Source organism: Stutzerimonas stutzeri (genome assembly GCF_024448985.1).
Classification (GTDB): Bacteria; Pseudomonadota; Gammaproteobacteria; order Pseudomonadales; family Pseudomonadaceae; genus Stutzerimonas; species Stutzerimonas stutzeri_AP.
The window spans coordinates 172,117-286,568 of the sequence record NZ_JAMOII010000004.1 but is presented as its reverse complement, the minus strand read 5'-3'; the positions used below and the strand labels follow the sequence as shown (position 1 = coordinate 286,568).

Here is a 114,452-nt window from a genome sequence, read left to right as displayed (position 1 = left end):
AAAACTTCTCCGACGGCGTCAGGAACAGGCTTTCCACATCCGGAACGAGCTGACGGTTCATATTGGCCAGCTGGAATTCGTATTCGAAGTCGGAGACCGCTCGCAGGCCGCGCAGCAGCACGTTGGCCTTCTGTTCGGTGACGAAATGCGCCAGCAGCGTGGAGAAGCCCATCACCTTAACGTTCGGCAGATGCGAGGTGACTTCCTGCGCCAGTGCCACGCGCTGCTCCAGCGGGAACAGGGGGTTCTTGTTGGGGCTGGCGGCGACCGCAATGATCACCTCATCGAACAGGCGTGATGCGCGTTCGACCAGGTCGGTGTGGCCCATGGTGATCGGATCGAAGGTTCCCGGATACAGCACTCGATTCATCGCGGCGTCCTGACGCATGCGTGGGGGTTGGATGGTAGCGGCTCGGTAACGGCAGCGTAAAGCATCAATACGGATGGCCTTGGCAGTGCGGCGGTCAGGCTGTTTTCAGGCGATCGGACAGCTGGCTGGAGAGTTTGGCGGTCAGGGCGTAGATCGATAACTGCGGATTGGCGCCGATGCTGGTGGGAAACAGCGAGCCGTCGTGAATCGACAGATTGTCCAGCTGGTGGTGGCGGCCGAGGCTGTCGGTGACTGCCAGATGTGGGTCCTCTCCCATGGCGCAGCCGCCCATGACGTGTGCGCTGCCAAGCCGCGTGCAGTACAGCTCGAGGCTCAGCTCGTCGATGATCTGGCGCGCTTGAGCGAGGCTTTTCGCGTAGACCGCGTCGTTGTGCAGCGGTAGCACGGCTTTGGCGCCGGCGGCGAACTGGACTTCCGCCATGCTGTGATAGGCGCGTCGAATACCGTCCCAGGTATAGGCCGTCATCCGGTAGTCGAGCGTGGGTGAGCCGTCGCTGCGCAGCTGCACCTGGCCTTCGGCGCTGTCCGGATGGAAACCGTCGCGCATCAGCGCAAGCATGGCGTTGGTGTGCGGCAGCTGCTGCATGCGCAAGGCGTTTTCGACACCGAAGCGGCCCAGCAGCGTCGCGGCTAATGCCGGATGGATCGGTGGCACCTCCAACTTATAGGACATGCGCCCGCTGGTACCGTCGTCCCACTGGAACTGGTCGGAATAGACCGATTGCGGCGCGCCATAAAAGGGGTTGATGACCTTATCGAATTGCGCGGCGGAGAAGTTCACCAAATGCAGAAAGGTGCGCTTGCCGAGGCGTTGGTGCGGGTCCGGGGCGTCCGAACGCAACAGGATCGCCGGTGTGTTGATGCCGCCGCCGGCGAGGATGTAGTGGCGCGCGCGAACCTGGATCTTCCGTCCGGTCGGGGCCACGCAGCAGGGGTCCATCGCCAGGCATTCGAGCGAGGTGACCCGCTCCCTTTCGATGACGAGGCGCTCGGCGCGGGCGAGATAGAGAAGCTCGCCACCGGCATTCAGGGTGGCGGGAATGGTCGTTACCAGCATCGATTGCTTGGCGTTGGTGGGGCAACCCATGCCGCAGTAGCCGAGGTTCCAGCAGCCGCGCACGTTGCGCGGAATCACCGCCCAGCTGTAACCCAAGGCTACGCAGCCATCGCGGATCACCTGGTTATTTGCGTTCGGCGGCAGGTGCCAGGGCTCGACGCCCAGGCGTTGCTCCATGCGTTCGAACCAGGGCGTCAGCGTCTCGGGCGAAAGCCCTTTAACGGCGTGTTCGCGAGCCCAGTGGTCAAGCGTCTGCGTTGGGGTACGAAAGCTCGACGTCCAGTTCACGAGGGTCGAGCCGCCGACGGCGCGGCCTTGAAGGATGGTGATGGCGCCATCCTTACTCGTGCGACCGATCGCCTCCTGATAGAGCGAGGCGTACGCCGCCGGCTCCTGCATCTACCGGCAGCTATACGCACCGATGTCTTCGCTAGTCTGAATGCCGTCAGTCGGCTGACTTGATCATGATCACAAAAATTCATTGATAATGGCATGACGCCACCATCAAACTATCATAGTGGCACGTTCTTTTCAGGCTGATAGCAGTGCCGCAGCCGCGCAAGGCGAGATGTCGCCTCGTTCGGCTACGCGTTTGTGTGTTGTCTATGGTTTGGAGAGGAATGTAAATGAGCGGACGTGACACAGATATTCGACGTCTCAACGAGCTTACCGGTGGCAACGTCGAATTCCGCGAGTTTGGCGCCTCGATGGATGCAGGCGCCAGCGATTGGAGTTTGTTGAACGCCGTCTCTCGCAGCGTGGATCCAGCCAAAGCCACTCCCAGCGCGGACGTGCCAGGAGCCCACTCGCCGAATCCTCCCATTGCGCGTGAGACTGATTGGTCCATGTTGACGTCCATCGGCATGCCGCCGCCGCGCATGGCTTCCGAGGCGCCAATCGTCCCGGAGCCAATCGCTGAGAAATCGACCGTTACAGCGCAACGGCTAACGGCCGAAGCGACCAGGGCAAAGCCAAGCTTTGGCCATCTGTTCCGTAAAACGAACATTAATCCACCACAGGAAGCACAGCGTACCGACCTGGTACAGCTATTGAAGGCCATCAGCCGATGCCATTGATCTGCATAACCTCTCCCAAGGGCGGCGTCGGTAAGACGACCCTGGCTGCCAATCTCGCCTTTGCCTTGCAGCGTCTTGGTCATCCGGTAGTCGTCATCGATTTCGACGTGCAGAACGCGCTTCGCCTGCACCTGGGCGTCCCGCTCAGTGACGATCGCGGCTACGTCGCTCACGCGCCTCACCAGCCCAACTGGAGCCGGCTCAGCCTGACCACGCAGAGCGGGATTCGCGTGCTGCCTTATGGCGATTGTTCGGCGGACGCCACGCAGCTGTTCGAACGGCATCTGCGCGAAGACCCCAATGTGCTCGCCGAAGGGCTGCGTGATTTTCTGGCGGTTCCCGGCTTGATGGTGATTGCGGATACGCCTCCGGGGCCGACCGCTGCGCTCGATGCGCTCGATCGCATCGCCGATTACCGAATCGCTGTATTGCTGGCGGATTCGGGATCGATCTCTCAGCTGCCGAAGATTGAGCAGGGCGACTTCTACCATTATTCGCGCAACGACCTGGGCTCGGTTGGTTACGTCATCAATCAGGTGGACCGGCGCCGACGGCTCAATCAGGACATCACCGAGTTTCTTCGCGCGAGGCTCGGCAGCCAGGTGCTGGGCATGGTCCACCGTGACGAGGCGCTCGCCGAAGCCCTCGCGACGCAGCAAACCGTCTTTACCTTCGAGCCGGCAGCGGCGTCAGCGCACGACATCGACCAGATAGCTCGTCGTCTGGCGCAACGACTCGAGCACAGCCAGGCCCACCATCAGGCTCACCGGAACTAACCCATGTCAAACAAAGTTGGCCTGGCCAGGCAAGTCTTGGCCAACCTGGTGCTGTGCTGCTCGCTCGCCGCTCTAGGGCTGGTCGTCGTCGTTCCGATGGCGTTGGAAATGCAGGCCCTGCTGATGGTCACCACCATCGGTGCCGCGCTCGTGCTGAGCAGGATGCGCAGCCGCTTGATGACCTTGGTGATGATCGTCATTTCTGTCACCGTCTCGCTGCGCTACATGTACTGGCGAACGACCGAAACGCTGGTGTTCGGCAACGGGCTCGAAACCTTTCTCGGATTCGGTCTCTACCTGGCCGAGATCTACACCTTGGTCATCCTGATCCTCGGCTACATCCAGACCGCCTGGCCGCTGGAACGCCGCATCGCGCCGTTGCCGGAGGACATTTCGCGCTGGCCGACCGTCGACGTCTATATCCCCACCTACAACGAGAGCCTGAGCGTCGTTCAGGACACCGTGCTCGCGGCGCAAAATCTCGCGTACCCGCGTGACAAGCTGAGCATCTACATTCTCGACGACGGCAAGCGCCCAGAATTCGGCGCTTTCGCCGCGGCGGCCGGTGTCGGTTATATCGCGCGCTCCGACAACAATCATGCGAAGGCGGGCAACCTGAATCACGCCATGGCCAAGACCAGCGGCGAGCTGATCTGCATCTTCGATTGCGATCACGTGGCAACGCAGATTTTCCTGCAGGCCACCGTTGGCGCATTTCTGGACGATCCGAAGCTGGCCTTGATCCAGACGCCGCACCATTTCTATTCCCCGGACCCGTTCGAGCGGAACCTGTCGGTTGGGCGCAAGGTGCCCAACGAGGGCGAGCTCTTTTACGGCCCTGTGCAAAAGGGCAACGACTTCTGGAACGCCACCTTCTTCTGCGGCTCCTGTGCCGTCATCCGCCGCCAAGCGCTGGAAGACACCAAGGGGTTCGCGGTGGAAACCGTCACCGAAGACGCCCATACGGCGCTCAAACTCCAGCGCAAGGGCTGGAATACCGCATTTCTCGGCATACCGCTCGCAGCGGGGTTGGCGACCGAGCGTCTGGTCTTGCACGTAGGACAACGCATTCGCTGGGCGCGCGGCATGACTCAGATCATGCGCCTGGACAACCCGCTGCTGGGGCGCGGCTTGTCGTTGCCGCAGCGGCTGTGCTACCTGAACGCCATGCTGCATTTCCAGTTCGCCCTGCCGCGCATCGTCTTCTTGACGGCGCCGCTCGCGTACCTGTTGCTGGACCAGAACATCATCTTTTCATCGGCCGCCGCCATTTTCGTCTATGCCTTGCCGCATCTGGCTGTCGCGATCATCACCAATACTCGGATCCAGGGTAAGCATCGCTACACCTTCTGGGGCGAGATCTACGAGACGGTGCTCTGCTTCCATATCGCCTTGCCGACCTTCGTCACGCTATTCAGTCCGAAGCGCGGCAAATTCAACGTGACGGATAAAGGCGATCTGCTGGACAAGGATTACTTCGATGCACGCATCGTGCGGCCTCATATCATCGTGGCCGCCGTGTTGCTGCTCGGGATCGTGCTCGGCTGCGTACGCTACTTCTGGCTCGCCACCATTGCGCCGAACCCCTACGTCCTGGCGCTGAACATCGCCTGGGCGCTGTTCAGTCTGGTGTTGTTGTGCGCGGCCATAGCGGTCGCTCACGAAAAGCGGCAGGTCCGGGAAACGATTCGGATCGACATCCGCTTGCCGGTCGTGCTGCATCTGGACAATGGCCGCACGCTGCAGACCACGACCCAAGATATATCAATGGGCGGCATGCGCCTGACATTGCCGACCGACGCGATGCTCACCGAGGTGGTCGAATATGCCGAAATCACCTATGGCGAGCGGTCGCAAATCTTCGAGGTGAAGGTCTCCGGAGCGGAGCCCGGTGTCCTGCGCCTCAACTTCCAGGCGCCTGGAATCGCTCAGCGCCGCGAACTGGTTCGTATCATTATGGGCCGTGCGGACGCATGGCTACCGCTCGCTTCGCCGTCGAGAGATAAACCGCTGCGCTCGCTGGTTCTGGTGGTGCGAACCGCGCTTTCGCCCTTGCTCCGACGCCGCAAGAAATATGCTTCGAGCAAAACCCCCGAGCGGCCCGCAGTGAATATCGCCATGGTGCTGGTCGGCGCGTGCATGGCGGCAGCGGTGGCACTGCCGAACACCACCCGCGCGCAAGTCGCGCCGTTGCCCGATCTTCCCGCGCCGCAGGTCGAAGCTGTCGAAGAGCCTGTGCCATCGCTGTTCAGCGTACCGACGCGGGTAGAAACGCTGACGTTCGGCAAACTGGGCTTTGCCAGCGACCCCTCCATTCGCGGGATGCGCGGTGAGTTGAACGTTCCGTTTTCCGTCAGCCAGCAGGATCTGGTCACCGCCGCGCGCTTGAAGCTCACCATGAGCCACTCGGACCAGCTGCTGCCGGAAACCAGTGATTTGGAAGTCCTGCTCAACGGCGAATTGATCCAGCGCGTTGCGCTCACGCCGGATACCGCGTCCGGTCAGAGCCTCGAAGTGCCGCTCGATCCGATGATGATGCTGCCCTACAACCGTTTGATTTTTCGCCTGCGCGCCCATTATTCGGATCAGTGCGAGAACCCGTTCAACCCGGCGCTTTGGGCGACGCTCAGCCGTAGCTCGGCGATCGAGCTGGCCACGCAACCTCTGCCGATGGTCAACGACCTGGCCACGTTGCCGCAGCCGTTCTTCGACCCTGCTAGCCAGGGCATCGTCACGCTGCCGTTCATTTTCGGCGCCGAGCCGAGTGCCTCCATGGCCGAAAGCGCCGCGGCGGTCGCTTCGTATTTCGGTGCGCAAGCTGGCTACCGCAGCGCGCGTTTTCCCGTCTATTACGGTGAGTTGCCGCCCACCAACGCCATCCTGATCGCAACGGCCGACTCGCTACCCGACGGGCTCGAACTGCCGGTGATCGAAGGCCCGACGCTGGCGGTGATCGACAATCCCAGCCAGCCTCTCTCCAAGCTGCTTTTGGTGTTGGGACGCGACGCCAACGAACTGAAAGCCGCCGTCGACGTGCTGACGTTGCAGAGCCACGGGCTGAAGGGCGATCACGCACGGGTGCAGGCGCGTCCGGTTGCGCCGAGAGTGCCGTTCGATGCGCCCGCTTGGTTGCGCACGGACGAGCCGGTACCGCTGGCGCAACTGACCGAGGAGGGCGCGCTGACCAGCACCAGCCTGATGCCTGGGCAGATGACCATCGACTTCCGCGCGGCGCCCGACACCTTTGTTTGGCGCAACGGCAATATCCCGTTGCGCCTGCATTACCGCTTCCCCGAGGGCGAGTGGTTCGATGCCTCGAAGTCGCGCCTCGACATCGCCCTGAACGACAACTACCTGACCTCGCTGCCGGTGCTCAAACCCGGGCTGTTGGAAAAGGCCAAACAGCGGCTTGGCTATCCCTCGCGACTCGAGGAAATCGTAGTGCCGATTCCCGCCTATCTGATCTATGGGCAGAACCGGCTCGATTTCTATTTCAATCTTGATTACGGCGACACCTCGGAGTGCGGTATCAGCCTGCCGGACGCCGCCTATTCGGCCATCGAGGGCGACTCGATGATCGATCTTTCCAAGACCTACCATTTCGCGCAGCTGCCCAACCTCTCCTTCTTCGTGGGCGCGGGTTTTCCGTTCACGCGCATGGCCGACCTGTCCGAGACCCTGGCGATCTTGCCGAAATCGCCTGCGGCTTCCGAGTTGCAAGCGCTGTTGGAGCTGGCCGGCCGCTTTGGCAATGCCAGCGGCTATCCGGCGCGAGGCATGCGCGTGCAGCTCGGCAGCCAGCTGAGCGACGCGATGGAGGGTAAGGATCTGCTGGTGGTCGGCCAGATCGGCGCGCGGCTCGAAATCGACCCGCTGCTGGCGAAGTCGTCGTTTCGTCGCGAAGACGCGCATTTGCGGGTGCGGGCGCAGGACCCGCTGGAACGCGCGATCACCCTGGCCAAGGGCGATTGGGGCCGGGAAACCGATGCCGCCGATCGGACGCTCTCCGGTTATCAGAGTTTTCAAGGGCTGCTCAGCACCGCATCGCCGGTAGATGACACGCGGATCATGGTCATGCTGCTGGCGAGCCGTCAGGAGTGGCTGCCGGAAGCGGTGCAGCGGCTCGAAAATGCCCAGCTGAACACGGATATCCGGGGCGATCTCGCCGTGTTCGAAAGCAACAATCGGGTGATGAGCTACCGGGTCGGCCAGCAGCTCACCTACGGCACGCTTCCCCTGAACAAATACGCGCGCTGGCTGTTCAGCGAACGTCCGTTTCTGTTGATGTTCATGCTACTGATCGCCGCTGCTGTGGCTGCTGCATGTCTCTATCCTTTGCTGCGCGCCCGTGCGGCCCGCCGGGAGCAATCACGATGAGTCGATTCCGGCCACGTCCGCTGTCCCTTGCCATCTTCTGCAGCTTGCTCCCGGCGCTGGGCTGGACCCAGACCGCGCCGGCGCCGAGCGATGGCTTTTCTGTGCTGATGCAGCAGGCCGATCTCTGGCACGAACGCAATCGACTGGAAATGGCGCGTCAGGTGCTAGATCGCGCGCTGCTGGTGCGCCCGAACGCCGAAGAAGCGCTTTATCGCATGGCGCTCTACGCGCAAGACAAACAGGCGCGGGAACAATGGATCCAGCGACTCCGAGCGGCCAATCCCGATAGCCATTATCTGGCCAGTCTGAAAAGTGCCGACCGCCGCGCACAGATAGACGACCGGGCACTCGCTGCGGTGCGCCAATTGGCAAGCCGTGGCCGTACGCAGGAAGCGATCAAGGGATACCGCGCATTGCTGAACGACAGCATGCCGTCGCCGGATCTTGCTTCGGAGTACTACCAGACCCTCGCCGGCGATGCGGCATCCTGGAAGGAAGGTGTGGAAGGCCTGAAGCGCTTGGCCGAGGATCAGCCCACCGATGCCGGCGTGCAGCTCGCCTACGCTCGGGCGCTGACCTATCGTGAGGAGACTCGCCGTCAAGGCATTGAGCGGCTCGCCGAGCTTGCGCCGTCCTCTGCGGCGGCGAGCGGCGCCTGGCGTCAGGCGCTGCTCTGGCTTTCGCCGACCGAAGCGGACCGCGCACGCTACGATCAGTACATGGCGGCCAACCCACAAGATCAGGAAATTGGCCAGCAGTACGAAGCGGCCATGGCCCAGGTCCAGACGGCCAAGCAGGGTCAGGAGCGGGGCGCGGGCTTCACTGCGTTGCGCAAGGGTGAGACCGGCACCGCGCTGGCGAACTTCAGGGCGGCGATCAGCAAGAACCCCAAGGACGCCGACGCGTGGGGCGGGTTAGGCGTCGTGCAGCTGCGCAATCAGCAGTACGCTCAAGCCGCCGCGAGCTTGAACAAGGCTATCGAGCTGGCGCCCAAGAAAAAGCAACAATGGGGCGCTGCCCTGCGTGATGCGAATTTCTACAGTCGGCTGGCCGATGCACGCAAAGCACGCGATACAGGCGACATCGCGGCAGCCGAAAAACAGGTCAAACAGCTGAACCCAGGCACTGCGGATCAGCGCAGGACGGCGAATCTGCTTTTGGGCGAGTTGCTCTTGCGCGATGAACGGCCGGCCGAGGCCGAGGCGGTCTATCGGCAAATTCTGCAGGCTTCGCCGAACGACTCCGCGAGCCAGCTCGGCTTGTACAACAGCCTGCTAGGCCAGCGGAACATCCAGGGCGCCGCGCAACTGCTGCGCAGCACGCCAGAGCTGGCCAAGCAGAGTCTGGTTTCGGTTGAGCGGCTGGAGGCCCAGGCGCTGCGCGAACGCGGCGAAGCGCTGGCAAAAAACGGCGATATCGACGGCGCGGCTCAACTCTACGCCGAGGCGCTGGCGATGGCGCCCGCCGACCCCTGGGTTCGGCTGGCCTATGCGCGTTTGCTGAACGCGCAGGGCGAAGCCGAACAGGCCGAGCGGATGATGGCGCCACTGGGCCAGCGACCCGACGCCGAATCGCGCCACGCAGCGGCGCTGCTGGCGAGCGAGCAATCGCGTTGGGACGAGGCGTCCGAATTGCTCGCCAAGGTTCCGCCCGCGCAGCAGACCCTGGAACTGCGCGAGCTGCAGCAACGCGTGGCGATCAACGAGCGCATCGCCACCGCACGCCAGCAGGCGAGCACCGGCAACCCGGTCGTCGCTCGCCAGGCGCTGCGTGAGCTTTACGACAATGCGCCAAGTGATCTGGCGGCCCGAGGACGGATTGCCGAGGCACTTGCCGATCTCGGCGAGCCGGGGCTGGCCTTGAGTCTGGTGCGTGACGATCTGTCCGATACCGTTGACGGGCCGGTGCAGGGATACCTGGGCCATCTCGCCGTGCTGGGCAAGACCGGGCAGAGCGCCGAGGCCGATGTGCTGATGAGAAGGCTCGCCCAGCGCGGTGAGCTCAGTGCGCAAGACCAGGTCGGCATCGACCGGCTACGCGACGGGCTGGCCATTACCCAGGCCGATAATCAACGGCTGCAAGGCGACTTCGCCGGCGCCTACGACACCTTGATGGCGCGCATAAATGTCTCGCCGGCTAACGACGAGCTGCTGCTGGCCATGGGGCGGTTGTACAACGACGGCAAGATGTACCCAGCGGCGGCGAGTGTGTACGACCACGTTCTGCAGCGCCAGCCGAACCACGCGGAGGCCATCGAAGGCGGCGTCAACGCGGCGCTTGGCAACAAGCAGCCCGACCGCGCCCATGCGTTGCTGGCGTCCGCCACCGGCATGGACGAACCGCGCCGGCTGTTCCTGCGTGCCCGCGTTGCCCAGGCCAAGGGGCAGCACCAGCAGGCGCGCATCCTGCTGGAAAACGCTCAGCGGCAGCAACAACAGCGGCTGGCGGGGCAGGGCTCGTTGCTACTGGCTCACGGCGCACGGCCATTCGTCCAGATCAACCCCTTCCGCAAGGCCAGCGATTCTTCAGCCTATTCGGTGGCGGCAGCCGACAGCGCACCGCCCGCTTACCTGCAGCGCCAGCCGTTCGCCAGTGCCGCGCAGCCAGCGCCGGTGGGCGACCCGCTGCTACGCGATATCGGCAACGCCCTTGCACAAGTGAGCGAGCAGACCGCGTCGTTCGTGTCCGTCGGTGGCCAGCTGCGCGCCCGCGATGGCGAGGCCGGTCTGAGCAAACTCACCGAATTTTCGGCTCCGATGACGCTGTCCACCGTGCCGCTGGAATCGGGGCGGCTGGAAGTGACGGCGACTCCGGTGAGCCTTAGCGCGGGCACGGCCAGCGATTCGGCGGCGACTCGCTTCGGCAGTCACGCTATACCGGCGGGCGCCGTCAACGTCTTGGCCGATGGGTTTCGCTTAGGCGTGGAAACCCATTACCAAAGCGAGCTACAGAGGATTGCAGTTGAAGAGCAGCGCTCACCTAACGCCTTAGAGCGTGTCAGCCTCCTTCAGAGCAGTCGTAAATTGATCGCGGCGGGTATTGAACAAGGGCTGATCGATGAAGGGTTGTCAGCTGAGGACGCAGCGAAGGTAAGCGACAACCTCATCTCTAATACCCCAGGCAAGCTGCTCGACAGCTACAAGCCCGGCTCGCAGAACGAGGCCGGCGTCGCCCTCAATCTGGCCTACAAGGGCGATCTGATTAGTGCGGACATCGGCACCACGCCGCTGGGCTTCAGCCAGACCAATATCGTCGGCGGGATCAAGGTATCGCCGAAGCTGGGCCAGAATGGCCGGTTGGACATCGACGTACATCGCCGGGCCGTCACCGACAGCCTGCTGTCCTACGCGGGTTCGAAAGACCCGCTGACCGGCAAGGAGTGGGGGGCCGTAACGCGCACCGGCGCCGGCGTGCAGTACAGCTACGATAATGGTAGCTCCGGCTTTTACGTTGGCGGTAAGGCTGATCGTTATGTCGGGAAAAATGTCGAGGGCAACACGGGTCTGGGTTTCAACAGCGGTATCTATGTGAGGCCGATTCAGGAGCAGGACCGCCAGCTGCAGGTGGGGATCGGCCTCGACTGGATGAGCTTCGACAAGAACCTCAGCTACTACACCTCGGGCCATGGGGGCTACTTCAGCCCGGAAAACTACGTGGGCGTTTCGCTGCCGGTGCAGTGGACACAGTCGTTCGGCAAGCGCTGGGATATGCAGGTCGGCGGCGCGCTGGGTTATCAGTCTTATACCCAGGACAGCGCCGATTATTTTCCGAACGACTCAGAAATGCAGGATGCGCTGGAGGGATTGCAGTCGGCTCAGTCAGTACTTAATGAATACGTTACCGATAAGAGTACGTCGATACAGAGCCGCTACAGTGCGCAGAGCGAAAGCGGCATGGCGGTCAACCTGCGCGGCAAGCTCGAATACAAACTCGGCGATCAGACCAAGGTTGGCGGCGCCCTGGGCTATGACAGTTTCGGTGAGTACAAAGAGACCACCGGCTCGATCTACATCAAACACAACCTGGAGAAACTGCCTTGACCTCGGCTAACTCAATCGAAACGCGCAGCCTGGCGTACCTGGCCAAGCAGCGCGGCAGTGCCCAGGGCCTTCCGATGCTGCAGGCACTGGTGGGAGAAATGTTCGATTCGGCGGGCGAGCACGATGGTTGTGCGTTCATGCGCCATGTGGGCCGCCGTATGGCCAACGAACTTGGACCGCCGAGCGCGAGCACGCTCGAAGCGCTCGAAGAGGCCATCAACAACCAGTGGCTCGGCATGGACTGGGGCTGGGTGACCCTGACTACCGATAACCGAAGCCTGACGCTGACCCACGGCGCCTATCCCGGTGCGGGCGACGACTCCGCTCAATGGCAAGCAGCGATGGCGGCGTTGCTGGAAGGCCTGTATGAGGCCTGGCTGGTGGTGCTCGGTGAAGGTGCGCCGTTGAAGGTTAGCTGTACGGAACAGGTCGATATGGCATTGGTGTTCCGCTGCCATGGCGCCTAGCCGCTTGGTTAGAGGGCTGTTGCTCGGCGTCAGTCTGTGTTGCTCCCTGGCTTATGGCGCGCCAGAAAAGCTCTGCCCGGCAGATTGGAACCAGTACCGCCAACGCTTCATGGCTCCCGACGGGCGCATCGAAGATACCGGTAACGGCAATATCAGCCACTCCGAAGGACAAGGCTGGGGCATGCTGTTTGCCGTTGCCGCAGATGACCGGGCAGCCTTCGACAGCCTCTGGCGCTGGACCGATTCGACGCTTCGTCGCCAGGATGTTGCGCTTTTTGCGTGGCGCTACGATCCGAACGGAACGCCGCCCATCGCGGATCTCAACGACGCCAGCGATGGCGATTTGCTGATTGCCTGGGCGTTGCTACGCGCGGGCCAGCGCTGGGGGGATGCCGAGCTACTGCTGAGGTCGGCTGAAATTCGTGAGGCGGTTGCCCAGCGATTGGTCAGGCGTATTCAAGGCTACACCACGCTTCTGGCTGGAATCGAGGGGTTCGACCAACCCGCTGGAACGATCATCAACCTCTCCTATCTGGTCATACCAGCGTTCGTCGAATTCGACCGCATCGACCATCGGGGACCTTGGAAAGACCTGCTCAACGATGCACCGCGGTTGCTCAAGTTGGCTCGGTTCGGGAAATACGACCTGCCGCCGGATTGGATGCTGTTGCCAGATCGGGGCCGGCCTTATCCGGCCAACGGCTGGCCTGCGCGCTTCGGCTTCGATGCGGTGCGAATCCCGCTGTACTACCGCTGGGGCGGCGCGGATGCGAAGGTACCCGACCTGCTCAAGCCGTTCGACCGCTTCTGGCGCAGCGAAGGCAAACAGCGGCCACCGGCATGGATAAACCTCGACGATGGGTCGGTCGCGCCGTATCCGGTATCCACGGGCGTGGCGGCCATTCATGCTTATCTGACAGGCGCGCCCGGACCTGCATCTCCGGTAGGCACGGAAGACTACTATTCGGCGTCCTTGTATCTGCTTGCGCAACTGGCCAGCGGTGGCTGTGCTGGCCCCTAACGGGCGGGGTGCTTAGCTGCCAGGCTGATCATCAGCCGGCCAGCCATCCCGGTATCCGCCGCTCCAGGTAATAGCGCGGCCTGATCGGCGAGCCTTCGACGAAGCCGACATGACCGCCGCTGCGGTGTAGTTCCAATGTCGTGGTTGTCGAGAGCTCGGCCGCGTCGGGCACGCTGTGGCGGAACACGAAGGGGTCGTCCTCGGCCTGAATCAGCAGCGTTGGGATGCGGATATCTGGTAGGAAATAGCGACTGGAAGCGCGCCGGTAGTAGTCGCTGGCATCGCTATAGCCGTGTAACGGCGCGGTGAAGCGGCCGTCGAAATCCCAGAAGGTGCGCATGCCTCGCAACGAACCGAGGCGTTGGAGCGTCGATAGATGTTCGGCGTTGCCTAGGCTGGTAAAGAGGCGCTGTTTATCCTTCACATACGCCACCATCTCACGCATGAAATGCGCCTGGTACACGCGCGAAAAGCCGGTGCCGATGCGGTCGGCGCACTGGTCCAGCCGGAACGGCACAGAAACCGCCACGGCTTTGTGCAGCGGCGTCGTGCTTCCGGTTTCGCCGAGATACTTGAGCAGCACGTTGCCGCCCAATGAATAGCCGACTGCATGGAGCGGCGCCATTGGCCGCGTGGCCTGCAGATGGGCAATGACTTCGGTCAGGTCGTCGCTGGCGCCGGAGTGATAGGCGCGTGGCAGCAGGTTCGGCTCGCCGGAACAGCCGCGCCAGTTGACGGCGACGCTGGCCCAGTTCCGCTCGGCCAGTTGCCGCTGTAGGCCCAGCACATAGTGCGAGTTGGACGAGCCGGTCAGGCCGTGCAGGATCAGCACCAGAGGCGCCGTCGGATCGTGTGGGCCATGCCAGTCGAGGTCGATGAAGTCGCCATCGGCCAGCCACAGGCGCTCGCGCTGGCGAGATAGTTTGGTGGCGCGACGGCAGAAGGGGTTCCATAGCGTCTGCAGATGGCCGCCCGGCAGCCATCGGGCCGGCGTAAAGGTTTCGTCGCTGGCGGTACAGCAGCTGGTGTGCGGGTGCGTGGTGGTCATGCTCGGGTGCGACAGATGGAGATAACGATCAGCCAGTTCAGGCGTTGCGCTCCCATAGCGCGTAATGCACCGTGCCGGCCTTCTTTTCCCGGTGCAGCCGCCAGTTGCCGGGCAGGCCGAGGCTCGATGGCACGGCTTCGCTTTCGGTATAGACCCAGGCGTGGTCGGCTAGCCAACCTTTGTTTTCCAGCAGCTCGCACGCTGGTTGCAGCAGGTTCTTGTTGAACGGCGGGTCGAGGAACACCAGGTCGAAGGGCGTTGGCGACTGGGTTTCCAGATAGCGCAGGGCATCGCTCTGCAGCAGCTGACCCTGCCCGCACTTGAGCGTATCCAGATGCTTGCGCAGGCTGGCGATGGCGTTGGCATTCACGTCCAGCGCCAATGCCATGCTGGCGCCGCGCGACAAGGCTTCGAGATAGAGCGCGCCGCTGCCGGTGAACGGATCGAGCACGCGGGCACCGGACATATAAGGCGCGAGCCAGTTGAACAGCGTTTCGCGTACCCGGTCCGGCGTTGGGCGCAGGCCTTCGGCGTCAGGGAAGGCGAAGCGCCGGCTGCGCCACTCGCCGCCGATGATGCGCAGCTGGCCCTGGCCACCGTGGGCGGAAGGGCGAATGGGTGGGTTGGCCATCAATGCTCCGGAACGCTGCTGGGTTGTTCGAGGGGCTTGTCGCTCGGTGGCGGCAATGGTTTCTGCTCGGCCTCCGGACCCGCCGTGACGATGACGAAGCCGTCTGGGTCGAGATGCTTGTTCATCGCCACCTTGACGTCTTCGACCGACAGCGCCTGGACCTGTTGCATGAAGTCTACGAGATAGGTCAGCGGCAGGTCGTAGAAGCCGATGCTGCCCAGCTGGCCAACGATGTCGGCGTTGCTGGCGGTGGACAACGGGAAGCTGCCGGCGACCTCGCGCTTGCTGCGCTCCAGCTCGGCTTGGGTCGGGCCGTCTTCGAGGAACTGCGCGACCAGTTGCTGCACCAGCTGCAGAGTGCCATCGGCCAGTTCGGCGCGAGTCTGCAGGTTGATCATGAAGGGGCCGTTGGTCTGCATGGGGCTAAAACCGGAATAGACGCCGTAGGTCAGGCCGCGCTTTTCACGCACCTCTTCCATCAGCCGGGTCCCGAAGCCGCCGCCGCCAAGAATCTGGTTGCCCAGGTAAAGCGCGGCGTAGTCTGGATGGCCACGGGGAATACCGAGTTGCGCCAGCAGCAAATGGGTCTGGTTTGACGGAAAGTCGATGTGCTCGTGCGTGGCTGCAGGAGGCTGCGGCGCGGGCGGTGGCGGCAACGCGGCGCCTTGGGGTAGGGCGGCGGACACCTGCGCGGCGATCGCCTCGGCCTCTTCGCGGCTCAGGTCGCCGACCAGCGCGATCACCACATTGCCGGCGGTGTAGGCCTTGGCGTGGAAGTCGCGCAGCTGCGCGGCGTCGATGCCGGGAATGGATTCAGGCGTGCCTTCGCTGGGATGCGCGTAGGGATGGTCCTGGTACAGCTGCTCGAACAGCTCCAGGCTGGCCAGCTTGCCGGGGTTCTGCTTCTGGAACTCGAAGCCGGTCAGGACCTGGTTTTTGATGCGTTGCAGCGCATCCTCGGGGAAGGTCGGCTGGCCGACCACCTGGCTGAACAGTTCCAGCGCTGGCAGGCGTTTGTCTGCGGCGCTCAGGCTGCGCAGGCTGGCGATGGCCATGTCGCGGTAGGAACCGTTGCCGAAGTCGGCACCCAGGTCTTCGAAGCCTTCGGCAATGGCGGTGACATCCTTGCCCTCGATGCCTTCGTTGAGCATGGCGTTGGTCAGCATCGCCAGGCCGGGCGTGGCGCCGTCCTGGCTGCTGCCGGCGGCGAAGGTCAGGCGCAGGTCAAACATCGGCAGCTGACGGGCTTCGACGAACAGCACCTTGGCGCCGCCTTCGGTCTGCCAGCTCTGGATGTCCAGCTCGCGACGCGGTAATGGCTGGTCGCCCAGTTCGGCAAGCGACTCCAGGCGGGTTTCGTCCTGCGCGGCATTGGCGATGGCCTGGCCGGATTCAGCGGGTGTCGCGACGTTCTTCGCCGGAGGGATGACCGCGGCGGTATCGCCGGTTTCGCTGTCGCAGGCGGCCAGGCCCAGGGTGCCGAGCAGGATCAGGCCGAGCAGGCCGCGACGCAATAGGGTGCGATCACTCATCGCGGGTCTCCTTGGGCAGAACATGGGCCACGCTCAGGCGCGAGCGGGTGAAGTAGGTACGGGCGGCCTGCTGGATGTCTTCCGGCGTCACCGCCTCCAGGGCGCTGAGTTCCCCGTCCATCAGGTGCCAGGACAGGCCCACAGTTTCCAGCATGCCAATGGTGGTGGCTTGCTGAGTGATGGAATCGCGTTCGTAGACCAAGCCGGCGATGACCTGGGCGCGGACTCGCTCGAGCTCTTCTGCCGTAGGGGCGGTCTGCTTGAGCTGTTCGAGCTGCTGCCAAAGACCCGCCTCCACTTCTTCCAGCGTGCGGCCCTTCTGCATGTTGGGCGCGGCGCTGAGGACGAACAGGCTGTCGCCGCGGGCATGGGCGTTGTACCAGGCCGAGGCGCTGGTCACCAATTCTTCGCCGCGCTCCAGTTGCCTGGGCAGGCGGGCGCTGTAGCCGCCGTCGAGCAACGCAGTGATCAGGCGCAGCGCATGGATCTGCCGAGGATTGTCTGTTTCAGTGGCCAGGCTGGCCGTGTTGAACGCCATCAGCAGGCTCGGCACCTGGGTGTTGAGGTGCAGGGTCAGGCGGCGCTCACCGGGTTCGTCCAGCTCCAGCGGACGTTTGGCGCTGGGGATCGGGCGCTTTTCGATCGGGCCGAAATAGCGCTCGGCTAGGGTTCTGACTTCATCAAGCGTCACGTCGCCGACCACCACCAGGGTGGCATTGTTAGGCGCGTACCAGGCCTCGTACCAAGCGCGTAGCTCCTCGACAGTCATGCGTTCGAGGTCATCCATCCAGCCGATGGTCGGGGTGTGATAGCCGCTGGCGGGGTAGGCCATGGCTTTGAAACGCTCGTAGGCGAGCGAGCTGGGCTTGTCGTCGGTGCGCAGCCGGCGTTCTTCCTTGATGACCTCGATCTCGCGAGCGAATTCGTCGGCCGGCAGCTTGAGGCTGGCCAGGCGGTCGGCCTCCAGCTCGAAGGCCACCGCCAGGCGATCACGCGCCAGCACTTGGTAATAGGCGGTGTAGTCGTCGCTGGTGAAGGCGTTCTCTTCGGCGCCAAGCTCGCGCAGGATGCGCGAAGCCTCGCCGGCGCCGAGCTTGCGGCTGCCCTTGAACATCATGTGTTCCAGCGCGTGGGAAAGGCCGGTCTGCCCGGGGGATTCATAGCTGGAGCCGACCTTGTACCAGAGCTGGGATACAACCACAGGTGCGCGATGGTCCTCGCGGACGATGACCTTGAGACCGTTGTCCAGAAAGAATTCGTGGGTTGGCTGAGCGTCGGCTGCGGTGACCAGCGGCAAGTAAAGAGCGGCGAGTAGCAGAGCGGCGGCGCGTCGTAGCATCGGAGACATAGGGAAAGACTCGTTCAGGAATGAATCCCGCCGGGTGGCGTTGGCAGGCGGAAACACGCGGGGCATGGTACTGGCGCGCCGTGATCGGGGCAAAGTGTCAGCAGATTCGAACTGCGTCGCGATGTTCCAGGTCCGATGGCCACGCTTAGCGCAGTCGGTTGCGCGGTGCTAGGATAGCCCCCGTCTGGCCGGTGGCGTGGCCGCCGGCGTTTCGCCCTCTTGAGAAAATCTTCTCCATGTTTGGTTCCAACGACGATAAGAAGGCGCCGGCCGAGGCCGGCGAGAAGAAAGGCCTGTTCGGCTGGTTGCGCAAGAAGCCGCAGACCCCCACAGCCGAACCGCCGCCATCCGAGCCGCTGGAAGACAGCCAGCCGTTCGCCGATGAGCCCGATGAGCAGGCCAAAGAGCAGCTGATCGAGATCAAGAGCGAGCAGCCCGAGCCCGTCGCCGAGCCGGAAATCAAATCGGAAATCGTGCCGCAGCCCGAACCCGAGCCGGTAGCGCAACTCGACGAATCCATGGATGTGCCGGAAGCCCCGACTCTCGCTGAAATCGCCGTCGAGCCGGCACCGGTTCCCGTTGCGGAAGAAGTACCGGCCAAGCTGGGCTTCTTCGCTCGCCTCAAGCAGGGCCTGTCCAAGACCAGCGCCAGCATCGGCGAAGGTATGGCCAGCCTGTTCCTCGGCAAGAAGGCCATCGACGACGACCTGCTGGACGAGCTGGAAACCCGCCTGCTGACCGCCGATGTCGGCGTCGAAGCTACCACTGCAATCATGCAGAACCTTTCCCGCCGCGTCTCGCGCAAGGAACTGGCCGACAGCGGCGCGCTATACAAGGCGCTGCAGGAGGAGTTGGCCGACCTGCTCAAACCGGTCGAGCAGCCGCTGCGGATCGAGCCCGGCAAGCAGCCGTTCGTGATCCTGGTGGTCGGCGTCAACGGCGTCGGCAAGACCACCACCATCGGCAAGCTGGCCAAGAAGCTGCAGCTCGAAGGCAAGAAGGTCATGCTCGCCGCCGGCGATACCTTCCGCGCCGCCGCCGTGGAGCAGCTGCAGGTCTGGGGCGAGCGCAACAACATCGCGGTGATCGCCCAGCACACCGGCGCCGACTCCGCCTCGGTGATCTTCGATGCCGTGCAGGCTGCCAAGGCGCGTGGCGTCGACGTGCTGATCGCCGACACCGCCGGCCGCCTGCACACCAAGGACAACCTGATGGAGGAGCTGAAGAAGGTCCGCCGGGTCATGGGCAAGCTCGACGAGACGGCCCCGCACGAAGTGCTGCTGGTGCTCGACGCCGGCACCGGCCAGAACGCCATCAACCAGACCAAGCAGTTCAACCAGGCGGTGGAACTCACCGGCCTGGTGCTGACCAAGCTCGACGGCACCGCAAAGGGCGGGGTGATCTTCGCCCTGGCCAAGCAGTTCGGCACGCCGATCCGCTACATCGGAGTGGGCGAGGGCATCGACGACCTGCGCGCCTTCGAGGCCGACGCCTTCGTCAGCGCGCTGTTCGCCGAGAAAGGAACGAGCGCAGGTAATCCCCCGTCATGATTCGTTTCGATCAGGTCGGCAAGCGCTATCCCAACGGTCATGTCGGGCTGCACGAACTGTCCTTTCAGGTGCAGCGCGGCGAATTTCTGTTCGTCACCGGCCATTCCGGCGCCGGCAAGAGCACCCTGCTGCGGCTGCTGCTGGCCATGGAGCGGCCCACTAGCGGCAAGTTGCTGCTGGCCGGGCAGGATCTGTCGCGTATCAGCAATGCGCAGATTCCCTTTCTGCGTAGGCAGATCGGCGTGGTGTTCCAGAATCACCAGTTGCTGTTCGACCGCACTGTGTTCGAAAACGCCGCGCTGCCGCTGCAGATTCTGGGCTTGAATAAGCGCGAGATCGGCCAGCGGGTGATGACTGCGCTGGATCGCGTCAGCTTGAAGGACAAGGCATTGCAATATCCTTCGGACCTGTCCACCGGGCAGCAGCAGCGCGTCGGCATTGCCCGTGCTGTGGTGCATCGTCCGGCGCTGCTGCTGGCCGACGAACCCACCGGCAACCTGGACCCGCGTCTGGCGGCGGAGATCATGGGCGTCTTCGAGGACATCAACAAACTCGGCACCACCGTGCTGATCGCCAGTCATGACTTGGCGTTGATCGCCCGCATGCGCCACCGCATGCTCACCCTGCAGCGTGGCCGCCTGATCGGCGACGGGGAGGCCCCTCGATGAGCGCACCCGAGAACAATCCGAATCCGGCCGAACGCGCCGGCGGCGTGCGGAACAAGCCCGAGCAGCCGAGAGACGGTGAGCCGGATTTCAAAACGCTGTTCCACGCCTGGCTGGAAAGCCATCGCGCCAGCATGGTCGATAGCGTCGGCAGGCTGGTCAAGCAACCTATTGGAAGTTTTTTTACCTGTCTCGTCATGGCGGTTGCGTTGAGCCTGCCAATGGGGCTGGCGCTATTGTTGGACAATGTCGAGCGGCTCGGCGGGTCCTGGCAGCGTGCGGCGCAGATTTCGCTGTTCATGCAGCTAGACGTGGACGCGCAACAGGGCAGCGCATTGCGAGAGGAGATCCTTTCCATGCCGGACGTGTCGGAAGCCAGCTGGATCAGCCGTGAGCAGGCGTTGGAAGAATTTCAGCAGCTTTCGGGCCTTGGCGAGGCGCTACGTGAACTACCGGAAAACCCGCTGCCTGGCGTGATTCTGGTGACGCCCAGCGAAGTCGACCGTGACAATCTCGAAGCCTTGCGCCAACGCCTGGCGGAGCTGCCCGGGGTGGAGCAGGCGCAGCTGGATTTACTCTGGGTCGAGCGCCTGACGGCCATTCTGAAGCTGGGCGACCGCTTCGTCTTCGGCCTAACGCTGCTGCTCATCGCCACCCTGCTGCTGGTGATAGGCAACACCATCCGCCTGCATATCGAAAACCGCCGCACCGAGATCGAAGTGGTCAAGCTGGTCGGCGGAACCGACGGTTACGTACGACGGCCGTTCCTTTACATGGGCGCGCTGTACGGATTGGGTGCCGGGCTGATCGCTTGGCTGCTGCTGGCTTACGGGCTGGGCTGGCTGAACGAAGCGGTGGTAGGACTGGCCGGCCTGTATGGTAGCGATTTCGGTCTGGCCGGGGTGCCGGTCGAAGATGGTCTGTCGCTGGTGCTCGGCGCCTTGCTGCTGGGTTACATCGGTGCTTGGCTGGCGGTGGCGAGGCATTTGAGCGAACTGGCGCCGCGCTGATAACTTGTTGATCTATAGAGGTTTTATAGGGCTGTAAGGGAACTTTTCCATAGGCTTGCAGTCTGACCCGGCAGTGCTAAACTGCTGCAGCTTCATTATTGGAGGATCTGCATGACTACTAATCTGCAACCTGTTCAAGCCCTGGTCCCGGGAGGCAATCTCGAGGCCTACGTGCAGACGGTCAACAGCATCCCGCTGCTTACGGTCGAGCAGGAACGCGACCTGGCAGAGCGCCTGTTCTACCATCAGGATCTCGAGGCCGCACGTCAGATGGTGCTTGCCCACCTGCGATTCGTCGTCCATATCGCCCGTAGCTATTCCGGCTATGGGCTGGCCCAGTCCGACCTGATCCAGGAAGGCAATGTTGGCCTGATGAAAGCGGTCAAGCGTTTCAACCCGGAAATGGGTGTGCGCCTGGTGTCCTTTGCCGTGCACTGGATCAAGGCCGAGATTCACGAATTCATTTTGCGCAACTGGCGCATCGTCAAAGTCGCTACCACCAAGGCGCAGCGCAAGCTGTTCTTCAATCTGCGTAGTCAGAAGAAGCGCCTGGCATGGCTGAGCAACGAGGAAGTCGAGCGGGTTGCCGATAGCCTCGGTGTCGAAGCGCGCGAAGTACGGGAGATGGAGAGTCGCCTTACGGGTCACGATATGGCATTCGATCCGTCAGCCGATGCTGATGACGACAGCGCCTATCAGTCGCCAGCGCATTATCTTGAGGATCATCGTTACGATCCGGCGCGTCAGCTCGAAGATGCCGATTGGAGCGACAGTTCCAATTCCAGTCTGCACGAGGCGTTAGAAACGCTGGACGAGCGTAGCCGCGATATCCTTCAGCAGCGCTGGCTGAGCGAAGAGAAGGCCACGCTGCATGATCTGGCGGCCAAGTACAGCGTTTCAGCCGAGCGCATTCGCCAGCTGGAAAAGAACGCGATGAACAAGCTCAAGGGTTCCATTCAGGCTTGATCGTTCATGGCTGCCCCGAGGCGCTGCAACTGCAGCGCCTTTTTTATATCTGTCGAACCGGTACTTGCGTGTCCTTGACGCGGCTCATGGGCGATGTTGCGAGCGCTCCAGGCTGTCGGTAACCGCAATCAGCAGCTGTGCCGCGCTGATGGGTTTGTGTAGCCAGGTGATGCCGGTATCTGTATCGCTCTGCTCGAACCGACTGGCCGCCGTTATCACGATGATCGGCAGGGCCTGCGTGTTGGGGTTGGCGCGTACCTCGTCGATCAGCTCGCGTCCGCTTCCGTCGGGCAGGTGCCAGTCGAGTGTCATTGCCTCGTAGCGTACACCGGCGAGTTTGCTTCGTGCTGTGTGCAGACTTTGCACGCGATCAACTGCATAACCGGCATCGCGCAGCATCAGATGCAGCAGTCGACCGGTGTCCGGTTCGTCTTCGATTACCAGCAGCCGTGGTTGGCCCTGATCCACTGTTGAGGTGGCCGATTCGAGTACCGGCAATTCGCACCAGAAGGTTGTACCTTGACCTTGCTCGGTGTCGAAGCCGACCCGGCCGCCCATGCGCTCGATGAATTCCTTGGTAATGGTGAGCCCTAGGCCGGTACCGCCTCTCTGGCGACTGTCGGAAGCGTCTGCCTGGGCGAACTTCTCGAATACACGGTTCTGGAAGCTCGGTGGGATCCCCGGCCCCTGATCCGTGACATTGATGCGAACCTGGCCGGCTTCGGTCAGATTGCAGTGCAGGGTTACTTCGCCTCCTTCCGGGGTGTATTTGATCGCATTCGACAGAAAGTTGGTCAGCACCTGTTGCAGACGCAATCCATCGACCCAGACGTTGACCTTAGGGGCATCGCGTAATACGCAGTTCACGCCGAAATGAGCGGCAAAGGCCTGATTGCTGGCCAGGGCCTCTTCTAGCAGCCGGCACAGCGAGTGCTCGCGCATGTCGAAGGTCATCTTGCCTGCCGTGATCTTTTCCATGTCCAGCAGATCGTTGATCAGATGACCCAGGCGCAGGCTGTTGCGATGAGCGATCTCCAGCATCTGCACCATGCCCGGTGGAACGTCGCCCAGTGCGCCGCCGGTCACCAGGCCTAGGGCGCCGCTGATGGAGGTCAGCGGGGTGCGCAGCTCATGGCTTACGGTCGAGACGAATTCGTCCTTCATCTGCTCGATGCGTTTGTGTTCGGTCAGGTCCATCGTGGTGCCGCTGATGCGCAGCGGTTGACCGTTTCGGTCGCGTTGGATGTAGCCCCGGATCAAGACCGGAACCAGCTTGCCGTTCTTGTGCTGGAAACGCAGTTCGGTGGTGAAGTGATCGACCGCCGAGAGCATGGTCTGCGCCAGCCGTTTTTTTGCCGGAAGCAGGTCGTCAGGTGCCATGGCCCTTTCCCAAAGCTTCAGATCCGAATGCAGTTCGCCGGGACGATAGCCGAGCATGTGCCAGGCGCGTGGCGAGGCATAGAAGGTGCCGGCCTCCAGATTCAGATCCCAGAGCCCGTCGTTGCTGCCTTTGAGGGCAAGGCTCAGGCGCTCTTCGCTGAGCTGAAGGGCGCGTTTGTTCTCGCGGATATGTTCGGTCATCTGCCGGGCTAGCGCTTCGGCACGGCTGCGTCTGAGCGATAGCGAGGAGGTCAGGAAGAACAACAGCACGCTGAAGCCAAGGCCGAGCCCGATCACCAGCGCATCGTTGCCATGAAAGAAGGCATCGAACTCCGGCAGGCTTTGCAGATTCAGGGTCCATGTTTGCCCATACAGGTCCAGCCGCAGGGTCTGGCTGTATCGTGAGGCTTCGGCAGGCGGCAGATTGCGGCTGGCAAAAATGAGCTGCTCGGCCTGTTCTTGCGGGCCAGCATAGATGCGCAGACTGATGTTCGGATCGGCCACGCCGAGAATCCCGCGCATCAGGTCGTCCATCCGATAGGGACTGTAGACAAATCCACGCAGCGCCTGCATCCGCTTTTCCGGCGAATCGATGAGGACACCCTGACGGTACACCGGGACATACATCAGTACCCCGGCCTGCACCTCGCCATGGGTTTCCTGCCGCAGCTTGACCTTTCCGGTTAGCCGCGTCTGTCCCGTTTCGGCGGCTGTCGACATGGCCTGCCAGCGTACCGGTTCGGAGGACATGTCATAGCCGAATGCGGCGAGGTTGCGGTCAGCGAAGGGCTCGAGGTAGACGATGGGCGTATAAAGCGGCCGCTCCCCTGGCGGATGAATTTCATACTCGGCGAAACCTTCCTGACGAACGCCTTGAATATGGGCCGCGCGCTGCTCGGGCAGCACCGCCTTGGCGAAGCCTACGCCCTGGATGCCAGGATAGCGCTCGGCCAGTTGCAGACGTTCGTTGTAGAGGCGCCACTGCTCGCGTGAAATATCGCCGTTGCTGTCGAACAGGGCGGCGGCACCCAGCAGGATCTGCTCATGGTTGCTCAGCCGCTTGCCGATGGCTTCGGCGGTCTTTTCCGCCAGAAACTCGAATTGGGTGATGGCAGCGCGCGTTTCATTGCTGCGCAAGTGTTGCAGGATGACCAGCTGCACGAGCAGCGTGAACACCAGAACAAGCCAGGCAGCGCTGTTTCGCCAATTGAAGAATTGCCGCACCCCGGTGAGGGGCGCGCTGTTTCCGGTTGCGGTTGCGCTCATGCTATCGCTGCCGTGCGTTCAGAGGCGAATCGAGCGAGAGGTTACTGCATGGGCCCGTCTACCTGACAGCCTTCCCCTGCATCTCGCAACATGTCGGCTGCAGCTTACCCGTTGCGATGGCGTCATGCCATAACGCTCCGTCAGCCAGCTTCGGCGGCCCTTTTCCACGACGGCGGATCTCAGCGTGCGCCTGGCTCTTGCAGTCCGTCCAGGTAGTGACCGCCGCCTAACTGGCGAACCTGTTGGCGAATCCAGCCGGCACGCTGCCGGACGTGCGGACCGGGACGCCCGGCGTTCCACTCGCGCGGGTTGGGCAGCACGGCGGCCAGCTGGCTGGCCTGGGCGGCTGAGAGATTTGCAGCGCCAATCCCGAAATGATGCTGCGCAGCCGCTTCGGCGCCGAATATTCCGTCGCCCCATTCAACGCTATTCAGATAGATCTCCAGGATTCGCTCTTTCGACCACAGCAGCTCGATCCATCCGGTGAACCAGACCTCGAAGCCCTTGCGCACCCAGCTTCGCCCGGACCAGAGAAACAGATTCTTGGCCACCTGCTGGCTCAGCGTGCTGGCGCCGCGCAGCGAGCCGCCGCGCTCGTTATGCGCAAGTGCGGAGCGGATCGCTTCGACATCGAACCCCCAATGGTCAGCGAATTTCTGGTCCTCGGCAGCGATGACCGCCATCTTCAGATTGTCCGGCAAAGCAGTCCAGGGCCGCCAGGTGCGCTGCAAGTCGATGCTCTGGCCGCCCTCCCGCCAGGATTCCAGCTTGCGCTCGAACATGAGCGCGGTGAACGGCGGAGGAACCCAGCGCAGCACGAGGACCAGCAGCACGGACAGCGCGGCTAGCCAGAGCAACAGTTTGATGAGTCGGCGCAGCAGGGCTCGGAACATGTGGACATAGTCGCAACCAGAGGGAACGGGCATTATAGCGACCGCCATACACCCTGACCGGAAGCTGCCGAATGATTCGCGCCTATCTCCTGACTGCCGCCTTTTTTGGACTGACCGGTGTGGCGCTGGGCGCCTTCGCCGCGCATGGCTTGAAATCCCGCCTCGGCGCCGACTACCTCGCGGTATTCCAGACTGGCGTGCAGTACCAGCTGATTCACGCCCTGGCGTTGTTCGGGGTTGCGCTGCTCGCCCTGCATGCGCCGAGCCGCCTGCTGACTGCCGCGGGCGGTTTTTTCTCGCTCGGTGTCCTGTTGTTCTCCGGCAGTCTTTACCTGTTGACACTGACTGGCATGAGCAAGCTGGGCATCATCACGCCTATCGGCGGGACGGCATTTCTAGCGGGATGGCTCTGCTTGATGCTTGCAGCCTGGAATCTTCGCGGCTGAAAAACGGCCTTGTGATGGCAGATGAATGGCGGCGCTTGGCGCCTTGGTGCGCCGGGTTGATCGGGCTAGAATGCGGGCCCCTTGGCTATGGTGGCGATCACTATGCACATTCAGTTGAACGGCGAGCGCTACGAGCTCCCTGACGGTCAGTCGGTGGCCGATCTGCTGCAACGCCTGGAACTGACTGGGCGTCGGTTGGCGGTCGAGCTCAATCGCGACATCGTGCCGCGCAGCCAGCATGCCGCGACGGTCTTGGTCGAAGGTGATCAGGTCGAAGTCGTGCATGCCATTGGTGGCGGCTGACGAGCCCGCCTTGATATTCCCGGACGTCGCCCGTGCAGCGGCGTATTTCTCGCTTCATTAAGTCTGAACAGGATGGTCCCATGAGCCCAGTTCCGCACGACAAACCCTTTACGCTCGCAGGCCGCACCTATCAGTCGCGCTTGCTGGTGGGCACCGGCAAATACAAGGATCTCGACGAGACACGCGCCGCCATCGAGGCGTCCGGCGCTGAGATCGTCACCGTCGCGGTGCGCCGCACCAACATCGGCCAGAACCCGGGCGAGCCCAATCTGCTCGACGTCATCTCGCCGGATCGCTACACAATTCTGCCGAACACCGCCGGTTGCTATGACGCCGACGAGGCCGTGCGTACCTGCCGCCTGGCCCGCGAACTGCTGGACGGCCACAAGCTGGTCAAGCTGGAAGTATTGGCCGACCAGAAGACGTTGTTCCCCAACGTCATCGAAACCCTCAAGGCTGCCGAAGTGCTGGTCAAGGACGGCTTCGATGTGATGGTTTACACCAGCGACGATCCGATCATCGCGCGCCAACTGGCTGAGATCGGCTGCATTGCGGTGATGCCGCTGGCCGGGCTGATCGGCACTGGCCTTGGCATCTGCAACCCCTATAACCTGCGCATCATCCTCGAGGAAGCCAAGGTGCCGGTGCTGGTCGATGCCGGCGTCGGTACGGCGTCCGATGCGACCATCGCCATGGAGCTGGGCTGCGAGGCGGTGCTGATGAACAGCGCCATCGCCCATGCGCAGAATCCGGTGCTGATGGCTGAAGCCATGAAGTACGCGATTGACGCCGGGCGGCTGGCCTATCTGGCCGGACGCATGCCGAAGAAGCTGTATGCCAGCGCCTCTTCGCCCCTGGAAGGTCTGATCCGCTAATCCCCCCGTACTCCGCCGCGCACTTGCCTGATCGCGCGGCTTCTCTCCGCAGGTTCGTTCATGAGTGACACTTCTACCCCGGCCGACGGCCAACGGCGCATGCGCACCATCAAAAGCTTCGTGATGCGTGCCGGTCGTATGACCGAGGGCCAGCAGCGCGGTCTGGACCAGGGTTGGCCGCGATTCGGCCTGGAGTTGGCCGATGGTCCGCGCGATTTCGACCAGGTCTTCGGTCGTCAGGCGCCACGCACCTTTGAAATCGGTTTCGGCATGGGCCACTCGACACTGGAAATGGCGGCAGCTGCGCCTGAGCAGGATTTCATTGGGGTCGAGGTGCATTCGCCGGGCGTCGGCGCTCTGCTAAACGGGCTCCTGTCACAAAACCTGAATAACGTGCGGGTCTACAGTTGCGATGCGCTGGAAGTCCTGCGTGAATGCGTGCCCGACGCGACCCTGGACCGGGTACTGCTGTTTTTCCCCGACCCTTGGCATAAAAGCCGCCACCACAAGCGGCGCATCGTCCAGCCGGCATTCGCCGAATTGGTGCGGCAAAAGCTGAAGGTTGGTGGCGTCCTGCATATGGCAACCGATTGGCAAGCCTATGCCGAGCACATGCTCGAAGTCATGAGCGTCGCGCCTGGCTATCGCAACCAGGCGGCAAACGGGCAATACGTCGAGCGCCCACAGGAGCGCCCGACAACCAAGTTCGAGCGACGCGGTGAGCGCCTGGGCCATGGAGTCTGGGATCTCAAGTTCGAACGCATCGGCTGACCGCCAATACTAGAGCCGTATCAAACGGCCCACGGAAGAACTGACAAGAACGCAACGCCAGGAAGGCTCGATCTCCCCCAACACCTCATGAGAGCCCTGCCTGCTGGCAGAGGCCGTTACATGCGGCGCACCCGTTGCGCAGCAAGGAGCAAAGCGATGTACAGAAAATTCGGAATTCTGCTGCTGGCGGCCTGTGCCAGCCAGGCCCAGGCCAAGGTGGACGAGGCCCAGGCCGCCCGACTGGGTCAGGACCTTACCCCGCTGGGTGCTGAACGCGCCGCCAACGCCGCCGGCACGATTCCGGCCTGGACCGGTGGAGTCCAGGCGCCCGACAGCTACTCCGCCGGGATGCACCATCCTGATCCTTTCGCCGCTGATCCGGTGCTTTACCGGGTCGACAGCAGCAATGTCGCCGAATATGCCGCACTGCTGCCGGAAGGCCTCCGTGCGCTGGTCGAGCGGTATCCGGACTTTCATCTACGCGTGTTCCCATCACGCCGCAGCGCCTCGGCGCCACAGCGTATCTATGACGAGACGCGTGCCAATGCCGTCTCTGCCGAGCTGATCGCCAACGGCAACGGAATCAAGGGCGCCGCGTCCGGCATCCCCTTCCCGATACCGCAGGACGGTATGGAAGTGATCTGGAACCACGTCTTGCACTACAAAGGTGAGCAGACCCACATGGTCAATAACCAGGCCGTGGTGATCAACGGCAGGGCCAACCTCATCAAGCGGGACCGGCACATTTACTACGTCTACAACCGCGATGGTATGGATCAGGCGCAGTTGGACAACACGCTGCTCTATTACAAATACCGGGTCACCGCGCCTGCGAAGCTCTCCGGCACCTCGCTGGTCCTGCAGGACCCGTTGGATCAGGTGCTGGCGATCCGCAAGGCCTGGCGTTACAGTCCAAGCGACCGGCGCGTACGGCGCCTGCCTTCGCTGGCCTACGACTCGCTGCAGCCGGACACCAGCGGCTTGGCTACCGCTGACGTGGTCGATTCCTTCAACGGTGCGCCGGATCGCTATGAGTGGAAGCTGGTTGGCAAGCGCGAGATGCTGGTGCCGTACAACAGCTATGCGGTTCACCAACAAGGCATCCCCTACGATTCGATCGTTGGCGCGCGCACCCTGAACCCCGAACTGCTGCGCTACGAACAGCATCGCGTATGGATCGTCGAAGCGACCCTGCGCAAGGGCTTCAGCCATCCGTACGACAAGCGCCGGTTCTACATCGATGAAGATAGCTGGCAGATTCTGGCGGTGGATCTGTTCGACGAGAATGCTGAGTTGATCGGGCTGCAGGAAAGTCATCCGATCAGCTATTACGAAGTACCGATGTTCGCCAGCACGCTGGAGACGCTGTATCACCTCAAGGACGGTAACTACTTCGTAGACGGATTGGACAACAACGAGCCGATGTACGATTTCGACGTCAGGCTCAGCCCTCGGGACTTCTCGCCGGCGGCGTTGAGGCGAGGGGGGAATTAATAAAACGAGGGGTTTTTTAAAGGCGTTGGGTTTTCGTGGGCCACAACGCTTATCCCGGCTGAGCTATGGGTTGCGCCTTGTACGGCGCGTCACTTTTTCTTGTGTGGCCAAGAAAAAGTAACCAAAAAGAAGGCCACCCCTGCATCCGGGTTTTGCTTCGCAAAACTTCCCTCGCTCAGGCGTTGCTCCGGGGGCGTCGCGAAGGGCCATCCATGGCCCATCACTCCTCGCTCGGCCTCCTGGAGGGGAAGGGAGTCCGAGTCGTTTGGAGGTTGGTTTGAGGTCGGCTTGCTTTTAGAAGCACAGACTGTCAGGCAACACGAAACGCCCCTTTTAGAAGGCCGAGTGTTGCTGTGTAGGAGAGCGAGCGGCATGGATGCCGCGAGAGGCGTAAAGGGTCGGGGCCGCCATCGGTATGGATGGCCCCCTTGTACGCCGGCCCCCGGAGCAGCGATGGAGCGAGGAAACCCCGGCGCACCCAGGGCCGGATGAAGGGGCAAGCGGTTTTGGTTACTTTTTCCGCGACTGTAAAAAAAGTGACTCGCCCAGCAGGGCGAAACCCGTGCGTTCAGGCAACTTGATAAGCCTGAGAAAACACGGTGTTTCAGCAAATTCCGGTGGCGGCTAACACCTAATTCCGATCAGCCACCACCCCAATGATGAACAGCACCAGAATCAACACCGGCGCCAGCGTGTAATTGTTGAACTGCGCCAGCCCCTTGGCCAGCCAAGGACTCAGATAGATGATGCCGAGTCCATAAACCACAGCACAGAACACCACGAAAGCCAACGTCCGCAGAACGAAATTCAACCCGCCGATATTCCTCTGCACCCAGGCGTTAAGCGCCGGCCCGAACAGCACGAACAGCGTGGCCATGATCGCCAAGGAAATATCGAACAGATGACCGCGGCTCCAGCGCGAGAGGGTGGCGATTAGGTCGAGTACAAGATCCATCAAGGGTCCTTAGGGCAGAAAGAGTTGCAGCAGGTCGTTGAGAAACAGCTGGCCTTTGGTCGTCGCTACTAGGCGCTGCGAGTCAGCGACCAGCAGGCTGCGGGCTTCGGCTTCGCGGCGGGCTTCGGCGAGCTGCCCCAGCGGTAAACCGGTGCGCTGAGTGAACAACAGGGCGGGCGCGCCGTCAGTGAGGCGCAGCACATTCATCAGGAATTCGAAGGGCAACTCCTCGGCCTTCAGCTGCTTTTCACCAGCACGAAGGCGTTTGGCCGGGTCCAGATAGTCCTTAGGCAGGCGGGTTTTCCAGCTGCGCAGGATGCGCCCGTCGGGCCGGCTGATCTTACCGTGGGCGCCCGCGCCGAGGCCGAGGAAGTCACCGAAGGTCCAGTAGTTGAGGTTGTGCCGCGCCTGGCGTCCGGGTTGGGCGTAGGCTGAGGTTTCGTATTGGGCGTAGCCCTGTTCGGCGAGCAGCGCCTGGCCAGCTTCCTGGATGTCCCAGAGGGTATCGTCCTCGGGCAGTTGCGGCGGTCTGCTCCAGAATTCGGTGTTCGGCTCGACGGTGAGCTGGTACCAGGACAGGTGCGTCGGCTGTTGGGCAATGGCGGTGCGCAGGTCGCTCAGGGCATCTTCCAGACTCTGCTCGGGCAAGCCATGCATCAGGTCCAGGTTGAAGTTGTCGAAACCGGCGGCGCGCGCCATGTCGGCGGCACGGATGGCTTCGTCGCCATCATGGATGCGACCCAGGGCCTTCAACTTGGCGGGCTGGAAGCTCTGTACACCGATGGAAAGGCGATTGATCCCGAGACGGCGGTAATCGCGAAACTTGGCCTGCTCGAAGGTGCCCGGGTTAGCTTCCAGGGTAATTTCGATGTCCTCGGCAAAGCCGACGCGATGCTCCAGCCCTTCGAGAATCCTGCCCAGCGCCTGGGCGGAAAACAGGCTGGGCGTGCCTCCGCCGAAGAAGATCGAGCTGAGTCGCCGGCCTTGGACCTGATCGAAATCCTCCTCGAGATCGGCTAGCAGCGCCGCGACATATTCATCCTCGGGCAACTGCGGCCCGGCAGCGTGGGAGTTGAAGTCGCAGTACGGGCACTTGCGCACGCACCAGGGGATATGGATGTAGGCCGCCAAGGGCGGCAACTCGAAGCTGGAAGCTGAAAGCTGGGAGTTATCCGTGCGTCGGCTTCCAGCTTCCAGCTTTGAACTTCCAGCTCCGCTCATTCAATTCCCAGCCGCGCTTTGAGCGACGCCATGGCCCGTGCGCGGTGGCTGAGCCGGTTCTTGTCGAGGGGCGTCAGTTCAGCGCTGGAGCAGTGGCGTTCGGGCACCCAGAACAGCGGGTCGTAGCCGAAGCCCTGCTCGCCACGCGCTTCATGCAGGATGCGGCCATGCCAGAGGCCTTCGCAGATGATTGGCAGCGGGTCGTCGGCATGCCTGACCAGCGCCAAGGCACAGACGAACTGTGCGCCGCGCTCGGCGTCAGGGACCTCTTTCAGGGCGTCCAGCAATTTGGCATTGTTTGCCGCATCGCCCTGACCGTCGGCATAGCGCGCCGAGTAGATACCCGGTGCGCCGCCGAGATGATCGACTGCAAGGCCCGAGTCGTCGGCCAGCGCCGGCAGGCCGGACACCCGTGCGGCGTTGCGCGCCTTGAGGATGGCGTTCTCGATGAACGACAGGCCGGTTTCTTCCGGTTCCACATCGCTGAATTCGCCCACCGAATGCACGCGCACGGCGTCGCCCAGCATGGCCTGGAGTTCTTTGAGTTTGCCGGCATTGTGGCTGGCCAGCACCAGTTCTTTGAAGGGCATCATTCGTCAGGGAAGAATTCTTGGTTGAAGGTAAAGCTGATCGGGTCGGCCCCCATGGGCTGCACGGTCAGGGCGAAGCGCAGCGTCTCGCGCGAGTCGAATGGGAACTGGGCCAGGTAGTAGATGGCTTCGTCACCTTCTTTGAGTTGCTTGAACGTCAGTGGCCGGTCCTGGCCCAGGAGGTTCTTGACCGTGCCGCTGACCAGCGCCATTGTCGGCTTGCCGGTCTTGAGCACCGAGATATTGACCACACCTTGGGTTTTGCTGCGCACCAGGCCGGCCGCCGCCGCGATGTCCGGCTGCAGGAAGCCGGAATTGAAGGCGATGTGGTGAATGTCGTATTCGCCAAAGCTGTGCTTGCGCTCGGCCCAGGCCGGTAACGTCAGCAGCAGGGCCAGCAGGCCGATGAGGCTGCGTTTCATGGTGTTCCCTCCATCATTGAAGCGGGTCATCTGTTCGGTCCGGTGACACGGTAAATACCGATTTCGCCGATCAGGTTCGGCCACAGGCGGCTGCCCCAGCCATGCTTGTGGTGACGGTCGACCGCGAGTCGTTCGAGGACTCGCGCGCCGCGCTCCTGACACAGTCGCTCGAAATCCTCGAAGGTGCAGAAGTGGATGTTGGGCGTGTTGTACCAGGTGTACGGCAGGAACTCCGAGACCGGCATGCGCCCCTTGCTTGCCAGATACCAGCGGCAACGCCAGTGGCCGAAGTTGGGGAAGGTGATGATGCACTCGCGACCCACGCGCAGCATTTCCTTCATCAGCACGTCGGGATAATGAACGGCTTGCAGGGCCTGGGTCATCACCACCATGTCGAAGCTGTCGCTGGCGAAGTTGCCCAGGCCTTTGTCGAGGTCCTGTTCGATGACGTTTACGCCTTTCTCAACGCAGGCGGCGATGTTGTCCGGGTCGATTTCCAGGCCATAGCCGCTGACCTGCTTGTGGTCGCGCAGCCAGGCCAGCAGGTCGCCGTTGCCGCAGCCGAGGTCAAGCACCCGGCTTCCGGCGGGAATCCAGTCTTGGATGATTTCCAGATCGGCGCGCATGTCGGTTCCTTATACGGCGATGCGGTTCATGTAACCGCGGAAGGCTTGCAGATAACGTGGGATCGGAATCAGAAACGCGTCATGGCCTTGCGGTGCGTCGATTTCCAGATAACAGACGTTCTTGCGTGCCGCCATCAGGGCGTTGACAATTTCCTGCGAGCGTTCCGGCGAGAAGCGCCAGTCGGTGGTGAAGGACATCACGCAGAAATCGGCCTGGGCGCCTGACAACGTCGCAGCCAAATCATCATCATGCGCGGCGGCCGGATCGAAGTAATCCAGCGCCTTGGTCATCAGCAGGTAGGTGTTGGCATCGAATCGGCCCGAGAATTCCTCGCCTTGGTAGCGCAGGTAGCTCTCGACCTGGAATTCCACACTGTTGAAGTCGTAGTTGAGCTTTTCGCTCTTGAGCCCGCGCCCGAACTTGGTGCCCATGGCGTCATCGGATAGGTAAGTGATGTGGCCGACCATGCGCGCCAGCATCAGCCCACGCTTGGGAATCACGTTCTGTTCCTGAAAATGGCCACCGTGAAACTCCGGGTCGGAGAGGATGGCCTGACGCGCCACTTCATTGAACGCGATGTTCTGTGCGGACAGCTTGGGTGCCGAGGCGATCGCCACGCAGTGACGAATCCGCTTGGGGTAGCTGATGCTCCACTGCAGCGCCTGCATGCCGCCGAGGCTGCCGCCGACCACCGCGGCCCATTGCTCGACGCCCAGCACATCGGCCAGGCGCGCCTGACTGTTGACCCAGTCCTCCACGGTCACTACCGGGAAATCGGCGCCGTAGGGCTTGCCGCTCAGCGGATTGGGGCTGCTCGGCCCCGTCGAACCGTTGCAACCGCCGAGGTTGTTCAGGCTGACGACAAAGAAGCGATTGGTGTCGATGGCCTTGCCGGGCCCGATGCATGAATCCCACCAGCCCGGCTTGCGATCGTCCACGCTGTGGTAACCGGCGGCGTGGTGATGGCCGGAGAGGGCATGGCAGATCAGTACGGCATTGCTGCGCGCGGCGTTCAGTTCACCGTAGGTTTCGTAGATCAGTTGGTAATCGGCCAAGGTGCGGCCGCAAGCGAGCACCAGTGGTTCGGCGAAATGCGCGACCTGCGGGCTCACCAGACCAACGGAATCGGCTGGTATGTCAGTGGGCATCGAGCCTGGCTCTTGCGAAAAGAAGGCGGCAAAGTCTAAAGGTAAGCGCGCTTCAATTCATCCTCAATCGCAACGCCACTCAACCCGGAATGGCGCTGGTCAGGCTGACGACCTTGCTCTGGCGTCTGATCGGCGCCGGGCGGCGCAGCAATCGCAACATCTCTGCCGCCTGGGCCAGTTGCTGCTCCAGCTCGAGGATGTACCGTGCGAGCAGTCGACCACGCTGGCTGGCCTGCTGGCCGTCCTGTGCCAGGCTCTTGAGGCGCAGCATGTGGGCTTCGAGCTGTTGCTTATGTTCCAGCGAGTGTTGCATCAGCGGCATCAGGGCTTCGCTAGCCCAGTGTTCGGCCTCTTGGCGCAGGCGTTGGTGCAGCCCGATAACCTCCTGCACCAGCGTGGCAAAGAAGCGTCGCGTCAGGGTGCGCTGTTCGGTGAGCAGCGTCTTGAGTTGCAGGCGGAACTGATCGGCCTTGTTCTGTAAGCCCTTCAGCTCCTGCTGATAAGGGGCCAGGCGGAACAGTGGGGCATCCAGACCATGCAGCGGGTTTGCCTCGTTGTGACGGCGATAGATCGCCGTCACCATTTTGTTCGCCAGCGCAGCTTCCTGCTCAAGGGCGCTCAGGTCCTGCTCCACCGAGCGGAAGAAGTGCAGGATGCTGAGATTGATACCGAGGGTCGTCAGGCTACCGGTCAGGCTGCGGCGCAGGCGTGCCAGGTGTTCTTCCAGGCGCTCCGCGCGCACGGTGCCGCGTAACAAGTCGCCTTGACGTTGCAGCAAGTGCTGGTTGGTCTTCAGCTGGAGCAGGCGTTTGTGGTGCTGGTTATGGTCGTGACGGGTACGGGCGGTGAGTTCCAGGAGGAGCTGACCGTTATCCTGACGATGATTGTCGAGCAGTTCGCTCTGTTCGCGAACTTTGGCCAGGCGCTGGGTCAGTATCTGCTGGCTGTTATGCAGCAGGGCGAGGACCTGACGGACCACTTGCTGCTCCAGCAGGTGCTCCTTTTGCGCGAGGATACGTTCGCAGAGTAAGTGCTCCAGCGTCGCTAGCCGGCTGCGCTCCAGCAATGCCTGGTCGTCGCGGATCTTGGCCAGCAGCGCCTGCTTGGCCGAGAGTGGTAGCACGTCCTCAACAGCGATACCCAGTTGCTGGGCGGTGCTGATCTGTATCTGCCGAATCGCATCCTCGACGAAGGTGTTGCCGGAGACGTCGTCCCAGAGGATGTCAATTTTGTTGAGCACGGCGAACAGGCGATTGCGCTTGCTGTCATCGAGCTGACTGATGTGCTGCTGCCAGATACCCATATCGCTGGCGGTGACGCCTGCGTCGGCCGACAGCAGAAAGATCACGGCCTGCGCATTCGGCAGCATCGACAGGGTGAGTTCTGGCTCGCTGCCCAGGGCATTGAGGCCCGGGGTATCGAGAATGCGCAAACCTTGGCGCAACAGCGGATGGTCGAAGTTGACCATGGCGTGCCGCCAGGCCGGCACCATCACTTCGCCGGCAACCTCCGAGTCCTCCAGTGAGTTAGGATGGAAGCCGAGCTGAATGGCGTGCTCGACGGGCATCGATTTGGTCGAGGCGACCTGGCTGAACGCTTCCACCATGGCGTCCGGGTCGTCCGGATCCAGTGCAATACTTTGCCAGAAGCGCGGCGTACGCTTGAGCTGGGCGATGCTGTTATCGTCCAGGCGCGACTCGATCGGCAGCAGGCGGATATAGGACCGCTCCGCGCGTGGATCGAAGAACAACTCGGTCGGGCACATGGTGGTACGGCCGGCACGCGAAGGCAGGATGCGCTGGCCGTATCCCGAGAAAAACAGACTGTTGATCAGCTCGGTCTTGCCGCGAGAGAACTCGCCGACGAAGGCCAAGGTGATGTGGTCGGTGCGCAGCAGCTTCAGCGCACGCTCCAATCTGGAGTCGACCGCCTCCGAGGTGAGGCGGTTGTGAGCGAGCCAAGTGCGGTAGCGAGTGATCTCGCGGACCAGATCGCGCTTCCAGTTGACGTAAGCATCCACCTGTCGGTCGAGTCGTTCCATGATCGTCGTGCTTCCAGAAAGTCGTGATCTGGCGATTATCCCAGCAGGCCGGTATAGGTCAATCGAGCCGCTGTGAACTGACGCTCAAAGGCCGTATGAGGCGATTGAGCGGTTGCGCCTCAGATCAGCGAGCGGAGAATGTTGGGCATATGCGTCATCATCGCCAGGTTGTTGATTACTAGCATGTCGATCAGCTTAATCGCGAGAAACGCGAAAATTGGCGAAATATCCAAGCCGCCGAGGTTGGGCAGCAGGCGGCGGAAGGGGGCGAGCGCCGGTTCGACGATCTGGCTGACCAGTTGCGCGCCGGGGTTGTGGCTGCCGGGCGCTACCCAGGACAGGATCACGCTGATGATCATGGCGTAGAAGAATATGTTGAGAAACAGTCCGGTGACGCCAATGATCGCCCAAACCAGCAGCTGCAGCGGGTTACCGATAGTGCCGTAGGCCAGCATCAGGACTGCGGCCATCAGCAGAACTTGAACCACGATGGCCAGCACCAGCGAGGATAGGTCGAGCCCGCCGACGCTGGGGATCACCCGGCGTAAAGGCTTCAGCAGCGGGTGCGTAGCGCGCACGATGAACTGGCTCAGTGGATTGTAGAAATCAGCTCGGACCAACTGCAAAATGAAGCGCAACAGAACGATCAGCAGGTAAAGGCTGCCGAGCGTCTGGACGATCAGGATCAGGGCTTGCGAGAGTTGCGACATGAAGGCTCCTTATTTGCCCAGTTGTTCGGCGAGCTCGGCCGAGCGTCGTGCGGCTGCGTTCATCGCCTGTTGTACCAGGGTCTCGAAGCCGCTCGCCTGAAATGCTTGGATCGCCGCTTCGGTGGTTCCGTTCGGTGAAGTGACCCTGCGCCGCAATTCAGCCGCTTCGACGTCGCTTTCGCAGGCCATCCGCGCGGCGCCGAGTGCGGTGTGCATGGTCAGCTGAGCCGCCGTGGCGCGAGGTAGGCCCAGCTCTTCACCAGCGGCGGTCATGGCTTCGATCAGCAAAAAGAAATAGGCCGGGCCGCTGCCGGAAACCGCGGTCACGGCGTCGATCAGTTCTTCCTTATCCAGCCAGAGTGCCAGACCCACCGCCGACAATAACTGCTCGGCCTGTTGCCGTTGTGCATCGTTGACCTGCGCGTTGGCATAAAGGCCGCTAACGCCCTGACGCAGCAGCGACGGCGTATTCGGCATGCAGCGCACGATGGCCCGTGGTGTTTGCTCGCCGAGCCATGTTTGCAGGCTTGCGCAATTGATGCCGGCGGCAATCGACACGATTAGCTGGTTCGAATGCAGGTGCGAGGCCAAGTCGCGACAGACAGCCTGCATCACCTGCGGCTTGACGGCGAGCACGATGACATCGGCTCCAGCCAGCGCCTGACCGTTATCGGCAAAAGTCTCGACGCCGTGGGTCGCGTTCAACTCGTCACGTTTGTCGGCGCCGGGGTCGCTGGCGCAAATGGATGCGGCTGGAATGCCCTGGGCACGCAGTCCGCCGATCAGGCTGGCGGCCATGTTGCCGGCGCCGATGAAGGCGATACGGGGTGTGCTCATGCGTGGGTTCCTTTATTCATGCGGAGGGGCATCCGTAGCTGTCTGCGACGGATAAGCGCGGGCGCCGAACAGGGCGGTGCCGATGCGGACCCAGGTGGCGCCTTCGGCGATGGCAGCCTCCATGTCATGGCTCATGCCCATGGAGAAGGTGTCGAGACCGAGGTCGAGTTCGTTCTGCAACTGACGCAGGCGGGCGAAAGCGGCGCGTTGCTCGGCCGGGTCTTCAGTCGGCTCGGGGATGGCCATCAGTCCGCGCAAACGCAGACGAGGCAGGGCGGCAATGGCGTGGGCCAGCTCCGACACGGCCTGCGGTTCGCAGCCGGACTTGCTGGCTTCGCCGCTGACGTTAACTTGCAGGCAGATGTTCAGGGGCGGCAGCGACTCGGGGCGCTGGTCGGAGAGACGCTGCGCGATTTTCAGCCGATCCACCGAGTGGATCCAGTCGAAGTGTTCGGCGATCTGCTTGGTCTTGTTCGATTGAATCGGACCAATGAAGTGCCAGGTGAGAGGAAGCTCGGCTAGCTCGGCCTGTTTCTGCAAGGCTTCCTGCAGGTAGTTTTCGCCAAAATCGCGCAGCCCGGCGTCGCACGCCTGGCGGATGGCCTCGGCCGATTGCGTCTTGCTCACTGCCAACAGACGCACCTCGTCGGGATCGCGCGCTACAGCTTGCGCCGCCTCACGGATGCGCGTTGCGACCTTTGCAATATTGTTCGCTATCGTGGACATTACCTGCGCCTGCCACCTTAGGGTCTGCGCGGCATTCTACCTGCTTGCTTGTAATTGGGGAGTCCCATGGATATCACAGAGCTGCTGGCCTTCAGTGCCAAGCAGGGTGCGTCGGATTTGCACCTTTCGTCCGGCTTGCCGCCGATGATCCGCGTCGACGGAGACGTGCGCCGCATCAATCTGCCCGCGATGGACCACAAGCAGGTACACGCGCTGATCTACGACATCATGAACGACAAGCAGCGCAAGGATTTCGAGGAATTCCTCGAGACCGACTTCTCGTTCGAAGTGCCAGGCGTGGCACGCTTCCGGGTCAACGCCTTCAACCAGAACCGGGGCGCCGGCGCGGTATTTCGGACCATTCCCTCCAAGGTGTTGACCATGGAGGATCTCGGCATGGGCGAGGTCTTCCGCAAGATTACCGATGTGCCGCGCGGACTGGTGCTGGTCACCGGGCCGACCGGTTCGGGGAAGTCGACCACTCTGGCGGCGATGCTCGATTACCTGAATAACACCAAATATCACCACATTCTCACTATCGAAGACCCGATCGAATTCGTTCACGAATCGAAGAAGTGTCTGGTCAACCAGCGCGAAGTGCATCGCGACACGCTCGGCTTCTCCGAGGCGCTACGCTCGGCGCTGCGGGAAGACCCGGACATCATCCTGGTCGGTGAAATGCGCGACCTGGAAACCATCCGCCTGGCATTGACCGCCGCGGAAACCGGGCATCTGGTGTTCGGTACCCTGCACACCACCTCGGCGGCCAAGACCATCGACCGCGTAGTTGACGTGTTCCCGGCGGAAGAGAAATCGATGGTCCGCTCGATGCTTTCCGAGTCGCTGCAGGCGGTGATTTCCCAGACGCTGCTGAAGAAGGTCGGTGGCGGTCGGGTGGCCGCCCACGAAATCATGATCGGCACGCCGGCGATCCGGAACCTGATTCGTGAGGACAAGGTGGCGCAGATGTATTCCTCGATCCAGACCGGCGGTTCGCTGGGTATGCAGACGCTCGACTCCTGCCTCAAGGGGCTGCTGGCAAAAGGGCTGATCTCGCGTGACAGCGCCAAGGAAAAGGCCAAGCAGCCGGAAAACTTCTAATCTTCATAGGCGGTTCGGCCATAAACGCCGACCGCCGAATTGCTTCAATGCGGTTTCGCCCGACGAATACGAGAACGACAATGGAATTCGAGAAACTGTTGCGCCTGATGGTGGAAAAGGGCGGCTCCGATCTGTTCATTACCGCTGGTGTGCCGCCTTCGATGAAGGTCAACGGCAAGATCATGCCTGTGAACAAGACGCCGATGTCGCCTGAGATGACTCGCGAAACCGTGCATGCGGTCATGAACGAGCAGCAGCGCCGCGAGTTCGCCGAAAATCATGAATGCAATTTCGCCATCAGTGCGCGGGGCATCGGTCGTTTCCGCGTCAGTGCCTTCTATCAGCGCAACCTGGCGGGGATGGTGCTGCGCCGCATCGAGACGAATATCCCGACGCTCGAAGATCTGAAGCTGCCGGAAGTATTGAAGAAGCTGGCCATGACCAAGCGCGGCCTCGTGCTCTTCGTCGGCGCCACCGGCACCGGTAAGTCCACTTCGCTGGCGGCGATGATCGGCTACCGCAACAAGAACTCCAGCGGCCACATCATTTCCATCGAAGACCCGATCGAATTCATCCACCAACATCAGAGCTGCATCGTCACCCAGCGTGAAGTCGGCATCGATACCGATTCTTTCGGTGTAGCATTGAAGAACACCCTGCGACAGGCGCCCGACGTGATCCTCATCGGTGAGGTACGGACCCGCGAGACCATGGATTATGCCGTCGCCTTCGCCGAAACCGGACATCTCTGCCTGGCCACGCTGCACGCTAACAACGCCAACCAGGCGTTGGACCGGATCATCAACTTCTTCCCCGCCGACCGTCAGCAGCAAGTCTGGATGGATCTGTCGCTGAACCTGAAAGCCATCGTCGCTCAGCAATTGATCCCGACGCCCGATGGCAAGGGGCGCCGCGCGGTCATCGAAGTGCTGATCAACACCCCGCTGGCCGCCGATCTGATCCGCAAGGGCGAGGTACACGAGCTCAAGGGCCTGATGAAGCGCTCCACCGATCTGGGCATGCAGACCTTCGATCAGGCGCTTTACAACCTCTATGTGCAAGGCGAGATCACCTATGAAGACGCTTTGCTGCACGCCGACTCGTCCAACGACCTGCGCCTGATGATCAAGCTGGGCTCGGAAACCGATGGTGAACACCTGAGCAGCGTATCCCATGGATTGACGTTGGAGGTCAGCGACGACGATCCGGGGCGCAGCTTTCGCTAGAAATCGCTGCGAAAACGTAAGCGAGGCAGGCAAGACGGGGTAGAAGCAGCCGAAGACGCGGAGTTCAGTTGTTCTAAGCGAGCAGTCTGACTGGGCTCGCAACCGAGGCTTTTCTAACGATGCGTTGGGAACGCAGCTAGTTTCGCGGGCCGATACGCTTGCCCGGCTGGCTGGCAACGCGCTCGGCCTGACCGTCACGCTGCGCACCGGCTCGGGCGCGGCTCATCAATTGCGGAATCAGCGGCCCCTCCGGTAGGTTCTTCCAGAAGCGCACCGGCAAATTGCTCTGCATCACCACCTGATTCAGCCGCGCCGGATTGAAGGTGCTTTCGTAATAGGTCTTCCACAGCTCGGCGCCGGCATCCTGTACATCTTGCGCCAGCTGCCGCCAGTGGGGCGGACAGGGGCTGGCGTAGTGCATGTTCCGGCCATCCCATAACACCGCATCATCCGGCGTCGCGATCAGCCACGAATGCAGGCCCATGCGCTCGGCGAAGTGTGGCGCCGCACTGAGCAGGATGTCGTGTGCCGGCTCGAACCAGGCCACATAGTCCGGGGCGTTTACCCTGCTCAGCGGGCTGAAGCGGAGAAAAGCGTGCATATGATGGGCCTCGCGACGTACCGCCTTGATTCGAGCATGCAGTTCGCTGCCATCTATATCGCCGGCGAGCCTGGCTGTCTGATCGCCCTTGGCGACCCGCCAGAGAATGCGATACAGGAGGCTCCAGCGGTCGTCGCTGCGAAATCGGGCTGCGCTTTCCAGCTCGTCCAACAGCTGCCGCGGAATACGGATGGGCAGTGACGGCTCGGTCGACTCGGGGGAAGCGTCGCAAAATTCGAACAGACTGCCTGGAGCGTCGCCGCTCAGCCATTCGGCGTCATGAGGGGCTACGCCCGCACCAAGCAGGGCGCGGGCAGCGGCGCGCCAACCATCGAAGCTGCCGTCGAAGCGCACCTGGCGCATCACCACAGCGCCATCTGCTGAGGGCCTTCGCTGAGTTGCTGGCGCAGGGCTGCTGACTCGCGGTAGGCCAGCGGCGGGCGGTAGTCATGGGTTATGACGAAGGGTTTGGCCTTTTCCAGCGAGCAGCGCAGCCGCGTCAGGTCTTCGAACCGGATGCGTTTTTGCCGTCGCAGGGCGACCAGGCGTTTGGCGCTGAGTATTCCGATCCCGGGGATACGTGCGATCAACGACGGCTCGGCACGGTTCAGGTCGACCGGAAAGTGCTCGCGGTTGGACAGCGCCCAGGCAAGCTTGGGGTCGATATCCAGCGGGAGATTGCCCGGACCGGCGAGTAGCTCGCCGGCGCGGAAGCCATAACCGCGCATGAGGAAGTCGGCCTGATACAACCGATGCTCACGTAACAGTGGCGGCGCTTCGAACGGCACGGTCTTGGGGCTGTGCGGAATCGGGCTGAACGCCGAGTAATAGACGCGACGCAGGCGAAAGTCGCCATATAGCGACTGTGCGGTATGCAGAATGGTGCTGTCGTCAGTTGCGTCGGCGCCGACGATCATCTGTGTGCTTTGCCCGGCTGGAGCGAAACGCGGCGAACCTTTCTCCGTCTGGGCTTCGGTCTCTCCTTGATGAATCGAATGCATGGCCTGTTTGATCGTCACTACCTGCTTTTCCGGTGCCAGGCGGATCAGGCTGGTCTCGGTGGGCAATTCGATATTGACGCTGAGGCGATCGGCGTAGCGGCCGGCCTCGGCGATGAGCAGCGGGTCGGCGTCCGGGATGGTCTTCAGGTGGATATAGCCGCGGAACTCATGCTCCTCGCGTAGCAGCTTAGCCACTCGATTGAGCTGTTCCATGGTGTAGTCGGCCGAGCGGATGATGCCGGAGCTTAGAAACAGGCCGCTGACGCAGTTGCGCCGGTAGAAATCGAGCGTCAGCGTCACTACCTCTTCTGGCGTGAAACGCGCACGTGGTACGTCACTGGAACGCCGATTTACGCAGTACTGGCAGTCGTATAGACAGAAGTTGGTCAGAAGGATCTTCAATAACGCCACGCAACGGCCGTCGGGTGTGAAGCTGTGGCAGATGCCCATGCCATCAGTGGCGCCAAGCCCGCTGCGGCCTTTCGAGCTGCGCTTTGGCGCGCCGCTGCTGGCGCATGACACGTCGTATTTCGCGGCGTCGGCCAGAACGCTGAGTTTGTCGATCAATTGCATGGTAAGAAGCGTCGAGATACTGTTCGTGTATACAGTATCACGGCCGCTTCATCCGGCAACCTCCGCTCGGCAGAAGGTTCGAATGAAGCGAATCGGATAAGCTCGACATGCAATGCCAACGCAGGTGCTTTCAACGGCCTGCTAAACAGACAGCGAGGCTCAGATGCGGCAGAACACTCATAGCACCCTGATCGGCTATCTCCTGTGGATATTCGGTTTTCTCGGTTCCCACCGCTTCTATTACGGCAAGCCGGTGACCGGCACCATCTGGTTCTTCACGCTCGGCCTGTTCTTCATCGGTTGGATCATCGACCTGTTCCTGATCCCATCGATGGACCGCGAGGCCGACATGCGCTTCCAGCCAGGACCGATCGATTACACCATTGCCTGGATCCTGCTGACCTTCCTCGGCATATTCGGTGTGCACCGGATGTATCAGGGCAAATGGATCACGGGGATCATCTACCTGTGCACGGGCGGATTGTTCTTCCTCGGCGTGCTCTACGATTTCTGGACGCTGAATGATCAGGTCTCGGTGCGTAACGTAGAAAAGAATCGATAAGCGCGCCGGAGGCTCGACAAAAAAATCGAGCCTCCGATTCGGGCTTCAAACCTGAAAGCTGACCCGGCCATCGACGAGGGTGTACCGCACCGCCCCCGGCAGGCAATGGCCGATGAAGGGGCAGTTGCGGCCTTTCGAATACCAGGCCTCGCCCGCGAGGGTCGAGCTGTGCGGATCGAACAGCACTAGGTCCGCTGCCTCGCCGGCAGCCAGGCGTCCAGCGGGTAGCCGCAGAGCGCTAGCCGGCCCGTGGCTCAGGCGGGCAAGCAGAGTCGGCAGGTCCAGCAGGCCGTCTTCCACCAATGTCAGCGCCAGCGGCAGAAGAATGTCCGCACTGCTGATGCCGGGCTCGGTTTCGCCGAACGGCGCCTGCTTGGCATCTATCTCATGGGGTTGGTGATGGCTGGAAATGGCTGAGATCACGCCGGACCTGACCGCTTCGCGCAGGCCGTCACGGTCAGCTCTGCTGCGCAATGGCGGCTGCACGTGGTACAGGCTGGAAAAACCATGCAGCGCTTCGTCGGTCAGGATCAGCTGATACATTGCTACATCGGCCGTGACTGGCAGGCCGCGCGCCTGAGCATCGGCGATCATCTGTACGCCGCGGGCGGTGGTGAGTTGGCTGAAGTGGGCACGTACACCGGACTGCTCCACCAGCAGCAGGTTGCGAGCCAGCGCAATGGTTTCGGCCGTTTCCGGAATGCCAGCGAGACCGAGGAATGCTGCGCTGGGGCCTTCGTGCGCCAATCCGCCTTCGGCCAGGTCGCTGTCCTGGGAGTGAATGATCACGGTGAGGTCGAAGGTCGCCGCATACTCCAGCGCGCGGCTGAGGTTGCGATTGCTGGTGAAGTTGGTCAGTCCGTTGCCGAAGGCTACGCAGCCCGCATCACGCAGTGCGACCAGCTCCGACAGCTGTTCGCCGGCCAGGTTGCGGGTCAGGGCGCCAATCGGAAAGACCTTGGCGTGGCCGGATTCGCGCGCCCGATCGAGGATCAGCTCGGCCACCGCGGCGGTGTCCAGGACCGGTTTGGTCGCGGGGGGGCAGCACAGGCTGGTAATGCCGCCGGCAGTGGCCGCGAGTGTCTCGCTGGCAATGCTGCCTTTGCGGCTGTAGCCCGGCTCGCGCAGGGCGACGGACAGGTCGACGAGCCCGGGAGCGGCTACCAGTCCCTGGGCATCGATCGTGTGCGCGGCTTCGAAACCTGTCGGCGCTTGGCCGATAGCGGCGATCTTGCCGTCTGCGCAGTAAATATCGGTTATTTCATCGCGGCCGCTGGCAGGATCGATCAGCCGGGCACCGAGGATCTGGGTTGGCATCAGTTCTGCTCCTCGGCAGCGTATTCGGTTTCGAGCTGACGTTGCGCGGTCTGGCCGCTCATCGCCATGGACAGCACCGCCATGCGGATAGCGATGCCGTAGGTCACCTGGTTGAGAATCACCGACTGGGCGCCGTCGGCTACCGCCGATTCGATTTCCACGCCGCGATTGATCGGGCCCGGATGCATGACGATGGCGTCCGGTTTGGCCAGCGCCATGCGTTGCGTGGTAAGGCCGTAGAGCCGGTAGAACTCGCCCTCGCTGGGCAGCAGCCCGCCCTGCATGCGCTCGCGCTGTAGGCGCAGCATGATCACTACGTCGACGTCGCGCAGCCCTTCGTTCATGTCGTGGTGAACACTGACCCCATATTGCTCCAGCCCCACCGGCAGCAGGGTTTTCGGGCCGATGACGCGGATGTCCGGGCAGCCCAGGGTCTTCAATGCCAACATGTTCGAGCGGGCCACGCGGGAATGCAGGATGTCCCCGACGATCGCCACGGAGAGTTTTCCGAAATCGCCCTTATGTCGACGGATGGTCAGCATGTCGAGCATGCCCTGAGTCGGGTGCGCGTGGCGCCCGTCACCGCCGTTGATGACCGCAACATCCGGGCAGACGTGCTCGGCAATGAAGTGCGCCGCGCCTGAATCCGCATGGCGCACAACAAACATGTCAGCTGCCATGGCTTCGAGATTACGCAGGGTGTCGGTGAGGGTTTCACCCTTGCTGGTCGACGAGGTAGAGACGTTCAGCGTGATCACGTCCGCGGACAGGCGTTTGGCCGCCAATTCGAAGGTGGTGCGCGTGCGCGTGGAGTTTTCGAAGAATACGTTGCAGACGGTCTTGCCACGCAGCAGCGGAACCTTCTTGACTGCCCTGGCGCCGACTTCGAGGAAGGAATCAGCCGTGTCGAGTATTTCAGTCAGCAGTTCACGTGGTAGGCCGTCCAGCGACAAAAAGTGGCGCAGTTGACCGTTATCGTTCAGCTGTAGCGGGCGCTTGGCGTCGAGAGGCGTCATCGAATATCTCATTGGGCGGAAACGAGGGTCTGTAGCTCAAGAGCGAGCGGCGAAGGGCCGACCAGCTTGATCCGTTGCTCGGGCGGCAAGAGTAGCGTCGCGCCGACCACATCTGGCCGGATAGGCAATTCGCGGGCGTCGAGATCCAGCAGACAAACCAGGCTGACGCTGGCGGGCCGGCCGTAGTCGAACAGCTCGTTGAGCGCGGCTCGAATGGTGCGGCCGCTCATCAGCACATCATCGATTAGCACCAAGTGCTGGCCTTCGATCTCGAATGGCAGCGCCGATGGGCGAACCTGCGGATGTAGCCCGTTCTGTGTGAAATCGTCGCGATAAAAAGAGACGTCCAACACGCCGAGCGCTTCCTGCTGGCCGCGCAGGTTCAGAAGCGCCTGAGCAACCCAGACGCCGCCAGTGTGGATGCCGATGAAATTGGGCTCGGTTATGCCGTGCCTGGTGAGGTGTCGATCCAGCGCTGCGGCCATTTCGGGCAGTAGCTGATCGGGGTTCGGCAATGTCATGGGTTCTCCTTGATGGCGGCTCAGGCGGTTTGCTGCGCGGCCAGCCAGCCTTCTAGCAAAAGCGCCGCGGCCAGGGCGTCGACAGGGCGCTCGCGATAGCCGCCTTGCTGTCCGTTGCGCAGGCGTTCGCCTTTGGCTTCGTAAGTCGTCAGGCGCTCGTCGTGGGTGTGCACTGGCAGATTGAAGCGGCCATTGAGGCGTCGGGCGAACTTTTCCGCGCGATGGCTCATTTCGCTGGGGCTGCCATCCATGTTCAGCGGTAGGCCCACCACCAGCGCGTCCGGCTGCCACTCGTGCAGCAACGCCTCGATCTGCGACCAGTCGGGCACGCCGTTCTGCGCCTTGAGCACGCAGAGTTCGCGCGCTTGGCCAGTGACGGCTTGGCCGACCGCGACGCCGATCTGTTTGGTACCGTAATCGAAACCCAGCAACAGACGCAGGGTGCTCATGCGTGGCCCACCTGTGTGCTAAGCAGGCCGAGGTCGACGCCCAGCGATGCGGCGGCTGCATTCAGGCGCTGTTCGTAAGGCAAGTCGAAGAGAATGTGAGGTTGTGCTGGGCAGCTCAGCCAGGCGTTGTCGAGCAGCTCAGCCTCCAGCTGGCCTGGCTCCCAACCCGCGTAGCCGAGGGCGATGAAATGCTGTTTGGGGCCGTGACCGTCGGCGATGGAAAAGAGCACGTCCTGAGAGGTGGTGACCCCTAGCTGACCGAGGCCGAGCGTGGCTTGAAACTGAGCGTCGGCCGGATGCAGCACGAATCCTCTATCAGTTTGTACCGGCCCGCCTGAGAAGATCGTTACCTGCTGGCTCGCGGGATCGACGGGGCCATCCGGGCGCAATTGTTCCAGTATGTCGAGCAGGTTGAGTCCGCTTGGGCGATTGATGATGAGGCCCATCGCGCCTTCTCGATTGTGCTCCACCAGATAAATCAATGTCTGGGCAAAATTGGGGTCCACCATGTGCGGCATGGCAATCAGGAAATGATGCTTGAGATAGGACGTCGTGGCGTTTTTCATGCGGGCTAGTTTCGGGCTTCGACGCGGCGGCTTCAAGCTTCAAAAAGCAGCGATAAGCTTCAAGCGGCGAGCTTCAGATAAAGCGAAGTCTGGTAGCCGTTCGGGACCAGTCGCTACCGCTGTTCGCTTGCGACTTATTGGCTCGAGAGGCGGTCGCCGCGCTCGAAACGCCAGGTTCTGATGATTTCCACCTGATCGAATTTCTGCGCGAGCTCCCCCGAGAAGGGCGCAAACGGTGCGGCGAGCCTGACGATGCGCATTGCGGCCTCGTCGAGCACCGCCTGCCCCGACGACTCAAGCACGCGAAGCTCCTGCACGGTGCCGTTGCGGTCAATCACCACCAGCATGCGCAAACTGCCGTAGATCCTTTGACGGCGAGCTTCGTCGGGGTAGTTGAGATTGCCGATGCGCTCGACTTTTTTGCGCCATTCATCGCGATACCAGGCGCTGATGTCACGCATGGTGGCCGCGCTGTTTTGACGGCTGACACGAGGCCGTTTGGCATATTGCTCCACCTGCTGGGCGAGCTCTGCCTCGAGGCTGGCGATTTCGGCGCTCAATTGCGAACTGTCGAAGACCGGAGCCGGCTGCGTCTGCGGTTGCGGCTTGTCCTTCTGCGGCTTAGTCGGGGTCTTGTCCTTCTGCGGCGCGCGCGTTGCTACGGCGGTCTTTTCCGGAGCCTCGCTCCGGTTGCTTGGTGGCGGCGAGGCGGCCGGCGTGACCTTGCGCACCTCGTTGTCCTGGAACGGTGCCTGCTCGGTGGTTTTCGGAGATGCCTTGTGTTCCAGGGTGCCGCTTCCCTGCTGGTTATCTTGAGCCAGGAAGTCCGCGTCCTTGGGCTTTTCTTCGCTTTTGAAGGTGGAAAGAGTGATTTCCAGCGACTTGCTGATCTGCTTCGGTTCGCTCAGGGAAAAGCCAAGTCCAAGGATCAAGGCCGCGTGCAGTGCGGCCGCGAGAAATATCGTGAAGCCGAGACGATCCGCCGGACGGACGCCGGTGTTGGCAGGGAGGGATTGGCGTGTAGCGGCGTTCATCTAAATTCGGTCGGCTAGAGGTGCGCGCAGTCTGCCGACTTTGAGCTTGAGGCCGCAAGCTTCAAACTCAAAGCTGATAGCTCGGTCATAGAAAAGCGATTAGAAGCTTGAAGCTGGGAGACAAAGAGCTGGCAGTTCCAGCTTCCAGCTTCCAGCTTCCAGCTTTTAGCTTTTAGCGCTTCAGCTTTCCGGCGATCGCATCCATCAGACGTTCCCCGATGCGCGTGTCGAACGCATTGTCGATCTCGCGAATGCAGGTTGGGCTGGTGATGTTGATTTCAGTAAGGAAGTCACCGATCACGTCCAGCCCGACGAACAGCAGCCCGCGCTTGCGCAGCTCCGGCCCGACGATGGCTGCGATCTCTCGGTCGCGGTCGGATAGCGGTTGTGCGACGCCGCGCCCGCCAGCGGCAAGGTTGCCACGGGTTTCGCCGGCTGCCGGAATGCGCGCCAGGCAGTAGGGCACCGGTTCGCCATCGATCATCAGAATTCGCTTGTCGCCATCCTTGATGGCCGGGATGTAGCGTTGTGCCATGATCTGGCGGTTGCCGTGTTCAGTCAGTACTTCGAGGATCACTGAAAGGTTGGGGTCCCCTTCGCGGTGGCGGAAAATCGAGGCGCCGCCCATTTCATCCAGTGGTTTGAGAATGATGTCACGCTGCTCGCGGGCGAACTCCCGCAGAATGTCGGACCGTCGGCTGACAAGCGTTGGCGGTGTGCACTGCGGAAATTGGGTCGCAAAGAACTTCTCGTTGCAATCGCGCAGGCTCTGCGGTCGGTTTACTACCAGCGTGCCGGCTTGTTCGGCGAGTTCCAGCAAATAGGTCGCGTATATGTATTCGCTGTTGAAAGGCGGGTCCTTGCGCATCAGGATGACGTCGAGCTCGGCCAGAGGGCTGTCAAGCTCCTCGCCAGTTTCGTACCAGTGCTGGGGGTCGTTGAAGACCTCGAGCGGGCGCATACGGGCGCGTGCTTCGCCGCCGAGCTGGTACAGGTCGCGCTGCTCCATATAGTAGATCGTCCAGCTGCGAGCCTGGGCTGCCAGCAGCATGGCCAGGGAGCTGTCCTTCTTGAATGCGATCTGCGCGATTGGGTCCATGATGATCCCGACGCGAACAGTCATGTGATGATCTCCAACGAGGGGGCAGAGCAGGGCTGCCGAGGCTGAAATGTCGACGCAGATTGGCGGTGGATGTGCGTTGGGTCAAGGAAAATCCCGCTGCTACGGTGGCGGATGGCTTGCATTTGAGGAGTGTGCTAAAAAGGTCCGGCGATTGGGTGCAGCCCATCGATGGCAGGTCCTCTAGCGCACTGACATAACGATAAACTACGACTCACCGAGGCGATGGTAGGGCGAAATGGAACAGCACTCCGAGGGCTTGAAGGTCATGGTGATCGACGATTCGAAAACGATTCGTCGGACCGCCGAAACGCTGCTGAAGAAGGTTGGTTGTGATGTGATCACGGCGGTGGATGGCTTCGATGCGCTCGCCAAGATAGCGGATAGCCGCCCGCGCATCATTTTCGTCGATATCATGATGCCTCGGCTTGATGGTTATCAGACTTGCGCGCTGATCAAGAACAACAGTTCGTTCAAGTCCACGCCGGTAATCATGCTGTCGTCCAAAGATGGCCTGTTCGACAAGGCCAAAGGGCGGATTGTGGGGTCGGATCAATACCTCACCAAGCCTTTCAGCAAAGAAGAGTTGCTCGGTGCTATCAAGGCTCACGTGCCTGATTTTGCGCCGACAGAGCAAGTATCCTGAAGTTCGGCCCTGTGTGCCGCTGAAGCCTTTCCGTGGAGAAATCATGGCTCGCGTTCTGATTGTTGATGACTCGCCGACCGAGATGTACAAGTTGACGGCCATGCTGGAAAAGCATGGTCATGTCGTTCTGAAAGCCGAAAACGGTGCCGATGGCGTAGCACTCGCGCGTCAGGAAAAACCCGATGCGGTCCTGATGGACATCGTCATGCCTGGCCTGAATGGCTTTCAGGCTACTCGCCAACTGACCAAAGATGCTGAAACCAGTCACATTCCGGTGATCATTGTGACGACCAAGGATCAGGAAACCGATAAGGTCTGGGGAAAGCGTCAAGGCGCCAAGGATTACCTGACCAAGCCGGTAGATGAAGCGACACTGCTGAAGACCCTGAACGCGGTACTCGCCGGTTAATCGGCGGCTTGCAAATCGAACAAGGGATGTTGCCAGCAATGTCGGATACGCCTACGCCGTTTCAGCGACTCCTGGAGATTGATGCTCGTTGCCGCACGATGGCCGCCGGACTGCCTTCGCAGCAGGAGGCTATTCAGACTTGGGCTGGTATCGGTTTTCGGATGGGGGGGCGACTGTTCGTTGCTCCGATGGGGGAGGTCGGCGAAATACTCCATGAACCACGCTATACCTTGCTACCCGGTGTGAAAGCCTGGGTCAAAGGCGTGGCGAACGTGCGCGGTAGGCTATTGCCGATCATGGATCTGTGCGGCTATTTCGGCCTGGAATTGTCGGCGCTGCGCAAGCAGCGGCGCGTGCTGGTGGTCGATCACCGGGAGGTGTTTGCGGGACTTACGGTCGATGAAGTGTTCGGCATGCAATATTTCCCGGTAGATGCCTTCTCCGAGCAGTTGCCACCGGTCGAGGCGTCGATTCAGCCCTTCATTCATGGTGTCTTTCAGCGTGAGCAGCCCTGGCTGGTCTTCAGTCCGCACGCGCTTGCCGCGCATCAGACATTTCTGGACGTGGCGTATTGATTTAGGTGGGGTCGGCTGATGCCGGCCTTTTGGTTCTTGGAAGGAAACGTACGGGTGGTCCAGGCGGGGGCCGGAAAAAATGAAAAAAATGAACGCAAAAGCATTGCTGGCAGGGGTGCGTAGCAATACGTTGATCGCCGGGCTGTTTATCCTTCTGATCGTGTCGATGGTGCTGTTGTTCGTGAACTTCGCGTACATCAATACCCAGGCCGACTATGACAACGAATACATAGGACACGCAGGTGAGCTGCGAGTTCTGTCCCAGCGCATCGCGAAGAACGCGGTGGAAGCGGCCGCCGGTACGCCGGACGCGTTCGCCTCGCTGAAAGACGCACGAAACGACTTCAGCCAGCGCTGGGGTTATCTGTCCGAAGGTGACGACCGTATCGGCCTACCCGCCGTTCCGCAGTCGCTCCAGGCAGAAGTGGCCACGGTACAGCAGGACTGGGATACGTTGCGGCAGAACACCGACGCGATCCTCGCCAGCGAACAAACCGTACTGTCGCTGCATCAGGTCGCCGCGACCCTCGCCGAAACCATCCCGCAGCTGCAGGTTGAGTACGAAGAGGTCGTCGATATCCTTCTCGAGAGTGGTGCGCCGGCGGCTCAGGTTTCGGTTGCTCAGCGCCAGTCGCTGCTTGCGGAACGTATTCTGGGTTCGGTGAACAAGGTGCTGTCTGGTGACCAGGACTCGGTTCAGGCCGCCGACATGTTCGGCCGTGATGCCAGCCTGTTCGGTCGTGTACTCACGGCGATGCTCGAAGGCAATGAAGCCATGGGCATCACCCGCGTTAACGATGTCGAAGCGCTGGATCGTCTGGCCGCGATTTCCGAACTGTTCCAGTTCGTTTCCGGCTCGGTGGACGAGATCCTCGAAACCTCACCTGAACTGTTCCAGGTGCGCGAATCGTCGAACAGCATTTTCGAGGTATCGCAAACGCTGCTTGAAAAGACTTCCGTGCTGACCCAGGGCCTACAGGCGCGTGCCGACGCCCGTTACGTCAATACCCTCGCTGGTTATGTTCTCGGTGCGCTGGCCCTTGCGTCGATTCTGCTGATCGGTCTGGTCATGGTGCAGGAAACGCGTCGTCGTCTGACTGAGACAGCGGAAAAGAACGAGCGTAACCAGACGGCGATTCTGCGTCTGCTCGATGAAATCGGCGACTTGGCTGACGGTGACCTTACAGTGGCCGCTACGGTTACCGAAGACTTTACCGGCGCCATCGCCGACTCGATCAACTACTCCATCGACCAGCTGCGTGATCTGGTCGAGACAATTAACCAGACTGCCGTTCAGGTATCGGGTGCGGCGCAGGAGACGCAGGCGACCGCGATGCATCTAGCCGAGGCGTCCGAGCACCAGGCTCAGGAGATCGCCGGGGCCTCGGCGGCCATCAACGAAATGGCTGTCTCGATTGACCAGGTATCTGCTAACGCCGCCGAGTCGTCCGCGGTAGCGGAACGCTCGGTAGCCATTGCCAACAAGGGTAACGAGGTCGTTCACAACACCATTACCGGCATGGATAACATCCGTGAACAGATTCAGGACACCTCCAAGCGGATCAAGCGTCTCGGTGAGTCCTCCCAGGAGATCGGTGACATCGTAAGTCTGATTAACGACATTGCCGACCAGACCAACATCCTCGCACTGAACGCAGCCATCCAGGCATCCATGGCCGGCGACGCGGGCCGAGGCTTCGCGGTGGTTGCGGACGAAGTACAGCGTCTTGCTGAGCGTTCTTCCGCTGCAACCAAGCAGATCGAAGCGCTGGTCAAGACCATTCAGACCGACACCAACGAAGCCGTTATCTCCATGGAGCAGACCACCTCCGAAGTGGTACGAGGCGCTCGTCTGGCACAGGACGCGGGTGTCGCGCTCGAGGAGATCGAGAAGGTATCGAGGAGCCTCGCGGCACTCATCCAGAATATTTCCAATGCCGCTCGCCAGCAGGCGTCTTCGGCCGGTCATATTTCCAACACCATGAACGTCATCCAGGAAATCACCTCGCAAACCTCGTCGGGCACCACCGCGACCGCGAAGAGCATTGGTAATCTCGCGAAGATGGCCAACGAAATGCGGCATTCGGTTTCCGGCTTTACCTTGCCGGAAACGCAGGAACAGGCCTGATTGAGAACACGGCAGCCGGATGACGGCAGCCGTGAACGTTCATGAGTGAGGGGCAGGGCATGCAGCCAAGCGTTGACTGGTCACTGAGACCCTTGGCCGATATGTCGTCAGCGGAGTTCCATGATTGGCAGGCGTTGCTCGAAGAACGCTCCGGCATGGTGGTCACGGAGCAACGACGAGCTTTCCTGCAAGCGAACCTGAGCAGCCGTATGCGCGAAGTCGGTGTGGCTGATTACGCCAGCTACTATCGTCAGGTTACCGATGGGCCACGGGGCGCGGTGGAGTGGTCGTCCCTGATGGACCGCCTGACGGTGCAGGAAACCCGCTTCTTTCGCCACCCGCCTTCGTTTGCGCTGCTTTCGCGCTACATGCAGCAACGCTGCGACGTGCGCAACGATGCGCAGCCCTGGTCGTTATGGAGCGTCGGTTGTGCGAGCGGTGAGGAAACTTACTCGTTGGCGATCTGTGCTGCCGAGGCGCTGACACGCAGCGGCGACGAGGCGCAATACGGCGTGATCGGCACCGATATCAGTCTCAGCGCCTTGGCACGGTCGCGGGATGGCTTCTACAGTCATCGTCGACTTGAACACCTGGCTTCGGACCTGCGAGAACGCTATTTCCAGTTGCTGCCGGATGATCGTTTTCAAGTGTTACCCAGCTTGGCGGCACGTGTGTGCTTCGCCAGGCTTAACGTGCTGGAGCTGGCCGGCGCGCCCATGTCCAATATGGACGTCATCTTTTGTCAGAACCTGTTGATTTACTTCCGTCGCTGGCGCCGCCGCGAAATCCTCAATCGTCTGGCTGAACGCCTGGCGCCGGGAGGGTTGCTGGTCATTGGTGCGGGAGAGGTAGTCGGCTGGCAGCACCCGGAGCTGGTGCCGGTGGCTGATAGTCAGGTTTTGGCTTTTACCCGGAAATGTTTATGAGCGGAGTCGCTATGGGTGATCGGCACGATTATGTCGCCCTGGAGTGGGTGAAGGGCGAAATTGCCGAAACGCTGAAACAGGCGCGGCAGGCCTTGGAAGCGTTCGTCGAAAACCCACAGGACTCGACACGGATGCGCTTCTGCCTGACCTATGTGCATCAGGTGCACGGCACCTTGCAAATGGTCGAGTTCTACGGTGCTGCGCTGCTTGCCGAAGAGATGGAGCAGCTTGCAAGTGCCTTGCTGGATGAGCGTGTCGCCAGCCAGACCGAAGCGCTAGAAGTGCTGATGCAGGCCATTCTGCAGATGCCGGTGTACCTCGACCGTATTCAGAGCGCCCGTCGTGACTTGCCGATGGTCGTGCTTCCGTTGCTCAACGACCTGCGTGCCGCACGCGGCGAGAAGTTGTTGTCGGAGACCAGTCTGTTCTCGCCGAATATGACTGTCCGAGCACCGGCGCTCGCAGATGAGTTTCTGGCCCAGCGGCAAACCGCTGATCTACCAGGACTGCTTCGTAAGCTGCGGCAGATGCTGCAAGTTGCATTGGTCGGCGTTATCCGTAACCAAGACCTGCCTACCAATCTGGGATATATGGCGCGGGTGTTCGCGCGCCTGGAAATGCTCTGCAAGGATGCACCGCTAGGCGCGTTGTGGCGGGTCGCATCGGGTGTGGTCGAGGGGATGGCCAGTGGCGCGGTCGCCAACGGCACCACGGTCCGGAACCTGCTGCGCCAAGTCGACAAGGAACTCAAGCGGCTTGTCGCGCAAGGCGCCGATGGTATCAACCAGGCTGCACCTGACGAGCTGACCAAAAATCTACTTTTCTATATAGCCAAGGCGCCAACCCAGTCCCCGCGCATCCATGCCTTGAAAGCCGAGTACAGCCTGGACGATGCACTGCCCGACAGCACCGTCGTCGATGAAGAGCGTGCACAGCTGTCAGGGCCGGATCGCGGCGCCATGCGTTCGGTTGTAGCGGCGCTGTGCGAAGAACTGGTGCGGGTAAAAGACAGCCTGGATCTGTTCGTGCGCAGCGATCGCATGGGCGTGACCGAGCTTGGCGCGCTGCAGTCGCCGCTCAAGCAGATTGCGGACACGCTTGCGGTGTTGGGGTTCGGTCAGCCACGCCGGATCATTCTCGATCAGATCGGGGTGATCGAAAGCTTGATGCAAGGGCAGCGGCAGCCTGACGATGCGGCGCTGATGGATGTCGCGGGGGCGCTGCTGTACGTCGAGGCGACACTGTCTGGCATGGTCGGTGGCACGCCCGAGGAACGGCGAGAAGAGAGTCATCTGCCGACAACGGATGTCGCGCAGATCCACCAACTGGTCATCCGCGAAGCGCGCACGGGCCTCGAGCAGGCCAAGGATGCGATCATCGAGTTCATCGCGTCTCAGTGGAATCATCAGCACCTGGCTCGCGTGCCGGAGCTGCTGACCCAGTCACGAGGCGGGCTTGCAATGGTCCCGCTTGCACGGGCCGCTGCTTTGCTTGATGCCTGCAATAGTTATATTCAGGAGCAATTGCTCGAGCCACAGGCGATCCCCGATTGGCAGAGTCTGGATACGCTTGCCGATGCCATAACCAGCGTTGAATATTACCTTGAGCGCCTTAGCGAGGATCGCGGCTCGCAAGGTGATCTCATTCTCGACGTGGCCGAAGAGAGCCTGCAGACGCTGGGCTATCCGCTGCGAGAGCAATCAATACCGGATGCCGGCGACGAATCCTGTCGTGAAGCGGACCTCGATTTGTCCGATCCTCTGGATGATATCGAAATACTGATGCCCGAACCTGCGGTGGATGTGCTGGCAGATGAACCGTCGGGTCAGGGCGATGCCCTGATACAGGCATCGACTGATGGGCAATTGTCAGACGTTACCTGGCCGGCCGTCGATTGGAGTGGCGAAGAAGGAGCAGCCTCTGCCGAGGCTCTAGCCGAGCCTGAATTCGCCGACCTGACGGGCGAGCCCTACGAGCTGGAGTCCGCGTCGGAAAACATTGCCGATAACATTCCGGTCGACGAGCAGACCGAAGACTCGCTCGGCTATGGGGTGGAGTGGAGCGAAGCCGAAATGGCAGAGCTCGACATCCCAGAGGTGATCCTGCCTGAGCTGATGGAGCAGCCGACGACTGTCGAACCGGCGCTGAGCATGGAAGACGTCATGGCTGCGCCGGTCGTCTCGATCAATCCTCCGGCACAGAACGTTCCGCCAAGCTTGCTGCCACCGCCTGAGGGTGAAGAGCCGGTCGATGAAGACCTGCTCGAAGTCTTCATCGAGGAGGCGGCCGAAGTGCTCGAAACCATCGGCGAGTGCCTGCCACGCTGGTGCGCCGATACCGCCGACAAGGACGCGCTCGGTGAAGTGCGGCGAGCCTTCCATACTCTCAAAGGCAGTGGACGCATGGTGCGTGCACTGATCATCGGCGAGCTCGCCTGGTCGGTGGAAAATCTGCTCAATCGCGTTCTCGACCGAAGCATCGACGCCAGTGAGCCCGTGAAGAAACTTGTGGCCGACGTGGTCGCGCTGATGCCGGCGCTGGTCGAAGAATTTGCAGCGAAGGCACAGCGTCAGCGTGACGATGTCGATCGGTTAGCGGCCGACGCCCACGCGCTCGCTAAGGGGCAGCCGATCGACCCTGGTCCGCAGGGTGGCGTAGCGCTCGATGAGTCACCGGCTCCGGAATCTGCAGCTAAAGAAATGCTCGATCCGCAGTTGCTGGAGATCTTTCGTAACGAGGCTGAAGCCCATCTCGGTACGCTGGTCGACTTCCTCGCCGACTGTGCGCAACGCCTGCCTCAGCCGGTCACCGACGCCTTGCAGCGAGCGTTGCATACCCTCAAGGGTAGCGCGCACATGGCTGGGATCCTGCCGGTGGCGGAGATCGCCACTCCACTGGAAAAAATGGTCAAGGAATTCAAGGCCAACCTGATTCCAATGGATCTGGCCGAGGCGGAATTGCTGCACGCTGCGGAGCAGCTGTTGCGTCATGGACTGGAGAACCTCGAGCGCGACCCGCTGGCGCCCATCGATGGGGCCAGTGAATTCATCATCCGGGTCCATGCGCAGCATCAGGCTCGGCTGGACGCTGCCAGCGAGCGTGGTGACACCGATCAGGGCGAGCCGCGGGATCCGGGCATGATCTCGCTCTTTCTCTCGGAAGGCATGAACATCCTGCTGGATGCCGAAGACCTGTTGCATCGCTGGCGCGAGCATCCTGCCGAGCGCCAAGAGTTGACTGCGCTGCTCGAAGAGCTGACGACGCTCGGCCGTGGTGCGCAAATGGCCGACTTGCCGCAGATCGATGCGTTATGCCAGGTGCTGCTGAATCTGTATGCCGTTGTGCAAGATGGTCGTCTCGCGATCAGCGGGCGCTTCTTCGATGACGTCGAGCAGGCCCACGAGGCGCTGGTTGGCATGATGGATCAGGTTGCCGCCGGTCTCCAGGTTACCGGTCAGCCTGAACTGGTCGCCCGTCTCGAAGAATTGCTCGCCGAGGCGATCGACCCACAAACATACGAAATCCCTGCTGAGGACCTGCAGACGGAAGCCGCTGTTTCGGCCTCCGCTATCGAGGACGCTGCCGAGGATATTTCCGAAGCCGAAGCCGAAGCCTGGCCTCTCGACACATCCTTGGTTCAGGACGACCTGAACGAGGAAATGGTCGACATCTTCCTCGATGAGGCGGTCGACCTGCTCGAAAGTGCCGGTGGTGCGCTGGAGCGCTGGCTGGGTACCCCCACTAACCAATTGGCACTATCTGCTCTATTGCGAGATCTGCACACCCTCAAGGGTGGCGCGCGGATGGCCGAAATCCGACCGATCGGCGACTTGGCCCATGAGCTTGAAACCCTTTATGAAGGGCTTTCGGATGGTCGCTACGTGTATGAGGACGGCCTTGCCGCGCTGCTGCAGCGCAGTCACGATCATCTGGCAGTGCAATTGGAACAACTGCAAGCACGCAAGCCGATGGACACCGCTGCGGAGCTAATCGAGAGTATTCGAGCCTATCGGCAAGGCGTTACGCCGACGTTCGAAAATGGTGCTTTCACGCGCGAGGAATCGGTAGTCGCGGGTGATGATGCGCAGCTGTCGGAACTCCCCGAGAACGACTTCCGGCTTGCGGCCGGTGAGCTGGCGGATCCAACCGATGCGACGGCCGGCATCGATATCGGTCAGGTTGAAACCGAAGTCCCATCGAACGAAGCCTTCGCTCTCGAACCCGAAATTGCAAGCGAGGACGCGTTGCAACACGCGGCCAATGAGCTGGACCCCGAGCAGTTCGAGACTGTCGAGGAGAAGGTGCCGACAGAGATGGCGGAGCCCGCCAAGACAGCAGCAGAGGGTTGGGAAGAGCGTGACCCTGAGCTGGCGGAGATCTTCCTGGAGGAAGGCTTCGACATCATCGAACGCGCCGGAGCATCGCTACAGCGCTGGATGGAGGACGTCGACAATACGTACGAGGTCGAAGCGCTACAACGAGATTTGCACACCCTCAAAGGTGGTGCGCGAATGGCGGACATCCGTGAGATCGGTGATCTGGCGCATGAGCTGGAGTATTTATACGAGGGGCTGTGCGCCGGTAGTTACCGGGCAAGTCCGTCCCTGTTCACTTTGCTGCAGAGCTGCCACGACCGGTTGGCGGCGATGCTCGATGCGGTGCGCGCCTATCGCGAACTGCCGAGCGGGTTGGATCTGATCGAAACGATCCGGCGCTTCCGGGCGAACCCGGAAGAGCAATTGAGCATGCCCAGCAGTGTCGCCTTGACCTCGGCTCAGGACGCCGCCGAAGCCGAGATTCTGGATATCTTCGTCGAAGAAGCCGATGAGCTGCTGGAAGAGATGGAGTCCGCGCTGGGACGCTGGGAAGCCACGCGTGATGGCGTAGCGCCCTTGGCCGACATGATGCGCGTTCTACACACTCTGAAGGGGGGCGCGCGGCTGGCGGCTCAAGGTCGCCTGGGTGATATGGCGCACGACCTAGAGCACAGGCTAGGTGAGGCTCAGCTGCAGGGCGAGTCCTGGACGGACAGCTTGTTTCTTGATGTACAGGCCGGCTATGACGGCTTGCTCAAGGAAGTCGAATCGATGCGTTCGCGGTTGTCGAGCGAGCCTGAAGTCGTTTTCACTGAGCAAATGCCGGAAGGCGTTGAAGATCAGCCGCAGTCCCCGGTTATCGTGCTCGAAACACCGATCGTCGCCGCCAGCGTGCAGGCGCCGACAACCAATACACCAGCCAAGGTACTGCCGTTCGTCCGCAAGGCCGAACAGGCGGCGCTGGATGCCGCATCACGTCGTGCGCCGCAGGAACTGGTCAAAGTACCGGCCGAGCTTCTCGAAGGGCTGGTCAACCTGGCCGGCGAAACATCGATTTTCCGCGGTCGGGTCGAGCAGCAAGTCAGTGACGTCGGTTTCACGCTGAGCGAAATGGAAGCCACCATCGAGCGAGTTCGCGACCAGCTGCGGCGGTTGGATACCGAAACCCAGGCACAGATTCTCAGCCGCTATCAGGCCGAGGCAGAGCGCGCGGGCTACGACGATTTCGATCCGCTGGAAATGGACCGTCACTCGCAGCTCCAGCAGCTTTCCCGCGCCTTGTTCGAGTCGGCTTCCGACTTGCTGGACCTGAAAGAAACCCTCGCCGCGCGTAATCGCGACGCCGAAACCTTGCTGCTGCAGCAGGCACGGGTCAACACGGAACTCCAGGAAGGACTCATGCGCACGCGCATGGTGCCCTTCGACCGGCTGGTACCGCGCTTGCGGCGGATCGTCCGGCAGGTTGCCGGTGAGCTGGGCAAGCAGGTCGAGTTCCACGTCGGTAACGCAACGGGCGAGATGGACCGCAGCGTTCTCGAGCGGATCGTCGCGCCGCTGGAGCACATGCTGCGTAACGCCGTGGATCACGGTATCGAAACCGCGGCTAAGCGTGTGGCCGCAGGCAAGCCCGAACAGGGCAACATCCGCCTGGATCTGACGCGCGAAGGCGGCGACATCGTTCTTGCGCTGAGCGACGATGGCGCGGGTATTAATTTAGAAGCCGTGCGACGCAAGGCGTTGGAGCGGGGGCTGATGGTGCCCGGTAATGATCTGTCGGACCATGAGATCCTGCAGTTCATCCTCGAGGCAGGGTTCTCCACTGCCGAACAGGTAACGCAGATATCCGGCCGCGGTGTTGGCATGGACGTGGTGCACTCGGAAGTCAAACAGCTCGGCGGCTCCATGAGCATCGAGTCGACGCTCGGCAGTGGCACGCGCTTTCTGATCCGCCTGCCATTTACCGTATCGGTCAACCGGGCGCTGATGGTGTATTCCGGCGAAGACCTTTATGCGATTCCGCTGAATACGATCGAAGGCATCGTGCGGGTGTCGCCATACGAGCTGGAAGCCTACTACCAGCCGGGCGCCTCGCGCTTCGAGTATGCAGGTCAGACATACGAGCTGCGCTATCTCGGCGAGCTGCTGAATAACGGACAGCGACCCAAGCTGGTTGGCCAGAGCCTGCCTCTCCCGGTGATCCTGGTGCGCTCGAACGAGCACAGCGTGGCGGTGCAGGTCGATAGCCTCGCCGGCTCCCGCGAGATCGTGGTGAAGAGTCTTGGCCCGCAATTCGCCACGGTTCCGGGTATCTCCGGCGCGACCATTCTGGGTGATGGTCGCGTGGTGGTGATTCTCGACCTGCTCGCGACCATCCGTGTGTTGCATGCGCATCTGCTCACGCAGCAACAACCGCTTCGGTTGCTGGGCAATGAAGAGCCGGTCGAGCCCGAAGTTGATCGGCCTACCCTGGTCATGGTCGTCGACGACTCGGTTACCGTGCGTAAGGTCACCAGCCGCTTGCTCGAGCGCAACGGCATGAACGTCATGACTGCCAAGGATGGTGTCGATGCGATCACCCAGCTGCAGGAACGCAAGCCGGACATCATGCTCCTGGACATCGAAATGCCACGGATGGACGGTTTCGAAGTAGCGACCCTGGTTCGCCACGATGAGCAGCTGAAGGATCTGCCGATCATCATGATTACCTCGCGAACCGGTGAAAAGCACAGGGATCGAGCAATGGGCATCGGTGTAAACGAGTATCTGGGCAAGCCGTATCAGGAATCCCTGCTACTCGAGGCCATCCAGCAACTGGTTACGCGTCATGAGTGACGTTACCGCGGCACGCATCGGCGTGATCGCCGATACCTCGTTGCAGCGCCATGTGCTGCAGCAAGCCTTGAGTGCGAACGGTTACCACGTGGTGCTGAACAGCGATCCGGCACGGCTGGAAGATGCAGACCTGGCGGCGGTGGAAGCTGATTTGTGGCTGGTCGATCTGGCGCAAACGGAAGATTCGCCTCTGGTCAACGCCCTGCTGGAGCGGGACAGTTGTCCAGTACTGTTCGGCGAAGGCCATGCGCCAGAGCGTCATTCCGAGCACTATCCCCGTTGGGAGCGGCGCTTGTTCGGCAAGCTGAAGCGGCTTGTCGGTGATCCGTCGAGGGTCGTCGGCCCTCGTCTTGAAGGGCTGCGCGGGGATGCGGAGCGCCCAGCGTGCCTGGAATTACCCGCGGCTTTGGCAAATGCCGTTTCGGTAGTGGGCCAGCCGGCCCATGAGGTCTGGTTGTTGGCGGCTTCGTTAGGTGGGCCTGAGGCGGTAAAGGCCTTTCTCGATGCGCTACCGGCAGGCTTGCCCGTTGGTTTCGTCTACGCCCAGCACATCGAAGCCAGTTTCGAATCGGCACTGTCGCAAGTAGTCGGACGGCACAGCCAATGGAGCGTCAACCAGAGCCGGCAGCGCGACTCGATTCGCTGCGGCGAAGTCGTGGTAGCACCCATCGGTCAGGAAATGGGTTTCGACAGGGATGGCGCCATGCTGCTCAGTGGCCGTAGTTGGCCTGAGCCCTACAGTCCCTCGATCGATCAGATGATGCTCAATCTGGCGCAGCAGTTCAGCAGCCGTTGTGGCGTCATCGCTTTTAGCGGCATGGGCAGCGATGGCAACGCCGCAGCGGCCTATGTGCTACGTCAGGGTGGTCGTGTATGGACCCAGCGTGCCGATTCCTGCGTTTGCTCCAGCATGCCGGACAGCCTTCGCGAAGGCGGCTACAGCTCATTCAGCGGCGACCCGCGCGAACTGGCCCAAGCGCTGATCGATCATTTTTTGCAGCAGGCTCGCCGGCCCGTTGCGGCTTTGTAAATGGATAATTTATGAGTCAATCCGCTATCGCTCAGGATACGCCCGCCAGCATCACCGGTCTTTTGGTGCCACTGGCCGACCGGACGCTACTGTTACCCAACGTCGCCGTTGCCGAGCTGATCCCCTATCGCGCACCGCAGCCAGCCCAGGACGCCCCGGCCTGGTTTCTTGGACAGGTGTCGTGGCGAGATTTGACTCTGCCGCTACTATCGTTCGAGGCGGCGTCCGATGGTCAACCGGAAACGGGAGTGCGGGCTCGGGTGGCGATACTCAACGCAGTGGGCGGACGCGATCATGTGAAATTCATTGCGTTGCTGGTGCAGGGCATACCTCGCTCGGTCAAGGTTGACCCGAGCCTGGCGCGTTCGGACATCGTGCCGGCTCCGCTGGAGCTGGACGTGGTGAACCTCGGCGACGTACAGGCGAGAATTCCGGATCTAGTCGCGCTGGAGCAGAAGCTGGCCGACTCAGGGTTGGTCTGACGCGTTAGAAGAGGCAGTGGCAAGCTTCAAGCCGTGAGCTTCAAGTAGAGCGGGTGCTGAACAGCTTGCAGCTGCAGCTTAAAAGTCCCCCCACAACTGCTGCGCTACACTCAGGGCGACGACCGGTGCTGTTTCGGTGCGCAGCACGCGAGGGCCGAGACGGGCAGGATGGAACCCGGCGGCGCGCGCCTGCTCTACTTCCGTATCGCTCAGTCCTCCCTCAGGGCCGATCAGAAATGCCAGAGAGCCTGGCTGTTCATGGCTTGCCAGTGGTTCGGCGACAGGATGCAGGACCAGCTTTAGCTCGGCCTCCACGGCGAGCCATTGTGCAAGTGGCGCGGGTGGATGGATTACCGGAATGACCGAGCGTCCACACTGCTCGCAAGCGCTGATGGCAATCTGGCGCCAGTGAGCCAGACGCTTGTCGGCCCGCTCATCCTTCAGCCGCACTTCACAGCGTTCGCTGACAACAGGGGTGATTTCCGCGACGCCCAGTTCGACGGCCTTTTGAATCGACCAGTCCATCCGCTCGCCACGCGACAGGCCTTGGCCAAGATGGATCCGCAAGAGCGATTCGGGAAGGCCGGCACGCTGTTCATGCAGCTCCACACGCACCTGCTTTTTGCCCACTTCGACCAGTTCGCCCTGGTATTCCTGACCGCTGCCGTCGAACAGCTGCACGGCAGCGCCGGGCGCGAGGCGCAGCACCCGCCCAATGTAATGGGCCTGGGCCTCGGGCAGTTCGTGCTGGCCGAGGGAGAGCGGGGCGTCGATAAAGAAGCGGGATAGGCGCATAAGAGCAGCTGCAAGCGGCAAGTTGGAAGTGCCAAGTTTAAAGCATCGGTGGCCTGGCCCGCAGTGCTTGTCTGAAACTTGCCGCTTGACGCTGCTATCAGCCCGGATCGTGAAAGTTTGCAGGAGCGCCGGGCGCCACGGCCACACTGACCGAGGCCCGAGAGGCTATGTCTATGCCCTCGGTGGCGACTTCGGCGAGGAAGTCGATCTGCTCTTCAGTGATCGTGTAGGGCGGTAGGAAGTACACGACGCTACCGAGTGGGCGCAGCAGGGCGCCGCGCTGCAGGGCGTGCTGGTAAACCTTGAGACCGCGCCGCTCCTGCCACGGATAGGGCGTCTTGCTGGCTTTGTCGGCGACCATCTCGATAGCGACGGCCATGCCGGTCTGTCTGACTTCAGCAACCTGCGGATGATCAGCCAGGTGCGCGGTGGCCGTTGTCATCCGCGCCGCCAGTGTTTTGTTCGCTTCTATCACCCGGTCCTGCTCGAAAATATCCAGTGTCGCCAGCGCCGCGGCGCAAGCCAGTGGATTGCCGGTGTACGTATGCGAATGGAGGAAGGCGCGCAGCGTCGAGTAATCGTCGTAGAACGCCTGATACAGCTTGTCGGTGGTCAGCACGGCGGCCATCGGCAGGTAGCCGCCGGTAAGCGCCTTGGACAGGCATAAGAAGTCAGGCGTGATGCCGGCCTGTTCGCAGGCGAACATGGTTCCGGTGCGTCCGAAGCCGACGGCGATCTCATCGTGGATCAGGTGCACATCGTAGCGATCGCAGGCTTCGCGCAGCAGCTGCAGATAGACCGGATGGTACATGCGCATGCCGCCTGCGCCCTGGATCAGCGGCTCGACAATCACCGCCGCGATTTCACGGTGATGATCGGCCAGGGTCTGCCCCATGTGCGCGAACATGTTGCGCGAATGTTCTTCCCAGCTCATGCCGTCGGGGCGCAGGTAGCAGTCGGGGCTCGGCACCTTGAAGGTGTCCAGCAGCAGCGGCTTGTAAGTGTCGGTGAACAGCGCGACGTCGCCCACGGACATCGCCGCGACGGTTTCGCCGTGGTAACTGTTGGTCAGGGTGACGAAACGCTGCTTGTTCGGCTGGCCACTGTTGCGCCAATAATGGAAGCTCATCTTGAGCGCAACCTCGATACCGGTCGAGCCGTTGTCCGTGTAGAACACTCGATCGAGACCAGGCGGCGTAATCTGTACCAGGCGCTCGGACAGTTCGACCACCGGTTGATGGCTGAACCCGGCGAGCATCACGTGCTCCAACTGGTCGAGTTGATCCTTGATCCGCTGATTGATGCGCTGGTTGGCGTGGCCGAACACGTTGACCCACCAGGAGCTGACCGCGTCGAGGTAGCGCTTGCCGTCGAAATCTTCCAGCCAGACGCCATCGCCGCGCCGGATCGGAATCACGGGTAGCTGTTCGTGATCCTTCATCTGGGTGCAGGGGTGCCAGAGGACGGCAAGGTCGCGCTGCATCCAGCTGTCGTTCAGGCTCATCATCGTTCCTCGTACAGGTGAGACGGCGCAGCCTAGCAGAACTAATACCGGCTTTAGGGGAAGGCGGACGGAAACATCAACCCGTTCGATATTTTGCAACGAAAAAATACGCTCTAATTCGATCGGTTACTCGTTAGGCTTGTCTCACCCCAATTCCGGAGACCCGTCGATGCAATGGCGAAACTCATCCACCAACTATGGCCTCGTTAGCATCCTGCTGCATTGGCTGGTTGCGATTGCGATGGTTGGATTGTTCGCGTTGGGTTACTGGATGGTCGGGCTGACCTATTACAGCAGCTGGTACCGCACGGCTCCGGATATTCACAAAAGTGTCGGACTATTGCTGCTTGCTCTGATGGTGGTTCGGGTCATCTGGCGATTCGTCAGCGACGGCCCCGCTCCGTTGCAGAGCCATGGCCGTATGACGCGTCTTGCAACGAAGGTGGGACATGGCGTCCTCTATATCGGTTTGTTCGTCCTGATGATCTCCGGTTACCTGATTTCCACTGCCGATGGGCGACCAATAGGGGTGTTCGGTTGGTTCGAAGTGCCGGCGCTGTTCACTTCGATTCCGAAACAGGAGGATATCGCCGGCCTGGTTCATGAATATCTGGCCTGGGGCCTGCTGATCTTTGCCGGTCTGCACGCCCTGGCTGCACTCAAGCACCACTTCATCGATCGCGATCCGACTCTGAAAAGGATGTTCGGCCGCGCCGATGACTAATCACTCAATGGAGGATTCCTATGCTCAAGAAAACCTTTGCTGCACTTGCTCTGGGTTCGATGCTTTTCGCTGGTCAGGCGATGGCCGCCGACTATGTGATCGATAAGAAGGGCCAGCATGCCTTCGTCAATTTCAAAATCAGCCACCTTGGCTACAGCTGGCTGTGGGGCACCTTCAAGGATTTCGAGGGCAGCTTCAGCTTCGATGCCGCCCAGCCGGAAGCCAGCAAGGTCGAGGTGACTTTGCAGACCGCCAGTGTCGACTCGAACCATGCCGAGCGCGACAAGCACCTGCGCAGCGAAGACTTTCTCAGTGTTTCCGAGCACCCGACCGCGACCTTCGAGTCCACTGCGGTGAAGTCGACCGGCGAAGGTACTGCTGATATCACGGGCGACCTGACCCTTAATGGTGTGACCAAGCCGGTCGTGATCGCGGCCAAGTTCATTGGTGAAGGCAAGGATCCATGGGGCGGCTATCGCGCCGGTTTCGAAGGTACCACGACCTTGAAACTGAAAGATTTCGACATCAAGATGGACCTGGGTCCGGCATCGCAGACCGTGGATCTGATCATCTCGGTCGAAGGTGTTCGTCAGTAATAGAACACGTGTAAAAACACGCCGGCGCAAGCCGGCGTTTTGCTTTTAGGCCAGTGGGCGGGGCGGCTAGAGACAGGTTGCAGGTGGCTTGTACGGGCTACTGTAGCCGGAGCTAAAGCACTATCGGCTATTTACAAACACTCGTGCATGTAAGTATATTCGCCGCATTCTGCCATCATTATCTGGCCCAGGGGCGCCCGCTTCCCTGGTTTGCCTGTTCAACGAGGTTCCCAATGCCCATCAAGTCGGCCAGCGCTGCACTGATCTCTCTTTTTGCCGTGGCAACACTGCTCGTAGGCTGCCAGGACGAACAGGCAGCGGCACCTGCCGCGCAGGAGACGCCCCAAGTCGGAGTGGTGACGCTCGAGGCCGAGTCTTTTGCATTGACTACCGAACTTCCCGGCCGTGCTCAACCCTATCGCATTGCTGAAGTTCGACCTCAGGTAGATGGGATCATTCAGAAGCGCCTGTTCACCGAGGGCCGTGACGTCAAGGCCGGGCAGCAGCTTTACCAAATCGATGATTCGGTTTATCAGGCTGTATTCAAGAGTGCCCAGGCCAGCCTGGCCTCTGCCAAGTCGCTATCCGATCGCTATGCGTTGTTAGTCGAAGAGCAGGCGGTGAGCAAGCAGGCTTACGACGAGGCGCGGGCGACCAGCCTGCAAGCCGAAGCCAATCTGGAGCAGGCGCGCATCAATCTCCGCTATACAAAGGTGCTGGCGCCGATTTCGGGACGCATAGGCCGCTCGGCTGTTACCGAGGGTGCGCTGGTGAATAATGGCCAGGCCCAGGAGATGGCGATCATCCAGCAACTGGATCCAATTTATGTCGATGTGACCCAGCCAGCGCGAGAGCTGCTCAATCTGCGCCGCGATCTGGCGGAAGGCCGCCTGGAAAAAGCTGGTGAGAACGCTGCCAAGGTGACGCTAACGCTGGAAGACGGCACCGAGTACAGCCACGAAGGCAAGCTCGAGTTCTCTGAAGTATCCGTGGATGCCGGCACCGGTTCCGTAGTGCTTCGCGCCGTTTTCCCAAACCCCGACAAAGTGTTGCTGCCCGGCATGTTCGTCCATGCGCAACTGGTCGCCGGCGTGAAAAGCGAAGCCATCCTAGCGCCGCAACAGGGCATTACCCGTACGCCTAATGGCAATGCGACGGCACTGGTCGTCAACGCGGACAACAAGGTCGAGCTCCGCCAGGTCTTGGCTTCTCGTACCGTTGGTAATCGCTGGCTGATCAATGAAGGGTTGAATGCCGGAGATCGCCTGATTACCGAGGGGCTGCAGTTCATTCAGCCTGGTATTGAAGTCAAGGCCGTGCCGGCTTCAAACGTTGCGTCTGCCCAGCCACAAGCCCAGTAAGGCTGAGCCAAGGATTACCACCTAATGTCCAGATTCTTTATCGATCGTCCCATCTTCGCCTGGGTAATTGCCCTCGTGATCATGCTCGCCGGGGGACTGGCGATCCTGGGTCTTCCGGTCAACCAGTACCCCAGTATTGCTCCACCTGCGGTCGGCATTTCCGTGAGCTATCCCGGCGCCTCGGCACAGACGGTCCAGGACACCGTTGTGCAGGTCATCGAGCAGCAGATGAATGGTATCGACGGTCTGCGTTACATCTCCTCGGAGAGTAACTCCGACGGCAGCATGACGATTACCATTACCTTCAACCAGGGCACCGATCCGGACATCGCCCAGGTTCAGGTGCAAAACAAACTGCAGCTCGCCACGCCCCTGCTGCCGCAGGAAGTGCAGCAACAGGGCATCCGCGTAACCAAGGCCGTTCGAAACTTCCTGATGGTGGTTGGCGTCGTCTCGGCGGACGGCAGCATGAACCAGAGCGACTTGGCCGACTATATCGTCTCCAACATTCAGGACCCCCTGTCGCGTACCAATGGGGTAGGCGATTTCCAGGTGTTCGGCTCGCAGTACGCGATGCGCATCTGGCTGGAGCCGGCCAAGCTGAACAACTTTCAGCTCACGCCGACTGATGTGGCCAATGCAATCCGCACCCAGAACGTGCAGGTCTCCGCTGGTCAGTTCGGTGGGCTGCCAGCGGTTCCAGGGCAGCAGCTGAGTGCCACGATTATCGGCAAGACGCGGCTGCAGACGCCCGAGCAGTTCCGCGAAATTCTATTGAAGGTCAACGGCGACGGCTCCCAGGTGCGTCTGAAGGATGTCGCCAGGGTTGAACTGGGCGCCGAGCGTTCTGCAATCACCGCGCTCTACAACGGCATGCCTGCTGCCGGCATTGGCATCAAACTGGCGACCGGGGCCAACGCACTGGATACCGCCAGAGCGGTGCGCCAGACCATCAGTGACTTGCAGCCGTTCTTCCCGGCGGGGATGGAGATCGTCTATCCGTACGACACGTCCCCAGTGGTCTCGACATCCATTACTAACGTGGTGCATACCCTGTTCGAGGCCATCGTACTGGTGTTTCTGGTGATGTACCTCTTTCTGCAGAATTTCCGCGCGACGCTGATTCCGACGCTGGCGGTGCCGGTAGTGTTGCTGGGTACTTTCGGCTTGTTGGCGGTGTTCGGCTTCAGTGTCAATACCCTGACCATGTTCGCAATGGTCCTGGCGATCGGCCTGTTGGTGGACGATGCCATCGTCGTGGTGGAGAACGTTGAACGTGTAATGGCCGAAGAGGGGCTCTCGCCGCTGGAGGCGACACGTAAATCCATGGGGCAGATCCAAGGCGCGCTGATCGGCATCGGCCTGGTTCTATCCGCCGTGTTCCTGCCGATGGCCTTTTTCGGCGGCTCTACTGGCGTCATCTACCGACAGTTCTCGATTACCATCGCCTCGGCGATGACCTTATCCGTGCTGGTAGCGCTGATATTTACCCCGGCGCTTTGCGCGACCATGCTTAAGCCGATCGAGAAAGGCCACCACCACGAGAAACGCGGTTTCTTCGGCTGGTTCAACCGCACCTTCGATCGTGGCGTGAACCGCTACGAGAAGGGTGTCGTTGCTGTGCTGAAGCGCAAGATTCCCTTCATCATCATTTATCTCGTTGTCGTTGCGGGGTTGGCGGTGCTGTTCAGTCGTCTGCCCAGCTCGTTTTTACCGGATGAGGATCAAGGCGTATTGTTTGCGCAGGTTCAGACGCCCGTGGGCTCGACTGCCGAGCGTACCCAAAAGACCGTGGATGCGATGCGTGAGTATCTACTCAAAGAAGAAAGCGACGTGGTCAATTCGGTGTTTACCGTTACTGGCTTCAACTTCGCCGGTCGTGGCCAGAATTCAGCGCTGGCGTTCATCGGTCTGAAACCCTGGGACGAGCGTCCGGATGCAGAAGATAGTGTCTTCGCTCTGGCGCAGCGCGCCCAGGAGCATTTCGCCATATACCGCGATGCGCAGGTGTTCGCATTTGCGCCACCTGCGGTCATGGAGCTGGGCAACGCAACCGGCTTCAACTTCTATCTACAAGATCGTGCCGGCCTCGGCCATGAAGCCCTGATGGGCGCGCGCAACCAGTTCTTGGGCCTGGCTGCGCAGAGCTCAGTGCTGCAAGGGGTGCGCCCGAACGGCCTGAACGACGAACCTCAATATCAGCTGCTGATCGATGACGAGAAGGCACGGACGTTGGGCGTCTCGCTAGACCAGATTAACAGTGCGCTGTCGATTGGCTGGGGGTCGAGCTACGTCAACGACTTCATCGATCGGGGGCGAGTAAAGAAGGTTTACATGCAGGGCGCGGCGCCTTCGCGCATGGGGCCGGAAGATTTCGACAAGTGGTTCGTGCGCAACGATCAAGGCGAAATGGTTCCGTTCAGCGCGTTCGGCAGTGGCAAATGGGTTTATGGCTCGCCCAAGCTGTCGCGCTACAACGGCGTTTCGGCGATGGAAATCCTCGGTGAAGCGGCTCCGGGTTACAGTACGGGTGATGCGATGGCCGAGGTCGAGCGACTCGCGCAGCAGCTACCGTCAGGCGTAGGTGTGTCCTGGACGGGACTGTCCTATGAGGAACGTCTGTCCGGCGATCAGGCGCCGGCGCTCTATGCGTTGTCCTTGCTGGTGGTATTCCTCTGTCTGGCGGCGCTCTATGAAAGCTGGTCGATTCCATTCGCGGTAATGCTGGTGGTGCCGCTGGGTGTCATCGGTGCACTGCTTGCTACCCTGGGCCGCGGCTTGTCCAATGACGTGTTCTTCCAGGTAGGTCTGCTGACGACCATCGGTCTGACCGCGAAGAACGCGATTCTGATCGTCGAGTTCGCCAAAGATCTGCACGAACAAGGCATGAGCCGCTTCGATGCGGCGGTCCAGGCGTGCCGCATGCGCTTGCGTCCGATCGTCATGACCTCGCTGGCCTTCACCCTCGGCGTGGTACCGCTGGCGATGGCGAGCGGTGCAGGCGCTGGCAGCTCGCACGCTATCGGTACGGGCGTCATCGGTGGCATGGTGACGGCGACGTTGCTGGTCATTTTCTGGGTGCCGCTGTTCTATGTTCTGGTGTCTTCACTGGGTGAGCGTAAAAAAAACGCCACTGAAGAACCGAAGGGAGATGCGCAATGAACAAGTCGGTACTGACTTTGGCACTGCTGGCTGCGCTTAGCGGATGCTCGTTGATTCCCGAATACCAGCGCCCTGATGCGCCCACGGCGGCCAGCTGGCCGGAAGGCCAGGCCTATGAGGGCACATCTGCTGCGACCCAGGAGCAGATCAATCTGGGCTGGACAGCGTTTTTCCGCGATCCCGCGTTGCGCCAGCTGATCGAAGTGGCGCTGGAAAATAACCGTGATCTACGGGTTGCGGCACTTAACGTCGACGCCTATCGCGCGTTGTATCGCATCCAGCGCGCCGATCTGCTGCCGCTGGTAAGTGCCGACGGTAGCGGCAGTCGCACCCGTACACCTGGCGATCTCAACCAGACCGGGCAGAGCGGCATTAGCAGTCAATACAGCGCCACGTTCGGCGTCTCCTGGGAGCTGGATCTGTTTGGCCGTCTCGACAGCCTGCGCGAGCAGGCGCTGCAGGAATACTTCGCGACCGAAGCGGCACAGCGCAGCACGCAGATCAGCCTGATCGCCAGCGTTGCCAACGCCTGGTTGACCCTGCAGGCTGATCAGGCCCTGCTTCAGGTCAGCCGCGACACGCTGAAGACCTACGAGCAGAGCCTTGGATTGACGCAGCACAGCTTCGATGTGGGCGTCGCTTCGGCGCTCGAGCTCAGCCAGGCCCGCAGTGCCGTGGATTCGGCGCGGGTACGCATCGAACAGTACACCCGCCAGGTCGCTCAGGACCGTAACGCGTTGACCCTGCTTCTCGGTCAGAACATCCCCGCCGGCCTTCCGGCTGCCGGCGATCTGGAGCGCGAGCAACTGGCGGTGCTGCCAATCGGCCTGCCTTCCGACCTGCTCCACAAGCGTCCCGACATTATTCAGGCCGAGCGTCAGCTCAGGGCAGCAAACGCGAATATTGGCGCTGCCCGAGCGGCTTTTTTTCCGCGGATCAGCCTGACCGGCGCGGCGGGTACGGCGAGCAGCGAGCTATCCGGCTTGTTTGATGGTGGTTCCAGTTATTGGACGTTCTCGCCGAGCATCAGCGTGCCCATCTTCAATGCCGGGCAGCTGCGCGCCAATCTCGATTACGCGCAAATCAGCCGTAACATCCAGGTTGCACAGTACGAGACGGCCATCCAGACCGCATTTCGTGAGGTGTCCGACGGCTTGGCCGCCCAGGCGACCTATACCCGTCAGGTCCAGGCTCAGCGTGACTTGCTGGACACTAGTGAAGATTATTTCCGCCTGGCCGAACGACGTTACCGCACCGGCGTGGATAGCTACCTGACCTTGCTCGACGCTCAGCGCCAGCTGTTCGACGTGCAGCAGCAGTACATTGCTGATCGTCTGGCGCAGATGATCAGCGAGGTCAATCTGTTCAAGGCATTGGGTGGCGGCTGGGACATGCAAGCCGAGCCGATTCCCGGCGAAGGCTGATTGCTTCGCCGGGCGGCAGTGCTCGCCGCACATGTTCACGGTTGCACAAACAAGAACGCCGCCCTTTGGGGCGGCGTTCTTGTTTAGCGTCTCGAATCAGCGGTTGCGGGTCAGCAATGCTGGCTTCTCGCCGCGAGGCTTTGTCGGAAGCTGATCCAGTTGCTCCACGCTTGGCAATCGATCGAGTTTCGATTCCTTATGGATGATCACTGGCTGCTTCTCCTTCGGCTTGGCTGCAACATCCTGACGGGCGCGGCTATCGTTGTCGATCCGACGTCCTTCGTTCTTGCGTCGTGGTTGACCGTCGCGGGGTTGGCCCGGCTTCCGTTTGCCTTTGCCGGCGGCGCCTGACGAGTCCGTACCACCGCCGCGCGGACCTGCCGCAGCGCGGGGTTGGCCGCCACCGGGTTGCGCGGGAGTGCCCGGGCGACGGCCACGGCCCTGCTTGTTCTGGTAAGGGCTGACGTAATCGACGCGATTGCCAAAGTTGTCCAGATCGTCATCGAGAAACACTTCTGGATCTCGGTCACTGGGCAGACGTGGAGGACAACTGACCGGTGCCGCGGCGGCTCCCGCAGTCGTTGAGCCTTGGCTGGCATTGGCGTTGCGCGGTTTGTTCCGGCTGCGGCGGTTGCGCTCACGCTCTTTTGGTTCGGCATTGGTTTCGGCCGCCTTGGCTGCACGCGGCTTGCGCTCGCTGTTGCGTGCTGGGCGCGGTTGGCGTGCTTCGCGCACTTCGGGTTTTTCCGCCTCGATGGTGCTGGCATCGAAACCCATCAGATCGCCATCCGGAATCCTCTGCTTGGTCATCCGCTCGATGCCTTTGAGCAGCTTTTCTTCGTCCGGCGCGACCAGCGAGATGGCCTCACCGCTGCGACCGGCCCGGCCGGTACGACCGATGCGGTGAACGTAGTCTTCTTCGACGTTGGGCAACTCGAAGTTGACCACGTGCGGCAGTTGATCGATATCCAGGCCGCGTGCGGCGATATCGGTGGCGACCAGGATTCTTACCTGATTGGCTTTGAAGTCGGCCAGCGCCTTGGTCCGAGCGTTCTGGCTCTTGTTGCCGTGAATCGCGACGGCCGGCAAGCCGTGCTTGTCGAGGTATTCGGCTAGGCGGTTGGCGCCATGCTTGGTACGGGTGAATACCAGCACCTGTTCCCAGGCGCCCTGAGTGATCAGGTGCGCAAGCAACGCGCGCTTGTGGCTGGAGGCGATGCGGAACACGCGTTGCTCGATGCGCTCGACCGTGGTGTTCGGCGGCGTGACCTCGATGCGCTCCGGCTCGTGCAGCAGCTTGCCGGCCAGGTCGGTGATGTCCTTGGAGAAGGTCGCCGAGAACAGCAGGTTCTGCCGCTTGGCGGGCAGCTTGGCCAGCACCTTCTTGACGTCATGGATGAAGCCCATGTCGAGCATGCGGTCGGCTTCATCGAGGACGAGTATTTCCACGTGGCCGAGATCAACGGCCTTCTGGTTGGCCAGATCGAGCAGGCGACCCGGACAAGCCACGAGCACGTCGAGGCCCTTGGCGATGGCCTGGACCTGCGGATTCATGCCGACGCCACCGAAGATCACTGCGCTTTTCAGCGGCAGATCGCGGGCGTAGACCTTGAAGCTGTCGTGTACTTGCGCGGCGAGTTCGCGGGTGGGTGTCAGCACCAGCACGCGAGGCTGGCGCGGGCCGTGGCGGTGTTCCCGGTCTGGATGACCGCCGGGGAACAGCAATTCGAGTACAGGAAGGGCGAACCCACCGGTCTTACCGGTGCCTGTCTGTGCGGCGACCATTAGGTCGCGTCGTTGCAACACGGCGGGAATGGCCCGCTGTTGCACTGGTGTAGGCTGGGTATAGCCAGCGGCCTCGACGGCACCGGCTAAAGCCTCGGAGAGACCGAGGGAAGCAAAGGACATGAGTAATCCTGTCTTGTAGAGGGCGAAGCCCCGGGATGGTCATGCCTGGCCCGAATCGCGACTGGCGTGCGATCCCGTCCGGTCCTGTCGCATTTGGGAGAATGCCGACATCCGGACGTAAGCCTGGCGGAAACGCGGAGTATAACAGAGCTTGTTAACGCCGCATTGGTGGGACAGTGTGGCAGTTCGCAGGTTCATTGGCCAGCTCCCTGTTTCGCAGGGAGCTGGCAAAGTGATCAGCGGGACAGCCCGAGGTTGTCCCAGATCGCCAGGCTCGGCTCGGCCTGGTTCAGCGTGTAGAAGTGCAGACCCGGCGCGCCGCCAGCGAGCAGCTTCTCGGACATCTCGCTGATGACCTGCTCGCCGAAGGCCTGGATGCTGGGCATGTCGTCACCATAGGACTCCAGCTGCTTACGCACCCAGCGCGGGATTTCCGCGCCGCAGGCGTCGGAGAAGCGCGCCAGTTTGCTGTAGTTGGTGATCGGCATGATGCCCGGCACGATCGGCGTTTCCACACCCAGCTTGCGCACCCGCTCGACGAAATAGAAGTAGCAGTCGGCGTTGAAGAAGTACTGAGTGATAGCGCTGCTGGCGCCAGCCTGGGCCTTGCGTACGAAGTTGGCCAGATCGTCCTCGAAATTGCGCGCCTGCGGATGCATTTCCGGATAAGCGGCGATTTCGATATGGAAGTGATCGCCCGTCTCGGCGCGAATGAATTCCACCAGTTCGTTGGCATAGCGCAGCTCGCCGCTGGCCATGCCCATGCCGGACGGCAGGTCGCCCCGTAGCGCGACGATACGCTTGATGCCGGCGTCCTTGTAGAGATTCAGCAGCTCGCGTAGCTCCTGCTGGCTGTCGCCCACGCAGGACAGGTGCGGCGCGGTCGGAACCTTCACCTCGCCGTCGAGCTGCAACACGGTATTCAGCGTGCGATCGCGGGTTGAGCCGCCAGCGCCATAGGTGCAGGAGAAGAAGTCCGGCTTGTATTCGGCCAGCCGGCGTGCGGTGGCCAGCAGTTTTTCGTGCCCGGCATCGGTCTTGGTGGGGAAGAACTCGAAGCTAATCGAAGGGCGATTCAGAGAAGTCATTTATTTTTACCAAGCTTGAAGCTTGAAGCTTGAAGCTGGAAGCCAAAGCAGCGGGAATTCCCCGACTGCTTCTGGCTTCCAGCTTTCCAGCTTCCAGCTATTAATACCGATAGCTGTCCGGCTTGAACGGCCCTTCAACCTCGACGCCGATGTACTCGGCCTGTTTCGGCGTCAGCTGGGTGATCACCCCGCCGAAGCCACGGACCATTTCGGCGGCGACTTCCTCGTCGAGCTTCTTCGGCAGGACCATGACGGTGACGTTCTTGGTCTTTTCCACGACCGGCAGATCGGCGAACTTCTCATTGAACAGGTGGATCTGCGCCAGCACCTGGTTGGCAAAGGAACCGTCCATGATGCGGCTTGGGTGGCCGGTGGCGTTGCCCAGGTTCACCAGGCGGCCTTCGGCGAGCAGGATAAGGTAGTCATCATTCTGCGCATCGAAGCTGCCAGTGCCGGTGCGGTGGATCTTGTGCACCTGCGGCTTGACCTCTTCCCAGGCCCAGTTCTTGCGCATGAAGGCGGTGTCGATCTCGTTGTCGAAGTGACCGATGTTGCAGACTACGGCACGCTTCTTCAGAGCCTTGAGCATGCCCGCATCACAGACATTGGCGTTGCCAGTGGTGGTGACGATCAGGTCGATCTTGCCCAGCAGCGCGGTATCGATGCTGGCGTCGGTGCCGTCGTTGAGCCCGTCTTTGTACGGAGAGACCAGTTCGAAACCGTCCATGCAGGCCTGCATGGCGCAGATCGGGTCGACTTCGGAGACCTTGACGATCATGCCTTCCTGGCGCAGCGACTGTGCCGAGCCCTTGCCCACGTCGCCGTAGCCAATGACCAGCGCCTGCTTGCCGGAGAGAAGGTGGTCTGTGGCGCGCTTGATAGCGTCGTTGAGGCTGTGGCGGCAGCCGTACTTGTTGTCGTTCTTGCTCTTGGTGACCGAGTCGTTGACGTTGATCGCCGGGATCTTCAGGGTGCCTTTCTTCAGCATGTCCTGCAGGCGATGCACGCCCGTGGTGGTTTCTTCGGTCACGCCGTGGACGCGCTCGAGTACCTGTGGGTACTTGTCATGCAGGATCTGGGTGAGATCGCCGCCATCGTCGAGGATCATGTTGGCGTCCCACGGCTGGCCATCCTTGAGGATGGTCTGCTCGATGCACCATTCGTATTCTTCTTCGGTCTCGCCTTTCCAGGCGAACACCGGGGTGCCGGCGGCGGCGATGGCTGCAGCGGCCTGATCCTGAGTCGAGAAGATGTTACAGCTGGACCAGCGTACTTCGGCGCCGAGGGCGGTTAGCGTCTCGATCAGCACGGCGGTCTGGATGGTCATATGGATGCAGCCGAGGATCTTCGCACCTTTGAGTGGCTGCTCGCCGGCGTATTTACGGCGCAGGCCCATCAGTGCGGGCATTTCCGATTCGGCGATGATGATCTCGCGGCGACCCCAGTCAGCCAGGGAAATGTCGGCGACCTTGAAATCAGTGAAACCGGCAGGCGTCATGACAGCGCTCATTGAAGAGTTCTCCATTCGTTTTGTGCGAATGGGCGCCGTTGATGCGTATGGTTAACGCCCCATCCGAGCCTGACAGGTGATGCCTGATTGGATCTGCTGCGGCGCGCCAGGTAAACAGCGTCGCTTGCAAGTCCAACAAGTTTCAAAAACCTGCTGCAGCGCCCCTCGGACAGGTGGCGGGCACGGTCGAACAGTGTCGACCGTGTGAAACCCGACGATTATAGCCGCGACCGCGAGTATTCCCAAGCCCGGTGCAGCGCATGCTGGCGGGGATTCTTGGCGCCGTAGCGCGATTCGATGCATGGCGTGAGCGCCGATGAGCCGTCCGTTTGCCGAACTCCAACAGAACCCCGGCGGTCAAACCTAAAGGTTCGGTGAGCCTCGCCGGGCGACGATCTACAGGAGCTGCCAACATGAACCTCTTGTTCCGTTCTGTTCTGCTTGCATCTATCGCTGCGTTGAGCCTGCCGGTGGCAGCCAATTCCTGTTATGTCAAAGCTGAAACCTCGGGCGCCGTACCGCCGCCGGTGGTCACCGAAAAGTGCTTCGAATTTCAGGGAGTGGATGTTGAAGCCATTGATTGGGTTTGCAGTGACACCGAGGCGGTGAAGAATTCACGGCGTGAAATCCGCGACAGCTGCCCGTCTGGCCATTTCGGGATATGCACCGCAGCGATCACGCCGGAGACGCTGGCCAACGAACGCGCCACTGGTACGCAGGCGGACGGCTCGCCAGCGCCAACGACCTTGCCTGAAGAGGCGCGCATCGTGACGTATAACTACGAATCGACTGATCGCGCTCAGGCCAAGATTGACTGTGAAAGCGCGGGCGGTGAATGGTCGCAGTAGCGGACGTTTGGTGAAACTGCCGCTTGCGGGGATAATCGCCAGCCGTCGTGTTTCGAGTGGTTGAACCGTGAAGCTGATCCCGTTGAGTGTTTTGCTGGTCGCCGTTTTCGCATTGGCCGGCTGTGATCGCATCGATCCCGACTCGCCACTCGGCAAGCGCAAGGCCATCTATCAGCAGATGCTGGATACCAAGGAAGACCTTGGCGGCATGCTGCGAGGCCGGCTGCCGTTCGATTCGCAGAGCTTTGCCAGCGGCGCGATAGAGCTGGACGAGCTGTCGCGGCAACCCTGGCAGCATTATCCGGAGGTCAAGGAAGAGCAGAGCGACGCTCGCGAGGACGTCTGGCACAAGCAAGAGCGTTTCAATCAGCTGGCCCGCGAACTGGAAGCGCATACTGCCGCGCTGGTCGCCGTGACGGCTCAGAAGCCGGTGACGGCCGAGAGCGTCGCGCCGACTTTCCAGCGAGTGGAGGATGCCTGCGAGGCTTGCCACAAAGAGTTTCGTGCCTATTGATACGGACCTTGGATCTGGCCTCTTTTGCCTTCAGCGCTTGGCCGCTTCGAGCTTTTCCCGAGCCTGATCCAGGCGTCGCTTGTGCACTTCGATCATCTGCGCATCACCCGTTCCGAGCGCTTCGCGCAGCTGCGCTTCCCGCTCGCTGGCCAGTCGAGTCGCCCGCTCCACCTCGGCATGGTTGGGTTGGATCGGGACCAGGCCGCGGCAGCGTTCATTAAGGATATTTACCCGTTCTTCGAGTGCCCGGCGATGGCCGTCCTCGCCCTTCAGACGGGCATCTTGAATCTGCTCGCCAAGGATTTTGCGCTCGTCACGGCAGGCTTCCGCAGGTTGTGGTGCGGCAATGGGTGTTTGAGTGGCGCAAAGGCCGAAGAGCAGCAGCGATAAAATGCTTCGCCGGAACATGGGGACTCCTTTCTTATTGTTGATCTTCTGACTGAGTCGAGCCGGCTAAGTGCCGTCAGAAGCCGGCGATCCCGGCGTTGCGTAGCCGATCACGCAGTTTGACGACTTCCGGCTCCCTGAAGAAGGCATGCAACTGGCTGGCGCGGGTGGCCCCGATTCCGGGCTCGGCCTGCCATTGCGCGGTGCTTCTGGCCACGAGGATTTCCCAATCCGCCTCGATGTAAGCACTGCCGCTTGGCGGCAGACCGATTGCCCGCAGCCAGGCGGCGAATGGGCGTTCGCGCGCGAGTTGATAGCTGGCCATCAGTGCTTCGGCGCTGGTTGGACCGATGCCGGGGACCTGGCGGAGATCGGCTTCGTCGAGATCGAGCCAGCCGAGCAGTTCGCTAAGCGCGCCCGCATCGACCAGCGTTTTCCAGGTGCCGGGCCCCAGGCGCGGCAAGTCCAGCCCCTTTTTGCCGCTCAGCCAGGTGAGTCGGGCAACGAATTGCTGATCGCAGCCCGGTTCGGCGTTCCAGCAGCTTTGCCAATGGTAGTTGGCAGGGTTGGGCGCTTCGATTGGCTGTCGCTGTTGTGTACGCCAGACGACAGAGTCCAGCTGTGGGATCGTCAGGCCGGCGAGCTTGATCGCGACCTGATCGCCAGGCCGGATGTCGTCCGCACGCCAGCGTTCGAGAGAGCCGAGGCTGATGCGGGTGATGTGGCGATCATCCAGCCGGACCGGCTCGATCTGCAGAATAGGAGTGATTCGGCCGCTTCGGCCTATGGTGAATTGCACCTGCCGAACCTGGGCCAGGGCGGTGCGTAGAGGATACTTCCAGGCGGCTGCCCAGTGCGGCGGTTGAGCTTGCCAACGTGCGCCGTTTGGCCGCGTGCCCTGGCGCAGCACGACGCCATCGGTGGCGAAGGGCAGCGGCTGGCGATACCAGCGATCACGCCAACGCTCGGCTTGCTGCAGATCGCTGATCGGCTGGGTCAGCTCTGTGCTCGCTTTGAAGCCAAGGGCTGTCAGGCCTTCCAGGCGTGCCTGCATCCGTGCCGGCCCATTCGGCCAGTCCCAAATGAACAGCCCAATCTGTGCGGCAGTGTTGTCGTCGATGGTCTGGCGTGCCATGGCGCCGGAAATTTTGCCGCGCGCGCCAACACCGCCGGCCTGCATCTGGATGTGCGCATCGAGACGCCAGTAAAGCTCGCCTTGCAGAATCAGCTCGCCGTCGCTCGCCAGGCGTTGCGGTATCGCCGGTAGTTGCCGGGCCCGTTCGGTCCAGTCCTGACCATGGCTGCCATTCCCGCGGCTGATGGCCTGGGCAAGACGACCGTTGCGATAGTGCAGCGTGACCGCGACGCCATCGACTTTCGGTTGAATCCATATATCGTTGCGGGCTTCGATCCAGGCCCGCACGGAGGTCGTGTCGGCCAGTTTGGTGAGCCCCGTCTGAGCAATGGGGTGCTCGATGGGGCCAGCGCTATTGGCCAACGGATCCGAAGTGTCCGTGGCGAACCCTGGAAAGCAGGCTTGCCATGCCCTTAACCGACTGCGGGATTGGTCGTAGAGCTCATCGTCCACCAGCGAGATGCCACGCCCGTGATAGGCGTCGTCCCATAGCTGAAGCTGCCGGGTTAGCGCGGCTAGCTCGCTGGTAGCGCGCGATTCGGACCAGTCCGGACAGCTGGCCTGTACGGCAGACGTCAAAAGAAGCAGGGTTAACGCGATCAGGCGTGACATGGCGGAGCATCCTTGCTCGATTGGAAATGCAGGGTAAGCCGCTTGGCATGGCTGGCAACTCACTCGGTTGCGGTCGCGCTGTGCTCGGCGGCGGTGCGGGCGCATGTTAAACAATTTCGGCTTAAAGTCTTCGGCAGTCGGACCTCAGCCGATCAAACCGTGCCGCAAGTCACTCCAATGTTGTGGGGCCGCAGCGCGATATGGCGCGGTTTCGCCAATCCGGCTCTTACCTATGACGGCGGTCAGACGCTGCCGGCGATCACCTCGCAGCCCATCGCAGCACCTGATTAATGAGCGAGTTAACCAGTTGCGCTTACAATTGCCGGTCAATCCTTATGGAGTTATCAGTCCGTGCAACCCGTGATCTCCATCGAGCAGCTGAGCAAGACTTATGCGTCCGGGCATCCGGCGCTCAAGCAGATCGATCTGCACATTCGCAAGGGCGAAATCTTCGCCCTGCTCGGGCCCAACGGAGCTGGCAAGACCACGCTGATCAGCATCATTTGCGGCATCGTCAATCCCGGTAGCGGGCGGGTGCTCGTCGATGGCTACGACATCATTGGCGATTACCGCCAAGCCCGCTCGAAGATCGGCCTGGTTCCGCAGGAATTGTTCAACGAAGGCTTCGAGAGTGTCTGGGCCACGGTGCGCTTCTCCCGCGGCCTGTTCGGCAAGGCGCCGGATGATGCCTATTTGGAAAAGCTGCTGCGCGACCTGTCGCTGTGGGACAAGAAAAGCGCGCGCATCATCGAGCTGTCCGGCGGCATGAAGCGCCGGGTGATGATCGCCAAGGCGCTGTCCCATGAGCCGAGCATTCTGTTTCTCGACGAGCCTACCGCTGGCGTCGATGTCGAGCTGCGCCGGGACATGTGGGAGATGGTTCGTGGTCTGCGTGAGCGCGGCGTGACCATCATCCTCACCACGCACTACATCGAAGAGGCGGAGGAAATGGCTGATCGCATCGGCGTGATCAGCCGGGGCGAGATCATTCTGGTCGAGGACAAGCACGTCCTGATGCACAAGCTCGGCAAGAAGCAGCTGACGCTGCATCTGCAACGACCGCTGGCGGAAATCCCGGCGGAGCTGGCTGGATATCCGCTGGAATTGGTCGACGGCGGCAACGAACTGGTTTTTACCTTCGATGCCCAGCACGAGGACACCGGCATCGCCGATCTGCTCAGGCGCCTCGCGGCACACGGGATCGATTTCAAGGATCTGCGATCGAGTCAGAGCTCGCTGGAAGAAATCTTCGTCAACCTGGTTAAGGGAAGCCGCACATGAACTTCCATGCAATTCGCGCCATTTACCTGTTCGAGCTGGCACGCACCTGGCGTACGTTGCTGCAGAGCATCGCCACGCCGGTCATCTCCACTTCGCTGTACTTCGTGGTGTTCGGCTCGGCCATTGGTTCGCGGATGGAGGCTATGCACGGTATCCCGTACGGTGCTTTCATCATTCCCGGCCTGATCATGATGGCGCTGTTGACGGAGAGTGTTTCCAACGCCTCGTTTGGCATCTATATGCCGCGCTATTCCGGGACCATCTATGAGGTGCTGTCGGCGCCGGTTTCCTATCTAGAAATCGTCATCGGCTACGTCGGCGCGGCGGCGACCAAGTCCATCATTCTTGGCTTGGTGATTCTGGTCACCGCGCGGCTGTTCGTCGATTATCAGATCCAGCATCCGCTGATGATGGCGCTATTCCTAGTACTCACGGCGGTGACCTTCTGTCTGTTCGGCTTCATCATCGGCATCTGGGCTGACGGCTGGGAAAAGCTGCAGATCGTGCCGTCGCTGATCGTCATGCCGTTGGCCTTTCTCGGCGGCAGCTTCTATTCGATCGAAATGCTGCCGCCGCTGTGGCAGAAGATCACCCTGTTCAATCCGGTGGTCTACCTGATCAGCGGTTTCCGCTGGAGCTTCTACGGTGTTTCGGACATCGGTGTCGGTATCAGCCTCGCAATGATCTTCGGCTTCCTCGTTGCCTGCTTGCTGGCCGTGTGGTGGATCTTCCGGACGGGTTACCGGCTGAAGAACTGAGGCACAACGCTTTCCGACCCGCATCGCCGGTAACATGCGATGCACCCTTCTTTTCGAGGCAAACATGAAACTCGTTTCTTCTCTCGCCGTTCTGGCCGCTCTCAGTCTGGCAACCGGCTCGGCTACCGCCTTCAACCTCGGCGAGGCCGCGCGTGCGGTTTCGGGCATTACCGGTAACGACGCCACGCAGAACTCGTCGCAGGGGCAGGCGCTTAATCTGATCGGTCAGCTCGACGGGCTGGACGTCACGCCCACCCAGGCGCTCGGTGGCAGCGGTGCGCTGCTGCAATTGGCGAAACAGCAATTGAGCAGCAACGATTACGCCCAGCTGGCCAAATCCGTGCCGGGGATCGATAAACTCACCGGCGACAGCGGTCTGGATCAGCTCAGCCAACTGGGTGCGCTGACCGGTCTGCTGGGCCAGTCGGATACCAGCGTCAATGCGCAGACGGCCGCCGTAGTGGACAACGTGCAGAGTCTGGGCGACGTCAATCAGGCCTTCTCCGCGCTGGGCATGGACGCCGGCATGGTTAGCCAGTTCGCGCCGATTCTGCTGCAGTATTTGGGCGGCCAAGGGGTTGGCGGCTCGCTGTTACAGAGCCTAGGCAGCATCTGGGGTGTTGGCGGCGCTTGATTCGCGTTCTCGGAAAAGAAGGAAGCCCCGTCCGGCATTGCCGGCGGGGCTTTTTTCATTGCGCCGGGGTGTATTACCAGGAGCCATAAGGGATGCCATGCTTTTCGATATAGGCTCTAGATTCGGGCTCTAACGGCAAGGCGTAGTGACCGTCGGTCTTGCCTTGGGAGGGCCCCTTGGGTTCGATTTCCGCCTGTGCACGCAGGACTTCGATGGGCCCACCGCAGGTGCTCATGGCCCAGACCCTGACCACGCCGCCAGGTGCGAGGCCCAAGGCGAGGGCTTCACGGTATTCGCTGGCAGGGCAGGGCGGGTCGAGGCGCTCGCTCATCAGTTGTCGTGCGCGTTCGGGAATCTCCAGGATAACCCGATAGGTCTGGGGCTCGGCGAGGGATTGCCAGCGCACGTAGATGCGCCGGGGCAGGTCGGCGTCGTTGACGTGGCGGCCCTTCCCCCAGGTCTTTCTCCAGCCGACGGCATTACCTGTTCCATCGGTAGGCAGATGTACCGATACGGTACCTTCACCCACCCGGTAGAAGATATTGCCGTGTATGTCTTCCACATCGGCGGTTTCCACCCAAACCTCCATGTGGTCCGGAGCGAGGAAGCCCAGGCGCCAGTATTTGTAAGGCAGGCTGCCGGGGTTTCTCTCGGCGCCGGCGCAGCCGCCGAGCAGCAGGAGGAACAGGGCAAGCAGCGGCGCTCTCATCGCTTTTTCTCCCGGGGTCTGTCGGTATGGCGTATCCGCCCGCTCTCGGCCGGGGCATTGACGAAGACCACATCAAGTACGCTGCCGCCCCGTCCGGCGACGGCATTCCAGTTGGCCGACAGATGGACGTAGCGCTGGCGCAGCAGGCGTTCCTCTTCCATATCCAGTGCACCGCTGCCGCTTCTGGCCCAGGCCAGCAGTTTGTCGTTGATGGACATCAATTCGGTCGGCAGGCTCAAATCCTCCGTGACGGGAACAGTTTTGAAAGGCACATTGGCCTCCACCGCCAGCGTATGCATGACCCGCAGATACACCCGCGAAAGATGCCCATAAACCCGGCGTTCCAGATAGGGTGCCGCCAGTACGTATTTCATCTGGTCTCCACGCCCGCCGCTGAGCAGTGGGAAGTGTTCCCAGAGGTCTGTTTCCAGCCGCGCGGTACGGTCCTGTGGATCGAGCAGGTCGGTCTGACGGGCGTATTCGGTGTCGCGTTGCGCCTGTTGGTAGGCAAGAGTGCCATATGGGCTGGTCGCCCGGCTGACCCAGTTGCTGCGCGGGCGTATCGGGTAGAGCCGCTCGCTGTCCAGCGGCTGGTAGCCGCCGCCCAGGTCCGAATGGGCGCCGGGCAGGACGATTTCCCGGTGCGGTGGAGAGACCTGGTTGAGGGCGAAGTTGCGCCGGTATTCGTCGCGGGCGACCAGGTGCACCACTTGGCGGGCCGCCTCGGGCGCCAGGTAGAGATCGATCCCGCCATTGATGTCATCGGCGGGATCGCCCCAGTCTTCCCAGCCGCCGATGGCGGCCACGGTATCGAATAGGCCGATGAAGTTGATTCCGACGTCGTCCCGCCAGTCGAAGCCGGAGGCTAGGCCGAGCTTGCCCGTACGGCGCAACTTGCCCAACGGCCCCTGTTCGCGCAGGAGGATCTGGTTGGCGAAATGCCGGGCCGCCGCCGCGCCGCGGCTGAAACCGAAGATATCCAGCTCCAGCCGGCCCAGTGTGCTTTCGGGGTTTTCGTCCCTGAAGCTGACCAGCGCTTTTTCCAGCAAGGCCATGCTTTCGTCGACCTTAGCCCGCACGCCCGTCGCGCCGCGGCCGAAGGCCTGGCCGGGAAGCAAGTTGTCCGGCTTGCCAGTGGTCGTACCGATACCGGTAACATAAATTGGTTTGTAGGCAGTGAGCGTACCTGCGACTTCTTTCGCTTTAGAGTCCTCTTGGTAGAGGTTGTACAACCGCCAAATATTGCTCACATCGTTCGCATAGCTACTCTCCGGGGCCAGGTGATGCGCTTCGCAGTGCTGGACCATGGCCTGGGCCTCCTGCTCGCCGAACCCGAGCGCCGGAGCGCGGCATTGCGCGCCAATAGCACTATTGCCGGCATTGTTGCCGGTGCCGTCGAAGAACACGCCAATGCGCAGGGTGACGGCCTGGCGGCTGTCGAGTTCTTCCTCTTCCTCCTCTTCTTCCAGGCCTTGCGGAGCATCGCGGCCAAGGTCCGCCTGCGAAGTTCGGGCCTGGCTGGGAGTCGGTTGTGGCGGATACGGTGAGCGCAGCGATGTGGTCGTATCGAAGACCTGGGTTTGCGCCGCGGGCTGAAGGTTCATAGGCGCGGGCGGCGTAAAGGGTGCCGAGACTGAGGTATTGCCGATGATGACCGTGCCGGAGCCGCCAACTATCACGTCGCCATGAACACCAACGCTGCCCAGCGTGGCGGCCGGTTTGCCGTTGATTAGCACGTTGGGGATGAGGTTGCCCGACAGTGCACTGCCACAGCCGGTGGCGTCATCCAGGCGGGCGGCGGGCAAGCTGTCGAAGAGTACGTCGGGTGAACCGCTGGCGATGGGGTTATTACCGTGCCCAGTCTTCGGACAGGCAGTGGGATCGCCCAGGCGGGCGGCCGGTTTGCCGGACATGACCAATCTCCTTATCGGTATGCGAGCCGGCACCTTGCCGCAAGGCAATAGCGAGCGCAAACGACGCGCCGTTTTTTATGGGCTGGTTCGCAGCCTATGCCCGGCTGCGCCAGAACTTGCGCAGCGAAAAGAAAAGCCCCGCACAGCACAGAGCTGGCGGGGCTTTCTTTGACGCTTAAAGCTTGCCGCTGCGTTTTTACAGCCCGGCAGCCGCGCGCAGTGCGTCGGCCTTGTCGGTCTTTTCCCACGTGAAGGCGGTGAAGGTGTCGCCACCGACCGTCATTTCATAAGGATCGCGACCGAAGTGGCCGTAGGCCGCGGTGGCTTTGTACATCGGATGCAGCAGGTCGAGCATGGTGGTGATCGCGTACGGTCGCAGATCGAAATGCTCGCGCACCAGGGCGACGATCCGCTCATCGCTGAGCTTGCCAGTGCCGAAGGTATTGATCGAGATCGAAGTCGGCTGCGCGACGCCGATGGCATAGGACACCTGGATTTCGCAACGCTCGGCCAGGCCGGCAGCGACGATGTTCTTCGCTACGTAACGGCCAGCGTAGGCAGCCGAGCGGTCGACCTTGGACGGGTCCTTGCCGGAGAAGGCACCGCCGCCGTGACGGGCCATGCCGCCGTAGGTGTCGACGATGATCTTGCGTCCGGTCAGGCCGCAATCACCTACCGGGCCGCCGATGATGAACTGGCCAGTCGGGTTGATGTGGAACTGCGTGTCCTTGTGCAGCAATTCGGCCGGGATGACGTGCTTGACGATCAACTCCATCACCGCTTCCTTGAGGTCGGAATGCTTGACCTCTGGGTTGTGCTGGGTCGAAAGCACGATGGCGTCGATACCGACCACCTTGCCGCCTTCGTAGCGGCAGGTGACCTGGCTCTTGGCGTCTGGGCGCAGCCACGGCAGCAGGCCGTTCTTACGCGCTTCGGCCTGGCGCTCTACCAGCGCATGGGAGAAGCGGATCGGGGCCGGCATCAGCACATCGGTTTCGTTGCTGGCGTAGCCGAACATCAGGCCCTGGTCGCCGGCGCCCTGGTCTTCAGGCTTGCTGCGGTCGACGCCCTGGGCGATGTCCACGGACTGCTTGCCGATGATATTGATGATGCCGCAGGTGGCGCCGTCGAAGCCGACTTCCGAGCTGTTGTAGCCGATGTCGATGATGACGTCGCGCACCAGTTGCTCCAGATCGACCCAGGCGCTGGTAGTGACTTCGCCGGCGACGATTGCGACGCCGGTCTTGACCAGGGTTTCACAGGCCACACGGGCGTGTTTGTCCTCGGCGATGATGGCGTCCAGCACCGCATCGGAGATCTGGTCGGCGATCTTGTCCGGGTGCCCTTCGGACACGGACTCGGAGGTGAAAATCGAATATTCGCTCATCTATCGGTTCCTAATTACCGGTGGGTGAGTCGGCTGTCAGTGGCGGGCCGGGAAAAGTACCGGGCCTGGATCTGAAAACCGTTCTTCAAGCCAATGTAGAGGCTCTCGCCGGGCGTGAGCCCCGCGGCATCGGCCCAACGGGCCAGATCGTCCTGTTCGAAACCCAACCACAGATCGCCGCAGGCCTCCCTGGCCCAACTCTGGTTGTGGCTGCACAACTCGGTGAGCAGCAGGCTACCGCCCGGGTTCACCAGTCGCGCCAGTTGCTTGAGCGCATCACCCGGCGCGGCCAGGTGATGCAGAACCATGTTCAAAACGACGCAGTCGGCCGATGGGCATTCGTCCTGTAAAGCATCTGCGAGTTTCAATTCGACGTTGTCTAGCGCCTCTTCTTTGCAGCGTGTGCGTGCCAGCTCGAGCATCGCCGGACTGTTGTCGACAGCGACTACCTGCGCGAAGCGAGCGGCGAGCTCCGGTAGAAAGCTGCCATCGCCGGGGCCGATTTCCAGCGCCGTCGCAGTCGGTGCGAAATTCAGTGCATCGAGCAGCGCCACTACGCTATCGCGGTACTGCGGCAGCCCGGCGATCAAATCCTGGCGTGACTGGAAACTACCCGCCATGCGCGCGAAAAAGTCCTCGCTGGCGGCGCTGCGCTGAGCATGCACCGCGCTGATCCGAGCCTCGACGTCGATTGGCAATATCAGTTGATCGACTTCCTCCAGCAGGGCTGCATGCAGCTTGCCGCCGAGGGATTCGCCCTGGGGCAGGCTGCGACGATAGAAAATGGCGTTGCCTTCGCGTCGTGTCGCCAGGAGGCCAGCCTGGGCCAGCACCTTTAGATGGTGGCTAATGCCGGACTGGCCGGTGGCGAAGATCTGCGCCAACTCGAGTACGCCGAACGAATCGTTGGCCAGCGCCCGCAATACATTCAGACGCAGCGAATCGCCGCCGGCCTTGCACAGGGCGGCGAGCTGATCATTGTCGTCGAAGGAAATCCGGGGAATGCGCAGGCTCATAAGTCGCGCAGTCTAGTCGGTCGTTTTTCGTCCAGCAATGGCAATATCAAAAAGTTTTGATATTGGACCGGCCGGGTTTCAATTCACCAGGCTGTTGATACCCATTGCGCAGGACACCAGCCCGAGGCCGAGCAGGAAGACACTCGGGAGCAGGTAGAGTGCTCGTTGCAGGCGTTCGTGGCTGGCCAGGCGGCGCGATACCAGGCTGTAGGCGATCAGGATGGACACATCGACCAGCGCCCAAATGGCGATCAGTGCCACCGCCTGTGGCGCGAAGGGCTGCGCGGGAAGAATGAACCCCGGCAGAAACGCGAGAAAGAACAGGATGTCCTTGGGGTTCGACAGTCCTACCGCCATTGCACGCCAGAAGTAATGTGCGTGTGGTCGTGTCGGCTTCGGTTTTTCGTCATCGCCGCCACACAGGCCATCCGCGCCGAGCCAGATCAGATAGAGGCCCCCGAGCACCTGGCCCCATTCGAGAATGACCGGCTTCAGATCGAGCGCCAGGTAGATCAGCACCAGTGCCGCGATCAACAGTAGCTGTGCGGAGAGCACGCCGCCGAGAATGGTCCAGGCCGGCCAGCTGCGCCGCGCATCGGCGATGACCAGCGCGACCACAGGTCCTGGGGACGCGATCAGCAAGGTGACCGCGGCGGCAAAGGCCAGGTATGTGGCGCTCATAGCTCAGTCACCAGTTCGAAGATGCGCGATTGCCGACCCAGTTTTTCGGTGTAGAAAGCCAGGTTGCAGCTGGCGAAGGTGCGCTGCATCCAGCGGTCGCTGCCATCGAAGCGGGCAGGAAAGGGGCTGCGCGCGTGCGCGGTGCGGCGATTGTCGATGATCAACAGGTCGCCGCGAGCCAGTCTTACCGGCTCGACGATATTCCAGGCGATGCGGCGCAACGCATCGAGTGAGTGCTGCGCGCGGTCGCTGCAGGCCACCATGAACTGCGGATCGAAGCGAAAGAAAGGCGCATCGGGGTCGCCGTACAGCACGGTCTGATGTTTGTTGATGTCGATGCGTTGGTTCTTCTCGGTTGGGCCGTAATCGGAAAAGAAGTTGTAGGGCTCGTTGAGAAAGAACGCCTGCTGTTCGTAGCTCAGGTGCTCGAGAATGCGATCGACCGAAGCGATGTAGGTAATGGCTTGCGCCTCTGGATCCTGACGCAGACAGAGCAGCAAGAGATAGTCCGGCTGGATTGCATGGAAGGCGTTTTCGGTATGCAGGTCGAGTTCGGTATCGAAGCTGTCCGAGCTGGCGGCGCGCGATTGTGTCGGCTGAGGGAAGAGGTTATTGACGATGCAGCCGCCGGACTCCTGCACGTAGCCGATCGGGTCACCCAGCAGGGCGGTGGCTTGCAGCAGCAGCTTTTCGCTGCGCTCATCCGGCTTGCACACGTCGGCGCGGGATTGAGGTGTCGGCGGGATATCGCCTATCTCCATGCCTTGCAGCCGTAGAAAACCCTTCGGATTACCGAACATCTTGAAATCGAGGATCTGCGCAATCTGCTCCTGGCCCAGTCCCCCGTTACTGATGGCGGCAGACAAAAGTAGGTCAAAGTTGCGATTGGACATGTCATTCTTCCCTGCAGTTTTCTACGGCATACGCCACGCTTGTGAGTCGATGCCATCGCGCTGTTGGCTCGGCTGCTGGCGCAGTATTGGTGGGGTTCGGAGGGTTGAAAAATGGAAAAAAGGGCCGGATGCCATGAGTTTTACTCATGCCGGAGCGGGGCGGCATGACAGCGCGGATGCCTCCCCTGTATGCGCTGCGAGCTTTCGAAGTGGCGGCGCGATTCGGCTCGTTCACCCAGGCGGCTGAAAGCCTGTGCATCACGCAGAGCGCGGTCAGCCGGCACGTGAAGGCACTCGAAGAGAATCTCGGTTGTCAGCTCTTCGATCGGCGCGGCTCCAAGCTGGCGCTGACCGACACGGGGCGGATGCTGGCGCAGGAGCTCAAGGTGGGCTTTCGCACCATCGAAAACGCCTGCATCGCGGTCAATCGACAGCAGAACGCGCTCAGGCTGAAGGCGCCCTCGACGCTCACCATGCGCTGGTTGCTGGGCGCGCTGGAAACGTTCCAGTTAGCCCATCCGCAGAATCAGGTACAGCTCACCAGCGCCTGGATGGACCTGGATGCGGTGGATTTTCATAACGAGCCGTTCGATTGCGCGATTCTGCTCGGACACGGCGGTTTCCCGGCTGACTGGAACCGCGTGAAGCTGTTCGATGAATGGCTGGTGCCCGTGTGTTCACCGGACATCCTCGGTGACGGATGCTGGACCGCGTCCCAGCTGGCGTCGGCCGAGTTGATCCATCCCTCGCGCGACTGCCGCGACTGGCGGCGCTGGTTGCAGCGGGTCGGGTTGATCGATGTGATCGCGTGGCAGCAGGGCAAGCTGTTCGACACGCTGGAACTGGGCATCTCCGCCGCGGCGCAGGGGCATGGCGTCTCCATCGGCGATCTCGCCCTGGTCGGTGCGGAGCTGCACAAGGGCACGTTGGCGCTGCCGTTCGAGCAGGCCGTGCGCTCCGGCGATAGTTACTACCTGGTCTGGCCGGCAACCGGCGAAACCCCGGAAACGCTCACGCGAATGAAGGATTACCTGCTGCAGCATCTGCCGAATGCCGGTAGTTGCGGTGTCAGTCTGCTCGACTAGAACCGGGCAGTGGATCGCCAGGCTGTATCAGTCATTGCCCCCCATCTCATGAAAGGGGAAAATGGCGGCCTTTTTCACGTATTACCCCCGCAGGAGATTCAGCGATGCCCAGCCGTCGTGAGCGAGCCAATGCCATTCGTGCACTCAGCATGGATGCCGTGCAGAAAGCCAACAGCGGCCATCCCGGTGCCCCAATGGGCATGGCGGACATCGCCGAAGTGCTCTGGCGTGACCACCTGAAACACAGCCCGACCAACCCTTTGTGGGCCGATCGTGACCGCTTCGTGCTGTCCAACGGCCACGGTTCGATGCTGATCTATTCGCTACTGCACCTGACCGGCTACGACCTGTCCATCGATGACCTGAAGAACTTCCGCCAGCTGCACAGCAAGACGCCTGGTCATCCCGAATTCGGCTACACCGCTGGCGTCGAGACCACCACCGGCCCGCTGGGTCAGGGCTTGGCCAACGCCGTGGGCTTCGCCCTGGCGGAGAAGGTCATGGCGGCGCAGTTCAACCAGCCCGGCCATGAGATCGTCGACCACAACACCTACGTGTTCCTCGGCGATGGCTGCCTGATGGAAGGCATTTCCCACGAAGTCTGCTCGCTGGCCGGCACCCTGGGGCTGAACAAGCTCACCGCCTTCTATGACGACAACGGCATCTCCATCGATGGCGAAGTGCATGGCTGGTTCACCGACGACACCCCGCGTCGCTTCGAGGCCTATGGCTGGCAGGTGATCCGCAATGTCGACGGCCACGACGCCGACGAAATCCAGATGGCCATCGAGACTGCACGTAAGAGCGACCGTCCGACCCTTATCTGCTGCAAGACCATCATCGGCTTCGGTTCGCCCAACAAGCAGGGCAAGGAAGAATCCCACGGCGCCGCGCTTGGCGATGCCGAGATCGCGCTGACCCGCGAGGCGCTGGGCTGGAAGCATGGCCCGTTCGAAATTCCCGCCGAGATCTACGCCGAGTGGGATGCCAAGCAGAAGGGCGCCGACGCCGAAAACGAATGGAACAAGCGCTTCGCCGCCTACGAAACCGAATTCCCGGCGCTGGCTGCTGAATTCAAGCGGCGCATGGCCGGCGAACTGCCCGCTGACTTCGCCGAGAAGGCCAGCGAGTTCATCCGTGAAGTCGCCACCAAGGGCGAGACCATCGCCAGCCGCAAGGCCAGCCAGAACTGCCTGAACGCCTTCGGCCCGCTGCTGCCGGAACTGCTCGGCGGTTCGGCAGACCTGGCCGGCTCCAACCTGACCCTGTGGAAGGGCTGCAAACCGGTGGTCGCCGAAGACGCCTCGGGCAACTACATGTACTACGGCGTGCGCGAGTTCGGCATGGCCGCGATCATGAACGGCGTCGCCCTGCACGGCGGCTTGATCCCCTACGGCGCGACCTTCTTGATGTTCATGGAGTACGCGCGCAACGCGGTGCGCATGTCGGCGCTGATGAAGCAGCGGGTGATCTACGTCTTCACCCACGACTCCATCGGCCTCGGCGAAGACGGCCCGACCCATCAGCCGATCGAGCAGCTGACCAGCCTGCGCACCACGCCGAACCTGGACACCTGGCGTCCGGCCGATACCGTCGAATCGGCGGTGGCCTGGAAGCATGCCGTCGAGCGCAAGGACGGCCCGAGCGCGCTGATCTTCTCGCGCCAGAACCTGCCGTTCCATGTGCGTGACAACGAGACCGAGACGGCCATCGCCCGCGGTGGCTACATCCTGAAGAACTGTGCGGGCGAGCCGGAGCTGATCCTGATCGCCACCGGTTCGGAAGTGAGTCTGGCGGTGGAAGCTGCCGACAAGCTGGCTGCGCAGGGTCGTCAGGTACGCGTGGTTTCCATGCCCTGCACCAGCGTGTTCGACGCCCAGGATGCTGCCTACAAGCAGCAGGTGTTGCCGGTGGAAGTTGGCGCGCGCATCGCCATCGAAGCGGCGCATGCGGACTACTGGTACAAGTACGTCGGCCTCGAAGGGCAGATCATCGGTATGACCACTTACGGCGAATCGGCTCCGGCCGGCCAACTGTTCGAGGAATTCGGTTTTACGGTCGATAACATTCTCGCGGTCGCTGAAGAATTGTTGGAGGACTAAAGCCGGAAGCCTGAAGCTGGAAGCTGGAAGTAAAGGCATACCTGCTCTTGCTTCCAGCTTCCAGCTTCCAGCTTCCAGCTTCCAAGGCTATGCCCAATCGAGCCTATCGTGTTGCGTTGAACGGCTACGGCCGCATCGGCCGCTGCGTGCTACGTGCGTTCTACGAGCGCGATGCCGCATTCGATTTCCAGATCGTCGCGCTCAACGATCTGGCCGATATGCCCAGCCTGGAGTACCTGACCCGCTTCGACTCCACCCACGGACGCTTTCCCGGCGAGGTGAGCGTGGAGGGCGATTGCCTGCACATCAATGGCGATTGCGTGAAGGTGCTGCGCGAGTCCACACCTGAAGCCATCGACTGGCGTGCGCTGGACGTGGATCTGGTGCTGGAATGCTCGGGCGCCTACAACACCCGTGCCGCTGGCGCGCGTTTCCTCGATGCCGGTGCGCCGTGCGTGCTGTTCTCCCAGCCGATGGCCAGCGCTGCCGATGTCGACGCCACCGTGGTGATGGGCATCAACCATGAACAGCTCAGCGGTGCCGAGACGCTGGTGTCCAATGCTTCCTGCACCACCAACTGCGGCGTGCCGTTGCTGAAACTGCTCAACGACGCGGTGGGCATCGAGTACGCCTCCATCACCACCATTCACTCGGCGATGAACGATCAGCCGGTGATCGACGCCTATCATCACGAAGACCTGCGCCGCACCCGTTCGGCCTTCCAGTCGGTGATTCCGGTCTCCACCGGATTGGCCAAGGGAATCGAACGGTTACTGCCGGAACTCTCGGGGCGGATTCAGGCCAAAGCCGTGCGCGTGCCGACGGTGAACGTGTCCTGCCTGGATATCACCCTGCAAACATCACGCGATACCAATGCCGAGGCGATCAACCGGGTGCTGCGCGAAGCCGCTGAATCCGGTCCGCTGAAGGGATTGCTGGCGTACACCGAGCTGCCCCACGCCAGCTGCGATTTCAACCACGTTCCGCATTCGGCGATCGTCGATGGCAGCCTGACGCGGGCGTCCGGGCCGCGGCTGGTGAATCTGCTGGCCTGGTTCGACAACGAGTGGGGGTTCGCCAATCGCATGCTCGAAGTGGCCGAACATTATCTGCAGGTCGCTCATCGCGCCTGAAGCCGCACTGCTTGAAGACTCGCCGTTCATGAATTTTAAGGAAGATCAGATGACCGTTTTGAAGATGACCGACCTCGACCTCCAGGGTAAGCGCGTGCTGATTCGCGAGGATCTCAACGTGCCGGTGAAGGATGGCACGGTAAAGAGCGATGCGCGCATCCTAGCTGCGCTGCCGACCATCAAGCTGGCGCTGGAAAAAGGCGCGGCGGTGCTGGTCTGCTCGCACCTGGGCCGTCCGGAAGAGGGCGTGTTCAGCGAGGAAGACAGCCTCAAGCCTGTGGCCGACTATCTCTCCAAGGCGCTGAACCGCGACGTCCCGCTGGTCCGCGACTATCTCGACGGCGTCGAGGTGAAAGCCGGTGAGCTGGTGCTGCTGGAGAACGTGCGCTTCAACAAGGGCGAGAAGAAGAACACCGACGAGCTGGCGCAGAAATATGCCGCGCTGTGCGACGTCTTCGTCATGGACGCCTTCGGCACCGCCCACCGCGCCCAGGGTTCGACCCATGGCGTGGCCAAGTTCGCCCAAGTCGCCTGTGCCGGCCCGCTGCTGGCCGCCGAGCTGGATGCGCTGGGCAAGGCGCTGAAGAGCCCGGCCAAGCCGATGGCCGCGATCGTCGCCGGTTCCAAGGTATCGACCAAACTGGACGTGCTGAACAGTCTGAGTCAGGTCTGCGATCAGCTGATTGTCGGCGGCGGCATCGCCAATACGTTCCTCGCCGCTGCCGGCTTCCCGGTGGGCAAGTCGCTGTATGAGGCCGATCTGGTCGACACCGCCAAGGCCATCGCGGCCAAGGTCAGTGTGCCGCTGCCGGTGGACGTGGTGGTGGCCAAGGCCTTCGCCGAGGATGCCGAAGCGACGGTCAAGTCCATCGCCGAGGTGGCCGACGACGACATGATTCTCGACATCGGCCCGCAGACTGCTACCAACTTCGCCGAGCTACTCAAATCCTCGAAAACCATCCTCTGGAACGGTCCGGTCGGCGTGTTCGAGTTCGATCAGTTCGGCAACGGCACCAAGGTGCTGGCGCAGGCGATTGCCGAAAGCCCGGCGTTCTCCATTGCCGGCGGCGGTGACACCCTGGCGGCCATCGACAAGTATGGTGTGAGCGAGAAGATTTCCTACATTTCCACCGGTGGCGGCGCCTTCCTCGAATTCGTCGAGGGCAAGGTGCTTCCTGCGGTGGAAATGCTCGAGCAGCGCGCGGCGCAGTAACGGTAGACCAGCACAACAAGCGAAGCGTCAAGGCAACCCCTGGGGTTTGGTGAGGTCTCTGTTTTGTCTGAGCACGGAATGGAGACTTACCATGCGTTATGCCGCTCTAGCTGTTTGCTGTCTTGGCCTGGCCGGTTGTGCCGGTGGCGCGCCGGATTCGCTTTGCGAAGTGATCGACCCGCCACCAATCGAAAGCCCCACTGCACAGAATGATCAACGGGTGCAGATGCAAAGCACCGGCGATCCAACCGCTGGAACCGCTGCGGACGTTCAGGATTGCCCCTGAGCCGACGCAGCCAAGCAAGGAGAAGCGATGAAAGGCCTGTACATCCCGTTTGCCGCACTGCTGCTCAGCGGTTGCGGTCACTGGCAATCCGGCCCCGACGCACCCTTCGTTCGCTGGAAATGCCAGAGCCAACAGAACATCGCCTGGCGCTACGCCGATGACAGTCGCCAAACGGTGGAGCTGAAGATCGGTGATAGCGAGCAGGTTCACCGGCTGCGCAAGGAACCTGCCACTCATGGTGCTTTCTATAGCGACGGTGTGGTGGCTTTCCACGACAAAGGCAACCAGGCGTTGGTCTTTCGGACCGCCGACGACAAGCTGCTGGCCCATGGCTGCAGCGCTTCGCTGATCACCATTTGAGATGCCGAGACGCCCCTACGCAGCGGGTCGGCATGGAGCGATTTGCGGCGTTTCGCCAGAACTGATGGTTTTTGAGCCGTCCGCCACTACAATGCCGCGCCTTACCGCGCGGTGCTTGAACAGCGCCAGCCCCTGCGGCAGGCTTTTACACGAATAAACGACCCAAACCGGGAGAAAGGAAAACATGGCACTCATCAGCATGCGCCAGATGCTCGACCACGCCGCCGAGTTCGGCTACGGCGTGCCGGCCTTCAACGTGAACAACCTTGAGCAGATGCGAGCCATCATGGAAGCGGCCGACAAGACCGACTCCCCGGTGATCGTCCAAGCCTCTGCCGGCGCCCGCAAATACGCCGGCGCCCCCTTCCTGCGCCACTTGATTCTGGCGGCAATCGAAGAATTCCCGCATATCCCGGTGTGCATGCACCAGGACCATGGCACCAGCCCGGATATCTGCCAGCGTTCGATCCAGCTGGGCTTTTCCTCGGTGATGATGGACGGCTCGCTGCGTGAAGATGGCAAGACGCCGTCCGATTATGAATACAACGTGCGCGTCACCCAGCAAACGGTCGCTTTCTCCCACGCCTGCGGCGTCTCGGTGGAAGGCGAACTGGGCTGCCTGGGTAGCCTGGAAACTGGCATGGCTGGTGAAGAAGACGGTGTCGGCGCCGAAGGCACGCTGGATCACAGCCAGCTGCTGACCGATCCGGAAGAAGCCGCCGACTTCGTGAAGAAGACCAAGGTGGACGCCCTGGCCATCGCCATCGGCACCAGCCACGGCGCCTACAAGTTCACCAAGCCGCCGACCGGCGACACCCTGTCGATCCAGCGCATCAAGGAAATCCACCAGCGCATTCCCGATACGCACCTGGTGATGCACGGCTCCTCCTCGGTCCCGCAGGAGTGGCTGAAAATCATCAACGAGTACGGTGGCGACATCAAGGAAACCTACGGCGTGCCGGTCGAGGAAATCGTCGAGGGCATCAAGTACGGCGTACGCAAGGTCAACATCGACACCGACCTGCGCTTGGCCTCCACTGGCGCGATCCGCGAGTTCATGGCGAAGAACCCCGCCGAGTTCGATCCGCGCAAATACCTGGCCAAGACCGTTACAGCCATGCGTGACATCTGCATCGCCCGCTATGAAGCCTTCGGCACCGCCGGCAATGCCAGCAAGATCAAGCCGATCTCCCTGGAAGGCATGTTCCAGCGTTATGCCTCCGGCGAGCTGGACCCCAAGGTCAACTGAGTCGGCTGACGACTGAACAAGGGCCCGCTTGAAGTGGGCTCGAAATAACAACCCCCCCCCCTTGGCGGGGTTTTGTTTTTTAAGCGTTGTGCCGGCCGGGGCAATTGTCGCGGGGCGCGCCTCTTATGGGCTTTTGCGGGAGGCCCGCCCTCGGAGCGAAGCTTTTGCCTGCGGTATTACCAGGCGCACTTGGTCTTTGAGATACGGCTCAGACACCGGCTACGCTGAGCGTTAGATGAGAACTCTTAGTCCAATAGTTGCTGAATCTGGCTGTGCAGATTATCGAGCGAGAAGGGCTTTGCGATGATCGGAGCGGAGCGGGCGATGGGGCTTCCGGATTCGTGGATCTCGATCGGATAACCGCTGATGAAGATGACTTTCAGATCGGGCCGCAACTTGATTGCCGGCTCCGCGATCATCACGCCTGAAACACCACCGGGCAGTCTGAAATCGGTTACCAGCAGGTCCAGTCGCGGCTTGGTTGCCAAAATTTCGAAAGCTCGGGCTGAATCCGCCGCCTCCAGAACCTTGTAGCCTTCCCCTGCTAGATAGTCAGACAACAGGCCGAGAATGTGGGGTTCGTCCTCAACGAGCAGGACAACTTTGGCGGGTGCTTGGCTCATCGGGATTCTCGATTCTTGTGCAATAGCTTGTGAACGTACTGTGTGTCAGGCCAGTGATGGTTCCGGCGCGGGACGAGCACTTGGAGCACGACGGCGCTTCCCAAGTTCATGAGTGCGCTGCAATCGGCTGATCCGATCGAGTGCCCCGTCGGTGCCTGCCCAGCAGGGTACTGGACTATGGTACGAACCTCTATCAGAAGACCATGGCTCAAGTCAGTAACTTTTGGAATCCACCATGACCAATGAAGATCCCCGTACCGTCGCTGAACGCACGCTGGATGACTATCGCGCCAATGCCGAGGCGTTTCGCGAGGGCACACGCGACCATGATGTCAGCCAGAATATCGAAGCATTGTTGCGAAACATCCGCGGCGAACCGCCTTTTCGCATTCTCGACCTGGGTTGTGGCCCCGGGCGAGACCTCAAGACATTCACATCCCTCGGCCATATCGCCGTCGGGCTGGATGGCGCCGAACCCTTCGTGTCCATGGCGCGGGCCGACAGCGGTTGCGAGGTGCTGCACCAGGACTTCCTGCAGCTGGACCTGCCCGCCGAAGCGTTCGACGGCATATTTGCCAATGCGGTGCTGTTTCATCTTCCCAGCCGTGAAATCGGCGCGGTTCTGCTGAAGTTGCATGCTGCGCTTCGCGGCGGTGGCGTGCTGTTCAGCTCCAATCCGCGCGGCAACAATCAGGAGGGCTGGAGCGGTGCGCGTTACGGCACCCGGTATGACTGGCCAACCTGGCGTGCATTACTGCAGTCGGCCGGCTTTACCGAACTTGAGCATTATTACCGGCCAGCGGGCTTGCCACGTGAACGGCAGCCATGGCTTGCCAGCGTCTGGCGCAAGGGCTGACGTGGCAGACAGCGGCAGGCGGAGGTTGTTCATCTGCAAAGCAGAATGCATGTCGTGAAGCTTGGTTTCATGCGTTTTGCATGCATACAAAACGCTATTATGTGACGCAAGTCACTGAATTTAGCGGGTTTCGTTGATCTCTCGGGTTGGCACGAACGCTGCTCTAGTTAAGGAAGCTGGACCATAACCGGAGTACACAATAATGATCGCCGCTGAAAAAACTCTCTCTGCCGCGTTTCCCGAGTTCGAAGTACTCACCACCCCTCGTCCGGATGGGGGGCTTTTATTGACGCTGCGTAATGATGATCGGGACATCATCAAGCGCGCCCTTTCCAAGGGTCAGACCCAGACTAATATTCAGCTGGAATGGGTCATCAGCTCGATCCGCCGCGATCTGGCGCTGGAGGCTGGCATGTCGCCTGCCATCGCCCGTTTGCAAAGTCAGAGCCGCACAGGGCTGCCGACCTACGACTATGCCTGAACCGATCGTTGGGCCCTGTGCTGCGGGGCCCACTGATCGATGAGCACTGCGCGACCTGGCGCAGGCGAACTACCGGGCCAGAAGAGTCCGGGTGCAGCAAGCCGATGAAGTGATGAGGAAGCCCACATGAATGCCATTGACCTGTTGATCGAAGATCACGAACGAGTGAAGGACATCCTGACGCGCCTGACTGAGAGCACGGAGCGCGCCGTCAAGACTCGTGCCGATCTGCTGCAAAAACTAGAGATGGAAGTAACCATTCATACCCAGCTCGAAGAGCAGATTCTCTACCCGGCCTATAAGGAGGCGGGTGGTAAGGAAGAGCTGAAAATGTATTACGAGGCCAAGGAGGAGCATCGTGCGGTGGATTCCCTCGTGCTGCCTGATCTCAAGGTGACCGATCCGGGGAGCGTCGAGTTTTCCGGCCGCGCCAAAGTGTGCAAGGAGTTGCTCGAGCATCACATTGAGGAAGAGGAATCGGAAATGTTTCCCCAGGCGCGCGAGCTGTTCGACGAGGCCAGGCTGGAAGAGATGGGTGAGCAAATGAGCGAACTCAGAGACCGCCTAAAGAAGGAATTCGTTTCAAGCAAAGCGGCTTGATGCATTTCGTACCGGGGGCGCAACGCCTCGGCACATTGTTCACAGCCAACCGGCGCGCAGGCAACTGTCGCGCCGGTTGACGTATCGGCTCGATAGCGAGTCCGGCCGGCCGCAGAGCATCGGCTGGGATCGATCAGAGCCTCCGTTTTATGCGCCAGCGCGCTGGATTTGCATGGCATGACCGATACCGTTGAGCGGTTGACACCCGGTCTGTGGCGTAGCGTGGGCACTCTCCCCCTTGTGAAAGGTCAATTTCAGAAGGATTGATTTGTCCTATCTCCGGCTTGTTAGTCGGCTTTCATCTTTCTGGAGGGTTATCCATGCGTCTTGCTTACTTGTCTGCCCCTATCCTAGGTCTGCTGCTGGTCGGCTGCGGCCCGGATGAGGATCGTGAACGCGAACAAACCCCGCCGCCTGCAACCGAGCAGCCTGCGGCACCGGCCACTACACCGCCGGCGACCGGCACTGGCGCTGGGACGGGTGCAGGGGCGGGTACTACCGGAACCGGTACGGGCGCAGGTGCGGAAACCGGCACTGGAACCGGCATTACCACCGGAACGGGTAATTCGGATGGGATGAACACCGCCCCGGCCGACAACGGCAGCGGCATGGGCACCGAGTCGGGTGCCGGCACCGCGCCCAATCCCACCGGCACCGGTACGGGTGCGTCCCAGTAAGTTTTAAATTCAATGGCGCCTCGCAAGCCTGGCGAGGCGCTCATGGAGGTTTGGATGAAGTCGAAATATATCGCCGTCGCCGCTGCGCTACCTGTTGCGCTGATGCTGAGTGCCTGCTCGCCGGACGAAGAGCCGTCGGCGATGGATAACACCAGCGAAAATCAACAGGAATACCAGAACACCGCCACCGACCCGGCCGGGCCGCGCGAGCTTTCGCCACCTTCGAACATGGCCAATGAATGACAGGGCTCGTACGCTGCGGCTGAGCGAGCCGCTACACGTACTGGGCCGCCGCGTAGCCGGATGCCCAGGCCCATTGGAAATTGAAACCGCCGAGATGGCCGGTGACATCCAGCACTTCGCCCACGAAGTACAGGCCCGGTGCCTTCTGCGACTCCATGGTCTTCGACGACACCTCGCGCGTGTCGACGCCACCCAATGTCACCTCCGCGGTGCGATAGCCTTCGGTGCCAGCCGGGACCAGTTGCCAGTTGCCCAGCTTTTCTGCCACGTCTTCGAGTTCAGTCGGGCTGTACTGCTTCAGCGGCCTGGAGATGAACCAATGCTCGGCCAGCAGCCCCGCCATCTTGCGTGTGAACAGCTCGCCGAGCAGCGTTTTCAACTCGGTATTCGGGCGTTCACGGCGCTGTTCGTCCAGCCAGTCGACGAGGTTCAGGTGCGGCAATAGGTTGATTTCGATGACATCGCCCGGCTGCCAATACGAGGAAATCTGCAGAATCGCCGGCCCGGAAAGCCCGCGATGGGTGAACAGGATGTTTTCCTTGAAACTCTGGCCGTTGCAGCTGACCAGGCAATCCTCGACCGAGGTGCCCGATAGGGCTTCGCACATTCCCTTGAGCTGCGGTTCGGTAATGGTGAGCGGCACCAGACCGGCGCGAGTCGGCAACACGCTGTGGCCGAACTGACGTGCGATTTGATAACCGAAACCGCTGGCCCCGAGAGTCGGGATCGACAGCCCGCCCGTCGCGATCACCAACGACTGACAGGCCAGTTCGCCGACATCGCTTTGCAACCGATAGCCGTCCTCGCTGCGTTCGACCGACTGCACGCTCGTATTCAGGCGAAGATCGACGCCCGCTTGTAGGCACTCATCGAGCAGCATGTCGAGGATGTCGCAGGCCTTGTTGTCGCAAAACAGCTGACCGAGTTTCTTCTCGTGATAGGGCACGCCATGACGGCTGACCATCTCGATGAAATCCCATTGGGTATAACGCGCCAGAGCGGATTTGCAGAAATGCGGATTGCCGGAGAGGAAGTTGGCCGGCTCGGTGTACATATTGGTGAAATTGCAGCGTCCGCCGCCGGACATGAGAATTTTCTTGCCGGCCTTGTTGGCATGGTCGAGCAGCAGAACGCGACGGCCGCGTGCCGCCGCCGTGAAAGCGCACATCAGTCCGGCGGCCCCAGCGCCAATTACCACCACGTCCGTTTGCAACACTTCTCACCTCGACCCGAAAACGCGAGATGGTACTCCTGCCGCCGGGCGGCTGCAGCCTGGGCTTGGGGCAGCCGACGAGACGGACATGGCAATCGGTTCACCTTGTGCTTTGCTATGGGTAATGGCGCTTCGCTATGAGGGCGAGAAGTCCATGAAATGTACAAGCCGTCTTCTATGGTTGGCATTGCTGCTGGCGAGCACGTCCCTGTCGGCCGACGTGCTACGTCTGGCGGGCAACGCCTGGCCGCCTTATACGGATCGACGGCTGCCCGAGGATGGTTTGTCGGTCGACCTCATCCGCACTGCGCTTGGCCGTGCGGGCTACCAGATTGAATACATCGAGGTGCCTTGGGCGCGCGCGGTGCTGGGCCTGAAGAATGGCACCTACGACATGATCAACGGCTGGCCGGCCCTCAACCGAGTCGGATATATACGCCTCTCACAGCCTTTTCTGACCAATCGCATGCGTTGGGTGCAGCGACGCGACAATGACATTCGTTATGACGGCCTCGCCAGCCTGGCGGATTATTCCATCGCGCTGAGCCGCGGCTATAGCTATAGCGATGAGCTAGAAAACGATTCGCGTCTGAACAAGGGATACGCTGTAAATTTCGTCCAGGCCGCGAGGATGCTGCTGGTCGGGCGCGTCGATCTGACGCTGGAAGATGAGCGCACCGCTCTGTTCCATTTCCGTCGCGAACTGAAGCAAGTGAGCGACGCCTTGTCGTTCGTGCCGGGTGAGTTCAGCCTGCGCGATCTGTCGCTGGCGGTACGCAACAGCCATCCGCAGCAGGCGACGATTCTTGCAGCGTTCAATCGCGAGATCGCGGCGATGGAACGAGACGGCAGCTATGCGGCGATCTTTCTCCGTCATGGGCTGCCTGCGCCCAAAGCGTTGCCTTAGCCCTGAGCGGGGGGCGCCTGGCGCACCAGGTGGCTGGCCATACTGCGCAGCGGCGCCAGCTGACGGCAGATCAGGCCCAGCTGGGTTTGCAGCAGCCGGTGTGCATCGTCCTGGTCCTCGGCTGCTTGTTCGAGCTGTTGCGCGAGGGCTTCCTCCTCATCGCTATAGACCGCCACTGGTTGATTGGTTCGCAAAGCCGTTGCCAGTTCGTCGAGGCTGCTTGCCAGTTGCTGTGCTGCACGCTCGAGCATGTCGTCGCGGGCGTCGTCGGGCAGGCTTTCGCGGTGTGCGCCCAACCCTGACAGATAGTTGAGCAGGGTGTGGGAAAGAATCAGAAAGCGAAAGCCGGTCTCGGCATCCTTTCGGAAATGACCGGGCTCCAGCAGCATGTTCGATAGCGTGGTAGACAGCGCGGCATCGGCGTTATGCGCGTTGCGTCGGGCCAGCCGGTACGCCAGGTCGTCGCGTTTGCCGCTCTCGTACTGACGCATGATTTGACGCAGGTAATCCGCGCTGCGGCTGAGCGTATTGGCAACCATCCGGTTAAGCCGGCGACCCTGCCAGTCCGGAAGAATCAGGAACACCGCTGCCGCGGCGATAAGGCTACCCAGCAAGGTATCGACCAGGCGCGGCCAGATCAGCCCGTAGCCGTCACCGACCTGGTTGAAGCAGAACAGCACCAGCAAGGTGATTGCGGCGGTCGCCAGGGTGTAGCGGCTGCTTCGTGTGGCGAAGAACACCACCCCGGCGACCACGGCGAACAGCGCCTGGATCTGCTGACTCGGAAACAGATCGAACAGCGCCCAGCCCACCACCAGTCCGAGCAGGGTGCCGGTCACGCGCTGTACCAACTTGATCCGTGTCGCGCCGTAGTTCGGCTGGCAGACGAACACCGTCGTCAGCAGCACCCAGTAGCCCTGTTCCGGGTGGATCGCGTGCAGTACCGCGTAGCCGCACACCAATGCCAGGCTCATGCGCAGGGCATGACGGAACAGCAGCGAGGTAGGTGTGAGCTGCAAGCGGATGCGGGCGAGGGCGTCGCGTAACGATTGCGGCTCGCGGTCCAGCAGGCTGCTGTCCTGTTCGCCTTCCAGGGCGTCGGGGTTGCTGGCACTGGCGAGCTGGCGCTGCATCGTCGATAGGTTGCTCGACAGCGCCCGCAGCGAGCGCAACAGCCCGCGCCAGGCCGGATTGCTTTGCATGCGCAAGTGTTCCAGCGACGATTCCAGATCGCCCAGTGCCTGGGTATTGGCTTCGCTGTAGCGAAAGGGCTGGCGCAGCTGTATGGCCTTGGCCAGTTCGGCGCAGGCGATGCCCTGCAACCGCAGCAGCCTGCCGCAGCGGAACAGCACGTCGCTGTGGAAGAAGGCCTCGGCCAGCGCCTGGTAGGGATAGTGAGAGGAGCTGACGCGCTCGTGCAGGTCCTGTGCGAGGAAATAGAGTTTGAGGTAATGGCTGATCTTGACGCCGGGACGACCGTTACCGAGGCGATGCAGCAGGGTTTCCTTGGTGGCGTTCAGCGCGCTGACTACCCGACAGTTTTGTTGCGCCAACTGCAGCCGGCGCTCCTCCACATCGAGCTGGCGTATTGGCTCGAACAGCGTCGCTTTGAGTTTGAAATACTGCCCTAGCTCCCGATACAGCCTGGCCAGGCTCTGCTGCACCGGCTGGTGCGAGAACAGCGCATTCCAGAGGACCGACAGCAGGCCATACCACGTTGCCCCTGCCAGCAGCAGCAACGGATCGGTCCAGGGGTTGAGTGGGTCGCCGCCGCGCTGATCGGCAGCGATCATGCTGTAGATCGACAGGATCAACGTCGCTTGGGCGATTGTCGCGTAGCGCTCACCCAGCGCGCCAAGCATCACCAGGGCAAATGCAGCAAGGGCCATTCCGCTGACAAACAGCCATGGGTAGGGGAACAGCAATTTTACCGAGACGGCCGCAACGGCGAAGCACAACAAGGTGACCAGCAAAGCCGACAACCGCCCCAGCCAACTGTCGTCGGTTTCCGCCAGGGCGCTGGCTATCACGCCGAGAAACAGCGGGATGGCCATCGACGGCTGCCCGAGGTGCCAGCTCAGGCCCATGCTGCCGGCCAGCGCAATCAGCACGCGCAGGCTGTAGCCGAATTTCTCCAGCGCCCAGAGGCGGCGTAGGGAATGGCTGAGCGATGGTGAGCGCATGGACGTTCGGACCCGACTGAGAAGCTATTTGGACGCCCGAAGCGTTCGGACGTCACGGTGACCATGGCAAAGCTTATACCGTCCGTCTGTCCTGCATCACCGGAACGCCATCGCTTGGTCATGGTTCTGCCGTATTTCGCTGGCTTTATTCATGCGGCCCCTCCACCCATTCCTATAACAGAGGACATCGCATGAACCGTGAACATGATGCCAGCCGCCGCAGCCTGCTCAAGGGCAGCGCCATTACTGCCGCCGTCGTCGCCAGCACGCCATTCCTCGGCACGCTGGAAGCATTTGCCGCCCGTAATGCTCAGGGCCGCGGCGCTGGTCTGGTTCGTAGCAGTTATGGCCCAGTGCGGCCAGTAAAAGACCTGTCCACTGGCCTTGAGCTGCTTCAGCTGCCCGACGGTTTTCAGTACAAAAGCTTTTCCTGGACCGGCGACATGATGGAAAACGGCCAGCCCGTTCCTACCTCTCATGACGGCATGGGCGTTATCAGCGTGCGCCGTGGTCAGCATGGTCAGGAAATTGTGCTGGTCCGTAACCATGAAGCCAGCACCGGTCCGTTGATCGACGCCACCGGCATCTATGACGACGTCACGCTGTCCAATGGCCAGCGTCCAGCCGGCGGCACCACGAACCTCTACGTTTCCCGCGATATTGCGCAGCCTGTCCGTACGGTCCCGAGCCTGGGCGGAACCCGCACCAACTGTGCCGGTGGCGTCACCCCTTGGGGCACCTGGTTGTCCTGCGAAGAAACCACCGCCGACTATCGCAGTGTCGGTGGTCGCGCCCACGGCTATGTATTCGAAGTGACAGCCGACCCGGCGCTGACTACCGGCGAGCCGATTATCCAGATGGGTCGTTTCGCACACGAGGCGGTCGCTGTCGATCCGCGCAACAGCTACGTCTACTTGACCGAAGACTCACGCAACCGTTCTGGCTACTACCGCTACATCCCCAGCAATGCCAGCCAACAGCCGGGTTCACTCGCCGCGGGCGGCATCCTGCAGGCGGCACGTGTTCGAGATCGTGCTCTGGTCGATCTGCACGCGCCGAAGCAGGGCGACAGCTACCAGTTGGAGTGGGTTGAAGTCGCCTATCCAGACCTGGAACCGCAGCCGGAAGGTAGCGGCCCGTACGCCCAGGCACGTCGCGCCGGTGGTTTGAGCATGAGCCGCGGCGAAGGCATTTGGTACAGCGAAGGCAAGCTCTACATTGTTGATACCAGTGCTGGCACGGACAGCCAGGGCCGTGCGGGCTACGGAGAGGGCGCGGTGTGGATGCATGACCTGGCCACCGATCGCCTGACCTGTGTCTTCGCTTCCACGGACGCCGAGATCGCCAACAACCCCGACAACATCACGGTCAGCCCGCGCGGCGGCGTGCTGCTCTGTGAAGACGGCGGTGGCGCGCAGGACATGTACGGTTTCGGCGAGCGCCTGTTGGGCCTGACCACCGCCGGTGAAGCCTATGTTTTCGCCAAGAACAACGTGGTGTTCGATGACGTCCAGGCTGCTGCGGCCGGTAAGAACGTGTCAGGTGACGATTATCGCAGCCGTGAGTTCTGCGGCGCCTGCTTCGATCCGACCGGGCATTTCCTCTTCGTCAACATCCAGACCCCTGGCATCACGTTCGCCATCTGGGGCCCATGGGCGCGCGGGTCGTTGTAATAAAGGCAGCTGGAGGTCTAAAGCTGGAAGCTGGAAGTCAAAGCTGCTTGCTTCCGGCTTCCGGCTTAAAGCTGCCTCACCTTCAACGACCGCCCTTTGATCTTCCCGGCATTGAGACGATTCAACGCCTGTTTGGCGACGTCGCGCTCGACGGCGACGAACGCCTGGAAATCGAAGATCGCAATCTTGCCAACCTGGGTGCCGGGAATGCCCGCATCGCCGGTCAGCGCACCCAGAATGTCGCCGGGGCGCAATTTATCCTTGCGTCCCGCGCCGATGCAGAGCGTCACCATGGGAGGGCGTAGCAGCTCGCCAGGCTGCGCTTTCAGTTCGCTCAGCGGCTGCCAGTTGAGCGGCGCCTTCTGGCGTTCTTCGATTGCGCGGGCGCGATGGGCTTCGGCGGGGGCCACCAGGCTGATTGCGATCCCCTTTCTGCCGGCACGCCCGGTGCGCCCGACACGGTGAATGTGGATTTCCGAGTCGCGTGCCAGCTCGACGTTGATGACCATGTCCAGCGCGTCGATATCCAGGCCGCGCGCGGCGACATCGGTGGCCACCAGCACCGACAGACTGCGGTTGGCGAACATCGCCAGCACTTGGTCTCGATCGCGTTGTTCCAGATCCCCGTTGAGCGCCATGGCCGAGATGCCCTTGGCCGTGAGCTGGTCGACCAGTTCCTGGCACTGCTGCTTGGTAAAGCAGAAGGCGACACAGGTTTCCGGGCGGAAGCTGGCGAGCACGCGCACCACCGCATCCATTCGGTCATCGGCGTCGATTTCGTAGAAGCGCTGTTCGATCTGTGAATCGTCATGCAGCGCCTCGGCCTTAACCTGCTGCGGGTCGCGCATGAAGGTAGCCGAAAGTTGCTTGATGCCCGAAGGGTAGGTCGCCGAGAACAGCAGCGTCTGCCGCTTGCCCGGCGTCTGCTCGATGATTTCCGCGATGGCATCGTAAAAGCCCATGTCGAGCATGCGATCGGCCTCGTCGAGCACCAGCGTGTTCAGGCCGTCGAGTTTTAGAGTGCCTTTTTTCAGGTGCTCCTGGATACGTCCAGGAGTACCGACAATGACGTGTGCGCCGTGCTCCAACGAGCCGATCTGCGGGCCGATGGAAACGCCGCCGCAGAGCGTGAGAATCTTGATGTTGTCAGCCGCGCGCGCCAGCCGGCGCAGTTCCTTGGCAACCTGATCGGCCAGCTCGCGGGTCGGGCAAAGCACTAAAGCCTGGCAACCGAAATAGCGCGGATTGAGTGGTTCGAGCAGAGCGATACCGAAGGCGGCGGTCTTGCCGCTACCGGTTTTGGCCTGGGCAATGAGGTCCATGCCCTTGAGCATCACGGGCAGGCTCTGGGCCTGGATCGGGGTCATCTCGCTGTAGCCGAGGGCCTCGAGGTTGGCCAGCATGGCTGCGGAAAGAGGCAGGGAAGAAAATGCGGTACTGGGCACGGGGAAAGTCTTCGGCGGGGATCGGCCTGCAGTCTATCAGGGCCGCTGGCTCACGCGGAGATCAAGCATGCCATCGAGGCGGCCCTTCATCGAGGCGAAACGTTTTGTAGGACAGACAGACGGAACCCCGCAGGTGTGGTGCCGATCGATACTTGTCCATGACTCGTTCCAGGAGGTTGTTTTTGTCTCGCGTTCTTTTCCTTGCAGGGCTGTTGGCGCTTCCAGCGTTCGCGGCCGACCCTACGCTTTACGGGCGTTACGAACACATCAAGATCGAAGAAATCGGCAAGACCCTGCCGGCCAAGATGGACACCGGAGCTATGACCGCATCGTTGTCAGCGCGTGACATCGAGCAGTTCCAGCGTGACGGTGAGGATTGGGTGCGCTTCCGCCTGGCTGTCGACGGCGCCGATGACACCCTCTACGAGCAGCCCCTGATCGGCATCAGTCAGATCAAAACCCGCTCCGAAGAAGGTGTTGAGGTCGATCCAAACAGCGAGCCGCCACGTGCGGAGCGGCCACTCATTGGCATGCAGCTGTGCATCGGCGACCAGCTGCGCGAGGCTGAGGTGAATCTCACCGATCGTACCCACTTCAGTTATCCATTGCTGATCGGCGCACAAACCATCCGCGACCTGAACGCTGCGATCGATCCGGCCGACAAGTACACGGCAGGGCGACCGACCTGCTGAGACGGATGCGCATGCGTTGATGGCGGATATGCGAAAGAACGAGCTGATGTAGTGCCAGAAAGTGCGTTCTGAATTGCGCTTATCCGCCTTTTTTTTAATTCAAAAATCCGAAAGCCAGAACTATGCGCTGCATTGTTAAGGCTGAATTATATTTTTTTGGCATTAAGTTTATTGTGTCGTTTTATTGATGTGGCGATTAAATTTATGTGGCTGGTTTAAGGCCTGTATTAGATTTTTAAACGTAATGAATTGAAATGTTCATATTTGATTGTTCATGCTTGCTTTGGATTGGATGTCATAAGAGCAGAAACGATTGGCGCGTTTTTATGTTCGATTAAGGTTGGCAGTTTCGAGCCGCCGGGCGTACCCGGGTGCTGTTCGCGTTGGGAAGGGGGGCTGGTTTGTCCCCGGTCGTAGCGGGTCATCGAGCGTAGGAGTGTCACATCGAGGATCAAACGCTATCGAGCGACAGCTTGCCGTGCCTTGAAAGCGTATGCGAAATGCCGCAATGCAGCGGTTTAGATGGCGTTCTATAACGTTCGTCAGACTAAAGTCGGGGCTTTCTTTTCAGAACCCATCCTTGCTAGATTCACGATGTGGTTCCTCTCACTCGCAATAAAAATAAGACGGAGAACGTCAATGGCCGACGCCGATAAAGAAAATGCTGCTGCGTACTGGAAGGCGAACGTTCGCCTCATAACATGGAGCCTTGTGGTTTGGGCTCTCGTCTCATATGGCTTTGCTATCCTCTTGCGCCCGTTGCTGTCCGGTATACCGGTCGGCGGAACAGATCTGGGGTTCTGGTTCGCTCAGCAAGGTTCCATCATTACGTTCATTTTGATCATCTTCCACTACGCGTGGCGGTTGAACAAACTGGACAAGGAATTTGGGGTCGAGGAGTAAGCCAGAATGAGTCAATATTGGATTAACATGTTGTTCGTGGGCGCATCCTTTCTCCTATATATAGGGATTGCGGTGTGGGCCCGAGCTGGGTCGACCAAAGAGTTCTACGTAGCTGGCGGTGGCGTCCATCCCGTAACTAACGGTATGGCAACTGCAGCTGACTGGATGTCTGCGGCTTCTTTCATTTCGATGGCGGGTATCATCGCTTCCGGTGGTTACGCGACTTCGGTTTACCTGATGGGCTGGACTGGCGGCTACGTGCTGCTGGCGATGCTGCTGGCGCCCTACCTGCGTAAATTCGGCAAGTTCACCGTACCTGACTTCATCGGTGACCGTTTCTACAGCCGAGGCGCGCGCCTGGTTGCGGTTATCTGCCTGATTCTGATTTCGGTCACCTACGTGATCGGCCAGATGTCCGGTGCTGGTGTTGCCTTCTCCCGCTTCCTCGAAGTGAGCAACGACGTTGGCATATGGCTTGCGGCCGCCATCGTGTTCGCCTATGCGGTATTCGGCGGCATGAAGGGCATCACCTATACCCAGGTGGCGCAATACGTGGTGCTGATCATTGCGTACACCATTCCTGCCGTGTTCATCGCCTTCCAGCTGACCGGTAACCCGATCCCGATGTTCGGTATGTTCGGTACCCACGTCGAATCCGGTATGCCTCTGCTTGATCGGCTTGACCTCGTTGTCCAGGATCTGGGCTTTGCTGCTTACACTGCCGACGTTGATAACAAGCTGAACATGTTCCTGTTCACCCTGTCGCTGATGATCGGTACTGCTGGTCTGCCGCACGTCATCATTCGCTTCTTCACCGTACCGAAAGTGGCTGATGCTCGCTGGTCGGCTGGCTGGACTCTGGTTTTCATCGCGCTGCTGTACCTGACTGCTCCGGCCGTTGCGTCCATGGCTCGTCTGAACCTGGTCAACACCATCTATCCGGAAGGTCCTCAGGCTGAAGCGATTCTCCATGCAGAGCGTCCGGCCTGGATGCAGACCTGGGAAGAAACCGGTCTGATCCAGTTCGAGGACAAGAACAATGATGGCCGTATCCAGATGTACAACGACACCAACGCTGCCTTTGCTCCTACTGCGCAAGAGCGCGGCTGGAACGGCAACGAGCTGGTCGTCAATAACGACATCATCGTTCTGGCCAACCCGGAAATCGCCAACCTGCCTGGCTGGGTTGTCGGTCTGATCGCGGCGGGCGGTATCGCGGCAGCGCTGTCGACAGCTGCAGGTCTGCTGCTGGCTATCTCCTCGGCGATCAGTCATGACTTGATCAAGACGATCATCAATCCGAAGATCAGCGAGAAGAGCGAGATGCTGGCTGCTCGTCTTTCCATGACGGGTGCGATTCTCGTAGCTACCTGGCTGGGGCTGAATCCACCAGGCTTTGCGGCACAGGTGGTGGCACTGGCGTTCGGTCTGGCGGCATCGAGTCTGTTCCCGGCGCTGATGATGGGGATCTTCTCCAAGCGTGTGAACAGCAAGGGCGCCGTCGCGGGCATGCTGGTTGGTCTGGTTAGCACCAGCGTCTACATCTTCCTGTATCTGGGCTGGTTCTTCATTCCAGGCACTGCGTCGTTCGCCAACACGCCTGCCGAGTGGATGTTCGGTATTTCCCCGCAAGCCTTCGGTGCTATCGGTGCGATGCTTAACTTCGCAGTGGCTTACGCCGTTTCGATGTCTACTGAAGCACCTCCGCAGGCCATTCAGGATCTGGTTGAAAGTGTTCGTACTCCGAAAGGCGCGGGCGCTGCGCTTGATCACTAAGTGTTAATTCGTCCAGAAGTTGGGTTTAGAATCTGACCCATGGGTGAAACAAGTCGGGCTTCCATTTGGAAGCCCGACTTTTTTAAGGAAGATCCATATGATCTGGCATCTAATCGCCGCAATCGTCGCCGCAGTGGCGGGTGCGGGGGTCGCGCTGTTGTTGCGCAGCCTGACCCGTAAGCGGCTACCGAAGTGGATCATCCCGGCATTTGCCGGTCTGGGCATGCTCGGCTACACCATCTATTACGAATACACCTGGTTCGACACCAAGCAAGCGCGTCTACCGCAAGGCTCCGTTGTGGTATCGAGCGAAGAGGGCGAGATGTTCTGGCGCCCCTGGACCATCAAGTTCCCGATGCCACTGGTCTATACGGTACTCGATGGCGCGAGCGCGCAGGTTGAAGAGACAAGCAAGGGTCCCGTCGCTCGTTTCACCCTGTATCGCTTTGAAAAGCACCATCTGATATCCACGGTGAAAAGCGCGAATTACCAGGCGCTGTGCACCGAGAAGGTGATGTTCCGGCTGAACGAGGAAGGTCAGGCGAAGTTTGAAACCATGACCGAACTGGACGTGGCTGCGCCGCTTTACCAGGCCGTTTGCACAGCCAATCACTCCTGATCACTCCATGCCAGCGATGCCGCCCGCTATGGCGGTCAGGGCTGCTGGCGCTGGTTGATCCTTTCGCTACCGGCTCGGCTTTCGCGGCCGGGGTAACAGGGGCCACAACCCCAGTCCCGCCTGCGCGCCCAACCCGAGCCAGGCCAAGGTATCCCACCAGCCATCACCCAACAGCGCGGCGAACAATCCGGCCATGCCGAGCAGGGCGATCAGGCTGGGCAGCAGAAACGTCGATTGGCGCCAGCTCATGCCATCACCTCGCGCGTCGATGTGGCGCCGCGACGTCGTACCCACCATAGATAGAGACCGCTGCCGAGTACGATGATCGTCAGCACGTCCAGCACCGCCCAGAGAATCTGCATCGGCCGCCCGCCGTAATCGCCGAAGTGCAGCGGCGAGGACAGCGACAGCGCATCCATGTACCAGGGGCGGGTGCCAACCGCGGTGACCTGGAGCGTCTGCGCATCGATCAGGACTGGCGTCCACAGGTGCGAGGTCAGGTGCGTGGCTCCGACCATGAACACCGCGTAGTGATGCTCGCTGGAGAAGCGTGTGCCGGGAAAGGCAATGAAGTCCGGCACCATGCCCGGCGCGGCCCTTCCGGCGATGGTCAGCAGATCGCTTGCGGGCGCTCGGCGCTCGAGCGGCGGCGCATCGCGATAGGGCTCGACCATGGCGGCGAGCGATTCATTGCGCCAGGCGGCGATCAACAGGTCCGCCGTTGCGGTGATCACGCCAGTGACGCCGACCACCAATGCCCAGGTCAGGGTGACGATGCCGATCAGGTTGTGCAGGTCCAGCCAGCGGGTGCGCCGCGAGCGGTCGCGACGCACCTCGGCGAAGCGCAGCCGACGCATGAAGGGCGCATAGAGCACCACGCCCGAAACGATCGCGGTCACGAACAACACGCCCATGAACGCCAGCAGCAGCTTGCCCGGCAGACCGGCGAACATGTCCACGTGCATGCGCAGGAAAAACATCATGATGCCGCCATTGGCCGCCGGCATCGCCACCGCCTCACCGCTTCGGGCGTCGAGCATGAATGTGTACGAACTGTTCGGCTCGGTGCCGGCGGTCGCGGCCATGATGGCGACCACACCGGACGGCTCGTCTGCTTCCCAGCCCAGGTACTGGACCACCTCTTGCGGCCGATGCCGTTCAGCGGCAGATACCAGTTGCTGCAGGTCGAGACGCGGCGTGTCGGCGGACATTTCGCGCAGCTCCGGCGCTTCGCCAAGCAGGTGCTCCAGCTCGTGGTGAAAGATCAGCGGTAGCCCGGTAATGGCAAGCATCAGCAGGAACAGCGTGCAGATCAGGCTGGTCCAGGTGTGGACGAATGACCAGCGACGGATGGTGGTGGTCCGCATTAGAACTCCAGCTGCGCCGACAGCTTGAGGGTGCGGGGTGCCCCAAGGTAATGGCTGCTCAGCCAGTATTCCTCGTCGGTCAGGTTGCTCAAGTTGGCGCGCAGGGTCAGAGCTCGTTCATCCGCCAAGGCCATGCGATAGCGACCGCCTAGGTCGAAAGTGGTGAACGAGGGGATGGTGTGGTCGTTGGCCTCGTCGGTGTATTGCTTGCCCGTATAGAAGGCGCCACCGGTGAGTGTCAGCCCGGGTACGCCGAAGATCGCGTACTCGCCGTACAGCTTGGCCAGGTGCCGCGCCACGTCGACCGGGCGATTGCCGTCGTTGGCAGCGTTCGCCGCGCCTTCTACGACCGGATCGAGCAAAGTGACGCCGCCCACCAGCGTCAGTGCTGGGGTAACGTTGCCCGATACGCTGAACTCCAGGCCCTTGTTGTTCTGCATGCCATCCTGAACGAAGAAGTTGGCTGCATTGGTGTAGGTGTTGGGCTTCTCGATGTCGAACAGCGCAACGGTGTACAGGGCACCGCCGAGCTCGGCTTTCGCACCGATTTCGTACTGCTCGCTGACGATCGGCGCAAGTGCCTGGCCGGCGTTGTTCGAGCCGCTCGGCGCCACGCCACCCGTCTGCAGACCTTCGATATAGGTCACGTACGTAGTCAGCCACTCGACTGGCTTGTAGACGAGCGAGACGTTGGGCGAGGTTTTAGTTTCGCTGTAGTCCTCTATCGCCGGCGGGCTGCCGAACGCTTCGACCCAGACGAAGTTGTCGCTGAAGGTCTTGATACGTGAGTGCGTCACGCCAAGGATCGTCGACCATTGCTCGTTGAATGTGATGA

Annotated in this window: 102 protein-coding genes and 1 riboswitch (2 of these 103 only partly in view); of the genes, 55 read left to right on the top strand and 47 right to left on the bottom strand. The window is 61.4% G+C overall.

Translation table 11 applies throughout. The annotated features are described in order from the left end of the window. Both coaD and NA647_RS08540 read right to left on the bottom strand, forming a co-directional pair. On the bottom strand, positions 1-370 hold the 5' portion of the coding sequence (coaD, locus tag NA647_RS08545; RefSeq protein ID WP_256047330.1) for a pantetheine-phosphate adenylyltransferase. The gene continues 113 nt to the left of window position 1, outside the view; 370 of the gene's 483 nt are visible here — the first part of the coding sequence; the start codon lies at positions 368-370; its stop codon lies off the left edge, out of view. A 94-nt stretch (positions 371-464) separates the two neighbouring features. Next, positions 465-1,847: a GMC family oxidoreductase gene (locus NA647_RS08540; protein ID WP_272889606.1), complete on the bottom strand. Its 1,383-nt coding sequence runs from the start codon at positions 1,845-1,847 to the stop codon at positions 465-467. Positions 1,848-2,074: 227 nt separating this feature from the next. Between NA647_RS08540 and NA647_RS08535 the strand changes: the two genes are divergently transcribed. The 6 genes from NA647_RS08535 to NA647_RS08510 are packed head-to-tail and all read left to right on the top strand — an operon-like array spanning position 2,075 to position 13,205. Next, positions 2,075-2,524 (top strand): hypothetical protein, encoded by a 450-nt coding sequence (locus tag NA647_RS08535; protein ID WP_256057290.1) that lies wholly within the window; start codon positions 2,075-2,077, stop codon positions 2,522-2,524. Next, on the top strand, positions 2,515-3,300 hold the full coding sequence (bcsQ, locus tag NA647_RS08530) for a cellulose biosynthesis protein BcsQ (protein WP_256057289.1): 786 nt from the start codon (positions 2,515-2,517) through the stop codon (positions 3,298-3,300). The genes NA647_RS08535 and bcsQ overlap by 10 nt, the downstream gene beginning before the upstream one ends. Positions 3,301-3,303: 3 nt before the next feature. After that, positions 3,304-7,677: a UDP-forming cellulose synthase catalytic subunit gene (gene bcsA / locus NA647_RS08525; protein WP_256057288.1), complete on the top strand. Its 4,374-nt coding sequence runs from the start codon at positions 3,304-3,306 to the stop codon at positions 7,675-7,677. After that, entirely contained in the window at positions 7,674-11,717 is a 4,044-nt protein-coding gene (locus NA647_RS08520) for a cellulose biosynthesis protein BcsC (RefSeq protein ID WP_256057287.1), read from the top strand. The genes bcsA and NA647_RS08520 overlap by 4 nt, the downstream gene beginning before the upstream one ends. Continuing rightward, positions 11,714-12,184 (top strand): cellulose biosynthesis protein BcsD, encoded by a 471-nt coding sequence (gene bcsD / locus NA647_RS08515; protein ID WP_256057286.1) that lies wholly within the window; start codon positions 11,714-11,716, stop codon positions 12,182-12,184. Before NA647_RS08520 ends, bcsD begins: the two co-directional genes overlap by 4 nt. Beyond that, the gene (locus tag NA647_RS08510; RefSeq protein ID WP_256057285.1) at positions 12,174-13,205 is read left to right on the top strand and encodes a glycosyl hydrolase family 8; all 1,032 of its coding nucleotides are present in this window, start codon (positions 12,174-12,176) and stop codon (positions 13,203-13,205) included. The genes bcsD and NA647_RS08510 overlap by 11 nt, the downstream gene beginning before the upstream one ends. 31 nt (positions 13,206-13,236) lie before the next feature. On the opposite strand, the gene NA647_RS08505 is transcribed toward NA647_RS08510, so the two are convergent. Genes NA647_RS08505 through NA647_RS08490 form a run of 4 tightly spaced genes read right to left on the bottom strand, consistent with a single transcriptional unit; the run spans position 13,237 to position 17,764 of the window. Next, entirely contained in the window at positions 13,237-14,253 is a 1,017-nt protein-coding gene (locus NA647_RS08505; RefSeq protein WP_256057284.1) for a hydrolase, read from the bottom strand. A 37-nt stretch (positions 14,254-14,290) separates the two neighbouring features. After that, positions 14,291-14,884: a 16S rRNA (guanine(966)-N(2))-methyltransferase RsmD gene (rsmD, locus tag NA647_RS08500; RefSeq protein ID WP_256057283.1), complete on the bottom strand. Its 594-nt coding sequence runs from the start codon at positions 14,882-14,884 to the stop codon at positions 14,291-14,293. Further along, positions 14,884-16,416, bottom strand: coding sequence for a M16 family metallopeptidase (locus tag NA647_RS08495; protein WP_256057281.1), 1,533 nt, complete (start codon positions 16,414-16,416; stop codon positions 14,884-14,886). The genes rsmD and NA647_RS08495 overlap by 1 nt, the downstream gene beginning before the upstream one ends. After that, positions 16,409-17,764 carry a M16 family metallopeptidase gene (locus tag NA647_RS08490; RefSeq protein ID WP_256057279.1) on the bottom strand — a complete coding sequence of 452 codons (1,356 nt, stop codon included), beginning with the start codon at positions 17,762-17,764 and terminating at the stop codon, positions 16,409-16,411. The genes NA647_RS08495 and NA647_RS08490 overlap by 8 nt, the downstream gene beginning before the upstream one ends. 236 nt (positions 17,765-18,000) lie before the next feature. On the opposite strand from NA647_RS08490, the gene ftsY reads away from it, so the two are divergent. From ftsY to rpoH, 4 genes are all read left to right on the top strand, one after another. Continuing rightward, the gene (ftsY, locus tag NA647_RS08485; RefSeq protein WP_256057278.1) at positions 18,001-19,314 is read left to right on the top strand and encodes a signal recognition particle-docking protein FtsY; all 1,314 of its coding nucleotides are present in this window, start codon (positions 18,001-18,003) and stop codon (positions 19,312-19,314) included. Then, complete coding sequence (ftsE, locus tag NA647_RS08480; RefSeq protein ID WP_256057277.1) at positions 19,311-19,982, top strand: cell division ATP-binding protein FtsE; 672 nt, start codon at positions 19,311-19,313, stop codon at positions 19,980-19,982. The genes ftsY and ftsE overlap by 4 nt, the downstream gene beginning before the upstream one ends. Continuing rightward, positions 19,979-20,989: a permease-like cell division protein FtsX gene (gene ftsX, locus NA647_RS08475; RefSeq protein WP_256057276.1), complete on the top strand. Its 1,011-nt coding sequence runs from the start codon at positions 19,979-19,981 to the stop codon at positions 20,987-20,989. The genes ftsE and ftsX overlap by 4 nt, the downstream gene beginning before the upstream one ends. Before the next feature lie 111 nt (positions 20,990-21,100). Further along, positions 21,101-21,955: an RNA polymerase sigma factor RpoH gene (rpoH, locus tag NA647_RS08470; protein WP_131649501.1), complete on the top strand. Its 855-nt coding sequence runs from the start codon at positions 21,101-21,103 to the stop codon at positions 21,953-21,955. Between the two features lie 84 nt (positions 21,956-22,039). Here rpoH and NA647_RS08465 read toward each other — a convergent pair whose 3' ends face one another. Continuing rightward, positions 22,040-24,601: a hybrid sensor histidine kinase/response regulator gene (locus NA647_RS08465; protein WP_256057275.1), complete on the bottom strand. Its 2,562-nt coding sequence runs from the start codon at positions 24,599-24,601 to the stop codon at positions 22,040-22,042. Between the two features lie 179 nt (positions 24,602-24,780). Then, positions 24,781-25,494 carry a monofunctional biosynthetic peptidoglycan transglycosylase gene (mtgA, locus tag NA647_RS08460; RefSeq protein ID WP_256057303.1) on the bottom strand — a complete coding sequence of 238 codons (714 nt, stop codon included), beginning with the start codon at positions 25,492-25,494 and terminating at the stop codon, positions 24,781-24,783. Positions 25,495-25,565: 71 nt separating this feature from the next. Between mtgA and NA647_RS08455 the strand changes: the two genes are divergently transcribed. The 5 genes from NA647_RS08455 (at position 25,566) to NA647_RS08435 (ending at position 29,383) form a co-directional block, all read left to right on the top strand. Further along, positions 25,566-25,940, top strand: a complete 375-nt coding sequence (locus NA647_RS08455) for a DUF423 domain-containing protein (protein WP_256057274.1) — start codon at positions 25,566-25,568, stop codon at positions 25,938-25,940. A gap of 102 nt (positions 25,941-26,042) precedes the next feature. Further along, positions 26,043-26,243 carry a sulfur carrier protein ThiS gene (thiS, locus tag NA647_RS08450; protein ID WP_222909791.1) on the top strand — a complete coding sequence of 67 codons (201 nt, stop codon included), beginning with the start codon at positions 26,043-26,045 and terminating at the stop codon, positions 26,241-26,243. A gap of 80 nt (positions 26,244-26,323) precedes the next feature. Then, a complete protein-coding gene (locus NA647_RS08445; protein ID WP_256047344.1) occupies positions 26,324-27,118 on the top strand; it encodes a thiazole synthase in 795 nt (264 codons plus the stop codon). Between the two features lie 60 nt (positions 27,119-27,178). After that, positions 27,179-27,889 (top strand): tRNA (guanosine(46)-N7)-methyltransferase TrmB, encoded by a 711-nt coding sequence (gene trmB, locus NA647_RS08440; protein ID WP_272889605.1) that lies wholly within the window; start codon positions 27,179-27,181, stop codon positions 27,887-27,889. A gap of 156 nt (positions 27,890-28,045) precedes the next feature. After that, positions 28,046-29,383: a DUF1329 domain-containing protein gene (locus tag NA647_RS08435; protein ID WP_256057273.1), complete on the top strand. Its 1,338-nt coding sequence runs from the start codon at positions 28,046-28,048 to the stop codon at positions 29,381-29,383. Positions 29,384-30,014: 631 nt separating this feature from the next. On the opposite strand, the gene NA647_RS08430 is transcribed toward NA647_RS08435, so the two are convergent. The 10 genes from NA647_RS08430 to NA647_RS08385 form a co-directional block, all read right to left on the bottom strand. Continuing rightward, positions 30,015-30,338 (bottom strand): DUF3392 domain-containing protein, encoded by a 324-nt coding sequence (locus NA647_RS08430; protein WP_256047346.1) that lies wholly within the window; start codon positions 30,336-30,338, stop codon positions 30,015-30,017. 9 nt (positions 30,339-30,347) lie between these two features. Next, the gene (gene hemW, locus NA647_RS08425) at positions 30,348-31,559 is read right to left on the bottom strand and encodes a radical SAM family heme chaperone HemW (protein ID WP_256057272.1); all 1,212 of its coding nucleotides are present in this window, start codon (positions 31,557-31,559) and stop codon (positions 30,348-30,350) included. Then, the gene (gene rdgB / locus NA647_RS08420; protein ID WP_256057271.1) at positions 31,556-32,152 is read right to left on the bottom strand and encodes an RdgB/HAM1 family non-canonical purine NTP pyrophosphatase; all 597 of its coding nucleotides are present in this window, start codon (positions 32,150-32,152) and stop codon (positions 31,556-31,558) included. The genes hemW and rdgB overlap by 4 nt, the downstream gene beginning before the upstream one ends. Further along, positions 32,149-32,571 (bottom strand): DUF4426 domain-containing protein, encoded by a 423-nt coding sequence (locus NA647_RS08415; protein ID WP_256057270.1) that lies wholly within the window; start codon positions 32,569-32,571, stop codon positions 32,149-32,151. Before NA647_RS08415 ends, rdgB begins: the two co-directional genes overlap by 4 nt. 26 nt (positions 32,572-32,597) lie before the next feature. After that, on the bottom strand, positions 32,598-33,197 hold the full coding sequence (gene metW / locus NA647_RS08410; protein WP_256057269.1) for a methionine biosynthesis protein MetW: 600 nt from the start codon (positions 33,195-33,197) through the stop codon (positions 32,598-32,600). A 9-nt stretch (positions 33,198-33,206) separates the two neighbouring features. Then, a complete protein-coding gene (gene metX / locus NA647_RS08405; protein WP_256057268.1) occupies positions 33,207-34,346 on the bottom strand; it encodes a homoserine O-succinyltransferase MetX in 1,140 nt (379 codons plus the stop codon). A 79-nt stretch (positions 34,347-34,425) separates the two neighbouring features. After that, positions 34,426-36,387, bottom strand: a complete 1,962-nt coding sequence (locus NA647_RS08400) for a dynamin-like GTPase family protein (protein WP_256057267.1) — start codon at positions 36,385-36,387, stop codon at positions 34,426-34,428. A gap of 119 nt (positions 36,388-36,506) precedes the next feature. Further along, positions 36,507-37,097, bottom strand: coding sequence for a YggT family protein (locus tag NA647_RS08395; RefSeq protein WP_256057266.1), 591 nt, complete (start codon positions 37,095-37,097; stop codon positions 36,507-36,509). A 9-nt stretch (positions 37,098-37,106) separates the two neighbouring features. Next, entirely contained in the window at positions 37,107-37,934 is an 828-nt protein-coding gene (gene proC / locus NA647_RS08390; RefSeq protein ID WP_256057265.1) for a pyrroline-5-carboxylate reductase, read from the bottom strand. A 12-nt stretch (positions 37,935-37,946) separates the two neighbouring features. Then, a complete protein-coding gene (locus NA647_RS08385) occupies positions 37,947-38,660 on the bottom strand; it encodes a YggS family pyridoxal phosphate-dependent enzyme (RefSeq protein ID WP_256057264.1) in 714 nt (237 codons plus the stop codon). A gap of 66 nt (positions 38,661-38,726) precedes the next feature. On the opposite strand from NA647_RS08385, the gene pilT reads away from it, so the two are divergent. Beyond that, complete coding sequence (gene pilT / locus NA647_RS08380) at positions 38,727-39,761, top strand: type IV pilus twitching motility protein PilT (RefSeq protein ID WP_014851216.1); 1,035 nt, start codon at positions 38,727-38,729, stop codon at positions 39,759-39,761. Between the two features lie 80 nt (positions 39,762-39,841). Beyond that, complete coding sequence (locus NA647_RS08375) at positions 39,842-40,987, top strand: PilT/PilU family type 4a pilus ATPase (protein ID WP_256057263.1); 1,146 nt, start codon at positions 39,842-39,844, stop codon at positions 40,985-40,987. Positions 40,988-41,123: 136 nt separating this feature from the next. Here the strand turns inward: NA647_RS08375 and NA647_RS08370 are convergent, their stop codons facing one another. Further along, entirely contained in the window at positions 41,124-41,951 is an 828-nt protein-coding gene (locus NA647_RS08370; protein ID WP_256057262.1) for a TIGR03915 family putative DNA repair protein, read from the bottom strand. Continuing rightward, the gene (locus tag NA647_RS08365; protein WP_256057261.1) at positions 41,951-43,162 is read right to left on the bottom strand and encodes a putative DNA modification/repair radical SAM protein; all 1,212 of its coding nucleotides are present in this window, start codon (positions 43,160-43,162) and stop codon (positions 41,951-41,953) included. Before NA647_RS08365 ends, NA647_RS08370 begins: the two co-directional genes overlap by 1 nt. A gap of 163 nt (positions 43,163-43,325) precedes the next feature. Here NA647_RS08365 and NA647_RS08360 point away from each other — a divergent pair, with 163 nt between their 5' ends. After that, a complete protein-coding gene (locus tag NA647_RS08360) occupies positions 43,326-43,724 on the top strand; it encodes an NINE protein (RefSeq protein WP_256047358.1) in 399 nt (132 codons plus the stop codon). A 45-nt stretch (positions 43,725-43,769) separates the two neighbouring features. Here NA647_RS08360 and NA647_RS08355 read toward each other — a convergent pair whose 3' ends face one another. The 7 genes from NA647_RS08355 to gshB all read right to left on the bottom strand — a co-directional run bounded on the left by NA647_RS08355 (position 43,770) and on the right by gshB (position 49,750). Then, a complete protein-coding gene (locus tag NA647_RS08355; protein ID WP_256057260.1) occupies positions 43,770-45,041 on the bottom strand; it encodes a dihydroorotase in 1,272 nt (423 codons plus the stop codon). Further along, complete coding sequence (locus NA647_RS08350) at positions 45,041-46,057, bottom strand: aspartate carbamoyltransferase catalytic subunit (protein ID WP_256057259.1); 1,017 nt, start codon at positions 46,055-46,057, stop codon at positions 45,041-45,043. Before NA647_RS08350 ends, NA647_RS08355 begins: the two co-directional genes overlap by 1 nt. An 8-nt stretch (positions 46,058-46,065) precedes the next feature. Further along, positions 46,066-46,578, bottom strand: a complete 513-nt coding sequence (gene pyrR / locus NA647_RS08345) for a bifunctional pyr operon transcriptional regulator/uracil phosphoribosyltransferase PyrR (RefSeq protein WP_256057258.1) — start codon at positions 46,576-46,578, stop codon at positions 46,066-46,068. Positions 46,579-46,598: 20 nt separating this feature from the next. Beyond that, positions 46,599-47,027 carry a Holliday junction resolvase RuvX gene (gene ruvX / locus NA647_RS08340; RefSeq protein WP_256057257.1) on the bottom strand — a complete coding sequence of 143 codons (429 nt, stop codon included), beginning with the start codon at positions 47,025-47,027 and terminating at the stop codon, positions 46,599-46,601. Beyond that, entirely contained in the window at positions 47,024-47,593 is a 570-nt protein-coding gene (locus NA647_RS08335; RefSeq protein WP_256047363.1) for a YqgE/AlgH family protein, read from the bottom strand. Before NA647_RS08335 ends, ruvX begins: the two co-directional genes overlap by 4 nt. Positions 47,594-47,727: 134 nt before the next feature. After that, entirely contained in the window at positions 47,728-48,627 is a 900-nt protein-coding gene (locus NA647_RS08330) for an energy transducer TonB (protein WP_256057256.1), read from the bottom strand. 172 nt (positions 48,628-48,799) lie between these two features. Next, positions 48,800-49,750, bottom strand: a complete 951-nt coding sequence (gshB, locus tag NA647_RS08325; protein WP_256057255.1) for a glutathione synthase — start codon at positions 49,748-49,750, stop codon at positions 48,800-48,802. A gap of 235 nt (positions 49,751-49,985) precedes the next feature. Here gshB and pilG point away from each other — a divergent pair, with 235 nt between their 5' ends. The 8 genes from pilG (at position 49,986) to NA647_RS08285 (ending at position 63,091) form a co-directional block, all read left to right on the top strand. Beyond that, the gene (pilG, locus tag NA647_RS08320; RefSeq protein ID WP_256047366.1) at positions 49,986-50,393 is read left to right on the top strand and encodes a twitching motility response regulator PilG; all 408 of its coding nucleotides are present in this window, start codon (positions 49,986-49,988) and stop codon (positions 50,391-50,393) included. Positions 50,394-50,436: 43 nt separating this feature from the next. Beyond that, the gene (gene pilH, locus NA647_RS08315) at positions 50,437-50,802 is read left to right on the top strand and encodes a twitching motility response regulator PilH (RefSeq protein ID WP_021206021.1); all 366 of its coding nucleotides are present in this window, start codon (positions 50,437-50,439) and stop codon (positions 50,800-50,802) included. A gap of 38 nt (positions 50,803-50,840) precedes the next feature. Next, positions 50,841-51,377 (top strand): chemotaxis protein CheW, encoded by a 537-nt coding sequence (locus NA647_RS08310; protein WP_256057254.1) that lies wholly within the window; start codon positions 50,841-50,843, stop codon positions 51,375-51,377. 79 nt (positions 51,378-51,456) lie between these two features. Next, entirely contained in the window at positions 51,457-53,505 is a 2,049-nt protein-coding gene (locus tag NA647_RS08305) for a methyl-accepting chemotaxis protein (RefSeq protein WP_256057253.1), read from the top strand. A 59-nt stretch (positions 53,506-53,564) separates the two neighbouring features. Beyond that, positions 53,565-54,431, top strand: coding sequence for a CheR family methyltransferase (locus NA647_RS08300; protein WP_256057252.1), 867 nt, complete (start codon positions 53,565-53,567; stop codon positions 54,429-54,431). A gap of 11 nt (positions 54,432-54,442) precedes the next feature. Further along, the gene (locus tag NA647_RS08295; RefSeq protein ID WP_256057301.1) at positions 54,443-61,579 is read left to right on the top strand and encodes an Hpt domain-containing protein; all 7,137 of its coding nucleotides are present in this window, start codon (positions 54,443-54,445) and stop codon (positions 61,577-61,579) included. Then, positions 61,572-62,609 carry a chemotaxis protein CheB gene (locus NA647_RS08290; protein ID WP_256057251.1) on the top strand — a complete coding sequence of 346 codons (1,038 nt, stop codon included), beginning with the start codon at positions 61,572-61,574 and terminating at the stop codon, positions 62,607-62,609. Before NA647_RS08295 ends, NA647_RS08290 begins: the two co-directional genes overlap by 8 nt. Positions 62,610-62,620: 11 nt before the next feature. Further along, on the top strand, positions 62,621-63,091 hold the full coding sequence (locus NA647_RS08285; RefSeq protein WP_256057250.1) for a chemotaxis protein CheW: 471 nt from the start codon (positions 62,621-62,623) through the stop codon (positions 63,089-63,091). A 78-nt stretch (positions 63,092-63,169) separates the two neighbouring features. Here NA647_RS08285 and NA647_RS08280 read toward each other — a convergent pair whose 3' ends face one another. Together NA647_RS08280 and NA647_RS08275 are read right to left on the bottom strand one after the other, a co-directional pair. Continuing rightward, entirely contained in the window at positions 63,170-63,886 is a 717-nt protein-coding gene (locus tag NA647_RS08280) for a 16S rRNA (uracil(1498)-N(3))-methyltransferase (protein WP_256057249.1), read from the bottom strand. Between the two features lie 97 nt (positions 63,887-63,983). Beyond that, complete coding sequence (locus NA647_RS08275) at positions 63,984-65,390, bottom strand: adenosylmethionine--8-amino-7-oxononanoate transaminase (RefSeq protein ID WP_256057248.1); 1,407 nt, start codon at positions 65,388-65,390, stop codon at positions 63,984-63,986. A gap of 169 nt (positions 65,391-65,559) precedes the next feature. Here NA647_RS08275 and NA647_RS08270 point away from each other — a divergent pair, with 169 nt between their 5' ends. The 5 genes from NA647_RS08270 to adeC all read left to right on the top strand — a co-directional run bounded on the left by NA647_RS08270 (position 65,560) and on the right by adeC (position 72,657). After that, a complete protein-coding gene (locus NA647_RS08270) occupies positions 65,560-66,114 on the top strand; it encodes a cytochrome b (RefSeq protein ID WP_256057247.1) in 555 nt (184 codons plus the stop codon). Between the two features lie 20 nt (positions 66,115-66,134). After that, positions 66,135-66,710 (top strand): YceI family protein, encoded by a 576-nt coding sequence (locus NA647_RS08265; RefSeq protein WP_256057246.1) that lies wholly within the window; start codon positions 66,135-66,137, stop codon positions 66,708-66,710. 233 nt (positions 66,711-66,943) lie between these two features. Beyond that, a complete protein-coding gene (locus tag NA647_RS08260) occupies positions 66,944-68,071 on the top strand; it encodes an efflux RND transporter periplasmic adaptor subunit (protein ID WP_256057245.1) in 1,128 nt (375 codons plus the stop codon). Positions 68,072-68,095: 24 nt separating this feature from the next. Next, the gene (locus NA647_RS08255) at positions 68,096-71,233 is read left to right on the top strand and encodes an efflux RND transporter permease subunit (RefSeq protein ID WP_256057244.1); all 3,138 of its coding nucleotides are present in this window, start codon (positions 68,096-68,098) and stop codon (positions 71,231-71,233) included. Next, positions 71,230-72,657 (top strand): AdeC/AdeK/OprM family multidrug efflux complex outer membrane factor, encoded by a 1,428-nt coding sequence (gene adeC / locus NA647_RS08250; RefSeq protein WP_256057243.1) that lies wholly within the window; start codon positions 71,230-71,232, stop codon positions 72,655-72,657. Before NA647_RS08255 ends, adeC begins: the two co-directional genes overlap by 4 nt. Before the next feature lie 96 nt (positions 72,658-72,753). On the opposite strand, the gene NA647_RS08245 is transcribed toward adeC, so the two are convergent. The 3 genes from NA647_RS08245 to ahcY form a co-directional block, all read right to left on the bottom strand. Beyond that, positions 72,754-74,565, bottom strand: coding sequence for a DEAD/DEAH box helicase (locus NA647_RS08245; protein ID WP_256057242.1), 1,812 nt, complete (start codon positions 74,563-74,565; stop codon positions 72,754-72,756). A gap of 236 nt (positions 74,566-74,801) precedes the next feature. Then, the gene (gene metF / locus NA647_RS08240) at positions 74,802-75,653 is read right to left on the bottom strand and encodes a methylenetetrahydrofolate reductase [NAD(P)H] (RefSeq protein ID WP_256057241.1); all 852 of its coding nucleotides are present in this window, start codon (positions 75,651-75,653) and stop codon (positions 74,802-74,804) included. 100 nt (positions 75,654-75,753) lie between these two features. Further along, a complete protein-coding gene (gene ahcY, locus NA647_RS08235; protein WP_256057240.1) occupies positions 75,754-77,163 on the bottom strand; it encodes an adenosylhomocysteinase in 1,410 nt (469 codons plus the stop codon). Between the two features lie 23 nt (positions 77,164-77,186). Further along, a riboswitch (S-adenosyl-L-homocysteine riboswitch) is annotated at positions 77,187-77,336 on the bottom strand. Between the two features lie 240 nt (positions 77,337-77,576). On the opposite strand from ahcY, the gene NA647_RS08230 reads away from it, so the two are divergent. Both NA647_RS08230 and NA647_RS08225 read left to right on the top strand, forming a co-directional pair. Further along, complete coding sequence (locus NA647_RS08230; protein WP_256057239.1) at positions 77,577-78,011, top strand: hypothetical protein; 435 nt, start codon at positions 77,577-77,579, stop codon at positions 78,009-78,011. Positions 78,012-78,078: 67 nt separating this feature from the next. Further along, positions 78,079-78,525: a c-type cytochrome gene (locus NA647_RS08225; RefSeq protein ID WP_256057238.1), complete on the top strand. Its 447-nt coding sequence runs from the start codon at positions 78,079-78,081 to the stop codon at positions 78,523-78,525. A 30-nt stretch (positions 78,526-78,555) separates the two neighbouring features. Here the strand turns inward: NA647_RS08225 and NA647_RS08220 are convergent, their stop codons facing one another. After that, positions 78,556-78,933: a DUF1090 family protein gene (locus NA647_RS08220; RefSeq protein WP_256057237.1), complete on the bottom strand. Its 378-nt coding sequence runs from the start codon at positions 78,931-78,933 to the stop codon at positions 78,556-78,558. Between the two features lie 55 nt (positions 78,934-78,988). Further along, positions 78,989-80,659, bottom strand: coding sequence for an NAD-dependent DNA ligase LigB (gene ligB / locus NA647_RS08215; RefSeq protein ID WP_256057236.1), 1,671 nt, complete (start codon positions 80,657-80,659; stop codon positions 78,989-78,991). Positions 80,660-80,671: 12 nt separating this feature from the next. Between ligB and NA647_RS08210 the strand changes: the two genes are divergently transcribed. The 4 genes from NA647_RS08210 to NA647_RS08195 all read left to right on the top strand — a co-directional run bounded on the left by NA647_RS08210 (position 80,672) and on the right by NA647_RS08195 (position 83,332). Next, positions 80,672-80,950 (top strand): hypothetical protein, encoded by a 279-nt coding sequence (locus NA647_RS08210; protein WP_256057235.1) that lies wholly within the window; start codon positions 80,672-80,674, stop codon positions 80,948-80,950. A 60-nt stretch (positions 80,951-81,010) separates the two neighbouring features. Beyond that, complete coding sequence (locus NA647_RS08205; RefSeq protein ID WP_256057234.1) at positions 81,011-81,940, top strand: ABC transporter ATP-binding protein; 930 nt, start codon at positions 81,011-81,013, stop codon at positions 81,938-81,940. Beyond that, complete coding sequence (locus NA647_RS08200) at positions 81,937-82,698, top strand: ABC transporter permease (RefSeq protein WP_131649549.1); 762 nt, start codon at positions 81,937-81,939, stop codon at positions 82,696-82,698. The genes NA647_RS08205 and NA647_RS08200 overlap by 4 nt, the downstream gene beginning before the upstream one ends. 64 nt (positions 82,699-82,762) lie before the next feature. Further along, complete coding sequence (locus NA647_RS08195; RefSeq protein WP_256057233.1) at positions 82,763-83,332, top strand: DUF2780 domain-containing protein; 570 nt, start codon at positions 82,763-82,765, stop codon at positions 83,330-83,332. A 73-nt stretch (positions 83,333-83,405) separates the two neighbouring features. On the opposite strand, the gene NA647_RS08190 is transcribed toward NA647_RS08195, so the two are convergent. The 6 genes from NA647_RS08190 to NA647_RS08165 all read right to left on the bottom strand — a co-directional run bounded on the left by NA647_RS08190 (position 83,406) and on the right by NA647_RS08165 (position 89,931). Then, positions 83,406-84,041, bottom strand: a complete 636-nt coding sequence (locus NA647_RS08190; protein WP_256057232.1) for a DUF2931 family protein — start codon at positions 84,039-84,041, stop codon at positions 83,406-83,408. Then, positions 84,038-85,954, bottom strand: a complete 1,917-nt coding sequence (locus NA647_RS08185) for a PAAR domain-containing protein (RefSeq protein ID WP_256057231.1) — start codon at positions 85,952-85,954, stop codon at positions 84,038-84,040. The genes NA647_RS08190 and NA647_RS08185 overlap by 4 nt, the downstream gene beginning before the upstream one ends. A gap of 196 nt (positions 85,955-86,150) precedes the next feature. Then, on the bottom strand, positions 86,151-87,341 hold the full coding sequence (metK, locus tag NA647_RS08180; RefSeq protein ID WP_181099580.1) for a methionine adenosyltransferase: 1,191 nt from the start codon (positions 87,339-87,341) through the stop codon (positions 86,151-86,153). Between the two features lie 14 nt (positions 87,342-87,355). Next, positions 87,356-88,357 carry an ArsR/SmtB family transcription factor gene (locus tag NA647_RS08175; protein ID WP_256057230.1) on the bottom strand — a complete coding sequence of 334 codons (1,002 nt, stop codon included), beginning with the start codon at positions 88,355-88,357 and terminating at the stop codon, positions 87,356-87,358. A 78-nt stretch (positions 88,358-88,435) separates the two neighbouring features. After that, the gene (locus NA647_RS08170; protein WP_256057229.1) at positions 88,436-89,038 is read right to left on the bottom strand and encodes a LysE family translocator; all 603 of its coding nucleotides are present in this window, start codon (positions 89,036-89,038) and stop codon (positions 88,436-88,438) included. Beyond that, positions 89,035-89,931, bottom strand: a complete 897-nt coding sequence (locus NA647_RS08165; RefSeq protein ID WP_256057228.1) for a TauD/TfdA family dioxygenase — start codon at positions 89,929-89,931, stop codon at positions 89,035-89,037. Before NA647_RS08165 ends, NA647_RS08170 begins: the two co-directional genes overlap by 4 nt. 164 nt (positions 89,932-90,095) lie before the next feature. Here NA647_RS08165 and NA647_RS08160 point away from each other — a divergent pair, with 164 nt between their 5' ends. The 7 genes from NA647_RS08160 (at position 90,096) to fba (ending at position 97,359) form a co-directional block, all read left to right on the top strand. Further along, positions 90,096-91,016: a LysR substrate-binding domain-containing protein gene (locus NA647_RS08160; protein ID WP_272889604.1), complete on the top strand. Its 921-nt coding sequence runs from the start codon at positions 90,096-90,098 to the stop codon at positions 91,014-91,016. Positions 91,017-91,120: 104 nt separating this feature from the next. Then, on the top strand, positions 91,121-93,118 hold the full coding sequence (gene tkt / locus NA647_RS08155; protein ID WP_256057226.1) for a transketolase: 1,998 nt from the start codon (positions 91,121-91,123) through the stop codon (positions 93,116-93,118). An 89-nt stretch (positions 93,119-93,207) separates the two neighbouring features. Continuing rightward, the gene (gene epd, locus NA647_RS08150) at positions 93,208-94,251 is read left to right on the top strand and encodes an erythrose-4-phosphate dehydrogenase (RefSeq protein WP_256057225.1); all 1,044 of its coding nucleotides are present in this window, start codon (positions 93,208-93,210) and stop codon (positions 94,249-94,251) included. Positions 94,252-94,300: 49 nt separating this feature from the next. Then, entirely contained in the window at positions 94,301-95,464 is a 1,164-nt protein-coding gene (locus tag NA647_RS08145) for a phosphoglycerate kinase (protein ID WP_256057224.1), read from the top strand. 91 nt (positions 95,465-95,555) lie between these two features. Beyond that, entirely contained in the window at positions 95,556-95,750 is a 195-nt protein-coding gene (locus NA647_RS08140; RefSeq protein ID WP_131649561.1) for a hypothetical protein, read from the top strand. 27 nt (positions 95,751-95,777) lie between these two features. Further along, positions 95,778-96,110, top strand: a complete 333-nt coding sequence (locus NA647_RS08135; protein ID WP_256057223.1) for an MliC family protein — start codon at positions 95,778-95,780, stop codon at positions 96,108-96,110. Positions 96,111-96,294: 184 nt separating this feature from the next. Next, positions 96,295-97,359, top strand: a complete 1,065-nt coding sequence (gene fba / locus NA647_RS08130) for a class II fructose-bisphosphate aldolase (RefSeq protein WP_256057222.1) — start codon at positions 96,295-96,297, stop codon at positions 97,357-97,359. A gap of 245 nt (positions 97,360-97,604) precedes the next feature. Here fba and NA647_RS08125 read toward each other — a convergent pair whose 3' ends face one another. Next, on the bottom strand, positions 97,605-97,982 hold the full coding sequence (locus NA647_RS08125) for a response regulator (RefSeq protein ID WP_256047396.1): 378 nt from the start codon (positions 97,980-97,982) through the stop codon (positions 97,605-97,607). Positions 97,983-98,217: 235 nt separating this feature from the next. Between NA647_RS08125 and NA647_RS08120 the strand changes: the two genes are divergently transcribed. The 5 genes from NA647_RS08120 (at position 98,218) to NA647_RS08100 (ending at position 100,839) form a co-directional block, all read left to right on the top strand. Beyond that, complete coding sequence (locus tag NA647_RS08120; RefSeq protein WP_256057221.1) at positions 98,218-98,838, top strand: class I SAM-dependent methyltransferase; 621 nt, start codon at positions 98,218-98,220, stop codon at positions 98,836-98,838. Positions 98,839-99,040: 202 nt separating this feature from the next. Then, positions 99,041-99,319 carry a DUF3509 domain-containing protein gene (locus NA647_RS08115; RefSeq protein WP_197444910.1) on the top strand — a complete coding sequence of 93 codons (279 nt, stop codon included), beginning with the start codon at positions 99,041-99,043 and terminating at the stop codon, positions 99,317-99,319. A 126-nt stretch (positions 99,320-99,445) separates the two neighbouring features. Next, positions 99,446-99,919 carry a hemerythrin domain-containing protein gene (locus NA647_RS08110; protein ID WP_256057220.1) on the top strand — a complete coding sequence of 158 codons (474 nt, stop codon included), beginning with the start codon at positions 99,446-99,448 and terminating at the stop codon, positions 99,917-99,919. Positions 99,920-100,239: 320 nt separating this feature from the next. Next, a complete protein-coding gene (locus NA647_RS08105; protein WP_256057219.1) occupies positions 100,240-100,596 on the top strand; it encodes a hypothetical protein in 357 nt (118 codons plus the stop codon). Positions 100,597-100,650: 54 nt separating this feature from the next. After that, a complete protein-coding gene (locus NA647_RS08100) occupies positions 100,651-100,839 on the top strand; it encodes a hypothetical protein (RefSeq protein WP_256057218.1) in 189 nt (62 codons plus the stop codon). A 31-nt stretch (positions 100,840-100,870) separates the two neighbouring features. On the opposite strand, the gene NA647_RS08095 is transcribed toward NA647_RS08100, so the two are convergent. Continuing rightward, a complete protein-coding gene (locus tag NA647_RS08095) occupies positions 100,871-102,055 on the bottom strand; it encodes an NAD(P)/FAD-dependent oxidoreductase (RefSeq protein ID WP_256057217.1) in 1,185 nt (394 codons plus the stop codon). A gap of 151 nt (positions 102,056-102,206) precedes the next feature. On the opposite strand from NA647_RS08095, the gene NA647_RS08090 reads away from it, so the two are divergent. Continuing rightward, positions 102,207-102,959 carry a substrate-binding periplasmic protein gene (locus NA647_RS08090; RefSeq protein WP_256057216.1) on the top strand — a complete coding sequence of 251 codons (753 nt, stop codon included), beginning with the start codon at positions 102,207-102,209 and terminating at the stop codon, positions 102,957-102,959. Here the strand turns inward: NA647_RS08090 and yccS are convergent. Continuing rightward, complete coding sequence (gene yccS, locus NA647_RS08085) at positions 102,956-105,142, bottom strand: YccS family putative transporter (protein WP_256057215.1); 2,187 nt, start codon at positions 105,140-105,142, stop codon at positions 102,956-102,958. The genes NA647_RS08090 and yccS overlap by 4 nt on opposite strands. Positions 105,143-105,333: 191 nt before the next feature. Between yccS and NA647_RS08080 the strand changes: the two genes are divergently transcribed. Continuing rightward, complete coding sequence (locus tag NA647_RS08080; RefSeq protein ID WP_256047404.1) at positions 105,334-106,815, top strand: PhoX family protein; 1,482 nt, start codon at positions 105,334-105,336, stop codon at positions 106,813-106,815. Positions 106,816-106,880: 65 nt separating this feature from the next. Here the strand turns inward: NA647_RS08080 and dbpA are convergent, their stop codons facing one another. After that, complete coding sequence (gene dbpA, locus NA647_RS08075; RefSeq protein WP_256057214.1) at positions 106,881-108,260, bottom strand: ATP-dependent RNA helicase DbpA; 1,380 nt, start codon at positions 108,258-108,260, stop codon at positions 106,881-106,883. Positions 108,261-108,442: 182 nt separating this feature from the next. Between dbpA and NA647_RS08070 the strand changes: the two genes are divergently transcribed. The 4 genes from NA647_RS08070 to NA647_RS08055 all read left to right on the top strand — a co-directional run bounded on the left by NA647_RS08070 (position 108,443) and on the right by NA647_RS08055 (position 112,250). Beyond that, positions 108,443-108,952, top strand: coding sequence for an ATP-dependent zinc protease (locus tag NA647_RS08070; protein ID WP_256057213.1), 510 nt, complete (start codon positions 108,443-108,445; stop codon positions 108,950-108,952). A 639-nt stretch (positions 108,953-109,591) separates the two neighbouring features. Continuing rightward, complete coding sequence (locus NA647_RS08065; RefSeq protein ID WP_045163945.1) at positions 109,592-109,855, top strand: DUF4212 domain-containing protein; 264 nt, start codon at positions 109,592-109,594, stop codon at positions 109,853-109,855. A gap of 6 nt (positions 109,856-109,861) precedes the next feature. Next, positions 109,862-111,631 (top strand): sodium:solute symporter family protein, encoded by a 1,770-nt coding sequence (locus NA647_RS08060; RefSeq protein WP_256057212.1) that lies wholly within the window; start codon positions 109,862-109,864, stop codon positions 111,629-111,631. Positions 111,632-111,728: 97 nt separating this feature from the next. Continuing rightward, a complete protein-coding gene (locus NA647_RS08055) occupies positions 111,729-112,250 on the top strand; it encodes a hypothetical protein (RefSeq protein WP_256057211.1) in 522 nt (173 codons plus the stop codon). 66 nt (positions 112,251-112,316) lie between these two features. On the opposite strand, the gene NA647_RS08050 is transcribed toward NA647_RS08055, so the two are convergent. The 3 genes in view from NA647_RS08050 to NA647_RS08040 are tightly spaced (each overlapping or abutting the next) and all read right to left on the bottom strand, a layout consistent with a single transcriptional unit that may run on beyond the window. Continuing rightward, complete coding sequence (locus NA647_RS08050) at positions 112,317-112,499, bottom strand: hypothetical protein (protein ID WP_045163942.1); 183 nt, start codon at positions 112,497-112,499, stop codon at positions 112,317-112,319. After that, positions 112,496-113,617: a PepSY-associated TM helix domain-containing protein gene (locus NA647_RS08045; RefSeq protein WP_256057210.1), complete on the bottom strand. Its 1,122-nt coding sequence runs from the start codon at positions 113,615-113,617 to the stop codon at positions 112,496-112,498. Before NA647_RS08045 ends, NA647_RS08050 begins: the two co-directional genes overlap by 4 nt. Beyond that, on the bottom strand, positions 113,617-114,452 hold the end of the coding sequence (locus NA647_RS08040; RefSeq protein ID WP_256057209.1) for a TonB-dependent receptor. 1,624 nt of this gene lie beyond the right edge of the window; only the last 836 of its 2,460 coding nucleotides appear in the window; its start codon lies beyond the right edge, outside the window — the gene reads right to left on this strand; the stop codon is at positions 113,617-113,619. Before NA647_RS08040 ends, NA647_RS08045 begins: the two co-directional genes overlap by 1 nt.

Coding starts and splice junctions, on each gene's coding strand:
- NA647_RS08195 (WP_256057233.1), top strand. CDS start 82,763: ATGAAACTCGTTTCTTCTCTCGCCGTTCTGGCCGCTCTCAGTCTGGCA.
- NA647_RS08490 (WP_256057279.1), bottom strand. CDS start 17,764: ATGTCTCCGATGCTACGACGCGCCGCCGCTCTGCTACTCGCCGCTCTT.
- NA647_RS08445 (WP_256047344.1), top strand. CDS start 26,324: ATGAGCCCAGTTCCGCACGACAAACCCTTTACGCTCGCAGGCCGCACC.
- NA647_RS08050 (WP_045163942.1), bottom strand. CDS start 112,499: ATGAGCTGGCGCCAATCGACGTTTCTGCTGCCCAGCCTGATCGCCCTG.
- NA647_RS08255 (WP_256057244.1), top strand. CDS start 68,096: ATGTCCAGATTCTTTATCGATCGTCCCATCTTCGCCTGGGTAATTGCC.
- NA647_RS08495 (WP_256057281.1), bottom strand. CDS start 16,416: ATGAGTGATCGCACCCTATTGCGTCGCGGCCTGCTCGGCCTGATCCTG.
- NA647_RS08220 (WP_256057237.1), bottom strand. CDS start 78,933: ATGTTCCGGCGAAGCATTTTATCGCTGCTGCTCTTCGGCCTTTGCGCC.
- NA647_RS08230 (WP_256057239.1), top strand. CDS start 77,577: ATGAACCTCTTGTTCCGTTCTGTTCTGCTTGCATCTATCGCTGCGTTG.
- NA647_RS08175 (WP_256057230.1), bottom strand. CDS start 88,357: ATGAGCCTGCGCATTCCCCGGATTTCCTTCGACGACAATGATCAGCTC.
- NA647_RS08275 (WP_256057248.1), bottom strand. CDS start 65,390: ATGAGCCTGAACGACAGCTGGATGCAGCGCGACCTTGCCGTCCTCTGG.
- NA647_RS08430 (WP_256047346.1), bottom strand. CDS start 30,338: ATGGATCTTGTACTCGACCTAATCGCCACCCTCTCGCGCTGGAGCCGC.
- NA647_RS08185 (WP_256057231.1), bottom strand. CDS start 85,954: ATGTCCGGCAAACCGGCCGCCCGCCTGGGCGATCCCACTGCCTGTCCG.
- yccS (WP_256057215.1), bottom strand. CDS start 105,142: ATGCGCTCACCATCGCTCAGCCATTCCCTACGCCGCCTCTGGGCGCTG.
- NA647_RS08065 (WP_045163945.1), top strand. CDS start 109,592: ATGGCCGACGCCGATAAAGAAAATGCTGCTGCGTACTGGAAGGCGAAC.
- metK (WP_181099580.1), bottom strand. CDS start 87,341: ATGAGCGAATATTCGATTTTCACCTCCGAGTCCGTGTCCGAAGGGCAC.
- NA647_RS08295 (WP_256057301.1), top strand. CDS start 54,443: ATGGGTGATCGGCACGATTATGTCGCCCTGGAGTGGGTGAAGGGCGAA.
- thiS (WP_222909791.1), top strand. CDS start 26,043: ATGCACATTCAGTTGAACGGCGAGCGCTACGAGCTCCCTGACGGTCAG.
- adeC (WP_256057243.1), top strand. CDS start 71,230: ATGAACAAGTCGGTACTGACTTTGGCACTGCTGGCTGCGCTTAGCGGA.
- NA647_RS08360 (WP_256047358.1), top strand. CDS start 43,326: ATGCGGCAGAACACTCATAGCACCCTGATCGGCTATCTCCTGTGGATA.
- NA647_RS08355 (WP_256057260.1), bottom strand. CDS start 45,041: ATGCCAACCCAGATCCTCGGTGCCCGGCTGATCGATCCTGCCAGCGGC.
- NA647_RS08395 (WP_256057266.1), bottom strand. CDS start 37,097: ATGTCGCAACTCTCGCAAGCCCTGATCCTGATCGTCCAGACGCTCGGC.
- NA647_RS08135 (WP_256057223.1), top strand. CDS start 95,778: ATGAAAGGCCTGTACATCCCGTTTGCCGCACTGCTGCTCAGCGGTTGC.
- NA647_RS08245 (WP_256057242.1), bottom strand. CDS start 74,565: ATGTCCTTTGCTTCCCTCGGTCTCTCCGAGGCTTTAGCCGGTGCCGTC.
- gshB (WP_256057255.1), bottom strand. CDS start 49,750: ATGACTGTTCGCGTCGGGATCATCATGGACCCAATCGCGCAGATCGCA.
- metX (WP_256057268.1), bottom strand. CDS start 34,346: ATGCCCACTGACATACCAGCCGATTCCGTTGGTCTGGTGAGCCCGCAG.
- NA647_RS08280 (WP_256057249.1), bottom strand. CDS start 63,886: ATGCGCCTATCCCGCTTCTTTATCGACGCCCCGCTCTCCCTCGGCCAG.
- NA647_RS08305 (WP_256057253.1), top strand. CDS start 51,457: ATGAAAAAAATGAACGCAAAAGCATTGCTGGCAGGGGTGCGTAGCAAT.
- NA647_RS08200 (WP_131649549.1), top strand. CDS start 81,937: ATGAACTTCCATGCAATTCGCGCCATTTACCTGTTCGAGCTGGCACGC.
- NA647_RS08520 (WP_256057287.1), top strand. CDS start 7,674: ATGAGTCGATTCCGGCCACGTCCGCTGTCCCTTGCCATCTTCTGCAGC.
- NA647_RS08165 (WP_256057228.1), bottom strand. CDS start 89,931: ATGTCCAATCGCAACTTTGACCTACTTTTGTCTGCCGCCATCAGTAAC.
- NA647_RS08310 (WP_256057254.1), top strand. CDS start 50,841: ATGTCGGATACGCCTACGCCGTTTCAGCGACTCCTGGAGATTGATGCT.
- NA647_RS08335 (WP_256047363.1), bottom strand. CDS start 47,593: ATGAAAAACGCCACGACGTCCTATCTCAAGCATCATTTCCTGATTGCC.
- proC (WP_256057265.1), bottom strand. CDS start 37,934: ATGAGCACACCCCGTATCGCCTTCATCGGCGCCGGCAACATGGCCGCC.
- mtgA (WP_256057303.1), bottom strand. CDS start 25,494: ATGTTCCGAGCCCTGCTGCGCCGACTCATCAAACTGTTGCTCTGGCTA.
- NA647_RS08330 (WP_256057256.1), bottom strand. CDS start 48,627: ATGAACGCCGCTACACGCCAATCCCTCCCTGCCAACACCGGCGTCCGT.
- tkt (WP_256057226.1), top strand. CDS start 91,121: ATGCCCAGCCGTCGTGAGCGAGCCAATGCCATTCGTGCACTCAGCATG.
- NA647_RS08370 (WP_256057262.1), bottom strand. CDS start 41,951: ATGCGCCAGGTGCGCTTCGACGGCAGCTTCGATGGTTGGCGCGCCGCT.
- metF (WP_256057241.1), bottom strand. CDS start 75,653: ATGACTTCTCTGAATCGCCCTTCGATTAGCTTCGAGTTCTTCCCCACC.
- NA647_RS08045 (WP_256057210.1), bottom strand. CDS start 113,617: ATGCGGACCACCACCATCCGTCGCTGGTCATTCGTCCACACCTGGACC.
- ftsX (WP_256057276.1), top strand. CDS start 19,979: ATGAGCGCACCCGAGAACAATCCGAATCCGGCCGAACGCGCCGGCGGC.
- NA647_RS08535 (WP_256057290.1), top strand. CDS start 2,075: ATGAGCGGACGTGACACAGATATTCGACGTCTCAACGAGCTTACCGGT.
- pilT (WP_014851216.1), top strand. CDS start 38,727: ATGGATATCACAGAGCTGCTGGCCTTCAGTGCCAAGCAGGGTGCGTCG.
- NA647_RS08400 (WP_256057267.1), bottom strand. CDS start 36,387: ATGGAACGACTCGACCGACAGGTGGATGCTTACGTCAACTGGAAGCGC.
- NA647_RS08415 (WP_256057270.1), bottom strand. CDS start 32,571: ATGAAACGCAGCCTCATCGGCCTGCTGGCCCTGCTGCTGACGTTACCG.
- fba (WP_256057222.1), top strand. CDS start 96,295: ATGGCACTCATCAGCATGCGCCAGATGCTCGACCACGCCGCCGAGTTC.
- hemW (WP_256057272.1), bottom strand. CDS start 31,559: ATGAGCGGAGCTGGAAGTTCAAAGCTGGAAGCTGGAAGCCGACGCACG.
- pyrR (WP_256057258.1), bottom strand. CDS start 46,578: ATGACATTGCCGAACCCCGATCAGCTACTGCCCGAAATGGCCGCAGCG.
- ftsE (WP_256057277.1), top strand. CDS start 19,311: ATGATTCGTTTCGATCAGGTCGGCAAGCGCTATCCCAACGGTCATGTC.
- NA647_RS08100 (WP_256057218.1), top strand. CDS start 100,651: ATGAAGTCGAAATATATCGCCGTCGCCGCTGCGCTACCTGTTGCGCTG.
- NA647_RS08270 (WP_256057247.1), top strand. CDS start 65,560: ATGCAATGGCGAAACTCATCCACCAACTATGGCCTCGTTAGCATCCTG.
- NA647_RS08090 (WP_256057216.1), top strand. CDS start 102,207: ATGAAATGTACAAGCCGTCTTCTATGGTTGGCATTGCTGCTGGCGAGC.
- NA647_RS08145 (WP_256057224.1), top strand. CDS start 94,301: ATGACCGTTTTGAAGATGACCGACCTCGACCTCCAGGGTAAGCGCGTG.
- NA647_RS08105 (WP_256057219.1), top strand. CDS start 100,240: ATGCGTCTTGCTTACTTGTCTGCCCCTATCCTAGGTCTGCTGCTGGTC.
- NA647_RS08170 (WP_256057229.1), bottom strand. CDS start 89,038: ATGAGCGCCACATACCTGGCCTTTGCCGCCGCGGTCACCTTGCTGATC.
- ligB (WP_256057236.1), bottom strand. CDS start 80,659: ATGTCACGCCTGATCGCGTTAACCCTGCTTCTTTTGACGTCTGCCGTA.
- rdgB (WP_256057271.1), bottom strand. CDS start 32,152: ATGATGCCCTTCAAAGAACTGGTGCTGGCCAGCCACAATGCCGGCAAA.
- pilH (WP_021206021.1), top strand. CDS start 50,437: ATGGCTCGCGTTCTGATTGTTGATGACTCGCCGACCGAGATGTACAAG.
- NA647_RS08435 (WP_256057273.1), top strand. CDS start 28,046: ATGTACAGAAAATTCGGAATTCTGCTGCTGGCGGCCTGTGCCAGCCAG.
- NA647_RS08300 (WP_256057252.1), top strand. CDS start 53,565: ATGCAGCCAAGCGTTGACTGGTCACTGAGACCCTTGGCCGATATGTCG.
- NA647_RS08110 (WP_256057220.1), top strand. CDS start 99,446: ATGAATGCCATTGACCTGTTGATCGAAGATCACGAACGAGTGAAGGAC.
- NA647_RS08350 (WP_256057259.1), bottom strand. CDS start 46,057: ATGACGCCTCTCGACGCCAAGCGCCCGCTACAGCTGAACGATAACGGT.
- NA647_RS08125 (WP_256047396.1), bottom strand. CDS start 97,982: ATGAGCCAAGCACCCGCCAAAGTTGTCCTGCTCGTTGAGGACGAACCC.
- NA647_RS08140 (WP_131649561.1), top strand. CDS start 95,556: ATGCGTTATGCCGCTCTAGCTGTTTGCTGTCTTGGCCTGGCCGGTTGT.
- NA647_RS08120 (WP_256057221.1), top strand. CDS start 98,218: ATGACCAATGAAGATCCCCGTACCGTCGCTGAACGCACGCTGGATGAC.
- NA647_RS08510 (WP_256057285.1), top strand. CDS start 12,174: ATGGCGCCTAGCCGCTTGGTTAGAGGGCTGTTGCTCGGCGTCAGTCTG.
- NA647_RS08540 (WP_272889606.1), bottom strand. CDS start 1,847: ATGCAGGAGCCGGCGGCGTACGCCTCGCTCTATCAGGAGGCGATCGGT.
- epd (WP_256057225.1), top strand. CDS start 93,208: ATGCCCAATCGAGCCTATCGTGTTGCGTTGAACGGCTACGGCCGCATC.
- NA647_RS08055 (WP_256057211.1), top strand. CDS start 111,729: ATGATCTGGCATCTAATCGCCGCAATCGTCGCCGCAGTGGCGGGTGCG.
- ahcY (WP_256057240.1), bottom strand. CDS start 77,163: ATGAGCGCTGTCATGACGCCTGCCGGTTTCACTGATTTCAAGGTCGCC.
- NA647_RS08455 (WP_256057274.1), top strand. CDS start 25,566: ATGATTCGCGCCTATCTCCTGACTGCCGCCTTTTTTGGACTGACCGGT.
- NA647_RS08465 (WP_256057275.1), bottom strand. CDS start 24,601: ATGAGCGCAACCGCAACCGGAAACAGCGCGCCCCTCACCGGGGTGCGG.
- NA647_RS08290 (WP_256057251.1), top strand. CDS start 61,572: ATGAGTGACGTTACCGCGGCACGCATCGGCGTGATCGCCGATACCTCG.
- NA647_RS08080 (WP_256047404.1), top strand. CDS start 105,334: ATGAACCGTGAACATGATGCCAGCCGCCGCAGCCTGCTCAAGGGCAGC.
- metW (WP_256057269.1), bottom strand. CDS start 33,197: ATGCGCGCCGATCTGGAAATCATCCAAGACTGGATTCCCGCCGGAAGC.
- rsmD (WP_256057283.1), bottom strand. CDS start 14,884: ATGGCCAACCCACCCATTCGCCCTTCCGCCCACGGTGGCCAGGGCCAG.
- NA647_RS08060 (WP_256057212.1), top strand. CDS start 109,862: ATGAGTCAATATTGGATTAACATGTTGTTCGTGGGCGCATCCTTTCTC.
- NA647_RS08285 (WP_256057250.1), top strand. CDS start 62,621: ATGAGTCAATCCGCTATCGCTCAGGATACGCCCGCCAGCATCACCGGT.
- bcsA (WP_256057288.1), top strand. CDS start 3,304: ATGTCAAACAAAGTTGGCCTGGCCAGGCAAGTCTTGGCCAACCTGGTG.
- NA647_RS08375 (WP_256057263.1), top strand. CDS start 39,842: ATGGAATTCGAGAAACTGTTGCGCCTGATGGTGGAAAAGGGCGGCTCC.
- bcsQ (WP_256057289.1), top strand. CDS start 2,515: ATGCCATTGATCTGCATAACCTCTCCCAAGGGCGGCGTCGGTAAGACG.
- NA647_RS08365 (WP_256057261.1), bottom strand. CDS start 43,162: ATGCAATTGATCGACAAACTCAGCGTTCTGGCCGACGCCGCGAAATAC.
- NA647_RS08265 (WP_256057246.1), top strand. CDS start 66,135: ATGCTCAAGAAAACCTTTGCTGCACTTGCTCTGGGTTCGATGCTTTTC.
- trmB (WP_272889605.1), top strand. CDS start 27,179: ATGAGTGACACTTCTACCCCGGCCGACGGCCAACGGCGCATGCGCACC.
- NA647_RS08505 (WP_256057284.1), bottom strand. CDS start 14,253: ATGACCACCACGCACCCGCACACCAGCTGCTGTACCGCCAGCGACGAA.
- NA647_RS08115 (WP_197444910.1), top strand. CDS start 99,041: ATGATCGCCGCTGAAAAAACTCTCTCTGCCGCGTTTCCCGAGTTCGAA.
- NA647_RS08260 (WP_256057245.1), top strand. CDS start 66,944: ATGCCCATCAAGTCGGCCAGCGCTGCACTGATCTCTCTTTTTGCCGTG.
- pilG (WP_256047366.1), top strand. CDS start 49,986: ATGGAACAGCACTCCGAGGGCTTGAAGGTCATGGTGATCGACGATTCG.
- ruvX (WP_256057257.1), bottom strand. CDS start 47,027: ATGAGCACCCTGCGTCTGTTGCTGGGTTTCGATTACGGTACCAAACAG.
- ftsY (WP_256057278.1), top strand. CDS start 18,001: ATGTTTGGTTCCAACGACGATAAGAAGGCGCCGGCCGAGGCCGGCGAG.
- rpoH (WP_131649501.1), top strand. CDS start 21,101: ATGACTACTAATCTGCAACCTGTTCAAGCCCTGGTCCCGGGAGGCAAT.
- NA647_RS08385 (WP_256057264.1), bottom strand. CDS start 38,660: ATGTCCACGATAGCGAACAATATTGCAAAGGTCGCAACGCGCATCCGT.
- NA647_RS08190 (WP_256057232.1), bottom strand. CDS start 84,041: ATGAGAGCGCCGCTGCTTGCCCTGTTCCTCCTGCTGCTCGGCGGCTGC.
- NA647_RS08160 (WP_272889604.1), top strand. CDS start 90,096: ATGACAGCGCGGATGCCTCCCCTGTATGCGCTGCGAGCTTTCGAAGTG.